This is a genomic window from Streptomyces uncialis, from assembly GCF_036250755.1.
Taxonomy (GTDB): Bacteria; Actinomycetota; Actinomycetes; order Streptomycetales; family Streptomycetaceae; genus Streptomyces; species Streptomyces uncialis.
On record NZ_CP109583.1, the window covers coordinates 1 to 114,433 of the forward strand.

The 114,433-nt window shown below is 71.4% G+C and carries 100 protein-coding genes and 3 pseudogenes (1 of these 103 cut by a window edge); 49 read left to right on the top strand and 54 right to left on the bottom strand.

The genetic code is table 11. From position 1 onward, the window contains the following. The first annotated feature begins 665 nt into the window (after positions 1-665). From OG711_RS00005 to OG711_RS00015, 3 genes are read left to right on the top strand one after another with little or no spacing between them, the layout of a single operon-like run. Positions 666-1,745 carry a hypothetical protein gene (locus tag OG711_RS00005; protein ID WP_329557933.1) on the top strand — a complete coding sequence of 360 codons (1,080 nt, stop codon included), beginning with the start codon at positions 666-668 and terminating at the stop codon, positions 1,743-1,745. Continuing rightward, on the top strand, positions 1,742-2,296 hold the full coding sequence (locus tag OG711_RS00010) for a hypothetical protein (protein WP_329557934.1): 555 nt from the start codon (positions 1,742-1,744) through the stop codon (positions 2,294-2,296). The genes OG711_RS00005 and OG711_RS00010 overlap by 4 nt, the downstream gene beginning before the upstream one ends. A 44-nt stretch (positions 2,297-2,340) precedes the next feature. Next, positions 2,341-5,016, top strand: coding sequence for a DEAD/DEAH box helicase (locus OG711_RS00015; RefSeq protein ID WP_329557935.1), 2,676 nt, complete (start codon positions 2,341-2,343; stop codon positions 5,014-5,016). A gap of 233 nt (positions 5,017-5,249) precedes the next feature. On the opposite strand, the pseudogene OG711_RS00020 reads toward OG711_RS00015, so the two are convergent. Further along, a pseudogene (locus OG711_RS00020) lies at positions 5,250-6,394 on the bottom strand (hypothetical protein). Between the two features lie 145 nt (positions 6,395-6,539). Here OG711_RS00020 and OG711_RS00025 point away from each other — a divergent pair. Then, positions 6,540-6,704 carry a hypothetical protein gene (locus tag OG711_RS00025; RefSeq protein WP_329557936.1) on the top strand — a complete coding sequence of 55 codons (165 nt, stop codon included), beginning with the start codon at positions 6,540-6,542 and terminating at the stop codon, positions 6,702-6,704. A 144-nt stretch (positions 6,705-6,848) separates the two neighbouring features. After that, a complete protein-coding gene (locus tag OG711_RS00030) occupies positions 6,849-7,910 on the top strand; it encodes a CHAT domain-containing protein (protein WP_329557937.1) in 1,062 nt (353 codons plus the stop codon). A gap of 802 nt (positions 7,911-8,712) precedes the next feature. Here OG711_RS00030 and OG711_RS00035 read toward each other — a convergent pair. Beyond that, positions 8,713-8,892 (bottom strand): hypothetical protein, encoded by a 180-nt coding sequence (locus OG711_RS00035; RefSeq protein WP_329557938.1) that lies wholly within the window; start codon positions 8,890-8,892, stop codon positions 8,713-8,715. Between the two features lie 1,012 nt (positions 8,893-9,904). Here OG711_RS00035 and OG711_RS00040 point away from each other — a divergent pair. Then, on the top strand, positions 9,905-10,513 hold the full coding sequence (locus OG711_RS00040; protein WP_329557939.1) for a hypothetical protein: 609 nt from the start codon (positions 9,905-9,907) through the stop codon (positions 10,511-10,513). 178 nt (positions 10,514-10,691) lie between these two features. Here the strand turns inward: OG711_RS00040 and OG711_RS00045 are convergent, their stop codons facing one another. From OG711_RS00045 to OG711_RS00060, 4 genes are all read right to left on the bottom strand, one after another. Beyond that, positions 10,692-12,038 carry a cytochrome P450 gene (locus tag OG711_RS00045; RefSeq protein WP_073792690.1) on the bottom strand — a complete coding sequence of 449 codons (1,347 nt, stop codon included), beginning with the start codon at positions 12,036-12,038 and terminating at the stop codon, positions 10,692-10,694. After that, positions 12,035-13,351 (bottom strand): terpene synthase family protein, encoded by a 1,317-nt coding sequence (locus OG711_RS00050; protein WP_329557940.1) that lies wholly within the window; start codon positions 13,349-13,351, stop codon positions 12,035-12,037. Before OG711_RS00050 ends, OG711_RS00045 begins: the two co-directional genes overlap by 4 nt. Before the next feature lie 552 nt (positions 13,352-13,903). Next, positions 13,904-14,809, bottom strand: coding sequence for a hypothetical protein (locus OG711_RS00055; protein ID WP_329557941.1), 906 nt, complete (start codon positions 14,807-14,809; stop codon positions 13,904-13,906). A 41-nt stretch (positions 14,810-14,850) separates the two neighbouring features. Next, entirely contained in the window at positions 14,851-15,501 is a 651-nt protein-coding gene (locus OG711_RS00060) for a TetR/AcrR family transcriptional regulator (RefSeq protein WP_329557942.1), read from the bottom strand. 134 nt (positions 15,502-15,635) lie between these two features. Here OG711_RS00060 and OG711_RS00065 point away from each other — a divergent pair, with 134 nt between their 5' ends. Next, on the top strand, positions 15,636-16,721 hold the full coding sequence (locus OG711_RS00065; protein WP_329557943.1) for a hypothetical protein: 1,086 nt from the start codon (positions 15,636-15,638) through the stop codon (positions 16,719-16,721). Between the two features lie 309 nt (positions 16,722-17,030). Here OG711_RS00065 and OG711_RS00070 read toward each other — a convergent pair whose 3' ends face one another. From OG711_RS00070 to OG711_RS00080, 3 genes are all read right to left on the bottom strand, one after another. Further along, positions 17,031-17,768 carry a hypothetical protein gene (locus tag OG711_RS00070; RefSeq protein ID WP_329557944.1) on the bottom strand — a complete coding sequence of 246 codons (738 nt, stop codon included), beginning with the start codon at positions 17,766-17,768 and terminating at the stop codon, positions 17,031-17,033. A gap of 260 nt (positions 17,769-18,028) precedes the next feature. Then, on the bottom strand, positions 18,029-18,904 hold the full coding sequence (locus OG711_RS00075; RefSeq protein WP_329557945.1) for a sigma-70 family RNA polymerase sigma factor: 876 nt from the start codon (positions 18,902-18,904) through the stop codon (positions 18,029-18,031). After that, positions 18,901-19,284 carry a VOC family protein gene (locus OG711_RS00080; protein WP_073792685.1) on the bottom strand — a complete coding sequence of 128 codons (384 nt, stop codon included), beginning with the start codon at positions 19,282-19,284 and terminating at the stop codon, positions 18,901-18,903. Before OG711_RS00080 ends, OG711_RS00075 begins: the two co-directional genes overlap by 4 nt. Before the next feature lie 652 nt (positions 19,285-19,936). Between OG711_RS00080 and OG711_RS00085 the strand changes: the two genes are divergently transcribed. Beyond that, entirely contained in the window at positions 19,937-20,557 is a 621-nt protein-coding gene (locus tag OG711_RS00085) for a hypothetical protein (protein ID WP_329557946.1), read from the top strand. Between the two features lie 297 nt (positions 20,558-20,854). Then, positions 20,855-21,343 carry a hypothetical protein gene (locus tag OG711_RS00090; RefSeq protein ID WP_329557947.1) on the top strand — a complete coding sequence of 163 codons (489 nt, stop codon included), beginning with the start codon at positions 20,855-20,857 and terminating at the stop codon, positions 21,341-21,343. Between the two features lie 317 nt (positions 21,344-21,660). Here the strand turns inward: OG711_RS00090 and OG711_RS00095 are convergent, their stop codons facing one another. From OG711_RS00095 to OG711_RS00130, 8 genes are all read right to left on the bottom strand, one after another. Next, entirely contained in the window at positions 21,661-21,864 is a 204-nt protein-coding gene (locus tag OG711_RS00095) for a hypothetical protein (RefSeq protein ID WP_329557948.1), read from the bottom strand. 198 nt (positions 21,865-22,062) lie between these two features. After that, positions 22,063-23,172 carry an SDR family oxidoreductase gene (locus OG711_RS00100; RefSeq protein ID WP_329557949.1) on the bottom strand — a complete coding sequence of 370 codons (1,110 nt, stop codon included), beginning with the start codon at positions 23,170-23,172 and terminating at the stop codon, positions 22,063-22,065. Positions 23,173-23,355: 183 nt separating this feature from the next. After that, positions 23,356-26,682, bottom strand: coding sequence for a S8 family peptidase (locus tag OG711_RS00105; protein ID WP_329557950.1), 3,327 nt, complete (start codon positions 26,680-26,682; stop codon positions 23,356-23,358). A gap of 757 nt (positions 26,683-27,439) precedes the next feature. Next, entirely contained in the window at positions 27,440-28,333 is an 894-nt protein-coding gene (locus tag OG711_RS00110) for a hypothetical protein (RefSeq protein ID WP_329557951.1), read from the bottom strand. 471 nt (positions 28,334-28,804) lie between these two features. Further along, a complete protein-coding gene (locus OG711_RS00115; protein WP_329557952.1) occupies positions 28,805-29,767 on the bottom strand; it encodes a hypothetical protein in 963 nt (320 codons plus the stop codon). Between the two features lie 49 nt (positions 29,768-29,816). Further along, the gene (locus OG711_RS00120; RefSeq protein ID WP_329557953.1) at positions 29,817-30,299 is read right to left on the bottom strand and encodes a hypothetical protein; all 483 of its coding nucleotides are present in this window, start codon (positions 30,297-30,299) and stop codon (positions 29,817-29,819) included. Positions 30,300-30,563: 264 nt separating this feature from the next. Beyond that, positions 30,564-30,761 (bottom strand): relaxase domain-containing protein, encoded by a 198-nt coding sequence (locus tag OG711_RS00125; RefSeq protein ID WP_329563538.1) that lies wholly within the window; start codon positions 30,759-30,761, stop codon positions 30,564-30,566. A 646-nt stretch (positions 30,762-31,407) separates the two neighbouring features. Next, positions 31,408-32,451 carry an LLM class oxidoreductase gene (locus OG711_RS00130; protein WP_329557954.1) on the bottom strand — a complete coding sequence of 348 codons (1,044 nt, stop codon included), beginning with the start codon at positions 32,449-32,451 and terminating at the stop codon, positions 31,408-31,410. Between the two features lie 374 nt (positions 32,452-32,825). Between OG711_RS00130 and OG711_RS00135 the strand changes: the two genes are divergently transcribed. Together OG711_RS00135 and OG711_RS39000 are read left to right on the top strand one after the other, a co-directional pair. Next, positions 32,826-32,951 (top strand): hypothetical protein, encoded by a 126-nt coding sequence (locus OG711_RS00135; protein ID WP_329557955.1) that lies wholly within the window; start codon positions 32,826-32,828, stop codon positions 32,949-32,951. Positions 32,952-33,877: 926 nt separating this feature from the next. Then, the gene (locus OG711_RS39000; protein WP_405672479.1) at positions 33,878-34,153 is read left to right on the top strand and encodes a helicase associated domain-containing protein; all 276 of its coding nucleotides are present in this window, start codon (positions 33,878-33,880) and stop codon (positions 34,151-34,153) included. Between the two features lie 219 nt (positions 34,154-34,372). Here the strand turns inward: OG711_RS39000 and OG711_RS00145 are convergent, their stop codons facing one another. The 4 genes from OG711_RS00145 to OG711_RS00160 form a co-directional block, all read right to left on the bottom strand. Then, on the bottom strand, positions 34,373-34,978 hold the full coding sequence (locus tag OG711_RS00145; protein WP_329557956.1) for a dihydrofolate reductase family protein: 606 nt from the start codon (positions 34,976-34,978) through the stop codon (positions 34,373-34,375). A gap of 78 nt (positions 34,979-35,056) precedes the next feature. Further along, positions 35,057-35,614 carry a telomere-protecting terminal protein Tpg gene (gene tpg / locus OG711_RS00150; RefSeq protein WP_329557957.1) on the bottom strand — a complete coding sequence of 186 codons (558 nt, stop codon included), beginning with the start codon at positions 35,612-35,614 and terminating at the stop codon, positions 35,057-35,059. Positions 35,615-35,620: 6 nt separating this feature from the next. Then, positions 35,621-37,876: a telomere-associated protein Tap gene (gene tap, locus OG711_RS00155; RefSeq protein WP_329557958.1), complete on the bottom strand. Its 2,256-nt coding sequence runs from the start codon at positions 37,874-37,876 to the stop codon at positions 35,621-35,623. A gap of 618 nt (positions 37,877-38,494) precedes the next feature. Continuing rightward, the gene (locus OG711_RS00160) at positions 38,495-38,644 is read right to left on the bottom strand and encodes a hypothetical protein (protein WP_329557959.1); all 150 of its coding nucleotides are present in this window, start codon (positions 38,642-38,644) and stop codon (positions 38,495-38,497) included. Positions 38,645-38,741: 97 nt separating this feature from the next. Between OG711_RS00160 and OG711_RS00165 the strand changes: the two genes are divergently transcribed. After that, positions 38,742-39,248: a GNAT family N-acetyltransferase gene (locus OG711_RS00165; protein ID WP_329557960.1), complete on the top strand. Its 507-nt coding sequence runs from the start codon at positions 38,742-38,744 to the stop codon at positions 39,246-39,248. Positions 39,249-39,447: 199 nt separating this feature from the next. On the opposite strand, the pseudogene OG711_RS00170 reads toward OG711_RS00165, so the two are convergent. After that, a pseudogene (locus tag OG711_RS00170) lies at positions 39,448-39,678 on the bottom strand (sigma factor); the annotation flags it as partial. 871 nt (positions 39,679-40,549) lie between these two features. Here OG711_RS00170 and OG711_RS00175 point away from each other — a divergent pair. The 3 genes from OG711_RS00175 (at position 40,550) to OG711_RS00185 (ending at position 42,800) form a co-directional block, all read left to right on the top strand. Then, a complete protein-coding gene (locus OG711_RS00175) occupies positions 40,550-41,068 on the top strand; it encodes a MarR family winged helix-turn-helix transcriptional regulator (protein WP_329557961.1) in 519 nt (172 codons plus the stop codon). A gap of 287 nt (positions 41,069-41,355) precedes the next feature. Next, positions 41,356-41,757: a hypothetical protein gene (locus OG711_RS00180; RefSeq protein WP_266503885.1), complete on the top strand. Its 402-nt coding sequence runs from the start codon at positions 41,356-41,358 to the stop codon at positions 41,755-41,757. A gap of 188 nt (positions 41,758-41,945) precedes the next feature. Further along, the gene (locus tag OG711_RS00185; RefSeq protein WP_329557962.1) at positions 41,946-42,800 is read left to right on the top strand and encodes an NmrA family NAD(P)-binding protein; all 855 of its coding nucleotides are present in this window, start codon (positions 41,946-41,948) and stop codon (positions 42,798-42,800) included. 859 nt (positions 42,801-43,659) lie between these two features. Here OG711_RS00185 and OG711_RS00190 read toward each other — a convergent pair. The 8 genes and pseudogenes from OG711_RS00190 to OG711_RS00225 form a co-directional block, all read right to left on the bottom strand. Continuing rightward, positions 43,660-44,085, bottom strand: a complete 426-nt coding sequence (locus OG711_RS00190; RefSeq protein ID WP_329557963.1) for a hypothetical protein — start codon at positions 44,083-44,085, stop codon at positions 43,660-43,662. 154 nt (positions 44,086-44,239) lie between these two features. After that, entirely contained in the window at positions 44,240-45,007 is a 768-nt protein-coding gene (locus OG711_RS00195; protein WP_266503892.1) for a Crp/Fnr family transcriptional regulator, read from the bottom strand. Positions 45,008-47,947: 2,940 nt separating this feature from the next. Beyond that, a pseudogene (locus OG711_RS00200) lies at positions 47,948-48,201 on the bottom strand (alpha/beta hydrolase); the annotation flags it as partial. A 260-nt stretch (positions 48,202-48,461) separates the two neighbouring features. Then, positions 48,462-49,013, bottom strand: a complete 552-nt coding sequence (locus OG711_RS00205; RefSeq protein WP_329557964.1) for an EF-hand domain-containing protein — start codon at positions 49,011-49,013, stop codon at positions 48,462-48,464. Positions 49,014-49,508: 495 nt separating this feature from the next. Beyond that, entirely contained in the window at positions 49,509-50,228 is a 720-nt protein-coding gene (locus OG711_RS00210; protein WP_329557965.1) for an SGNH/GDSL hydrolase family protein, read from the bottom strand. After that, positions 50,225-50,698: a cupin domain-containing protein gene (locus tag OG711_RS00215; RefSeq protein ID WP_329557966.1), complete on the bottom strand. Its 474-nt coding sequence runs from the start codon at positions 50,696-50,698 to the stop codon at positions 50,225-50,227. The genes OG711_RS00210 and OG711_RS00215 overlap by 4 nt, the downstream gene beginning before the upstream one ends. 83 nt (positions 50,699-50,781) lie before the next feature. Then, complete coding sequence (locus tag OG711_RS00220; RefSeq protein WP_329557967.1) at positions 50,782-51,612, bottom strand: helix-turn-helix domain-containing protein; 831 nt, start codon at positions 51,610-51,612, stop codon at positions 50,782-50,784. A 353-nt stretch (positions 51,613-51,965) separates the two neighbouring features. Beyond that, positions 51,966-52,565 carry a hypothetical protein gene (locus OG711_RS00225; protein ID WP_329557968.1) on the bottom strand — a complete coding sequence of 200 codons (600 nt, stop codon included), beginning with the start codon at positions 52,563-52,565 and terminating at the stop codon, positions 51,966-51,968. A 661-nt stretch (positions 52,566-53,226) separates the two neighbouring features. On the opposite strand from OG711_RS00225, the gene OG711_RS00230 reads away from it, so the two are divergent. Beyond that, the gene (locus OG711_RS00230; protein ID WP_329557969.1) at positions 53,227-54,111 is read left to right on the top strand and encodes a GNAT family N-acetyltransferase; all 885 of its coding nucleotides are present in this window, start codon (positions 53,227-53,229) and stop codon (positions 54,109-54,111) included. 950 nt (positions 54,112-55,061) lie between these two features. Here the strand turns inward: OG711_RS00230 and OG711_RS00235 are convergent. Next, complete coding sequence (locus tag OG711_RS00235) at positions 55,062-55,241, bottom strand: hypothetical protein (protein ID WP_329557970.1); 180 nt, start codon at positions 55,239-55,241, stop codon at positions 55,062-55,064. A 174-nt stretch (positions 55,242-55,415) separates the two neighbouring features. Then, positions 55,416-56,573: a serine hydrolase domain-containing protein gene (locus OG711_RS00240; protein ID WP_073792658.1), complete on the bottom strand. Its 1,158-nt coding sequence runs from the start codon at positions 56,571-56,573 to the stop codon at positions 55,416-55,418. Positions 56,574-57,458: 885 nt separating this feature from the next. Here OG711_RS00240 and OG711_RS00245 point away from each other — a divergent pair. From OG711_RS00245 to OG711_RS00260, 4 genes are all read left to right on the top strand, one after another. After that, positions 57,459-57,836 (top strand): hypothetical protein, encoded by a 378-nt coding sequence (locus OG711_RS00245; protein WP_329557971.1) that lies wholly within the window; start codon positions 57,459-57,461, stop codon positions 57,834-57,836. A gap of 178 nt (positions 57,837-58,014) precedes the next feature. Next, on the top strand, positions 58,015-58,767 hold the full coding sequence (locus OG711_RS00250; RefSeq protein WP_079184932.1) for an ATP-binding cassette domain-containing protein: 753 nt from the start codon (positions 58,015-58,017) through the stop codon (positions 58,765-58,767). Further along, entirely contained in the window at positions 58,761-60,062 is a 1,302-nt protein-coding gene (locus OG711_RS00255) for a DUF7224 domain-containing protein (RefSeq protein ID WP_329557972.1), read from the top strand. Before OG711_RS00250 ends, OG711_RS00255 begins: the two co-directional genes overlap by 7 nt. Continuing rightward, complete coding sequence (locus OG711_RS00260; protein ID WP_073792654.1) at positions 60,049-60,654, top strand: hypothetical protein; 606 nt, start codon at positions 60,049-60,051, stop codon at positions 60,652-60,654. The genes OG711_RS00255 and OG711_RS00260 overlap by 14 nt, the downstream gene beginning before the upstream one ends. Positions 60,655-60,896: 242 nt before the next feature. Here OG711_RS00260 and OG711_RS00265 read toward each other — a convergent pair whose 3' ends face one another. Further along, complete coding sequence (locus tag OG711_RS00265; protein ID WP_073792653.1) at positions 60,897-61,298, bottom strand: RidA family protein; 402 nt, start codon at positions 61,296-61,298, stop codon at positions 60,897-60,899. Between the two features lie 98 nt (positions 61,299-61,396). Here OG711_RS00265 and OG711_RS00270 point away from each other — a divergent pair, with 98 nt between their 5' ends. Beyond that, positions 61,397-62,380, top strand: coding sequence for a helix-turn-helix transcriptional regulator (locus tag OG711_RS00270; RefSeq protein WP_329557973.1), 984 nt, complete (start codon positions 61,397-61,399; stop codon positions 62,378-62,380). A 412-nt stretch (positions 62,381-62,792) separates the two neighbouring features. On the opposite strand, the gene OG711_RS00275 is transcribed toward OG711_RS00270, so the two are convergent. Together OG711_RS00275 and OG711_RS00280 are read right to left on the bottom strand one after the other, a co-directional pair. Beyond that, positions 62,793-63,137 (bottom strand): MerR family transcriptional regulator, encoded by a 345-nt coding sequence (locus tag OG711_RS00275; protein ID WP_073792651.1) that lies wholly within the window; start codon positions 63,135-63,137, stop codon positions 62,793-62,795. A gap of 1,009 nt (positions 63,138-64,146) precedes the next feature. Next, positions 64,147-64,752 (bottom strand): restriction endonuclease, encoded by a 606-nt coding sequence (locus tag OG711_RS00280; protein WP_329557974.1) that lies wholly within the window; start codon positions 64,750-64,752, stop codon positions 64,147-64,149. 657 nt (positions 64,753-65,409) lie between these two features. Here OG711_RS00280 and OG711_RS00285 point away from each other — a divergent pair. Then, positions 65,410-65,664 (top strand): hypothetical protein, encoded by a 255-nt coding sequence (locus tag OG711_RS00285; protein ID WP_073792649.1) that lies wholly within the window; start codon positions 65,410-65,412, stop codon positions 65,662-65,664. A gap of 176 nt (positions 65,665-65,840) precedes the next feature. On the opposite strand, the gene OG711_RS00290 is transcribed toward OG711_RS00285, so the two are convergent. The 4 genes from OG711_RS00290 to OG711_RS00305 all read right to left on the bottom strand — a co-directional run bounded on the left by OG711_RS00290 (position 65,841) and on the right by OG711_RS00305 (position 70,233). Continuing rightward, on the bottom strand, positions 65,841-66,620 hold the full coding sequence (locus OG711_RS00290) for an SDR family NAD(P)-dependent oxidoreductase (protein WP_329557975.1): 780 nt from the start codon (positions 66,618-66,620) through the stop codon (positions 65,841-65,843). Further along, positions 66,617-67,084 (bottom strand): YbaK/EbsC family protein, encoded by a 468-nt coding sequence (locus OG711_RS00295; protein WP_329557976.1) that lies wholly within the window; start codon positions 67,082-67,084, stop codon positions 66,617-66,619. The genes OG711_RS00290 and OG711_RS00295 overlap by 4 nt, the downstream gene beginning before the upstream one ends. Before the next feature lie 115 nt (positions 67,085-67,199). Continuing rightward, on the bottom strand, positions 67,200-68,123 hold the full coding sequence (locus tag OG711_RS00300) for a trypsin-like serine peptidase (RefSeq protein ID WP_329557977.1): 924 nt from the start codon (positions 68,121-68,123) through the stop codon (positions 67,200-67,202). A gap of 304 nt (positions 68,124-68,427) precedes the next feature. Next, positions 68,428-70,233 (bottom strand): helix-turn-helix domain-containing protein, encoded by a 1,806-nt coding sequence (locus OG711_RS00305; protein WP_329557978.1) that lies wholly within the window; start codon positions 70,231-70,233, stop codon positions 68,428-68,430. Positions 70,234-70,438: 205 nt separating this feature from the next. Here OG711_RS00305 and OG711_RS00310 point away from each other — a divergent pair, with 205 nt between their 5' ends. Together OG711_RS00310 and OG711_RS00315 are read left to right on the top strand one after the other, a co-directional pair. Next, a complete protein-coding gene (locus OG711_RS00310; RefSeq protein ID WP_329557979.1) occupies positions 70,439-70,786 on the top strand; it encodes a hypothetical protein in 348 nt (115 codons plus the stop codon). A gap of 37 nt (positions 70,787-70,823) precedes the next feature. Further along, positions 70,824-71,117, top strand: coding sequence for a hypothetical protein (locus tag OG711_RS00315; protein ID WP_073792643.1), 294 nt, complete (start codon positions 70,824-70,826; stop codon positions 71,115-71,117). Between the two features lie 256 nt (positions 71,118-71,373). On the opposite strand, the gene OG711_RS00320 is transcribed toward OG711_RS00315, so the two are convergent. Beyond that, positions 71,374-72,426 carry an Lrp/AsnC family transcriptional regulator gene (locus tag OG711_RS00320; protein ID WP_329557981.1) on the bottom strand — a complete coding sequence of 351 codons (1,053 nt, stop codon included), beginning with the start codon at positions 72,424-72,426 and terminating at the stop codon, positions 71,374-71,376. Positions 72,427-72,510: 84 nt separating this feature from the next. On the opposite strand from OG711_RS00320, the gene OG711_RS00325 reads away from it, so the two are divergent. The 5 genes from OG711_RS00325 (at position 72,511) to OG711_RS00345 (ending at position 77,614) form a co-directional block, all read left to right on the top strand. Next, positions 72,511-73,830, top strand: a complete 1,320-nt coding sequence (locus tag OG711_RS00325; RefSeq protein ID WP_329557982.1) for an MFS transporter — start codon at positions 72,511-72,513, stop codon at positions 73,828-73,830. After that, the gene (locus OG711_RS00330) at positions 73,827-75,107 is read left to right on the top strand and encodes an amidohydrolase (protein WP_329557983.1); all 1,281 of its coding nucleotides are present in this window, start codon (positions 73,827-73,829) and stop codon (positions 75,105-75,107) included. The genes OG711_RS00325 and OG711_RS00330 overlap by 4 nt, the downstream gene beginning before the upstream one ends. A 17-nt stretch (positions 75,108-75,124) precedes the next feature. Beyond that, positions 75,125-76,780 carry an amidohydrolase gene (locus OG711_RS00335; protein WP_329557984.1) on the top strand — a complete coding sequence of 552 codons (1,656 nt, stop codon included), beginning with the start codon at positions 75,125-75,127 and terminating at the stop codon, positions 76,778-76,780. A gap of 107 nt (positions 76,781-76,887) precedes the next feature. After that, positions 76,888-77,022, top strand: a complete 135-nt coding sequence (locus OG711_RS00340) for a hypothetical protein (protein WP_329557985.1) — start codon at positions 76,888-76,890, stop codon at positions 77,020-77,022. A gap of 7 nt (positions 77,023-77,029) precedes the next feature. Next, positions 77,030-77,614, top strand: coding sequence for a GNAT family N-acetyltransferase (locus tag OG711_RS00345; RefSeq protein ID WP_073792640.1), 585 nt, complete (start codon positions 77,030-77,032; stop codon positions 77,612-77,614). A 147-nt stretch (positions 77,615-77,761) separates the two neighbouring features. Here OG711_RS00345 and OG711_RS00350 read toward each other — a convergent pair whose 3' ends face one another. Next, a complete protein-coding gene (locus OG711_RS00350) occupies positions 77,762-78,802 on the bottom strand; it encodes an FAD-dependent oxidoreductase (RefSeq protein WP_329557986.1) in 1,041 nt (346 codons plus the stop codon). A gap of 391 nt (positions 78,803-79,193) precedes the next feature. Between OG711_RS00350 and OG711_RS00355 the strand changes: the two genes are divergently transcribed. The 4 genes from OG711_RS00355 (at position 79,194) to OG711_RS00370 (ending at position 84,290) form a co-directional block, all read left to right on the top strand. After that, positions 79,194-80,099: an endonuclease/exonuclease/phosphatase family protein gene (locus tag OG711_RS00355; RefSeq protein ID WP_329557987.1), complete on the top strand. Its 906-nt coding sequence runs from the start codon at positions 79,194-79,196 to the stop codon at positions 80,097-80,099. A gap of 555 nt (positions 80,100-80,654) precedes the next feature. Next, positions 80,655-81,671, top strand: a complete 1,017-nt coding sequence (locus OG711_RS00360; protein ID WP_178391117.1) for a polyprenyl synthetase family protein — start codon at positions 80,655-80,657, stop codon at positions 81,669-81,671. A 100-nt stretch (positions 81,672-81,771) separates the two neighbouring features. Then, positions 81,772-82,959 (top strand): terpene synthase family protein, encoded by a 1,188-nt coding sequence (locus tag OG711_RS00365; RefSeq protein ID WP_266503974.1) that lies wholly within the window; start codon positions 81,772-81,774, stop codon positions 82,957-82,959. Beyond that, positions 82,956-84,290, top strand: coding sequence for a cytochrome P450 (locus OG711_RS00370; protein ID WP_329557988.1), 1,335 nt, complete (start codon positions 82,956-82,958; stop codon positions 84,288-84,290). The genes OG711_RS00365 and OG711_RS00370 overlap by 4 nt, the downstream gene beginning before the upstream one ends. A 36-nt stretch (positions 84,291-84,326) precedes the next feature. Here OG711_RS00370 and OG711_RS00375 read toward each other — a convergent pair whose 3' ends face one another. Then, positions 84,327-85,676 carry a cytochrome P450 gene (locus OG711_RS00375; RefSeq protein WP_329557989.1) on the bottom strand — a complete coding sequence of 450 codons (1,350 nt, stop codon included), beginning with the start codon at positions 85,674-85,676 and terminating at the stop codon, positions 84,327-84,329. A 245-nt stretch (positions 85,677-85,921) separates the two neighbouring features. Here OG711_RS00375 and OG711_RS00380 point away from each other — a divergent pair, with 245 nt between their 5' ends. Both OG711_RS00380 and OG711_RS00385 read left to right on the top strand, forming a co-directional pair. Then, entirely contained in the window at positions 85,922-86,068 is a 147-nt protein-coding gene (locus OG711_RS00380; protein ID WP_266503983.1) for a hypothetical protein, read from the top strand. Between the two features lie 78 nt (positions 86,069-86,146). Then, on the top strand, positions 86,147-86,290 hold the full coding sequence (locus OG711_RS00385) for a hypothetical protein (RefSeq protein WP_266503986.1): 144 nt from the start codon (positions 86,147-86,149) through the stop codon (positions 86,288-86,290). Between the two features lie 240 nt (positions 86,291-86,530). Here OG711_RS00385 and OG711_RS00390 read toward each other — a convergent pair whose 3' ends face one another. Continuing rightward, positions 86,531-87,166, bottom strand: a complete 636-nt coding sequence (locus OG711_RS00390) for a TetR/AcrR family transcriptional regulator (protein ID WP_266503988.1) — start codon at positions 87,164-87,166, stop codon at positions 86,531-86,533. A gap of 131 nt (positions 87,167-87,297) precedes the next feature. Between OG711_RS00390 and OG711_RS00395 the strand changes: the two genes are divergently transcribed. Next, a complete protein-coding gene (locus OG711_RS00395) occupies positions 87,298-88,440 on the top strand; it encodes a serine hydrolase domain-containing protein (RefSeq protein WP_266503990.1) in 1,143 nt (380 codons plus the stop codon). A 109-nt stretch (positions 88,441-88,549) separates the two neighbouring features. On the opposite strand, the gene OG711_RS00400 is transcribed toward OG711_RS00395, so the two are convergent. Both OG711_RS00400 and OG711_RS00405 read right to left on the bottom strand, forming a co-directional pair. After that, positions 88,550-90,352, bottom strand: coding sequence for a cholesterol oxidase substrate-binding domain-containing protein (locus OG711_RS00400; protein ID WP_079184927.1), 1,803 nt, complete (start codon positions 90,350-90,352; stop codon positions 88,550-88,552). A 340-nt stretch (positions 90,353-90,692) separates the two neighbouring features. Beyond that, entirely contained in the window at positions 90,693-91,682 is a 990-nt protein-coding gene (locus tag OG711_RS00405; protein ID WP_266503993.1) for a GlxA family transcriptional regulator, read from the bottom strand. Between the two features lie 71 nt (positions 91,683-91,753). Here OG711_RS00405 and OG711_RS00410 point away from each other — a divergent pair, with 71 nt between their 5' ends. Both OG711_RS00410 and OG711_RS00415 read left to right on the top strand, forming a co-directional pair. Then, the gene (locus OG711_RS00410) at positions 91,754-93,124 is read left to right on the top strand and encodes an MFS transporter (protein WP_329557990.1); all 1,371 of its coding nucleotides are present in this window, start codon (positions 91,754-91,756) and stop codon (positions 93,122-93,124) included. 240 nt (positions 93,125-93,364) lie between these two features. Then, positions 93,365-94,444, top strand: coding sequence for a hypothetical protein (locus tag OG711_RS00415; protein ID WP_329557991.1), 1,080 nt, complete (start codon positions 93,365-93,367; stop codon positions 94,442-94,444). Between the two features lie 173 nt (positions 94,445-94,617). On the opposite strand, the gene OG711_RS00420 is transcribed toward OG711_RS00415, so the two are convergent. Further along, positions 94,618-96,057 carry a polysaccharide lyase 6 family protein gene (locus OG711_RS00420; RefSeq protein WP_329557992.1) on the bottom strand — a complete coding sequence of 480 codons (1,440 nt, stop codon included), beginning with the start codon at positions 96,055-96,057 and terminating at the stop codon, positions 94,618-94,620. A gap of 252 nt (positions 96,058-96,309) precedes the next feature. Here OG711_RS00420 and OG711_RS00425 point away from each other — a divergent pair, with 252 nt between their 5' ends. After that, positions 96,310-97,809 carry a metallophosphoesterase gene (locus tag OG711_RS00425; RefSeq protein WP_329557993.1) on the top strand — a complete coding sequence of 500 codons (1,500 nt, stop codon included), beginning with the start codon at positions 96,310-96,312 and terminating at the stop codon, positions 97,807-97,809. 177 nt (positions 97,810-97,986) lie between these two features. On the opposite strand, the gene OG711_RS00430 is transcribed toward OG711_RS00425, so the two are convergent. The 3 genes from OG711_RS00430 to OG711_RS00440 all read right to left on the bottom strand — a co-directional run bounded on the left by OG711_RS00430 (position 97,987) and on the right by OG711_RS00440 (position 100,752). Continuing rightward, a complete protein-coding gene (locus tag OG711_RS00430; RefSeq protein WP_073792627.1) occupies positions 97,987-98,835 on the bottom strand; it encodes an SDR family NAD(P)-dependent oxidoreductase in 849 nt (282 codons plus the stop codon). A 3-nt stretch (positions 98,836-98,838) separates the two neighbouring features. After that, positions 98,839-99,423 carry a TetR/AcrR family transcriptional regulator gene (locus OG711_RS00435; protein ID WP_329557994.1) on the bottom strand — a complete coding sequence of 195 codons (585 nt, stop codon included), beginning with the start codon at positions 99,421-99,423 and terminating at the stop codon, positions 98,839-98,841. A gap of 264 nt (positions 99,424-99,687) precedes the next feature. Then, entirely contained in the window at positions 99,688-100,752 is a 1,065-nt protein-coding gene (locus OG711_RS00440; protein ID WP_266504006.1) for an alpha/beta hydrolase family protein, read from the bottom strand. Positions 100,753-100,866: 114 nt separating this feature from the next. Between OG711_RS00440 and OG711_RS00445 the strand changes: the two genes are divergently transcribed. Together OG711_RS00445 and OG711_RS00450 are read left to right on the top strand one after the other, a co-directional pair. After that, on the top strand, positions 100,867-101,502 hold the full coding sequence (locus OG711_RS00445) for a GNAT family N-acetyltransferase (protein WP_266504009.1): 636 nt from the start codon (positions 100,867-100,869) through the stop codon (positions 101,500-101,502). A gap of 35 nt (positions 101,503-101,537) precedes the next feature. Then, positions 101,538-102,383 carry a PaaX family transcriptional regulator C-terminal domain-containing protein gene (locus OG711_RS00450; RefSeq protein ID WP_266510065.1) on the top strand — a complete coding sequence of 282 codons (846 nt, stop codon included), beginning with the start codon at positions 101,538-101,540 and terminating at the stop codon, positions 102,381-102,383. Positions 102,384-102,491: 108 nt separating this feature from the next. On the opposite strand, the gene OG711_RS00455 is transcribed toward OG711_RS00450, so the two are convergent. From OG711_RS00455 to OG711_RS00465, 3 genes are all read right to left on the bottom strand, one after another. Further along, positions 102,492-103,115, bottom strand: a complete 624-nt coding sequence (locus tag OG711_RS00455; protein WP_329557995.1) for a maleylpyruvate isomerase family mycothiol-dependent enzyme — start codon at positions 103,113-103,115, stop codon at positions 102,492-102,494. Positions 103,116-103,289: 174 nt separating this feature from the next. Beyond that, positions 103,290-104,441, bottom strand: coding sequence for a sensor histidine kinase (locus OG711_RS00460; protein ID WP_073792622.1), 1,152 nt, complete (start codon positions 104,439-104,441; stop codon positions 103,290-103,292). Next, positions 104,438-105,100, bottom strand: a complete 663-nt coding sequence (locus OG711_RS00465; protein WP_073792621.1) for a response regulator transcription factor — start codon at positions 105,098-105,100, stop codon at positions 104,438-104,440. Before OG711_RS00465 ends, OG711_RS00460 begins: the two co-directional genes overlap by 4 nt. Positions 105,101-105,272: 172 nt before the next feature. Between OG711_RS00465 and OG711_RS00470 the strand changes: the two genes are divergently transcribed. Genes OG711_RS00470 through OG711_RS00480 form a run of 3 tightly spaced genes read left to right on the top strand, consistent with a single transcriptional unit; the run spans position 105,273 to position 108,492 of the window. After that, positions 105,273-106,208, top strand: coding sequence for an ATP-binding cassette domain-containing protein (locus OG711_RS00470; protein ID WP_073792620.1), 936 nt, complete (start codon positions 105,273-105,275; stop codon positions 106,206-106,208). Beyond that, positions 106,205-107,737, top strand: a complete 1,533-nt coding sequence (locus tag OG711_RS00475; protein WP_329557996.1) for a DUF1349 domain-containing protein — start codon at positions 106,205-106,207, stop codon at positions 107,735-107,737. Before OG711_RS00470 ends, OG711_RS00475 begins: the two co-directional genes overlap by 4 nt. Then, positions 107,734-108,492 carry an ABC transporter permease subunit gene (locus OG711_RS00480; protein ID WP_329557997.1) on the top strand — a complete coding sequence of 253 codons (759 nt, stop codon included), beginning with the start codon at positions 107,734-107,736 and terminating at the stop codon, positions 108,490-108,492. The genes OG711_RS00475 and OG711_RS00480 overlap by 4 nt, the downstream gene beginning before the upstream one ends. A 256-nt stretch (positions 108,493-108,748) precedes the next feature. Here OG711_RS00480 and OG711_RS00485 read toward each other — a convergent pair whose 3' ends face one another. Next, positions 108,749-109,393, bottom strand: coding sequence for a dihydrofolate reductase family protein (locus OG711_RS00485; protein ID WP_329557998.1), 645 nt, complete (start codon positions 109,391-109,393; stop codon positions 108,749-108,751). A gap of 265 nt (positions 109,394-109,658) precedes the next feature. Further along, complete coding sequence (locus OG711_RS00490) at positions 109,659-109,937, bottom strand: hypothetical protein (protein WP_073792617.1); 279 nt, start codon at positions 109,935-109,937, stop codon at positions 109,659-109,661. A gap of 160 nt (positions 109,938-110,097) precedes the next feature. On the opposite strand from OG711_RS00490, the gene OG711_RS00495 reads away from it, so the two are divergent. The 5 genes from OG711_RS00495 to OG711_RS00515 form a co-directional block, all read left to right on the top strand. Then, positions 110,098-110,532, top strand: coding sequence for an SRPBCC domain-containing protein (locus OG711_RS00495; protein WP_202535576.1), 435 nt, complete (start codon positions 110,098-110,100; stop codon positions 110,530-110,532). Beyond that, a complete protein-coding gene (locus OG711_RS00500; RefSeq protein ID WP_073792615.1) occupies positions 110,519-110,887 on the top strand; it encodes an ArsR/SmtB family transcription factor in 369 nt (122 codons plus the stop codon). Before OG711_RS00495 ends, OG711_RS00500 begins: the two co-directional genes overlap by 14 nt. Beyond that, positions 110,874-111,257, top strand: coding sequence for a VOC family protein (locus OG711_RS00505; protein ID WP_329557999.1), 384 nt, complete (start codon positions 110,874-110,876; stop codon positions 111,255-111,257). The genes OG711_RS00500 and OG711_RS00505 overlap by 14 nt, the downstream gene beginning before the upstream one ends. 481 nt (positions 111,258-111,738) lie before the next feature. Further along, entirely contained in the window at positions 111,739-113,805 is a 2,067-nt protein-coding gene (locus tag OG711_RS00510) for a M4 family metallopeptidase (RefSeq protein WP_266504030.1), read from the top strand. Between the two features lie 138 nt (positions 113,806-113,943). Further along, positions 113,944-114,433: the 5' portion of an MDR family NADP-dependent oxidoreductase gene (locus tag OG711_RS00515; RefSeq protein ID WP_329558000.1), read on the top strand. 527 nt of this gene lie beyond the right edge of the window; only the first 490 of its 1,017 coding nucleotides appear in the window; the start codon lies at positions 113,944-113,946; the stop codon falls past the right edge of the window.

Sequence of the window (114,433 nt, forward strand, 5' to 3'; positions counted from 1 at the left end):
CTTGTCCGGGCGGAGCTCGGACGGCCCCTTCGCTGCGCTCTCGGGGCCCTGGAGCGGGGGCGGCCACTGCGCGGCCCTTGGGGGTGGGGCGGGCCCTCGCTGCGCTCGCGCCGTGCTGACGGCCGGTCAGCGCGCTGCGCGCGTGGATCGGCTTGTGCGGATTGGGTTTAGGGGTGACCGGATGGGGGTGGTCCCGGGTCGCTGCGCTCCTTCCGGGACCTGACGGGGGGTGAGGGTCCCTCCACTGCGCTCCGGGACCTGGGCCCGCTTCGCGGGGAGCAGCAGTAGGGGGCGGGGACTCGATCGGGTTGGGCTTCAGGATATCAGGGGTTGGTAGAGTAGGCAGCATGTAGAGTTAGGGAAAACAAGGCATACCCCCAGAGTGTGAAGAGGTGGCCTTATCGGTGGGGAAGGATTGGCGGATGAGTGCTTTCCTTACGTGGAAGCGATATGCGCAGGCAGTGGAGCGGGAGTTCGCTCGAGCAGGGTTCGCCGGGGCCTCCCATTCGGTGATTCGGGACGAGGCTCACCGTGAGTCCTGCACCGCGTCCTGGCACTGGGCAGTGGGCTCGCCCAGGCTCAATGCGGAGGAATGGCCCTCGGGGCTCACTCTGACGTGGACGTCAGCGGACCAAGGCTGGACGTGCAGTGTGGTGGAGCACTGTGTGGAGAGCACGTTCACGCTCCCTGTGTCCTCCATCGCCGCGCCTCGCGCCCTGAGCGCCCTGTTGCCGGCGCTGATGGAGGGCAGGCGCTGGCAGCTCTCCTCGTCCGAAGAGCGGTGGGAGCACGCCGAGGTCGGGGAAGCTGCGGCTTTGTCCGCGTATGGCGAGGACAGGTACGGCCCGGACTACCAGGCGGCCGAGGAGCAGGGAGCGGACTTCCTGCGGTGGCAGGAGCAACTGGAGGGCCAGGAGGCCGCGGAAGGTGCCCCCGGGCCGACTGTGGAGCGGCTGAGCTTTGAGCAGCGGCTGTCGGCGCGGGAGGGGATCTGGGGTGAGGTCACCGGGTTGACGCGCGGCCAGGTCCACGAACTGCTCACCGCAGCGGGAGAGCTGGAGCAGCACCCTGACGTGAGGAGTGCCGCGGACTGGCTGGCGGCCGTCCGCAGGATCGAGCTCCGGCGGATCTGGCAGCTGATGGACCAGCAGGACATGGACCAGTACACCCCTGAACAGGACTCCGGGGTGCAGCGCTGGCGGGACGAGGAGCGCAGGCGTCAGAACGGCCCCGGCGAGCCGGAGCTGTTCCGCTACCGGGTCGTCGCGCAGCGCACCGGCGACAACCACCCCGGGGCCGTGACCACGACGAATCACACCGTGGTGCGGTCGGTCGAGGAGGCCGTGGCCATCGTCCGCAGGGTCAACGAGCGGGACCCCGGCCTGTACGGCACCAAGGGCCTGTACCGCGTCGTGGAGGTGTCCGAGGAGATCCCGGAGACCGGGGGCCGGGTGCACGAGCAGGATGCGGACGAACTGGCCCGGCAGCGGCACCTGGGCACGGTCATGAACGCCGCCCTCACACACAGCGACCTGGAAGGCCCGGTGACCATCCCACCGGAAACAGTCGGGGCGCTCTGCGACTTCTTCACCCGCACCATCGTCCTCCCCGGCCGGCTCGACCCCGAGGACGGCCGGCTCCACATCAGCGACCCCGCCCGCGACCTCACCCGGCTCCTCCTGAACCACCTGGAGAACCACGGCCTGGCCCTGAAGAACGAAGCGGAAGAGGGGGAGCAGCGGTGATCTGGACTTCTGAGGATGTGGCCCGTGACTCGGTCCGGCGCAACGGTGCGGGTCTGACCGCCCGAGGGGTGGACGAGGCGGTCGCTGAGGCCGCTGTCCGGGAGCGCGAGACGGAGGCCGAGCGTCAGGCGGCGCTGCGGTCTCCGCCCCGGGACCTGGAGCAGGAGCCGTTCGCCTGGGATCCGGAGGAGCTGGCCGAGCGGTGGGCCGCCAAGCATGTCGAGTGGCACCGGGTTCAGGCCCTGATGGAGTCGTCCGGCTGGACGGTCTACGAGCCGGAGAAGGGCGCCGAGGGCGCCGCCTGGGCGCGCGAGCGGGAGACCTGGCGCGCGGGGTTCCTGGAGCGGCAGGCCGCGCACCAGGCGCGGCGGCGGGACGAGAGGGACGAACTGCGGGCCGAGGTGCGGCTCACCGCGCCCGCGGGCCGGCGGATCCAGGCCCTTGCCGCCCGGGCCGGCGTCTCCCCGGACCAGGTCGTGGCGCAGCTCGCCAAGCACGCCGTCGCCGGTGAGGACGGCACCGTGTCGGTGCCCGCTTTCAATCCGCGCTGACATCCCAAAAACGCACACCGAAGCGAGAAGGAAAGGGCTCTGGAATGTCTGGTGTAAAGCTCCGGGAACATCAGGTGGATGCGAATTCCCGTATCCGCAGGTGGGTGGGATTCCCGGCAAGATCGTCTGTGACGGAGCATGGTGCCCGTGCCATGGTCGTGTCAGCGACCGGCTCCGGGAAGACGATCACCGTGGCCGCCGCCGCGTACGACTGCTTCCGGAGCGGCCGGATCCTGGTGATGGTCCCCACCCTCGACCTCCTCGTCCAGACCGCCGAGGCGTGGCGCCGGGTCGGCCACACCGCGCCGATGGTCGCCGTGTGCTCGCTCGAAGGTGACGCCGTGCTGAAGGGGCTCGGGGTCCGGTCGACGACCAACGCCATCCAGCTGGCGCTGTGGGCCGGGTCCGGGCCGGTCATCGTCCTAGCCACTTACGCCTCCCTCGTGGACCGGGAAGACCCCGCCGACCCAACCGGACAGACTCGGGTCCGGGGGCCGCTGGAAGCCGCCCTGGCGGGCGGGGAGCGGCTGTACGGGCAGCAGATGGACGGCTTCGACCTCGCCGTCGTGGACGAGGCCCACGGCACGGCCGGGGACATGGGGCGGGCATGGGCGGCGATCCACGACAACCGGCGCATCCCCGCGGACTTCCGGCTCTACCTGACCGCCACGCCCCGGATCCTCGCCGCGCCGCGCCCGCAGAAGGGCAAGGACGGGCGCGAGCTGGAGATCGCGTCCATGAGCGGGGACTCCGAGACGTACGGGGAACGGATCGTCGATCTCGGGCTCTCGGAGGCGGTCGAGCGTCAGATTTTGGCAGGATTCGAGATCGACGTCCTGGAGATCCGCGACCCCGACCCCATCCTCGGCATCTCGGAGGAGGCGCTGCGGGGCCGGCGGCTCGCGCTGTTGCAGACCGCGCTCCTGGAGCACGCCGCAGCGAAGAACCTCCGCACCGTCATGACATTCCACCAGCGCGTCGAGGAAGCCGAAGCGTTCGCCGCCAAGCTGCCGCACACGGCCGCCGAGCTCTACCGCACCGAAGCGTCCGACAAGGCGCTGAAGGACGCCGAGGCGCTGCCGAAGTCGTCGATCGACGCCGAACTGTACGAGCTGGAAGCCGGCCGCCACGTCCCTGCGGACCGCGTCTGGGCCCAATGGCTGTGCGGCGACCACCTCGTCAGCGAGCGGCGCGAGGTCATCCGCCAGTTCGCAGGCGGCATCAACGCCGAGAACAAGCGGGTCCACCGCGCGTTCCTCGCCTCCGTGCGGGTCCTCGGCGAAGGCGTCGACATCGTCGGCGAACGAGGCGTCGAGGCGATCTGCTTCGCCGAGACCCGCGGCTCCCAGGTCGAGATCGTCCAGAACATCGGCCGCGCGCTCCGGCCGAATCCGGACGGCACGACGAAGGTGGCCAGGATCATCGTGCCGGTGTTCCTGGAGGCCGGGGAAGACCCCGGCGGCATGATCGCCTCCGCCAGTTACAAGCCGCTGGTCGCCGTACTCAACGGCCTGCGCTCTCATGACGCCCGTCTCGTCGAGCAGCTGGCATCCCGGACGCTGTCCCGCGGCAAGCAGGACAAGCGCACCCACGTGAAGCGGGACGAGGACGGCCAGATCATCCGGGCCGGCGAGAACGAGGAGCAGGAGCAGGAGCAGGAGCAGGAGCAGGAAGAGAACGGGACCGAGGGGGCGGTGGAGTCGGCTCTGCTGCACTTCTCCGGCCCGCGCGACCCCGCGACGATCGCCGCGTTCCTGCGCACCCGGGTCTACCGGCCGGAGTCGCTGGTGTGGCTGGAGGGCTTCGAGGCCCGGCGCCGCTGGCGATTCGAGAACGGGATCACCGGGCTCGTGGCCACCCCCTACGACACCGAAGTCCCGGTCGGCGTCGTCAACTACCCCCTCGGACGCTGGGAGGCGGAGCAGCGCCGTGCAGCCCGTACCGGGGACCTGGAGGAACGGCGGCGCGTGCTGCTGGACGAGGAGGGGATGGTGTGGGAACCCGGAGATGAGGCGTGGGAGACGAAGCTCGCGTTCTTCCGCTCCTACCACCGCGCCCACGGACACCTCGCACCCCGGCAGGACGCCCTCTGGGGTCAGACCGAGACCGAGGCGCAGCCGGTGGGGCGGCACATGGCCAACCTCCGGCGCAAGGGCGGACTGGGGAAGGACACCGAACGGGCCGAGGCCAGAGCGGCGCAGATGACCGCCATCGACCCCGACTGGAACTGCCCCTGGCCCCTCGACTGGCAGCGCCACTACGCAATCCTGCGTGACCTGGCAGCCGAGGAACCCGGCGCAGTCCTCCCTCACATCGAGCCCGGTGTGCTGTTCGAGGGCGACGATCTGGGGGCGTGGATCCAGCGGCAGCAGAAGCCCGCCGCCTGGAAGCTGCTGGCCGAGGAGCAGCGGGAGCGACTGACCGGGCTCGGAATCAAGCCCGTCGAGCAGCCGGCCCCCGCCCCGGCCGGGAAGAACACGGAGGCCGGGGCGGAGAAGCTGTCAGCGGCATTCCAACGCGGTGTCGCCGCCTACGCCCAGTACATCGCGAGGGAAGGCAAAACCACCGTCCCCCGACCCCATACCGAACAGGTCGTCATCGACGGGGCCGAGCACACCGTGAAACTCGGTGCGTTCGCCACCAACACCAAGCAGAGGCTGGCACGGCTCACCCACCACCAGCGCACCGTCCTGCGGGACATCGGCGTGGAATGGGCGTGAGCGGTACCGGCGGCCGCCACCCAGGTCGCCTCGGTCCGGTCTGCGAAAGCCGGCTCCGTGCAGTCGGCGGCGTCCGAAGCGCCGACCGGTGTGGGATCACCACGACGAGTGCGACACGACGCTGTACAACTGCGGTACCTGCACCTACGACCATCGAGGAGCACGATGCGCCCTCCGATCGGGACGACTACTGAGACGGTCACCCGATCGGGAGGCACGTTCGGCGCCACGGCTCAGGCGAGGCGCCGCGACGCGATCAGCCGGTTGGTCAGCTCTACCGTGGCGAGGTACCACCAGAAGATCCAGTCGAGGAATGCTTCGTCGTACTCGCCGCGCTGGTCGGCCCGGCGGTGGCGCAGGTCGAAGCGGTTGGCGATCTCGAACAGCGCGCCTTCGTCCTTCCCGAGGTGCTGCTTGATCAGGGCACGGCGTTCCTCAAGGATGCGGGCGAGGTTGAAGATGGCCGATCGCTTGCTCTCGGCTGACGTGTCACGCCCTCGGAAGAGGGCGATGGCATGGCGGACTCCGGCGGTGGTGCCGGGTGGGCTGTCGTTGAGGGCGCGGTGCACCAGCTGGCTTCGGGCGTCGTCGGTGACGGCGACCAGGCGCCCGAGGTCCTCACCCTCGGCGGCCAGTTCGTAATCGATGCCTGCCTCGCGCAACAGCTGGTTGACTTTCCACCGGTACAGAACGCGTGCCGGGCCGTTGTGAAACTCCGAGTGGTGCCATCCGCAGCCGCTGTAGGAGTGGAAACGCCGCGTACGGGGCGGCTCACCAGGTCGTGGAACACCTCGATCAGCCCGTAGAAGGTGTCTTCGCCCCACGCCTCCGGCGCCAGCGGCCACAGATCAGGGATGCCAAGTCGCCTGTCGATCACGTCGGAGGGGTCAGGCAGCTCGCTGTGATCGTCGATGCATTCCTCGCCGAAGACTTCGGCCAGGTAGCCGTTGTCGGCGAACTCGCTGATGAGCCGCGCGATGTCCCCTCGGGTGTCTCGCGCGGTACTGCCATCGTGAGCGAGTCCATTGCCGCGGCGCTGCGGCCAGTACGGCCGGGGCGCGGCCGCATGCCTGAGCTCGGGCGCCCGGCGGATGAGTTCGGTGAACCAGTCGTGCTGGTCCATCACGGCCCGTTTGGTGCCCCAGCCGGTGGCGGTGGTCGCCCAGGGATCGGCTGTCGGCGCGGTGTGGTTGGGCAGATCCTCGAAGTCGGCGACTGCGGTTGTGCCGGCCAGGGCCTCCGTCAGGAGCCAGATAGCCCGGTCCTGCCAGGAGCCTGTGGACCGGAGCACGCGCTCACCCTCGGATATGAACAGCGATGCAGGCCAGAGAAGTTCGTAATTGCTTAGGTCCAGACTCACCACAACATCATCACCCATAGGAGATGTGTCCCGACCCTGGGCGATGAATTCCCGTCTCAGTCCCGGATGAGCTCCTGGAACTGCGGACATCCCACCGCATGCCACTCCCTGACGAGGACTTCCCCGCCACGACCACAACCTCCGCGTACCACGGCAGACAGTCATGGCACGCACGGATCTCGTACGAGTTGCCGTCGTCGTCGAACGCCTTGAGGTCGACGGAGCCGACCGGCGCTCGGTAAGTGACGTCCTGCTGCGGATCGGAGCCTTCTGCCATGTCGGCCAGTATCTACCAGCGCGCAGATGGCCTTCGGCGCAAGGAACGTGAGCCGTCCGCCACGATCATCAGCGGACCCGCACAGGGCTGCCCGTCTTGCCGCCACACCTGCAGGAACACTGTGGGAAGCGGCAAGGGGCGTTGTCAGTGGGCGGCCATAGCCTGGCGAGACGGGAACCGCAGAAAGGCACGCCCATGAACGCCAGTTACTACCGGAGCCAGCTGGACAGAAGGAACAAGGCTCGCGCTGACGCGGAGAAGAAGGTCGGCGAGTTCCGCAAGAAGGAAGCCGACAAGCGCGCGAAGGCCACGAAGGAGGAAGCAGCAGCCGCCAAGGCGAGTAGTCAGGGTACCGTCAACAGCAAGCAGCGTGCTGCCCAGCGATACGAGAACGAGGCCAACAAAGCTGGCCAGAACGCCAGCACGTGGAGCGCCAAGGTCGGCAAGCTCTCCAAGGAGGCAGCTGACCTGTCGGTCAAGCTGGCGAAGGCGGAACAGGTTGAGCGGGCCGCCGCGGAGAAGGCTCGCCAGCGTGAACAGCAGAAGACGGAGCGGCGTGCCGCAGCTGAGCAGCAGAAGATCGAGAGCCGCCTGTCGGCGGCGGAAGGCGAGGTGCGCACAGTGCTGAGGGAATTGCGGGCCCCGAAGCCGGAGAAACTGCGGGTGCTGCTACTGGCGGCTGCTTCCGCCGGTGACCTGCGAGTCGGCCGGGAACAACAGAGGATCCGCGCTGCGGTGCAGAGCGCCACCCATCGCGACCTTGTCGAACTGGACGTCCACCCTGCTGCAACAGCGGACGTCTTCCTGGACGCGCTGACCCGGTTCCGTCCCCACGTCGTGCACTTCTCCGGCCACAGCGCACAGGACCTGATCGCTTTCGAGAAGGGTGAGGACGGCTTCCACGAAGGTGCCATCGTCAGCGCCGACGCCTTCGCCCGGGCCATCGCCGCCGTGGACGACAAGCCGCTGCTGGTCCTGCTGAACTCCTGCCACTCCGCAGCCCAGACCGGGAAGCTGGTCGGCACCGTGCCGTTCGCCATCGGCATGTCCGACACCATCGGCGATGCCGACGCCATCACCTATGCCGCCCGGTTCTACGCCGCCGTCGCTGACGGCCAATCCATCCAAGCCGCCCACCTGCTCAGCCGTGTGGCCATCGAAATGAACGGCCTGCTCGACCGCGACCTGCCGACCCTGGCCTGTGCAGCGGACGTCGACCCGAGCGCCACAAAGCTGGTAACGCCGCCTCCGGAGTAGAACGTGGGCATCTCGTACATGAGCTTGAACCTCGTTCCGCATCCGGTACAGGCAGGGCGGGCCTCACTCTGGAGATTCTCCTGCTCTGCCCCACGGCGCACCGGCTCACGGTGTTCCTGTTCGTCCGCCGTTCGGCCTTCGGTGGCGGCGGCTTGGGGGCTACAGGTGTCACACAGGTGCGGGCGGGTGTCCTCCGGAGTGCCCCGGCCCGTCGCCCGGGCCGCCTTCCACCGTTCGTCGGTGAGCTTGGCCCCGCAGCCGGTGCAGACCGGGCGGCGGGCCACGCGCTCGGCGTGGCGTTCACTGATATCCCGGAGCTGCGCCTGGTACGCCTCCTGGTTGGCCTTCATCTGCTGGCGTTGGCGGGTGAGGACGGCGTCGAGGCGGGGGTTGCCGATCGCGTCGAGGGAGGAGGGTCTGGTTCCCGGACACCGATGTAGTTGAACACGATCAGGACCGGCGGATACGGGTGGTCCGGCCCGTCGTCGGTGACGGTCCAGCGGGTCCGCCACAGCGGGCATGGGGCCTTCTGCGACGTGCCCACGGCCGTAAGTCTTCCGAGTCGGAGGAATCGGCATCCTGAAGGACGCCGGGACCGGGGCCGGTCGGCCGCGAGGACGGCCGACCGGCGGAGTGTGACCGGCAGAGATCAGCTGGCCTTGGCGGGTTCCCCGGCCCGGCCCCAGCCGTCCAGGAAGGCGGCCAGGGCGCGGCGCTGCCGCCACCGGGTGCGGCGCCAGCCTGCGGGTGCCGGTCGTCAGGCGGCGTTCCAGTGGTGCGCGTCCGCGCCCCGCCACTCCACCTAGCCAGGGTCATCGAGAACCAGGCCTGATTCGGTGATGCCCGCGGCTTCCAGGAAGACCACGAGGTCATGGTCGGAGAACGCGAGGCCCAGGATCTCGTCCCGGCCGTTCCGGTGCACGCTCACCCGCCGGCCGCCCGACGGCGACGGCCGGTGCACGACGATCGGCGCGCTCTCCATACCTTCCAGCGTGCGCGCACCCGGCCCCGGGCGCAGCACACGGCAGCGCCAGGCAGGCGGAGTCAGGGTCCTGTGCCGATGCCCCGGTACCCGGGCCCGAGGGCATCCACACCTCCATCCGGGAACGGAAGCCGCCGTCCCGTCGGCCGCTCCTCTCGTCGCTCATCCCTTCCCTCCCTCCCCTGCTCGCCTCTTCCCTTGTCGGCCGCTCCCTCCGTATCGCTTGCCGCACTGCGCTGTCTGTTCGTTCTCAGCCTGGATACCGGCCGTCCCGGCCTCTCCCCGCGTCCCTTTCCACCCCCGCTCCTGTCGACTTCACCGGGCTCCTCAATGCTCCTGGGGGTCCCTGAGAGAAGTAGTCGGCGCAGCCGAACCCTCTTGGCCAAGGCACTGACCTGCCGATTTCCCCGCCCTCCCCATGACATCGAGGCGATTCGTAAGGCGACTCGTAAGGCGACCTGCGGAAGCTGGCGTATGTCCGTTCTCAGCCTGCTGCCGTCCGTACCGGCCTCTCCCCGCCCCTTTCCGTCCCCGCTCCTGTCGACTTCGCTGGGCTCCTCATTACTCTGGGGGTCTCTGAGAGAAGCAGTCGGCGCAGCCGAACCCCTTTGACCAGGGCGCTGACCTGCTGATTTCCTCGTCCCGCCCATGACGCCGAGGCAAGTCGTAGGGCAACCTACGGAAGAGGGACGTGGGGGCGGGCTCGGTGTCCGTCGCGAGCGGCCCGGTCCCGGCCAGTTCACCGCCATCGGACTGGCAGGGCCAGCGGCTCCTCGGGTGGCCGCCGGTCGGACGCCGGTCGTTTCGGTGGACCAGAGCCATGGGCCGGTCGCCCCCAGGGACGGTACTGGTCAAGGGGGGTCCGGTATGTGACGGCTAGACCATTGACCGGACGGTTCGCACCGGTTCGGAAAAGGGGGAGAAATCTCCGGCCGCTGTCCACAGGGCCTGCGCCCGAGGCTGTCCGAAGCCGTCGTGATCAGCACGGCAGCCCGACGACAGGAGTACCCCTGTGCCTGACACCACCGTCGCCGAATCGCTCACTCCGATGACTCCTCACGCGGTGACGGCCGCCTTCGACCACCTCCGCGCGGTGCAGGCCGGCGCACTCGAAGTCGCCGCCGCCCTCGCCGCCGCCGAACCGCGGATGTCCGCGATCCTGGTGGACGTCGCCACCCGGATCGTCGCCCCCGTCACCGCCCTGCCCGGCCCGGACATGGACGCGGCGTGCGCGGACTCCTTCGCCCTCGATGCCCTCGGAGGCGTCTTCCTCAGCGCCCTGCGCACCTGGGAACAGGCGGGCCCGGACGCAGCCGGGGGCATCGCCCGCACCGTCATCCGCTTCACCGCCGACGTCCTCACCGAGGACCACGAGGACATCGACGACATCCTCCGCCAGCTCCACGCCACCGCCCTCCGCCAGGCCCTCGACGCACATCCCACACTGGCCGGTGCACATCCGATACGGCCCGGCATCGTGCAGAACGCGGGCGCATCCCCGGCCGGGTGCGGAGGGGTCAAGGCCCGCTGGGTGGTTCACACAACTCGCTGGCCTGCGGGGTTGGTCGCGCCGGGCGAGCCGTTGCACAGGCTGAGCAGGTGCGCCAGCACGGTGATGTGACCCTTTTTTGGGGGGCGAGTGTGTAGCCGTTGAGTGCTGGAGTCGTCGGGGCAGCGATGATCCGACGGCGTGCTTGGCCGGGCCGAGCACGCCGCACCGCCCAGGCGGGTGGGCCTTCGTCCTCTGTGGGCTGAGTGAAGCCGACGCGGGGTGTGCAGGGTTCGGGACCCGGGCGGTGCTATGTGCGGGGCCTGAGGCGCATGTGCAGCCGTTGCGGGCTGAGTGTGAGGGCCAGGGCGGGGCGGACGGGGCGGCCGGGCAGGGGTTCCAGGCGCCATCGTGCGGCGATCGTGGCCAGGATGATGACGGCTTCGGTGATGCCGAACTGGTCGCCGACGCACTTGCGGGCGCCTCCGCCGAACGGGATGAAGGAGCCGTCCGGTGGGTTGAGGTGGCGGGAGCTGCTCCACCGGTCGGGGTCGAATTGCTCGGGGTTGTCGTACTGGTCGGTTCGGTGGTGGATGAGATAGGGGCTGTAGAAGACGGCCGTGCCGGCGCGGACGGGGTGCGTGCCGAGGTGTGTGTCGGTGGTGGTGGTGCGGCTGACGAGCCAGGCTGGCGGATAGCGTCGCAGGGATTCCATGAGGACGCGGCGTGTGTATTCCAGCCTGGGCACGTCGTCGAGTGTGGCTGCGGCGCCGGCGAGAACGCTGTCGGCCTCGGCGTGGAGCTGTTCTTCGATGTGGGGATGCTGGGCCAGTGCGTGCAGTGCCCATGCCAGGGTGGCGGCCGCGGTCTCGATGCCGGCGAAGAAGAAGGCCATCAGCTGGTCGATGATCTCGGCGTCGGAAAGGTTCTGGTCATGGCCGTCTTCGGGGGGATCTGGGCTGCCGAGGAGTACGGACAGCAGGTCGTCGTGGCCGGTGGCGGCGGAGCGGCGGTCTGCGGTGGCGCGGACCATGGTCCGGCGCAGGCGGGATCGGGCCTGGTAGTAGCGGCGGTTGCCGGGGGTGGGGAGCGTGTTCAGGCGCGGTGGTGTGATCATGCGCCGGAAGATGCCGTCCGTGATGGCGCCGAGGTCCTCCAGTACCTCGGTGATGGCGGTGGGGTTGAGGGTGTCGGCGAACATGGTTGCCACCAGGCCCTGGGCGACGATGTTCTGCATCTCGGTATAGGCGTCGATGGTCTGGCCGTCGGTCCACGAGCCGGTGGCGGTGTCGGTCTGTTCGGTCATCAGGCGGGCGTACGCGGGCAGGCGGGCAGGGTGGAAGGCGGGCTGGACCAGCCGTCGCTGGCGGCGGTGGTCGGTATGGGGGCAGAGGGGCAGGCCGTTGCCCAGGACTTCCCTGCCCTGGTCGAATGCCGGGCCGCCTTTGTCGAAGGTGCGGTCGTTGACCAGGACGTGGCGGGTCAGTCCCGGGTCGCACACCAGAAGGGCCTTCTTGGGGCCGATTCGGATGTGGACCAGGTCTCCGCGGGCGGGCAGTGAGGTGAGGAATTTCAGGGGGTCGCGTACCAGTGGCAGGAGGTGGCCGAGGAGAGGCAGCGCTCCCGGTGCCTGGCTGATCGGAACGTCCGTTGTCATAGCTGTCCACTCTCCGGTCGGCGGTGCGGTGGATGAAGCGGGGACGCGGGGTGCGCGGGGCCGGTTGCTGCGGGTGGAGCCCGGTGCCGGATCCGGGGAGGCGGAACCCGCGACCCCGCCGGTTCAACCCGGTGCGCCCTGGATGCTTGGGGCTTGGCGCGTGCGGGCGTGGAACGGCACTGCCCGGTGACCCGCTGTCCGTCATGGGGCATCCTCGGCGGCGCCGGGCATGGCCGGCGGGGATTCTGTGCGGGGCCTGTGCCGCGGTTGCTGCCGGGGTCGTCAGATGAGTGTGGCGAGGTGCTGCACGGGGCCGGTCGCCGGGTCGCGCGGTCGGTGTAGCGGGCGGTTTCCTCTGCCCAGAGGGCGTTGCCGGTCATCCAGGTCTTGAGTCCTTCGACCATTTCGGTGAGGGCTTGGCGGTCGTCGGGCTGCAGGTGGGGGTAGAGGACGGCCTCGGCGCGGCTCTCGGCGGCGAGGAACCGTCCGACCTGGACGTCGACCCGCTGGGCGACGAGATCGGCGGCTTCCTGCAAGGAGACGTCGAGTTTGCTGGTCAGGACCACGACGTAGTTGCAGAGGTCGTTGAGGCGGATCTCCTTGGGCGCGGAGTACAGGTCGTTGACCCAGGCCACGACGTGGGAGGCGGCTTCGCGGATGGTCGCGACGTCCGGGTTGCGGATCAGGTGTTCGGGCACCGGCCTGGCGGTGGCGACCTCGATGAGGTCGGCGGAGACGTACATGGCACTGGTCAGGAGCCGGTGGGCGCAGTACGCGTCCTCGTCGAAGGGGGTTTCGGAGGAGTTGATCTCCGACTGGCGGACGTGCGAGTAGAGGTAGGCGGTCATGTCGTGGACGAGGCGGTTGGTCCACGCGGCGGTCATGCCCGGCCGGGTGCGGGCCCACAGGTCGGCCAGTCCTTCCCGGATCCTCGACACCGCGAGGACATCGCCCACCCGGTGGCGCCCGGTTCGCGGGGCGGTGCCGAGGAAGGGGGCGATGAACTGGTCGGCGATCTCGGTGGCCACCTCCGGGTCGCGGGCCTCCACCGTGTCGTCCAGGACGTCGTCCAGGATGAAGTAGGCGCTCGTCCAGTCCGCCAGGACGTATAAACGGCCGACGGAGGCGTGGGGACAGACCCGGGCGGCCGGCCTTCCGAGCAGGAACGAGTCGCGGACCTCCCGCACTTTCGGGCTGTTGGCGATCATGCCCATTTCCTGTACCCACGCCTGGGTGTGCTGCTGGGCACGGTCTTCATGGGGGTGGAGCCCGGACAGCAGATCGACGCGGAGCCGAGGGACTGCGAGATCCATGAGCACTCCCTGGCCCTCGTCCTGACAGTGGCGGGGCAGCGGCCCGCCGGTTCCTTTCCTTTCAAGAGAGCCAGTCCCACCCCAGGAAGGGAAGGTCTCGGTAACCAAAAGGGCGTGAACGTGTTGAACGATCCCCGGCAGGCGAACCAGGGGGCGGGCCAGACAAAGGCCCGCTAGGAAAAGCACCCTGAGGGCGGGGGGCGAGGCGGATGGTTCTCGGGGATCGCACGCGGATGCGAACGGGTCGAGGTGTGCTGCCCGTCGTTGCTGGTGGGAGAGGCTTCGGTAAGCTGCGAGGCGGCTAAGAGATCATCTCATTTGGCCGCGCACCGGCCCGGAGTGCCCGGCATCGCCGGTGACGACGCCGTGCATCGCGGGGGACGGTTCCCGTGCATCCGGTCCGCGCCGGATGCACGGGAACCGGAGTGTCCGGCATCGTCCGGCGATGCCGGACGCTCCCGCACGACGGCCCCCGCCTGCCGGTGGAGACCACTCCGTCCAGTGGACCCAGCGGCATCGACCGGCCGGTGGGCTCCACTCGCCGGGGTCCGCTCAGCAGCCGGCCCCCGGGCCGCGGTGCGGTCCGGGCTGCTGCGGGCGGTGCGCCTGCGCCTGCTGGTCGCCCGCGCGCACCGGCCGCGAGGGCTCGTCGGCATCCCCCTGACCGACGTACTGGGCTGCCCGCTCTCGGGCCTGATCCCTCGCCCGCTCGTACGCCTCCTGGATATGGCGCAGCTGTTCGGCGGTGAGGTCGAGGGATTCGACATCGGTGCGTGACTTCTTCAGAGCGCGCACCGCGGTCAGGTCGACCGCTTCCCGGGGTTCGGCCTCCTCCGGCTCCTGGTCGTCGTCGCGGTCGGGCTCGGCGGTGGCCGGGGGTGGGAGGAGCTGTTCCGGCATGGCGGCCTGCTGGTGCGCGGCGATGTCGTACCCCCGCCCGGCCGTGGTGAGGGTGGTGCGGAGTTTCTCGCGGACCACCCCGGCGGCGAGGACGGCCCGGTCGTAGCGCAGCGGGACCCTGGGGATCTCCCACTTCCCCGCCACCTGGTCGGGGAGCCGGAGCACGTGCGGGGCACCTGTGTCGGACGGGACCTCGTCCGGGAGCCCGAGGGTGGCCGGCGTGCCCGTGTCGGGCGGGAGCTGGCGGTCGGCATCCGGGATGGCCGGCCGTCGGCGGGCGGGCTTGAGGTCGGCCTCGGTCCAGCGGGTGGTGTAGAGGCGGTGGGCCATGGTGCCGCTGTGCAGCGTCCCGGAGTCGGTGATGTCGAGGCAGTGCGTGGCGATGGCGGCGTCCACGACCTGGTCGTCGAGGCCGGGTTCCCGGGGGCGGCCCCTCAGGACGAGGGCGAGGTGGCGTCGGGCTTCGGCGAGGAGGTGACGGCGTTGGAAGATGCCGTCCTTGTTCATCACGAACACCACCGCGGCGACGCCGGCGGCGGCCAGGGCGACGTCGACCACGGCCGGGACCCGGGCCAGAACTGTCCGGCAGTGTGCTCGGCTCAGGTGTGGGTGGAGCGGTGTCCGTCGGGGGTGAGGAGGTAGGCGATCGCCATGTCGGTGAGTTCGGCGGCGTAGCGGCGTCTGGCCGTTTCTCCGGTGGCGGGGTCGGGGCGTACGGCGTCGTGGTAGCAGGCGCCGAGGACGGCGCGGGCAGCGGTGTCGAGTGCCTTCTGCGGCTGGGAGCGGCGGATCTGGCCGGTGTACGGGGATGCCGCTTCGAGGAGGAGGCGGTGGAGTGCGGTGATGGTGCGGGCCCCGCGGTCCAGCGACCTGTCCCCCTGTGCGCGCAGCAGCTCCTGGAAGAGGCCGCTGCTGTCGGCGAAGGATTGCAGCAGGGCCTGTGCGTAGGCGTCGATGACGCCTGAGAGTGAGGGCTCGGCTGCCCGCAGGCGCTGGGCCACGTATTCCTCGCGGTGTTCGAGCATTCGCTCGGACAGGGCGGTGATCAGCTGTTCCTTGTCGTCGAAGCGGCGGTAGATCGTGCCGACGGCGACGCCGGCGCGTGCGGCGACGCCGGCCATTGTCAGGTCCTCCAGGCCGTCGGTGGTGGCGATCTCCTCGGCCGCCCGCAGGACGCGGGCCAGGGTCGCGGCGCTGCGGGCCTGCCGGGGTTGCCGGTATGCCGCTGGACGCTCCGGCTCCTCGGTCATGTCCCGCATGGTATCGGCGGCGCTCCTGGCAGGTGCTTTTGGCGGACAGGCCCTTTTGACAACTGGTGCACTCCTCGGCATACCCTCGCTATGCGAACGTGAATTCACATTCACATTCTATCGGAGGTTCCACCATGCCCGACAACCAGACGCTCCCGCCCGTCACCATGACGCCCGAGGAAGGACGCAGCCATCTCCGCGCGCCCCGGGGCGACGGAAAACCCGCGATGCCGGACCACGCCCCGCCCGGCACGGGACGCAAGCTGACCCTGGTCGTCCTCGGCCTGGCAGCGATGATCACCATCATGCTGTGCGCCTTCGCGCTGCCCTCGATCCACAGCGGCCCCGACCGCGTCCCCATCGGCGTCACCGGCCCCGAAGAGATCACGAAGGACCTCCGGCAGAGCACCGACAACGCTGCCTGGGACGTCCGCCCCTACCCGACCGCCACCGCCCTGCAGACCGCGGTCAAGGACCGGGACATAGCCGGCGGCCTCGCCGTCACCGCTCACCACGTCGACGTCTACACGGCCACCGCGGGCAGCCCCTCCGCCACCAGCGCCCTCACCACGCTGGGCGACAACCTCGCCGCACAACAGACCACCCCCGCCACCGTCCACGACCTGGCGCCCTTCACCGAGGACGACCCCCTGGGGGCAGGACTGACCGCCGCACTCCTACCCATGATCCTCGGCGGGATCTTCCCCGCCCTCATCCTCAGCGGGGTCTTCCCCGGACACCGCGCACTGCGCACCCGCATCACGGGAGCCCTCCTGTTCTCCCTGGCGGCAGGCGCCGCCATCACCGCCGTCCTCCAGTTCGCCACCCACTCGATCGACGGGAACTACTGGCTCACCGCCCTCGGCCTCACCCTCGGCACAGCCGCCCTGTCCACCACCCTCCTGGGCCTCCAAGCCCTCCTCGGCATGGCCGGCTTCGCCCTCGGAGCCGGGCTGATGATGCTCCTGGGCAACCCACTCGCCGGCCTGGCCACCGGACCCCACTGGCTCCCCACCGGCTGGGCCACCCTGGGACAGCTCCTCCCCCCAGGAGCCTCCGGCAGCCTCCTGCGCACCAACGCCTTCTTCGACGGCTCAGGCGCAGCCCTCCCCACCCTCACCCTCACCCTCTGGCTCGCCATCGGCACCACCCTCGCCCTCCTCGCCCACCGACGCGGCAGACACCCCGCCACCACCCGCAACGAAACAACCACCACCTGAGCACGGACCGCGCGGCATTCCCACATGTGGACCCCGCAGCTCCAGGTCCGCCCGTGCCCTGTCACCCGTCCGGCCCGGCGGTCTCCGGGCTGATCTGGGAGAGAGCGGCGGCCAGGACGTCGATCGCGTCCAGCGCGTCTTCCGCCGCGCCCGGGCTCCACGCTGTCAGCGAGATGACAGGCGCTTTCGACCGCCAGCTCGGCCCGCTGCTCGACCCCGGGTGCAGCCCGCACGTTCAGTCCCATGTGCCGTTCAACGACGCAGCCGGGCGCATCTCGCGCCTCTCACATCGCGGATACCAGCGTTCATCTACACCTCCGTCCAGGGACGGAAGCCGCCGTCGTGCCGACCGCCCCTCTCGTCGCTCATCCCTTCCCTGCCTTCCCCTTGCTCGCCTCTTCCCTTGTTGACCGCTCCCGCCGTACCACCTCCACTGGGCACTGCACTGTTTCCCCGACACTTTCCGCCCCCGCCCCCGTCGACTTCACTGGGCTCCTCAACGCTCCTGGGGGTCCCTGAGAGAAGTAGTCGGCGCAACCGAACCCCCTTGAACAGGGCACTGACCTGCTGATCTCCCCGCCCTGCCCATGACCGTCGAGGCGACTCGTAGAGCAGCCTGCGGAAGCTGGCGGCGGAAGCTGGCGTTGGGCCGGGACTGGCGTCCCTCGCGAGCGGCCCGGCCCCGGCCGGATCACCGCCGTCGGACCGGCAGGACCGACGGTCGTCGATGTCCTCGTGGTCCTCGGTGAGGATGTCGGCGGTGAAGCGGATGACGGTGCGGGCGATGCCCTCGGCTGCGTCCGGGCCCGCCTGTTCCCAGGTGCGCAGGGCGCTGAGGAAGACGCCTCCGAGGGCATCGAGGGCGAAGGCGTCCGCGCACGCCGCGTCGATGTCCGGGTCGGGCAGGGTGGCGACGTTCACCAGGAGCGCGGGCATCCGCGGTTCGGCAGTGGCGAGGGCGGCGGCGGCTTCGAGGTCGCCGGCCTGCACCTCCAGCAGCTCCGAGCCACCGCCCTCCGCCAGGCCCTCGACGCCCACTACTGGCAACTGCGGCTATTCGGACTTGCGGAATTACAGGTCGGGATCCGGAGTGTTTCTCTGCATGGTTAGGCCAGCCCACTTCGGTCCCACGATCCTGTCTCCCGTCGTCCGCTGCGGACGAGTCGTACTGTCTCGGAGGCATAACGCCAGGTCACAGCCCGCGCGGCTCCGGCCACGGCGGATGGCGTGTGGACTCGACGCCGGAGCGTGGTTTCGCCATCGCACCGGACACCGTCCTGTCGGAGTGCGGGGTGCTCGACACCGGCTCAGGTCTCGGCGGGCAGATGGATCGAGGCCAGTTTGGCAGGGTCGACGACGATGTGTATGCCGGTGATCCGTCCTTCGGTGACGGCGAAGGCGATGAGGGAGAGGGGGGTTCCGTCGGGGTGCCAGGACATGTGGCCGGGGATGCCGTTGACCAGCACGGGCCGATGGCGGGCGACCTCGCCGGAGAACATGCGGGCCCCGGAGGCGACCTTGGTGGCGCCGAGGGTGACGACCATGCCGTCGGATGTGTCGACGGTCAGCTCCACGTTCGGGTCGAGGACACGCAAGAGTCCTTCGAAGTCGCCGCTGCGGGCGGCGGCGCCGAATGCCTGGACGGCCTCTCGGTGCTCGCGGCCGGAGCCCGCCGGTCGGTTCGTGGCGTGGACCTTGCGGCGGGCGCGGCTGGCGACCATCTTGGTGGCGGCGGTGGACTTGCCAAGGATCCGGCCGATTTCGTGGAACGGGACTGCGAACATGTCGTGCAGGACGAACGCCAGGCGCTCGCTCGGGGTGAGCGAGTCGAGCACGACGAGCAGGGCGAGGCCGACCGAATCGGCCAGCGCCGCCTGTTCGTCCGGCGCGGGGTCCTCGTCGGGTATCACCACGAGGTTCGCGAACTCCTGCTCATAGGCGATTTCGGGGTGGGCTCGGCGGGATCTCAGGAGGTCCAGGCTGATTCGGCCGACCACCGTGGTCAGCCAGCCCGCCAGGTTGCCGATGGTCGCCGCGTCCTGACGGACGAGGCGCATCCAGGCTTCCTGGACCACGTCCTCGGCGTCGGCGTGCGAGCCCAGCACCCGGTACGCGACAGCGCGCAGCCGGTCGCGCTGGGCTTCGAACGCCTCAGCCACGAGAGCGGACGGGGGGGCGGTCACGACTTCCGCTGCTGACGGAGCGAGACCCGGTTGCCGTCCGGATCCACCGCCTCGATGCGGACCCCGAACGGATAGTCCACGGGTTCGGGCTCTTCGAAGACGACGCCGCGTCGGCGCATGATCTCGAAGTCTTTCCGCAGGTCCTTGGATTCGAGGATCAGCGGACCGGGCGCGCCCGTGCCTCCCGGCTGTCCTGCGGCCGGCGCGTGGGACCACAGGATGATCTGCACCGGGCTGTCGGGAACCCCGACGGTAAGGAAACGTCCGTCGGGCCCGGGGAAGTCGAGCTGCTTCTCCAGACCGAGTCCCTCGGTGTAGAACTCCAGCGCGCGGTCCTGATCCGTGACGTAGATCGTCACGTACATGATCTCGTTCAGCATCCTGCTCTCGATCCACTCGTCGATGCGACCGTTCGTGTGCGGTCGTCGCTCTCATGACGAGTGCCGACGGGAGAAGGTAACAAGACCGGTCCGCGGGGGCGGAAACGGAATACGCCTCACCGCTGATGCCTGAGAAGCATCGGGCGGGCTTCGTCTCGCTCTGCGGTCCCTGGGGCCGGACAGGTTCTCTGTGCGACCCCGTCGCCGAGACAGGGTTCGTGTTCGGCGGACCGCCGGTCCGGTGAAGGGATCTTGCTGATGGTCAAGCCCAGCAGCAAGATCCTTCAAGGCCGGTGAGCACGCCCAGTAGTTGGTGCGCAGCTCTTCCCGCTCCCCCGCGTCCCCGCCCGGAGGCCGGGACGCAGCCAGCTCGCCGGGACCTGCCGGGGGCCGCCGGACCGGGCGCAGAGGTTGGTGGGCGGGGCCGGACGGCAAGGCCGGGCACCGCCGCGGCGGTAGCCGGGCTCCGGGCCGCCCGGCGCGGTCTCGCGCGTCGCCACCGCTCGCGCGGGCCCGCCGGATGGAGCCGTGGAGAAGGTTGTTGCCCGCTGGGCGGGAGGAAGAACACAGGTTCGTTGCCGGGGCCTGTGCGGGGCCGCCGGGTCGGGGACCCTGCCGGAGAAGCCCCCTGCGACTTCAGGAGAGTGCGCCCGTGCTGGACCCCGAGGTGGAGATGCTGATCGAGTCGGACACCACGGCGTATGTGCTGTGGCGGGCCCTGGGCGAGGCGGTCCCCACCCACCCGCTCACCCCACGGCCGGTGCGGGAGGACACCGCAGTCGCGCTCCTGTCCGTCCAGGACACCAGCGACGTCCTGCTCCGGACCCGGGTCCCGATCCCCTGGAACCGGCCGAGCGAGGCGCACCTCGCGCAGCGGCTGGCACCACTCCTGCCACGGCTGGCCGAGACCTTCCGGGGACTGGACGGTCTCGCGCCGCTGTTCATGACGGTGTCGGTCGGATGGGCGGACGGTGTGATCCCGCTGGACGAACGGCTCGCGTCGGGGCTCGTGACCCTGGCCCGACAAGCGGTGGCGACCGGGTCCGGCGTCTACGGCGACCATCTCGCCGGAGCGTGCGGGCACTGCGCAGGCACCGGACGTGCCGCAGCATCTGGCAGATCCCAAGCAGGGACTGAGCCGGTACGCCGTCGACCCGCCCCTGCCACCGGGGACCCGGACCGGGGAGTGCGCGACATCGCCGGGCACGGCACGGGCGGGTACTCGGCATCGTCACTGCGGGCACCGGCTGGGATGTCCCGCACTCACCGCTGACGTGCCATGCGAGCCTCCGGCGCTCAAGAACGGAATCGGTCCGCGCGGTGGCACGGGGACTTCGGGGTCCGTCCCGCTGCGCGGTCCGATGGCTTCCCGGCCGCCGGTGAGGGTTTCCGGTCAGGGCCGCCGACGGAACCCAGCCGCGGCGGTGCTTTTCGGCTCCCGGTCGTGTGCGTGCGGGGTTTGGCGTCCGGGGGTGGCGGGGACTCCAGACGCCGGAGGTGGGGCGGGATGAAGCGGATACCGCGGATTCGGACCGCAGGACGGACCCGGGCACGGGTATGGAGGTGGAGGGTGCTGGGGGGCGCGGGTGCGGTGGTGTGCGCGATGATGGCGATCGGAGCGGTGTGGACGAGTGTCGGCCCGGTCGGCGCGGCGGCCGGTATCGGGCCGGCCGACGGCGTGTTCACCGTGTCACGCTGCTACGCCACCGAAACGAACCGCAGGTGCGAGGGCTCCTTCGCCCCCGCCGACGGCACGGAACACCGAAACGGGGTGGAGTTGGGTTCGCCCCGGGAGCCGTACACCGGAGGAGAACAGGTGGAGGTCCGGCTGGCCGAAGCCACCGCCTACGAACGCTCCGCCGTCACCGTAGCTTTCACCATCGCGCTGGCCCTGCTCCTGGCCGGCCTGTACGGCGCGACGGCCGCCTGGCTCGGCAAGTCCGCCCGGCGCGGCAGATTCGCGGGCCTCGGCCTCTACGCCGCCGTCATGGCCGTCACAAGCTCCGCCGCGTTGTCTCTTCTCCTCGTGACCGGCCTCCTCGACTGGCTCCTCACCTGACCATCCCCGCCCACCAGGTCGCGACGGCGGCGAGTTCGGACGAGGCCGTCTGAACCGGGCACGAAGTGGTTCGGCATCGCGGTCCACACCACCAAGAGGAGGCAGCACCCGGCGTCCGCCGGCGCGGCAACGACATCCTGATCACCTCCTCCCCCGCCGAGATAACGGCATTCCGGCCGCGCGGCAGCTGCGCCGCGCAACGACGACGGCGACGGCGACGGCGACGGCGACGGCGACGGGCGGGGGTTGACCGATCTCAGCTCGGCACTCCCGGTGCTCCGCGCACATCGGATGCGCACCGAGCACCCGGCGCGTGGTCAGATGCGGTGCCGGATGCGGTCCAGGTCCGCGTCGAGGACGGCGAGGTCGGGGTGGTCGCGGAGCTGCCGCTCGCGGGACCACGCGGCGAGGTCGGCCTTGTGGGCGGCCCGTACGGTGTCGTAGCTGGCGCCGGTGAGGGTGGCGATCAGGCCCATCTGGGTGTCGTCGAGGCCGTGGTACCGGTTGGCGGGCGCGTACATGATGGCGGCATCGGCCGCGCACTCGAATCCGGCCGCGGCGAGCTTTGCGTGGAGCCGGCGCCGGAACGGGGTGTCCTGGTCCTCCCAGCAGGGACCCCCAGCCGTCGTTCCCGGGGTCGTCGGGCTGCTTGGTCGAGGGCGTCGGCGAACGCGGCGAGCGGCGCGATGTCCGCTTCGGCCAGCTCAATGGTGGGGGAATCAGCCGGTGGGACCGGCCACGGCGGGCCGCCGTTTGAGGGTTCCCAGGTACCAGTCGACGAAATCGACCAGCCGCTCGCGCGAGAGGGGGGCGTCCATGGAGGTTGCGGTGTGCTGGAGGGTCTCGGCCAGCCCGAAGTGCCTGGTGGCGCTCAGGTAGGGCCGGTAGAAGGTGAACGCACGGTCCAGTCGCTGCTCGGCGGGGGTGAACCCGTCGGTGGTGGCGACGAGTACCGGTTCGGGCATGCCCACTCGTTCGGTGATGGCCGACAGGGTGTCGGCCACTGTGGCCTGGGAGATGTTGGACAGGTGGTAGACGCCTGACGGGGCGTCTGCGGCGCTGAGGGTGACGGCACCGCGTGTGACGAGGTTGACCGGGACGAAGTTGACCAGTGCGTCCGCGTCCGCTCTGATCCGCAGGTGCTGCCCTGCGAAGTCCTGGCGGTTGCGGAGCCGCAGTGCCAGCAGGGTTTTGACCATGCCGTACAGGCCGCTGAAGGTGGTGGCACCGAAGGTGGTGTCGTGGCCGATCACACCGCTGGGACGCAGGATCCGCAGGGTGGGGAACCCGCTGGAGGAGACGATCCGCTCACCCAGGACCTTGGAGCGCTCGTACCAATTGTTGGAGCGCACCTGCGGGTCCACCGGCGCGGCGGGGATGTCCCCAGCGCGGTCACCCACCACGAAGGCGGTGCTGATGTGGTTGAACACGCCCACTCCCAGCCGCTGGGCCAGGGCGGCCACGTGGCGGGTGCCTTCCACGTTGCACTGCATGATCGCGTCCTTGGCCTCGTCCTCGAAGGCGAGGGAGGCGGCGGAGTGCCAGACGTGGGAGACGGGGCCGACCTGCGCGCCGCTGGTGCCGCACAGCGGCAGAGTCAGATCCCCGGACACTGCCCGACAGCGCTGCCCGGCGCGTTTGAGCGCGGCCTCGCGCCGGTATGCCGTGGCCGCGTCGCGGAGCGCGGCATCCAGGCGCTCCTGGGCGGGCCTTGCGCCGCGCGGTCGCACCAGGCACACCAACTCGGCGTCGGGATAGTGTTCGAGCAGGTCCAGGGTCAGCATCCCCCCGACGAGCCCGGTTGCCCCGGTGATCAGGTGTCGCTCCATCAGGCCCGTCTCTCTTCATCTGCGCCCGGCACGACGCGATCATCGCCCTTATCGGGCTAAAGGCTACAAAGATGACGATATCGCGTGCGCTCACAGGCGGTCCCCTGGCGCGGGGAAGGGCGGTCCGCCGGTACGGGATGTACCGGCGGACCGCCCTCGCGGTGCCGGGCGCGGCTCGTTCGTCTACTTGCCGAAGAAGGCGTTGTACACGGTCACCTTGTGGGAGCCGCCCTGCTTGTCGACGACCTGGGCGCGCAGGGTGATGCCCTTGCCCTTGGCCGGGTTCTTGAGGGTCACCTTGTTCTTGGTGACCCTCAGCTTCTTCCAGGTCTTGCCGCCGTCGTAGGAGACGCGCGCGGTCAGCGACTTGACCTTGTCCTTGGCCGCGCCGTGCACCTCCAGCGGGATGGTCTGGCCGACGCCCGCCGGGGCGGTGCCGGTGAGCCCGGACCGCACACCCGTGAAACGTACGGTGGAAACCGGCAGCCGGAGCTCGCCGTCCGTGGGCGCCGCGTTCGCGCGGAAGGCCCATGCGGAGTCGATCCGGCTGCTCACCAGAGCGGTCGAGGGACTTCGCCGGACCGAGGTGGTGAGCAGGAAGTCTCCCCCTTCGCGGCCGATCTGGAGCCCCTCCTGGCCGGTGACCGGGTCACTGTTCTCGGCGACCTTCGTACCGTTGCGGTACAGCGTGGTCGTGGCCGAGGCGAACTGGGATGTTCCGGTGTTGCCCTGGCCGTCGGCGAACATCGGCACATCGGGGTACAGCATCTCGCCGTAGCGCCAGAATCCCGAGGCGCTGCCGGCCTTCGGGGCGACGGCAGCGGTACCGAGGGTCTCCCGGTGGACCTTGCCCTTGGGGTAGGACGCCGGTTCGCTGTAGTGGCGCACCTCGGGCTCGGGATCGTCTGCCGGGGTGCCCGCCGGGGTCTGGGTCAGCGCGAGCTGCCACTTGGCCCGGTCGCCGGTGGACAGATGCAGCGTGTGCGCGGCGGGTATCTTCCGCGTGGCGGGGGCTCCCCCGAATCCGAAGAGGGTGCTGGGGAGGACCCCGTACGCTTGCAGCAGGCCCTGTTTGTCCTTGGCCGAGGCAGCGAGTCCCACCCTCACCTCGGCGAACTCCGCGGCATTGAAGGTGCGCTTGTACCCGGTGGCGATCCGTGTCACCGGACCGCCGGAGGTGCCGTGGTACTCACTGCGAGCGTCCTTGATCCAGTTGGCGTGCCACTGCTGGTGCAGGGTTCCGTCGGTGACCTGCGGCCCGAGGTGGGCGATGTTCAGCCCGCCGGGTGAGCGCATCGGGAAGCGCACGCCAAGGGTGTCCTGCCGGTCGGGCGCTGTTTGCACGTACTCCATCTGCCCGCCGGTGAACTTGGCCTTCACATCGCTCAGCGTCAGCTTCGCGGGTTTGGCCTTGCGGGCGTCGACGGTGACCGTCATCGTCCTGTCGACGGCCAGCTTGGGCTGGATCACGAGGTCGAAGCCCTTGGTCCGGCCGGTCGGGTCGGCGGCGGGATCGATGGGGGCGCTGGCGTCGAGCGCGTACTCGCCCTTGGGCAGACGCTGGACGGTCTCGGGTGTCCCGGACAGGATCATCCCCGGACCGTCGGTCAGGGAGCTGAGGGATGATTCGAAGTGCTTGCTGGGTTTTCCGTCGCGTCCGATGTGTTTGAGGGTGATGTCGTAGGACTCGGCTTCGAGTTCGACGGCGGCGGTGGTGCGGATGGTCTGGTTGTCGCCGGTGGCTTCGACGGTGGCGGCGTAGTGGCCGTGGGTGTCGCCGCCGAGGCGGCTGTCGGCGGTCAGGCCGACGGTGGCGGTGCCGCCGGCGGGGACGGTGATGCGGTCGGCGGCGAGGGTGAAGAATCCGGCCGGTACGGGCTTGCCGCCGGGGCCGTGTGAGGTGACCTTGAGGCCGAGGGGGACATCGGCGGTGCCGCTGTTGCGGTAGGTGATCTTCTTGGTGACCGGCTGGTCGTCGGTGTGCGGCCACAGCAGCTTGCCGAAGGCGATCGAGGTCTCCTGGCCGACGACGCTCTGGGTGATCGCCCGGTCGACGGCGATCCGTCCCGCGCCCTGCTCGTGCGGGGTGTATCCGCCGTCCTTCGCGGAGGAGGCCAACGCGGACTTCAGTTCCGCGGCCTTCCAGCCGGGGTGGCGCTGTTTGAGCAGGGCCGCGGCACCGGCGACATGCGGGGCCGCCATCGACGTACCCGAGATGGTCCGCCGGCCGCCGCCCGGTGCGGCGGCGTCGATGTCCACACCCGGTGCGGTCACATCGGGTTTGACCGCGCCGCCCCTGATCCGGGGTCCGGTGCTGGAGAAGTCGGCGAGCTTGTCCGCACGGTCGACGGCGCCGACGGTGAAGGCCTCGTCCGCGCTGCCCGGCGAGCCGATCGAGTTCGGTCCCGAGTTGCCCGCGGCGACGGCGAAGAGGACTCCCTTCTCGGCCGTCACCTTGTTGATCTGCGCTTCCAGCGGATCGATCTCGGAGGTGTCCTCGCGGCCGAGGCTGAGGTTGACGATGTCCGCGCCCTGGGCGACGGCCCAGTCGATCCCGGCGATGATCCCCGAGTCGGAACCGCCGCCCTCGTCGTCCAGGACCTTGGCGTTGATGACCCCGGCCTTCGGCGCGACACCCCTGTGCGTGCCGTTCGACCCGGCACCACTGCCCGCCGCGGTGGAGGCGACATGGGTGCCATGGCCGTCCCGGTCCGCGGCGTCGGGGGCGCCGCTGAAGTTCCGCGCCGCCACCACCCGGCCCTGGAGGTCGGGGTGGGTCTCGTCCACCCCGGTGTCCAGGACGGCGATCCTCACTCCCTCGCCCTCGTAGCCGGTCTCCCACGCCTTCGGCGCGCCGATCTGCCCGGTGCTGGTCTCCAGGGTCGCCCTGTGCAGGCCGTCCAGCCAGATGCGGCTGATCCCGGACGCGGTGGTACGCGTCTGTCCGTTCGTGCCGCGGGTCAGCGTCTCCCACAGCTCGGGCGTGCTCTTCACCGCCGTTGTGACCGCGTCCGCGTTCAGCGCCTGCAGCGAGCGGTTCAGCTCCGTTCCGTCCGCGGCCCGCACCGCACCGCGCGCACTCGCGCCGCCGCCGCCGTAGGCCACGATCAGCCGCAGCCCGTCCCGGTAGGCCTCCCGGCTCTCCGCCCGGCTCAGCTCGGTGACATCGAACAGCCGCCGGTCCAGCTTCCCCTCGGCGACCAGCCGCTGCGCGTCACGGGGTACCACGAAGGTGCGCCCGCCCTCGGTGAAGGTCCGTACGGGGACATCCGCACGCCCCCGGCCGGCCTCGAAGCCCGCCATCCGGCCCTTCGCGTCGACCCGGACCCGGTCCCCGGTGATCAGAGTGACCTGATGGGCGGGGCCGCCCGCCGGGCGTGTCTGCGCGGTGACCTCGCCGGGCGGCACGGACGCGGTCACGGGCCCCGCACCGGTCAGCCCGGCGACCAGCGCCAGTGAGACCGAGGCGGTCAGCGCCGCGATCCCGGCGTTCCGTCTCCTGCTGAACACATGTCCTCCTGAAGGGAGTTGAACGGTGCCGGTGTGGCGCCACTCACTCTGGGAGAACAGAGAAGTCCGTGGTGCGGGTTGGCCGCGGGGGCGAAGCTGGCCGGAAGGCGCGGGCCCAGGGGCACATTCGGGCCGGAGCACCCGGCCCCGGTGAACGTCCGGGCCCTCCCCCGCATCTCAGGGGGGGTGGGCGGCCCGCTGCCGCCGCCCCGGACGGGCGGCGCAACCCCTTCCCTGCTGCCTCCGACAGGGGCGGTCCGGATCAGTTCGGCGGGGTGCTCCGCGGCGCGCACCTCGTCCGACGACCGGGTGGATACGCGCCCGGCACCACACGGCGCTATCGGCACGGTCGTGGCGCAGCGGAACCCGGGCATGTCCCACTCCCCCGTGTCCAGCGGGAGCCGGTGCGCGGCGCCGTCGGGGTCGGCCGGGAGCTGGGACTCGGAGTCAGGGGCGGGGCCGAGTGTGGGGCGGTGGCGGGTCGAGGCGGGGTCGGTGAGGAGCCAGCGGACGGTGTCGAGGCGGTCGGACCCACCCCACCCCCCAACCCGGCACCGCTCCAGGAGCCGCTTCCCGAACGTCAGAAGTGCGAACCCACACCACCTCGCCGGTCCGTTGCCGCCGTGGCTTGGGGCTCTTCCTGACCGGTTGGGCGTTCCGCGCCGCCCACCAGCCAAGCCTCTGTACATCCAAGCCCTCCGCGTCCAGGAGCAGGCAGGCAAGAGCGGGGCCACCACGTCCTGGACGGGACAAGCCGTCAGGAAAGGAGGTTGCGTCCGGCTTCGTAGAGGTACTGGGCGAGGCCGTCGGTGGAATGTCGCACAAGAGTGTCCGTCAGCCCTTCCAGGGCGCGGCGTACACGGCCTGGCTCAGGGGCTGGGCGGGTGCTCTCCTCTTCGAGGAACACAGCGTCGCGAACGATCTGTGCGCGGAGCTCGTCGGTGGTGTCGACGCGAGGTGCGGCGGTGAGGACCTGACGGGCGAAGTCGGCGAACTGGGCGGGATCGAAGCCGAAGGTGTTGTTCTGGGTGTTGCCGGAGCCGACCTGGGCGGTTCCGCCGTGGATGTTGGTGGTATAGGTCGGATGGTGTCCGTTCTGCATGAGGAAGTCCTTCACGGACAGTGGGCTCTCGGCACATTGGATGCCTACCTGAGTCAGCGTCAGGAGGGCTTGAAGGGGGTGCTGAGCATCTCCTTCGTGAACGGTAGCGAGGCCCTGTTCCGCGATGTACAGCGCTGCTGCGCGGACTTCGTCGGGTGACAGGTGCTCGCTGAGCATGACCGCTTCGGGTGTCGTGAGGAATGCCTCCAGTTCGATGGTGGGACTGTAGGACGCGCGGGAGGCCACTGACATCAGACCGTTGCGGGCGTGCTGCTGGCGCCCTTCGGGATCGCGTCGCAGGTGCAGGAGCCGTCGTGCCTCCAGCTGGCCGGCGTGGGTGAGCCGGTAGAGGTGGCCTTTGCGTAGCACGAAGACCCGTTCCAGCTGGCTCCGGCGGACCAGTTCGTTCAGGTCGCGCTGGAGCCTGAAACGGGCGGCGCGTCGCCATTCTTCGGGGATGTCGTCCGTGCCGGCCAGGTCTCCGTCGCCTGCCATAACGCGCTCGTACATCCAGACCAGTAAGTAGGCTTCCGCGCCAGCTTCCGTCATGAGGCCGATGCTACGGCCACATCACTTGCCACCACAGCGGTCAGCACCAGGTGGCATGTTCGCCTGTCGCCGTCCCTTGGACGGAGTCTTCTGATTCGCGAGCGCCGCCCCTGGCCGTAGAGCCCTCGGTACGCCCCCTCTACCCACCCGCTCAGACGCCCACGCCGCCCCCCAGAACGATGCGCGGAGCAATCATCGTCGCCGCAGACACCGCCTGCCTGAGCGCCCACCGCCGACGGCGTCGGAGCAGGAGCGAGGTGTGCCACGGGTGAGGTGGCCCACCGGGTACTGCCGGGAGAAACGGCGGCGACCGACGGCGCCTTCGGCGCCGTGTGTCCCCCGCGCCATCGCCCCTCCCGGCCGACCGCGGGGCAGGCGGCCGGACGCGGCCGGGAGCCGACGCGGTGACTTCAATGCTCAGCAGCTCTCACGGCGTACGGCGTGCCGTGAGCGTCGTGCACTGCCCGAAGGTCAGGTCCGGGTCGGCCGTACACAAGCGCCTGGTGGCGCAGCGGCGACGCGGTTCTTCTCGGCATAGGGGTCGACCGTTGCCCACTTGTCGGCCTTTTTGAGGTCGTCGTGGAAGAGCGGGTGGATGAATCCGTCGGCCGGCGCGGTGCAGTCGTCGTTGACTATCGCCGCCGAGTGCGTCTGCGGGTGCAGCTTTCCGTTTCGGACGAGAACGTCGAGCTGTCGGTGGACGATCACCCTGGAGACCTCGTAGCCGTGGTCGTTGATCTCCTTGGCTCCACTCGTCTTCACCAGCGCGTGGACGAAGGTGTAGTCGGCCCGCACCAGCAGCTCGCCCGACGGTGCGGCCTCGTACGTCATGGTGCCGTCGGTCCTGATCAGTTCTTCCTCCGGTGAGCGCACCTCGTCCGGGTCGAACCGGGTGACGAACCGGAGCGGTTCCCGTCCGGAGCCGGGGTCGGTGTACGCCGCTTCCAGTTGCCGCCGTACCGGATCGCCCGGCGCCAGGAGGTCCAGTGCTTCGACGGGCTTCGCGCCGGCGAGGGTCCGGCTGGAGATGTTGGTGGCGACAAGGAAGTCCTTGACCAACCAGAGGCTGGTGTGGACCTCTTGGAGAGTCAGACCGGCAACGGCTTTGGCTTGGGGAATGCGTATGCCGTGGGAGCTGGGCTCCCAGGCGGCGGCGGGTGAACCCCGGAAGGGGATGTTGGTGGTGGCCGGCCACGCGTCCGGCCACAGGTGCTCCGCCAGCATGCGGGGGGCGTAGGGCTCGTTCGCGGGCCGCTTACCCGTGGCGTCTGCGAGCCAGACACCGAGGCCCCCGAGAGCCAGGACCCCCGCGCCCGCTCCGAGCAGCGTCTTGCGGCGACGGGCTACCCGCTCTCGGCGCAACCTTTCCTCACGGTCCGGAGCGTTCTGTTCCGCCCGCAGACGGGCCGCGAAATCCGCAGGATCGATCGACATGCTGTCCCTCCCCTTCACGCCGTCCCCACGGCGTGTCGAGCGGAGCTTCTCATACCCTGACCTGGACTCTTCTCACCAGCCTGCGAGTGGGGTGGGCGACTTCCGCCTGCCAGTCGGCGTGGCCGGCCGCCCCGGCCCGGTGGAAGTCGATGACGGTGTCGACCAGGGCGAGGCCGTGCTCCCGCAGGCCCGTCCTGCCGGACGCGACGCGCTTACCCGTCGCCCGGCCGGCCGTCGGCGCGAGCTCACCGGAGGCCGCGGCCTCGGCGAGTCCTGCCGGGGTGCAGTACCAGTAGCTCTGCTGGGCCTGGTGGGCCCGGCCGACCAGGGCCGGGGATTCTGCGCGGAGGTTCCGCAGCGCCAGACGGATGTAGTCGGTGTCCTGCTGGTGCGGCAGGAGCAGCGTCTTGAGTCGGAGGGGTGTGGCCAGGCGGAGCCGGGCGAGGGTGAGCAGGGCTTGGCCGCGGATGTCCGCTCCGGCCTTCGCCGCGGTCTTCTTCCGACGCCGGGACGCTTCTCCCGGCACATTCATGCGGGGAGAAGAGGAGTTGCAACCGGCCAGGGAGGGTGAGTACGTGGGCTGACCAGCGGCAACGGTGAAGGGGCGGCCCGGGGCTGCGGGGTCGGCAGCAGGGTCCGCCGCAGGACTCACCGTGGGGCTCGCTGTCGCGGGCAGCCTCCGCCGGGGTGTGCGTGGTGGGTGTGGTGGTCATCGGATCCTCGGGGTTCCTCCGGCGGTCACGGGCCGGATCGGTGACAGGTCCAACCCGCACACGCCAGGGCGTGCGGGCCGGACTCACCATGCCACCACCACCAGGCCCGGCGGCTTCGCCCGCTTCCTGCCGGAGGCCCAGCGGATCTCCGCGACCTCATCCTCCAGCCACTCCAACACCTTCGCGATCGCGCGTTCGTGCGCCCGCTCGATCACCCGACGCGTCGCCTCGTCGCCCAGCACCCACAGCAGCAGCAGCAGCGACGCCTGCGGCCGGAACACGAACTCCAAACCGAGCAGCGGAACCAGATCCCGCTGCTCGATCTCCTCGACCGGCTGCCCAGAACCGTGGCAGACCGCGCCGCGGCCGGGGTGACATCCCCGGCCAGGCCCTCCCGCTCCAGCCGGTCCGCGTCCGGATGCCGCAGCCCCCGAACACCAACTCCACCTCCCGCTCCCCCACCACCGCCCCCGCGGCCAGCCCCAACCCCGCCAGGCCACGCCCCCACTCACACCCCCGGCGGGATCCCCGCCCGCTCCTGAGCGTCCTTCAGCGACTGACCGACCGGAAGGCGGCCATCCCCGAACGCGACTCCGCGCACGAAGTACCGCCACGCATTACGCCTCTGAATCTTCGCGACACTCAACATCCCCCCAGAAACACTCACTCTGACCTGCGCCAAAGCGCGATCCCGCGAGGCGGGACAGTTCACCGGAACTTCACCGCCCATCCCGCCCGGCGGGAGCCGACGGCCATGTCACGCCCGCCAGGCGGATACCGGCCGGGCCATGCAAATGCTGTGCGGCGAGCACCACACCAGCCACACCAGCCTCTAAAACGCCAAGTATCAGATTCCTTCGCCACCACGCGTTTGCCTACGCGCCACTCCCCCACCCGACGGGCTGAAGAAGCCCCGCCCCCACAGCGTCACCAACCCCGACCCGAGCGAGACACCCACGGCCCCCGGCAACGCCGGGGGCTTCGTGCTGCCCGGAGGACACCGTGCCCACGTACGAGACCACCACCCGCTTCACCCACGACCTGGACCGGCACACCCCCGCCCAACGCGACCGCTTCCGCCGGGTCGTACGCACGGCCTTCGTCCCCGACCTCCACACCGGCCGCGCCTTCCGTACCGGGCTCCGCGTGAAACGCGTACGGACCACGCCGGGCGTATACGAATTCTCCTGGTCCATGGGCACCGGGTGTCCGGGGCGCGCGACGTGGGGGTACGGCCCGCCGATAGTTCCCGGGCAGCCCCACATCGTCTGGCGACGCATCGGCGGGCACGACATCCTCACCGGGGCCCGTGATTTGAGGGCTCGGCCCTGGGATTGCTGGGCTCTGGCCGAGACTCCCCATAGCGAGCACAGAGCGGGTCGGGTTGCGGGCCGTGGCGGGGTCCGTCTCCAGCACCACCGACACCGAGGGTGCCAGCAGCGGGCCGTCGCCGAGGACCTCGCGGGTGTACGCGGTGTGGCCGGCGTCCGTGAGGTGCGGCTGAAGACCGGCGGTACGGGCGGCGGCCAGGCGCGTCATCTGCGGGCCGTGGGCGCACAGCAGCCGGGCCGACCGGGGAACCGGTGCGGGCAGGCCGTCCAGCTCGTCGAGGTAGTCGTAGAGGGACGTGTACGGGTGGTGGTAGTCCTGGTCGACCCTGGGGTGGCCCACGCCGAGGCCGAGGAGCAGCCGGTCCCGCGTCCGCGCCGGCAGCGCGTGATACGCCGCCGCGAGAGCGAGGGCGTGCTGGTGCCAGATGGATACACAGGCGGGACTCACCACGGCGTGGTTCGTCGCGGCGAACAGCTCGGCCGTGGTCACGAGGTCACCGCGGGGATTGCCTCCCGGGTTGCCGCCCAGCCAGAGCGTGCCGTAGCCCAGCTCCTCCAGTTCTGCGGCCGCCTCACGAGCCGCGCCGCGGTCTCCGTGGGTGAAGGCCAGGCTCCAGATACCGATGCATCCCCGGTCCATGGCCCGTGTGTACCTTCCGGCAGTACAGCCCGAGGGCGGCCGGGTTTCCGTGACCGGAACAGTGAGGGCATTCGTCCGAGAGCCCACTCTTGACCGGATTTCCGACGTCCGCACCGCCCATACCGCCAGCAGGTGGGGTCGGCGACCGGGCGGGGGCCGGGCCTGTCCCGCACACCCCCGCGCCGGTAGGAGGCTGGGCCGCCTCGCCTGCGGCCGGCGCAACGGCGGTGCCCCGGATGCGGGGGCGGTCTGGAGTCCGGTGTGCGGCAAGGGCCTGGCCAGCCCATCGGCAGGCTCGGGGGGCGGGGTCGAGGGGGAGACCGAGCCGACGGCGCGCGTCGGCGGTGGCCGGGCTGATCTGGGAGAGGGCGGCGGTGAGGACGTCGATCGCGTCCAGCGTGTCCTCGGCCGCCGCGCTCCAGGCGGTGGGCGTGAGGACGTCGATCGCGTCCAGCGTGTCCTCGGCCGCCGCGCTCCAGGCGGTGGGCGTGAGGGCGTGAGGGCGTCGGCAAGATGACAGGCGCTTTCGACCGTCAGCTCGGCCCGCTGCTCGACGCCGGGCGCGGCCGACGCGTTCAGTCCCATACCCGGGTCAAGACGCGGGTGGCGGAAATGATCGCCTCCTTCGCGCCGGTGTCCGGGGTGTTCGCATCACCTCTGCCAGGGCTGCCTGCCCAGGGCCGGAGACGGAAGCCGCCCCCGGAGATGCAGGCCCCGGGGACAGGCTGGCTACCGGCGGCGAGGTAGATCGACGTCACTATGGGTCCCGCTTCCCGTGATCCAGACCCAGCACGGGCCGTAGCCCAGACGGCTGAGCGCCAAGAGTACGGAGCGGGACCGACATCGGGCCTTCCGCGTCCGGAACCCTGAGGGGGTGCCCACCCGGTTCGTGGCCGGGGCAGGGACGGTTGGGTGACGGGAAACTACTCGGAGGCAGCGCCCCCGGGGCTATGCGGGCCGGGGTGATCGAGGGGCAGGCAGCACATTCCTTCCTCCCCGAGGGCCGGAACATAGCCGTACGACTCAGGGCAGGGGTCCATGACGCTGATCGTGTAGGGAGTCGCGGACCCGTCGCCCCATCCTGCCCACCAGTAGACCGCTACCAACTCCCCTTCTTGATCGGTTGAGGCAGACATCTCCTCCTGAACGCCGTAGATGTGCGTGCCGGAGTGACCCGGTTCGTACTCGCAACCCATGACGGCGGGCACTTCGTTGGTCCCCGTGGGCATCTCACGGAATCGCTGCAAGTCCTCGGGGCGGGTGGAGACGAAGGAAGGGCACAGATTGCGTTCGCTCATGCTGGGGGAACCTACACGGACACCGGACGGGCGCGACTCCCCTGGGGCAGTGGGTGGCGGAGCAGCGGCGGGCGTACGGGGGCGGGTGGACGACCGGCCAACGTGCCCGGCGGCTGGCACAGTTGGGCATGGTGTGGTCGCTGGCGGATGAGCGGTTCCAGGAGAACCTGGCGGCGGCCCGGGTGTACTTCGCGGAGCACTGGACTCCGTGCGCTCCCCGGTCGGCGTCGGCGCTGGACAGGCCAGTGGGGCAGTGGCTGTCCAACCTGCGCCGTCCGGGGGCGCTGGAGGGGCGGCCGGAGTGGGAGGCGGGCATTCGCCAGGCCGGCTTCCGCCTCAGCTCCACCGCCGCTCGATCACCCGCTCAGGCGACGGTGGGGAGCCGGCGGGCCCTGCCGTGCTGACGGGCACGGTTCTGCCGGGCAGGACTGTTCAGAGGTTGAGGTCCAGGAATTCCTGAAGCGGCCCTGGGGAGACCGCTCCGATCCTGGTGGCCACCACCGCTCCGTCCTTGAACAGCAGGAGGGTCGGCAAGGAGGTCACGCCGTACGCGGGCGGGGTGACAGGGTTCTGGCCGCCGACGTCGGCGGACGGCCGTCCAGGCCGGTGCCGGCGGGGCGATATCACACAGGGGTGCCGAGCGGCGGATGCTCAAGTACGCGAGGTTTGTACTCGACCAGCTGGATGCGGCCGTCGAAAGTACGGTGCTCGATCATCTCAAGGGCGACGTCCGGATAGCCGTCGTAGATGCGTTCTTCGCCCGTGGCCCCGGTGATCACCGGGAACATCACGACACGGAAGCGGTCGACAAGTCCGGCACTCAGCAGAGACCGGCACAGACTGAGGCTGCCGATCGTACTCAGGAGCCCCGAGCCACTCGCTTTCATGGCGCGGACCGACTCGACGGCGTCGTCCCGGACGAGCGAGGAGTTGGCCCACGTCAGTGGCACCTCGAGCGAGGAGGAGAACACCACCTTGGACGCTCGTGTGAGCTCGTCGACGGACGCCTCCTCCTCGGGCCTGAACTCGTCCTGTCCCTCCGGGACCTCGCCTGCGGCGAAACCCGACATCAGACGGTAGGTGTTCGCTCCCATCAGATAGGTGGCCTCGGGCTGCTCCCCGAGCCATGCGAGGTACTCCGGGCCCTCCAGGCCCCAGAACCCGGGCCACCCCTCCCCCGACGCATGGCCGTCGAGAGAGGTGATGAAGTCGACAAGAAGCTCCGACATGACCGTGTCCCTTCCTTAGGTGTCACGAACTTGGACCGGCCGCGAACCACAGACTCATCGGTCGCGATGTCGGGGGATCTACAGCTGGAAGTCGAGGTGCTCGATGTCGGTGAAGCGGACTTCCTCCAGGCCGCCGGCCCGGCGGCCGTTGTCCTGGAAGTAGGTCTCCTTGAGTGCTTCGGCGGCGATCTCCTTCAGCCGGTCCTCACTGGCGCCTTGTTCGCGGGCTTCGAAGATCTTCGCGGCGTGCCGCGGGGGGAGGGCGACGGTGAGGTGGCGGATGCGGTCCTGGTCGGTGGAGCCGATCGGTGCGGTGTAGCCGAGGCGGGCGCGGGTGTCGATGACGATGCCCCCGGTGGTGGCCGCGGTCTTCTTCGCCTTCTCCTTGATCTGCGGCTGCCAGCGGGACCGCACCTCGCGCTCCAGGCGGGCGGCGAGCTGCTTGCGGGGCTTTTTGATCTGGTCGTTCACGTACCGCTCCACGGTGCGCTGGGAGACGCCGAGCAGGGCGGCGACAGCCCGGGTGCCCTTGTGCTGGCGGACCAGGTACCGCATTCGCGCGCCCGCGCTCTTGGGCATGGGGCGGGTGAACGTCTTCTCCAGTGCCTTGTCGAGACTGTCCCCGAACATGCTCATCGCCCGCTACTCCCCGTTGTCGGCGTTGGTGACGGTGCCGTCCTTGATGTACCGGGCGAGGTTGAGCTCCGGGGCGTCGAACTGCTCCCGGACTCCCTCGCCCCACAGCACGCTCTGCGTGCCCTCGTGCTTGACCAGGCCGGGGTTGATGCCGAGCTTGAAGCCGCCGGGCAGCGGCTTGCCCTCCCGGTAGGGCAGGAAGTCGAGCGGGCTCTCGCCGTCGGCGGCGTAGACGACGCAGTCGGAGAGGATCGCGACCGGGTACTGTCCGGTGAACGCCGCGTGCTTCACGATCTTGCGGTGCAGGTTGATCCGGGTGCGGGAGATGACCGCTGCCCGGATGTCCGGGCGCCACGTCGGCCGGGACAGGGCGCGCCACGGCTCGCCCGGCCGCCAGCCCTCCCCGCGGGGGCGCTCGCGGAGCTTGCCCAGGCCGCCCTTGACGGTCGCCTTGACCGCCGAGACGACGATCGCCAGCTGAGGGTCGCGGGCCTTGTAGCCGTCCATCGCCGTCAGGAAGTCGCCCGGGGCGAGGTCGGCGTCGACGCCGAGGTCGGCCATCGTGGCGAGGTAGGCGTCACGCAGCCGCTGGTACCAGGCGTCCAGGTAGCGGCCGTTCTCGTACCGCACCCACGCTTCGGTTGGCGCGACGTCGTAGCCGAGCTCCTGGGCGTACGCCACCGTCGGCGTCGCATACCAGGCCGGCCCTTCCGGGCGCTCGCCCTTCGGCGTGAACGGGGACGGCAGCAGGCCGCCGTCCAGCTCCACCCACTCCTTCCCGGCCTTCACCCGCGACAGATCGACGTGCGACAGATCCACCAGCCACGAGCCCGGGAGCTTCGGATCGAACACCGGGTCCACGACATGCGTCGGCGCGCCCAGGCCCACCGGCACGCCGTTCGCACCGGCGGCGAAGGCCATGTTCACGTCCAGGCCCACCAGGTGCCGCTTGGTGCATTCACCGTCGGTGAGCGGGCGCGCCCAGTCGTACGCCTCCTCGAACAGCTTCTCCGCAGGGCCGCGGACATGGAAGCGCGGCAGGTCCGTGAGGAGGGGGTGGCCGTCGGGGGCCTCGCACGGCGCCGGATCGACCGGGTCCTTGCCCAGGCTGCCGGGGTTGTGCTCGGAGTGCCGCTTGCCGTCGATGCCGGGCTCGGAGGCGCGCGTCGGCGGGTGCAGCGCGGTCATCAGCTCCAGGCCGGTCACGGCGGTAGAGCCGCGCGGCGTCATCACCCGGCCCGCGTACGTGCCCAGGAGCCGGGCGAGTTCGGCGGGCGGCAACTGGGCGGCGTCGCCCCAGTGCCGGGCGTCGAGCGCGTGCCACGACGGGATGCACAGCTGGACGCAGGCCCGCTCCGAACCGGTCACGGGGCGGTAGATCCGCGCCCACGGACCGAAGCCCCTCTTCGTCAGCTTCCACTCCGCGCGGACCAACTGCTTGATGACCTTGTGGCCCTCCGGCAACCTGCCGGCGAGCTCCTCCTCCCCGGTGAGCGCGGCCGGGAGGCCGAAGCGCTCACACGCGGCCTCGGTGAGCACGAGCAGCGGGTCCGCGCTCTTCCCCGGCCCGGACAGCTTCGGCGCGCCGAGCTTCGCCTCGCGAAGGGTCCAGTCCACCACGGCCGGGATCGACTTCGCGGGGACATCGAGGACCAGGCCCCCGACGCAGTACGCGAACACCTGTCCGCCGGTGTCGACGTCGACGACCGCGAGCGGGCCGTTCCCGAAGCGCGGATCGGCCACGGCCGGAGCGGCAGCGGGCCTGGCCGTGGCCTTCTTCGCGGCCGGATGCCTCGACGCCGACGGCCTGGTGGTGACTCCCGGGTGGGACGTCGCGGTGCGGACGACGGGAGGCTGCTGGTTGTTCTGTTCAGCAGTCATGGCCACAGCATCCGGCGCCGCGCCTGTGGACAGGGTCCGCGGTCCGGCGGACCCGGCCTCGCGCCGCACCGGCGCGGTGGAACCGGTGAACGTCCCGGGCACCGGCGACGGAGCAGCGGCGGCCGGAACGGGCGCGGGTGTGGCGGGGTAGAGCTCGGACAGCTTCTCCAGCAGGCGCGCGTATGCCTCCCGCTGCGGCGGGCGCGGTTCGGTCTTCCCGGACTCCCACGACACGATCGTGGGCCTGCGCACCTTCAGCGCGCTGGCCACTTGCTCCTGGGTGAGGCCGTGCGCCTTGCGTAGCCGCTCCCGCTCGCCCGGCGGGGGGAGCGGGGACTGCCCGGCGATCAGGGCGTCGACCGCGTCAAACAACTCGGACATGAAACACCTCCTTGTCCAAGATTCTAGCATGAATCGAACTTTACACGCACTAATAGCGTACTTCTTGCATACATTCACTATTCCGAAGGACCCGGGCACCTGCTGTGGCATGGCTGCCGCAACGCCAGGAAGCGCGGGTGGAACATGAGCCGGCCACACTCCGCTGGCGAAGAGCCCGCTCGCGCCTGTCCCATTCCGTACCCGGTGCTGGTCTGTGCGCCAGGAACATCCCGCTCGCCAGGGACGCCCACCTGCCGGACGCCGAACGGCAGCGCCACTATCCGGAGATGACCGGGACGATCGCTCGCGACCCCTGCGCCACCGGGACACCCTGGACCCGCACCCGGCGCCGCGTGTTCGTCGACGGCCACATCCCTTTACCCAACGATGGCCCAGACACCGACGCATGGGGCCACGGCCTGCGCTCGGCACCCACCGGGCGATGGTACTGATCAACCCCCGCTCGGGGTTCCTCCAGGGAGCCGAGCCAACCAGCGAGACGTGCCTCCCGGAGGGCAACGGGTGGCCCGCGATGCCGGGGTCAGGGCGTTGTCACGAGTGGCTATCCGAGCCGGGTGATGGTGAGGACCGACAGACGGCGCAGGGTCTGTTCGCCCGTTAGGTGAGGGAGAGCCGGCCGACGGAGGCGTAGCGGACGTCCTCGCCTTCCGGGTCGTCCAGGTCCATCCGGAAGAGCCCGACGTTCTCGGGCTCCAGCTCGGCCGCGACCTCCTCTGGCTCCGGCCCCGGCTGTGCCGCATCAGACAACGTTCGCCCACGTGGTGACGTGCGAGGTCGAGCGGTGAGCGGCGGCGTGCGAGCTTGTTCCGATGACCTCGTCAGGCGGGTCCTGGAAAATGCGCCCATGCATATTCGAGCCGTGCGTCTGGACGAGTTGCCTCACCTGCAAGACATCGAGCGGGCCGCCGGTCAGTGCTTCCGCGACATCGGCATGCCGGAGATCGCCGACGACGAACCGCTCCCGCTCGGAGAGCTCGCCCGATATCCGCAGGCCGGGCTTGCCTGGGTTGCGGTCAACGACACCGACATCCCGGTCGCTTACCTGATCGCCGACCGTGTCGACGGCAACCTCCATGTCGAACAGGTCTCGGTGCACCCGGACAGCGCACGCCGCGGGGTCGGTCGGCTACTGCTGGACCATCTGGCGAATCACGCCAGGAGCGAGGGGGCACCCGCCCTGACCCTCACCACGTTCACCCAGGTCCCGTGGAACGCCCCCTACTACGCGCGCTGCGGCTTCCACCTCCTGGACCACGGCAGGCTCGCCCTTGGGCTGCGGAAGATCCGTGAGCGCGAAGCGGCGCATGGTTTGGACCGATGGCCTCGGGGCTGCATGCGCCGGGAGCTATGACACAGCGGCGGCCGTCGCTGCGCCGGAACGTCCCCAAGGCCATGAGGCACCGGGACCGCCGAACACCTACGCAAGGCCGCCGACGGGGCGAACCTTTTCCTATGCGGCACCAGGCAGAGCTCGGAGCACCAGGAATGCCGATCCAGGACTCCTGTTCGGGCAGCTCCTGCAACGGGGCAGGGAACATACGCTGGTTGCGCCGGAACTGGTCGATGACCGCATGCTTGACCGCAAGGCTGCCGTACGCGGCCCGGCTGCCAGACCGCGCGACGATCTTTTCCCACGACCTGAACATGCGCATATAGGCGACCTGCACAGCATCTTCGGCACTGTGCAGGTCTCCCGCTTCGGCCCGGGCTACGCGGAAGAACACCGCGCTGGTCTCAAGGACGAACGCCTCGAAGTCCGTGCCCTGGTCGGCCTCGCTCACACAGCCTCCCGAGAGGCGATCACCCAGTGGCCCGGCTCGGAGTGCTTGCAGAACAGCCAGACCGGCTGTCCTTCCTCGAAACGGGCTGCGGCAGCGCCGCAGCCATCGCGATCATCGTCGCGCGCTGCTCGCGCTCCGCGCGGGCCACAAGGAACGCCTTCAGGCACATCCCTGCGGCACTCCTGGTACAGCACAGCACGTAGTACACCAGGAGCAGAACCGGGACCGACATCCCGCCCGCTCCCATCCAGTCCAGCCAGCTCACTGACCGGCCTCCCCTCATGACGACTCGTTGGATGAGGGCTTGCGCCCTCACCTCCTGCACGCGTCAGGAGGGGTGAGCGCGGATGCCGTGGGCCAACACTTTTCCCAAACGGCCCTGTAGTCGTTCGGGGCGCATGCTGACCAGCTGGAACACTCGGTGGCCGGAGTGGGCGCGGCCGGGGCTCCGCCCCGCGCGGGAGCGGGTGCGGTGCGGGCGGTGCGGATCGCGTTGTGCACGGCGAGGCCCGTGATGCGGGTGCGTTCTTGGCGGGTCGGTTCCCGCAGGGGTTCGCCGTCGGTCCCGGCGATGAACCAGCGGTCGGGCCGGGCGAAGTCGGCGGTGGTGGTGATCCGGGCCCGGGCCGGGGTGCGGCGGGTCTTCCTGGGAGCAGTGGGCCGGCGGGAGTGGGGGGCGGGGGCCTGGTCGGCGGAGCGGTCGTCCGGCGGGGTGGGGGTGCCTGGGTCCTCGGCGGACGGTCTGGGCCGGGGGTGTTCGGTGCCGGTGCGGGTCGGTCGGCCTGCGGGCCGGGGTTGGCTTGCGGTGGTCATGTGGCGGTGGGTGGGGCCGTCGCTTGACCGTCATGTAGTTAGCTGCCATATTACTTGCATGGCAGCGGACGGGACCGATCACGAGTCACCCTCACTGGACCAGGCCCGGCGGCAGCTGGAGCACTACGGTCTCGGGGCCGACCCGCAGGCCGTGCTCGTGGCGGTGCGGCTGATCTCGGCGGGGGCGCGGCTCGGCAGGGCGACCGAGGTCCACTTCGCGAGGTACGGGCTGTCGACCGGGCGGTACCGGCTGCTCGCGGATCTGGAGGATCACGACGGGGAGAAATCACCCTCCCGCCTGGCGGCCGATCTCGGCGTCTCGCGCGCCACGGTGACCGGCCTGGTCGACGGGCTGGAGCGGGAGGGTCTGGTCGCCCGGCGTCCGTCCGCGGAGGACGGGCGGGGCGCCGTGGTGGTCCTGACCGCCCGCGGTGCGCAGCGGTTGCGCGAGATGGCGCCCGAACATTTCGCCCGCCTTCAGGAGATGGTGGGTGAGCTCACCGTCGGTGAGCGCGCGGTGTTCCTGGATCTCCTCTCGCGGGTCGTACGCGGAATCAGCGCCTTGACCGCGGAGTAGTCCGAGCAGCCGTTCCCTCCGGCCGCGTGTCCGGCCACATGTCCGGCCGCGCTCCCTCGTGCGTCACCCCGGAGAACCGCTCCGCATCGTGAGCCGGCTGCCCCGCCCGTGCGCGGGCGCCTTTCCACAACCTAGTAATTAGCCACCTAATCAATATGGGGAGTTGGTCTCTCATGTCCGGACCCGGCCCGCCGGTCCCATGCGCAAGCGGAACAGAGGTCACCGCCCGAGGAAGCAGCACCGGCGGCGGCCGTCGCGGCGCTCGTCCCTTCGTCCTGTGGCGTGAGGTGCTGGTCGCCTACCTGGCGCCCGCGCTGACGGCCGGCGCCGGCGGGGTCGCCGGCGGGCAGGCCGGGCTGGCGGTGGCGGCGGTCACGTCCATCGCCGGCACCTCGGCCGTGGTGGCGTTGCTGATCGGCACCTGGCTGCAACGCCGCGAGGGGCCGCGCCCGTGGACCGTGGCCCTTCCCCGCGTCGTCCTGGCCGCGCTGCTCGCCGTCGGCGCGGCCGTGATCGCCGGCCTCGTCGGATGGTTCGCCTCCCGGTGGCTGCCCGCGCACACCGGCGTGCCCGACACCCGGTGGCTCACCCGGCTCCGGCTCGATCTGCCGGTATCCGCGGCCCTCGCCGCGACCGTCGTGAGCTGGCGCTGGCGCGGGGCCCGGCGATCACAGCCAGGACAGCCCTAGCGCCCGCAGCCAGGACAGCCCCGGCCCGCACTCCCGGTACCCGCGCACTGCCCGCGCCGGGGAGCAGCCCGCCGGCTGGCGCACATCGACGGCCGGCACACACATCGACAGACAGACCCCCGCCGACGGGCAACCCCCCGCGGTTGCCCGGGGGGGGGACGACCGAAAGGCACACAGTGATCGTCATCATGGGAGCGTCCGGAACCACCGGCGGCGCACTGCTGCGCAGCCTCGCCGCCTCGGGCGTGCCGAGCAGGGCGCTGACCCGCGACCCGGACCGGCTGCGGGCCCGCCTCGGCGCCCCGGCCGGAGACCTGGTCGAGGTCCTGCCCGCCGACGCCTCGGACACCGACTCGCTGCGCGCCGCGTTCAGGGGCGCCCGGCAGCTCTTCCTCGCCATGGCCAACGGCCCGGCGCAGGTCGAGCTCGAAAAGCGTGTCGTCGACACGGCCGCCGGCAGCGGCATCGAACACATCGTCAAGATCTCCGACCCGGTCGCCGCGGCGGACTCCCCCGTCACCCTCTCCCGCGGCCACCACGCCGTCGAGGAACACCTGCGCGCGTCCGGCCTCACCCACACCCTGCTCCGCCCCTACGCGTTCATGCAGAACCTGCTGCTCCTGGCCCCGGCCGTGGCCGCGCGGAGGATCATCCTGGGCGCGATGCGGGACGCCCCCTGCAACTGGATCGACTGCCGCGACATCGGTGACGTCGCCGCCGCAGCACTGACGCGCGCCGACCTCGCGGGCGGCACCTACGTGCTCACCGGGAACGAGGCGGTCGGCTACGGCGGACTCGCCGCGACCCTGACCCGCATGCTCGGCCGCCCGGTCCGCTACGTGGACCTGGCCCCGCACGAACTGCGGGAGAACCTCGTCCACCACGCACACATGCCCCCGTGGCTCGCCGCACATGTCGTGGAGATCCAGCAACTGGCCGTGTCCCACCCGGAGTCACCCACCGACACGGTCGCCCGGATCCTCGGCCGCGATCCCCGCACCCTGGACGCGTTCCTCCACGAACACCTGGGCCGCTTCAGCTGACCCCCCTGCCCGGCGCGGGGAACGCGCCGACCGGCGGCCCGCTTCGCATCGCCGGCGGCGGCGGCGGCATCCCCAACCGCAGCGGATGCCCCACGTCACGGACTCCGCCCGCAGAGGGCGGTTCGCCGGGTTCAGCGTTCTGTGCGGATGTCCTGGCAGCCGGGCCCGGGACCATGCCGCCGCCCCTGCGGCCGGGGCAGCGGCGGCGCATCGGATGCGGGGGCGGTCCGCGGTCCGGTACCGACGGCGGGGCCGGGGGCCGGGGCTGGGTCGGGGGCAAGGGGGAGACCGGGCCGACGGCGGGCGTCAGCCGTGGCAGCCACCACTACGGCAAGGGCCCCGGCGATCTCCGGGCTGATCACCCACGCACGCCACCCCCCACCAGGCGGCTGAAGGCACCCCGCCCCGACCACGCCGCCGACGCCCGCCCCGACCCGAGCGGAACACCCACCGCCCCCGGCCACCGCGACCGGGGACTCCATGCTCCCCCTCCCCCGGGGTGAACCGCTGTGCCCACGTACGAGGTTGTGCCCCGCTTCGCCGCTGACCTGGACCACCTCACCCAGCACAGCCCGCCCACGTCCGCCGGGTGGTGCGCACGGCCTTCGTCCCCGGCCTTCCCGCCGGACACCGCCGCCCCGGCTCTCAGGGTGAAACAGGTCCGCCGGCCCGGACAGCGTCCACGAACCCATCCGGACACCCGACGGACGCGCCATCGGGGAGTACGGGCCCAGGTCCGGCCCGGCGGCATCCGGCACATCACCCGGCACATCACCGGCACCACGGCATCACTGCCGGCCTGTGACCGACCCGCAGAAGGTGCTGCCTGGGCACCGGCCACTCCGGCCGCTCCGGCCGGTCAGACGCGGCGGAGCGTGCGGCTCGTCTGCTGGGCCTTCGTGATGACGGCCTGGAGTTGCGTGCGGGCGTACTCCTGCTGCATCGCCCGCCGGAGCTGGAGCCGCTGATCCCCGACACCGGGAGCGGTGAGTTCTGTCGCGAGGTAGGAGTCGAAGCGTTGGACCACTTCTCTGAGTTCTGCGCTGATCGCGTCCAATTGGTCCGCGGAGTTGCTGATGAGATGACGTAAGGGGCGCAAGGGGGCGAAGTCGTCCACGCTGGAGGGCGTTTGGGCGAGTTCACACAGCTTCTGCTGGGCTTGCCGGAGATAGGCGTCGACGTCGGTGAGGTCTTGTGCGTTCTGGTCGGCTCTCCGGTTGTCGCGGTTCCAGCGGTAGAGCCTGAGGCCATGGCGGTAGGTGAGGACGGATATCGTCAGTGTCACGATTCCGATCAGTGCACCGAGGGTGAGGGATGCGGTGTCGGCGCCTGCGGCCAGGCTGGTGGGGTTGGCGGGCATTGCGGGTGTTCCGTTCGTAGGGCGCGCGGTGCCGGGCGTGCGGCGCTGCCGGTGCACGTTCGGTGGTTCGGGAGGGATGTCACGCCGGCGGGGCAGGGGCCGGCGGGTTCGGCCCGGACGCGAGGATGCGCTGGAGCCTGGTGGCGTCCGTGACGACGAGCTGCCGGTACTTGCTGTGGATCACGCCATGGCCGCGGAGCTCCCTGACGGCCTTCTCGACGGTGGACGTTCCCATGAGGAGAGCGTCGGCGATGTCTTTCTGACGGGGTCCCATGATGGTGACGGGCCCGGGTTCGCCAGGGTCCGTCGTGCCGGCGGTCGCGGCGAGGTGCAGCAGAAGCGTGCCGACGCGGTGCACGGGCGGCCGGTAGGCGGTGCAGTAGATCAACTCGTCGCTGCGGAACCGGGCTTCGAGGCTCTGGAGCAGGGCCGTCTGGGCGAGGTGCCGCCGCCTGAGGAGGGCGGTGACGCGCTGCACAGGGCAAGGCATCACCCAGGTGGTGCTGAGGCAGACCGTGGTGACCGCGGAGGCGGGGTGGAGGAGTTTGGCCTCGCCGAGGAGTTCACCGACCCCGCGGAAGCGGGCGACCCTGGGGGCGTTCCTGACGGCGCCCAGGGGGAAACGCTCCTGGACGACACAGCCGCCCAGCATGATGTAGACGTGTCCGTCGTGGGGGCCGAGGGGCAGCTGTTCGCCCTGGGTGTAGGTGCGGGCGTCCGGGCCCCATGCCTGGACGAAGGCGGACCATTCGGCGAGGGGAAGGCAGTTGAGGAAACTGCCGGGAGGCATGGGCTGCGTGCCCTGGAGAACGGCGGTCGTGTTGAACGCGTCGACCCGCGGCGACATGCGGCTATGCCCCCGCCCCGTGTCCCGTGGGCGCGCTCGCGGCAGCCCTGGACGGCGGCCGGTCCTGATGACTGGGTATCGCGGGTATCGCGGCCGTGTGCGGTGCCCGGGATGTCCGGGCGTCCCGCACCGCGACGCCGCGGTCGACGGCGGTGACCATCTGGTCCGATCTCCTTCAGTGGTACAGGCGGAGGGGGTTGGTGGGTCCAGCGCCCGTCCGTTCCGCATGTGTGGTCCCCGGCTGGTAAGGCCGATGCGCAACGGAGGGTGTCTATGCCGGGTCACGGTACTCCGTTGTCCCTGCAATTCCCAGTCGCCCCAGCACGGCACGCAGACCACGACGACAGGGAATGAGAATCCCTATCAAGAGGGCAATCAACCAGCAGGGGATATCACGAAGAAGAATGCCCACTGTGATTCACGCCACACGTCCGACCGGGATTGCTTTCCGCCCACCGGGGCCGCACGCACGATCACGAACCCGGATGAGTTCATTCCGGCAAGCCGCACCCGGCAAGGAAAAACAAAGCAGGCGGAAAAGAAAGAAGGAGGCTCCAGGGAACCACCCCCGGAGCCTCCAGAAAGGGGCCTGGACCCACCAAGGCTCAGACCGTGCACCAGTAAACACCATCACCGGCGCAACACCCCCGGCACGACCCGATGCGGCACCCGAGTCGCCCTAGCCTGAGGGATTTCGGCTGACCGATCGACCGGCCGCCGAGCGGCCGGGGCGGCCACCGGCACGCCACCCCCTCTGTCAGCTTTTGATTCTTTTGCCGGTTTCCTGCGACACAAACAGGCACCTGTTCGTCACGCAACTCCCCTGCAGCACGAATAACGATCACATACCGACCGGCCGGGACCGGCCTCATCAGGTTGCCTGAACCCGGCCGGCCTGGGCCGCGCAACACCCGGACCCCCGCCCGAACTCACGGCTGATCAACCGACTTCCCGCCGGCGAACATGCCGCAGCCCGGCGATTCGCCTTTCCGGTGGCAACCCTTATCGACGCAAGCCTGAAGAGCCTTTCAGATGCATGATCATTTCCGTTCTCGCCCGCGAATCGCAATCACGCCACCAGACCCTCCGGCGTTCACCCGCAGACGTAATGCCGACTGAACGATAAATCCGGCCGCGCCTCACCGGACAGCCCTGGAACGACAGACCAAAGATCTGATGGTTCGTCAACTCAGCCGAGAGGGAACGGGTCGAGTCGACGCGAACACGGACAATCCAATACATAGAAAGCCGGAGAAGGATTTTGAGAACATTCCTCAGCAAATGAGCTCCGACGGGAGGGCTCCGGCCGGGGACGGGCCCGAACCCGTACCTCTCCCGGACCGGTCGAACCGCGTCCATGACGATCTGCCCTCCACGTCGCGAGAGGTCCTCGGCCGGTGCGGTGAGGATGCTGCCGCCGCCGGGAACGGCCCGTACGCCGGCCGGGGTCATGCCCGTACCAGCCGCCGTTCTCCGTGCGTCCCCGGGCGATGAGGTCTCCGGGGTCCGTCTACGGGCGGGGGTTGATGACGCAGGCCGCCGGGTCGGGAGCTGCTTCCAGGCCGAGCGGTTCGGGGCCGGCGCACCGACCGGTCATGGGGTCGCAGTGACGGTGGCAGCAGAGGCCGGTTTCCGGGTCGTCGTACCGGCCGGGAAACCGCAGAGGTGCGGAGGCGAGGGCGGTGCGGTTCCACGAAGTGGTACCCCAGACGGCTCTACGGCTCTACGGCTCTACGGCTCTACGGCTCTACCAGGCGATGGTGCCGTGCTCGTCGATCAGGTCGGTGACAACGGCGAAGACCCGTGAGCCGGTGTCCGCGTCGGCCGGTGCTGCGGGCCGGTTCGGGGGTGTGCGGCGCTCCGGGCTGGGCGACGGGTGCGCGGCCGTCGTACTCCCAGGTGAGCGAAGCGACGGTGGAGGTGTCGCGCTGTTCGACGGGGTCGGTGCCGCCCCAGGAGCAGAGATGACCCTGGACGCCGTGGCCGCCACCTACCGGCTCAAGATGAGCTCCCAGGCCGGGCAGGACCGGCTGGACGCCGACCGCACCGAGGACGAACGGATCACCGTGTGGAGGCCGTCATGGATTCCGGTGGTCGGCGTCGGCCCCACGGACAGCACTTCCAGGCCGGTGGCAGCCCCTGAGCGGCTGACCACCGACGAGACCGGGCCGACCCCGCCACCACGGCGCTACGCCCAGGTCCAGGTCCAGCATCGTCCGGGCGGTGGGAAGGAGCTTGCCTCATGTGCCCAGCCGCACCCCGAATGGGCCGTTGGCTCACATCCGGTCAGGCCGCACACGCCCACTTGTCAGAGGAGTCCGCTACTTCCCTTCACGCTTGTAGCGCCAGTAGCCCAAGACGAATGACACCACCAGCACCACGGCTCCCAGGACGAGTGTGGCAGCCGGGTTGTCCTCGAATCCGATACCTACCCGGGCGAGGGTCACTTGGATCAACCTCTCAGAAGTCAGGTGCCAACCGTTCACCGATGCTGTCGGCGAACGGGACGGCGCTGCTGCCGGCATCGGTGAGGCCGTACCAGGAAGCGCCGCCGGTGTTCACGGAGTTCAGGGTGCCCCCGAGTTCGCCGTTGACTCCTGTGTGCACCTCGCCGGTGCCGGGTGGCGGCGGGACCGGGAGGGCCACCGGCCGCTGTGCGCGGGCCGCGAAGCCGCACGGGGAAGGCTGCCCGGTCACCAACCGGCGGCGGGCCGGTGGTGACCGGCCGGTACCCTGCCGACGTCGATCCGGAGACGCGCCGCCCCGGCCTGCCGGTACCGCGGCCTGCCGGTACCGCATCGGCCGTTACCGCATTGGCCGGGGCGGCGGTTGTGCATCTGCCGGGCGCCGTCGTGGAGGCCCGGGGCCTGCCCCCGATCAGTGATCAGTGGTGTCCCGGCGTCACCGGCTGCCGGGTGCCGTCGGCCTGGCAGCCCGCGCTCACTTCAGATGCCGGTCGAAGAACCGGTTCCCGTCCTCCGCCCCGAACCCACGGGGTGCCGGTGCGCCCGCCCGGATCGGCGCGCAGCGTCTTCTCCCTGGTGCCGGAGGTGCCGAACAGATCCGGGGCCCGCTGCCGGGGGTTCCACTCCGTCGTCCCACCGGGGCAGGAACAGCAGGGGAACGGTGACCTGCCGGGCCTCCTCGCGCCGGGCGCGGGGCACGTATCCCCCGGCGAAGGATCCGGCGGCCGCGCCGGCGTGGTCCGGTCACCCCGGCGGGCCGTGCGGGGCCCGGCCACCGCCGGGCGGATGCCGACGGCCGGCCGGAGCCGATGGTCGTCGAGCTGGGCGTACGGATCAGGCCGCTCCCGTTGGCGCCGGGCACGAGGACCGGGCGCAGCACCGGGGCAGCACCGGACACGAGGACCGGGGCGGCACCGGGGCGGCACGCCGGGCGCGCCCGGTCGTGTGGACCGGGAGCGCGCCGGGCGGCGTCGTCGGGGGCCTGGTGGTCAGGGGGTTCCGAAGAAGAGGCTGCCCGGGGCGTCCGGGTCGCTGAGCAGGAAGTATCCGCGGATCGCCTGGAGGAACTCCGGGCGGGAGACCGTGTCGTCGCCGTCGGTGTCCAGGGTCCTGAACGCCTTCAGGGCGTCGGCTTCTTCGAGGTTCCACACGTCGGTCAGGAAGCGGGTGAACTCCTCCCGGGCGATCTGGTTGTCGCCGTTGGCGTCGATCACGTCGAAGAGCACGTGCCCGAGCCCGTCGGCCAGGTTCAGCCGGCTCGTGTCGGCGCTCGCCAGACGGACGGCGGCGACGTACTCGTCCCTGCTCAGCCGGTCCTCCTGGACGTCCGCGTGGCGCAGCAGCTCCAGCCAGTAGGTCTGGAGGAAGGCGTGCAGGGCGCGGGCGCGGCGGTCGTCGGGGCCGAGGTGGTAGGCGTCGAGGTAGCGGTCGGCGAGCCTCCGGTAGTCCTGCCGGTCGAGGTGGCCGTCGTGATCGGTGTCGAGTGCGGCGAAGGAGCGTTCCAGCTTCGTGGTGATGATGTCGGGTGCGGCGGTGGCCATCGTGGTGATCCTTCACAGGTTCTCGGAGTTGCGGAAAGGATCATCGTCACGTGCTGGTGGGCGCGGTGCCGCGCAGACGGGTCCCGTGTCACCCCTTCAGGCGTACCGGCGCCGGCGCACCGGCCGGCCGATGACATCGCCGGCCCGGCGGGAACGGAACCCCGCCGCGGCCCGTACCCGCCCCGCCGGGCCGGGCCGGGCCGGGCGGCAGCGGTCACCGGAGCGGGTGGCGGGCGCGGTGTCCGGGCGGTCGCAGAGGGCACGGACGGGGCGGGCGCGGTTCCGGACGCGGCGCACGGTGCCCCCGGCCATCGTGGGCAGCCGGCCTTCCGCCCCGCGCGGGACGATACCGGCGGGCGATCCGGGGCCGGTGTCCTCGGGCAGCCGGTCGGCGCGGCACCGTGCGCCGGAGGCGACGGCGCGGGCGTCGCCGGTGAACCGGACGGCGAGACCCGCTCCGAGTAGCCGGTGGCGATGTCCCGCTACCGGGACCGGCTATGTGCTCCGGGTCAGCAGACAGGTGTCGATGACCTCGGCGACGAGGGCGGCGCCGCGGCTGTTCTGGTGGATGTGGTCGGTGGTGAGCACGAGACCCCGGCGCTGCGAGATCGTGTCGAGGCTGCGGCGCAGCACGGCGTGCCGGACGAGGACTCCGAGGCCCGCCGCGGGCGTCGGCTCCCGGTACGGGACCGGCGGCGGGTCCGCCCGGCGTAGTTCTTCGATCTGGCGTTCGTGGAGCGGGAGGTAGGTCGCCTTGTGGGTGGTGGCGGCCTCGGCGATCATCCGGCTGTACGCCTGTGATGCCTGCGCCGCCGCTTCGTCGGGTTGCTGGCCGAGGACGGGGAGGGACAGCAGCCCGATCGTCGCGTCGGTCTCCGTCCGGAGCCGTTCGACGACGGCTCCCAGGCACTGCTGGAACCAGCCGGCCGACGGGCGCCCGGGGAGTTGTCTGCGCTTCATGGCCCGCTCGACGGGGTAGCCGGCGAGGCTCGCCCGGGCGTCGTTGGTCCCGATCAGCACGGTGATCACGTCGGGTGGGTCCGCGACGACGGCGTCGAGGCGCTGTGAAAGGTGGTAGGCGAAGTCTCCGTTGGCGCCGAAGCGGGCGAGCCGCACGTCGCCGGGAGGGCGGCGTCGTTCGAGAAGGTCCAGGTAGTCGACGCTGAGCTGCGCGCGGGTGAGGCTGTCGCCGAGGCACGCGACGCGGGTCGTCACGGCGCTTGCGTGCCGGGGGTGCCGGCGTGCCCGGCCGGGCGGGTGCCGGTCCGGGGACGGTGGTCGGTGCCGAGGCCGGCGGTGACGGTGAGAACGGTCGCGGGTCCCGCCATGTCGCCCGTGTGCCATGCCCCGGCCGGGTTGACGGTGGCCTCGCCCGGCGCGAGCACGACGTGGTCGGGGGCCCCGTCCACGTCGCGGGTGACCGTCACCGATCCGCTGAGGCAGACGACCAGTTCGTCGCCGGCGGGGTGGCGCTCCCCGTGGCCGCCGGGGCCGGGGCCGTCGCCGTCGAAGACCGTCACCATCCGGCCCTCGGCGCCGTCCGCCTCGACGGCGGCGCTGTATGCCTGGAGCACCTCCGGGTCCCAGGCGAAGCCCTCGACGGGTTTCGCTCCCGGCCCCGGCCCGAGGTGCACGGGGGTGGTCCGCAGGTCGATGGCGTTGCGTTCGTGGTCGGCGGGTCTCATGCCGACGATCGTCACAGGACGGCGGCCGGGTGGTCTTGAAGGAATGGGAACGGGAACCGACGTGAGGGGCAGCCGGTCGGCGGCTACCCGGCCCCGGGGAGGACTTCGCCGCGACGCCAGGCCGTCGGCGGCCGGCCCGTGAACTCGCGCCATTCCCGCACGAGATGGGCCTGGTCGGCGTAACCGGAGACGGTCGCCACCGCGGCCCATGGGAGCGGGTCGTGCGCTGTCGCCAGTTCGTGCGCCTGCTCGAAGCGCAGAACCCGGGCGAAGGTCTTCGGCGCCAGGCCCACCTCACCGCGGAACTGCTCGGTGAGGTGGCGGCGGCTCCAGCCCAGGTCCGCGGCGACCGCCCCGACCTGGACGCGGCCCCGTGCGGCGACGAGGCGGCGCCAGGCCTCGGCCACCTCGGGGCGCATCCGGGGCAGGCGGTCGCCGCCGCGGCGGACGGCGCGCAGGAGCAGCTGGTCCAGCACGGTGAACCGGGCGGCCCATGTCGTCGCCGCCCGGAGCCGGTCGACGAGCTCGGCGCCGAGCGTTCCGAGAAGCTCGTCGAGCGGGACCAGCCGGTGGGCGAGCGCGGCGGCGGGCATACCGTAGAGGGCCCGGGCCCCGAGCGGTGTCAGCGACACCTGCACGCCTTGCTGGTGTCCGTCGTGGTGGATCGCGACGGACCGGCACATCAGACCGCCGGCCACGCTGTCGAACCGGGTGACCGGTGACCCGTCGTCGACGCCCGCCGCCATCTCCAAAGGGTCGGACAGGCTGATCACCGCGGTGAGCACGCGGCCCGGCGGACCGCGGTGCACCCCCGCCGGGAACCCGCGAAGGTCGAACCCGACGTACGAGCCGACGTACCTGCGCAAGGCGGGCGCCGGCCGTGCATCGATGCTGGTGGCCGTATGGTCTTCCACCCTCGTCAGTGTACGAACGGGCGGGCCCGGCTGGGTCACCGTCCGCAACGGCCGCCCCGGACCGCCCCGGACCGAACGCGGCGGAACGGGGCCGCGACCCCGTGCCGCCGCGTTCGGTCCCCGCCGCTCGTACCGCCGTGTGCGCCCCGGGGCCTGGGATACGCGCGGGCCCCGGACCGCCTGGGGTCAGGGGCCCGCGGGCTGTCCGCGGCACGGTGGTGGCCGCGGCACGGTGGCCGCGGCACGGACTCACAGTGCTCCACGTCCGTGAACCCGACCCCCTCCGGGCCGCCGCCGGACCGTGGCGACGGCAGGGACGGATCCGGCAGCCGTGCGAAGCGGTGGGATCCGTCTCAGGCCGTCTGCTCCCGGTCCGTCTGCTCCCGGTCCCGTTGCGGGCTCCGGGCCCGGTCCTGTGGCGGGCTCGCGTTCAGCCGGCGTTCGGCACGCCGGTAACGGTCGAGGTTGGTCCGGCGCATCCACCACATGCCGCCGACGGCAACGACACCGCCCACGATCCAGGCAGCACCCGCCACGGCACTGCCGCCCGCGAGAAGGACCACACCCAGCGCGACGAACATCAGCAGCATCACCGGGAAGGCCCACACCAGCTTGCTGTGCATCGTCTTCCGACGGCGGTGGATCAATTGGAGCATGGCCTGCCGCAGAGCCGGGTCGTCCGGGATGTCCCCCCGGCGGAGCCGCCGCTCCAGGGCCGGTACGTCATCGGTCTCCACACCGCTCGCGCGCGCGTCACCCCGTTGGCGGCGGCGCATCAGGACGGTGAAAACGATCGCGTAGGCCCCGGCGCCGGCCACGGCGGCCACCCAGTTGTCGAGATCACGGAAGAGCAGCCGTACCCCGATACCGACGGCCAGCGCCATCAGGCCGACAGCCCACCACGTGTCGATCCACCGTCTCTGCGACCTGAGGTCCCTCTCCCTGCCGGCCATCCCGAGCCCCTCCCGCTCCCGCGGAGCGCGCCTTCCGCACCCCGGACGACATCCGGGTACCCCCCGAACCCCAGGTGACACGGGATCGCTCCCGCACCGCCGCCGAAAGACCCGCCCGACCCGCCCGACCCCGCCCCCGACCCCGGGACCGGCCCGCGCCGCCGCCCCGCCCGGGTGCCGGTCCCGGCCCGGGTCCCGAGCCCGGGTCTGTGTGCCGCGGACCATGCGCAGGGCCCGCTCGGGTCCCGGCCCGGGTCCCGAGCCCGGGACCGGGACCGGCCCCAGTCCCCCTGGCCTCGCAGCCGATGGGTGGAGCCACTGGAGGACAGCGGGCCGGGAGAGACGACGCGGAAAGCGGTGGCCGTCGTGCTGCCCGGCCGCCAAGCCGATGACGGCCGCGGGGTCCTGCCGCCGGGTCACCCGCAGCGCGTGTGCGGGCGCGGCGGCGGGGCCGTGGTCCTGGCCGTGCTCCTCACCATCCGCCGCGGATCCGGCGCTGCACGGTGCGGGCCGGCCGGCAGCACCACGCCCCGGCACCGCGGGCCAGTGGGCCTGCCGCGCCGAGAGCTCCTCACCGCGAGCAGCGCGGGTTGCCGGATCCGGTCATCACACTTGGCCCCGGAGCGGCAGCGGGCGGACCTGTTCATGGTGGAATCGCGTCATGAGTGAACGGGTGGCGGTGGAGTGGCTGAAGCTCTACGCGGAGCAGATCCGTCCCCGGGGCCTGCCCGGGCGGGGTGATCTGCTGGGCCGGCTGTCCCCGGACGCGGAGCTCTCCGGGCCCGTGGTGCGGATGGTGGAGCAGGAGGCCGGCCAGCTGTTGCTGTGGCCCGGTGAGTTCAGCCCCGGGCAGTGGGACTGGGATTCCGTCGTGACGGCCCAGTGCGCCCGCAGTGACGAGCTCGGGCTGCCGTTGGTCTGGTACTGCGACGACGCGCACCACGCGCTCACGGCCCGTCTGCGGGCCGCCGGGTTCACGCCTCAGGACCGCGAGGAGATCATGGTGGGCCGCAGCACCGAGATGGCGTGCGCACCGGGCGCGCGTCCCGCCCTCCCCGCCGGCACCAGGCTCCGCCCGGCCGCGACAGGCGCCGACTTCGAACAGGTCCGGGAACTGGCCGTCCGCGTCCGAGGCGGGTCCTGGAACTGGCTTCCCGCAGCCCTGGAGCGGTGGAGCGCCGATGAGGACGATCCCTGCGCGGTCACGGTCGTGGAAGCACCGCGGCACAAGGTCGTCGCGGCGGGGCTGGTCCGTTTCCACACCGGCACCGGCTTCGCTTCGCTGTGGGGGGCTTCCGTTCATCCCGCCTGGGAAGGACAGGGCCTGTACCGCTCGCTGCTCGGACACCGCGCGGCACTCGCGGCCCGGCGCGGCCACAGCTATCTCTACACCGAGGCGCTGCCTTCCAGCCGGCCGGTCCTCGCGCGGCTCGGAATGGTCACCGTGACGACCCACACCCCCTACCAGTACTTCCCGCCCGGCCGGCCCCGCGGAGCGGCGCAGACATCCGCCTCCACGACCGCGAATCCCCCACGGCACACCTGACGGCCCCACCCCCCACAACCCCACAACCCCACAACCGCAGAACCGCAGAACCGCAGAACACGGAACAGTCCCCGGCGCCCCCCTCCGCACCCCTCAGACACTGAGACAGGTACCGGTGAAAGGCCACAGCAGCAGCCGGCAACGGACCGCTACCGACGCAATTACCCGACTCCGGCACCCGGCCCACACGATCAGTTCCACACCCGAAAGCGACAACCCACCACCAACCCAACTCGACCTCCCTGCCGGACCAGGACCCGCACCCGGTCCGCCCGACGGCCGGCACCTGCGGCCTCATACCGGACGGGAGACCGCAGCCGGGCCCCTGGACACGATCGGCGCTCCGGCCCCCGGACTGTCCGGAGGACACCGAGCCCGCAACCCGTCACACCATGCCGGCCGACCAGCAGACCTGAGCCACCCCTCCCCCCGGATACCGCCACGAGAGCCGACCCGGCAGGCACCCGGGAGTGGTGAGCGCTACGGCACGTCGACACCGTCGTGCACGCAGGGGTGGCAGGCACCGCCGGGTGGTGCCCGCAGAGGTGGAGCGCACTCGATCGTGCCCCGCCCCGGTGCCGGCATCGAGCATTGGATGCAGAACGCCCGCAGTGGGCCGGGTGGGCGGGCTGGGCCACCCACGCCTTCGCGGGCGGAAGTCGGCGAAGCGTACCGTCCGCCTGAGCGGCCGGTCCGTTGAGGCCCGGTCAGAAACGGTGCCGGATGTGGTCCAGGTCTGCGCCGAGGACGGACAGGCCGGGGTGGCTACGGAACCGCTGCTGGCACCGCCACGCATCGAGGCCGGCCTTGCGTACCGATGGGGTCCGCCCCGAACCTGGACCGCACCCGCCCGCCACCGCTCTCGCAACTGGGCGAGCGAACGGGCCTCCCTCGGCCTGAACGGCCGTGCCTGACGGACCGCCACCCAGGCGAGCCCGGCACGGACCCGCTCAGAGCCCAGGTACGGGCCCGCTCGGGGCACGGGCAGCGGACACCGGGTAGCGGCCGTCGTCAACGGCACTGACGTACTCGCGCTTCAGCTGGGCCAGGCAGGCAACGATCCGGTCGCTGCGCCGGGTGGCCCAGGCGATGATGCCGAACGGCACGGCCACGGTGTCCGCGCTCTGCAACGAACCCGTGAGGGCCGGGGCGAGTCAGGAGCCGAGGCCGTCGCCCGAGTCGCATACCGTCACCGCGGGCCGCCGCCCCACCACGGACACCGCGACCGTGCCGTCGCCGCCCCGGCGGAGACCCTGACCCGGTCAACTTGGCAGCCGCGTGAAGTCGAAGAACCGGGAGGGCGGCTACCCGCAGAACTCCGCCTCGATCACCGCCCCGCTGTCCCCCGCCCAGTCGCCGTTGAAGTTGAGTGCCAGCGAATGGCTCGCGTCCCGGGTGACGAATGCCTCGGACTGGGAGCCGTGGATGCCTCCGCCGTGGCCCCAGACCTCCTTGCCGCAGCTGAGGCGGACGGACTGGACGCCGAGGCCGTAGCGGTACTCCGGGCGCTGGGGGTCGATCGGGACGGTCGTGGTCAGGGCGTTCTGCTGCTCGGGCGGGAGCAGTTCCCCCTTGAGCAGGGCGCGGAAGAACTTCTGGAGGTCCTTGGAGTCGGAGATCATGCCGCCCCCCGCCCCGGCCAGCGACGGGTTCAGCTCGGTCACGTCGCGGATCTTCGCGGCCGGGTCCCAGGAGAGCGGGGAGTAGGCGCGGCTCGCGGGGCCCGGCACCCGGGGGTCGGTCCTGGGGACGGAGGTGGCGCGGAGCTGGAGCGGGCGCAGGATCCGGCGTTCGATCTCGGCCTCGTAGCCCCGGCCGGTCACCTTCTGGACGACCATTCCGGCGAGGGTGTAGTTGGTGTTGGAGTACCGCCAGCCGGTGCCGGGCGGGAAGTGGGGCTTGTGGCCCATCGCGAGGCCGACCAGCTGCCCGGGGGTCCAGGTGTCGTAGCGGTGCCGGAGGAAGCCCTCGCCGAAGATCTTCGCCTGGTAGCCGGGGTCGGCACTGTAGCTGAAGACGCCGCTGGTGTGGTTGAGGAGCTGGCGCAAGGTGATGTGCCGGCCGTCGTGGCCGTTGCCGCGGACGGTGCCGGGGAGCCACCGTTCCACGGTGTCGTCGAGGTCGAGGCGCTCCTCGGCCTCCAGCTGGAGCAGGACGGTGGCGACGAACGTCTTGGTGACGGAGCCGATCCGGTAGCGGTCCTGCGCCGTCCGTTCCCTCCCGGTGTCCAGGTCACCGACGCCCGCGGTGCCGCTCCAGCTTCCGGCCCGGTCCCGGGCCCGGGCGACGGCGCCGGGGACCCCGTCCCGTACCGCCTGTTCGAGGGCCCGCCGGGTGGCTCCGTGCCGGTCGGCGGTCTCTCCGGCCGTGACGGAGTGCGCGGCGGCGGGCGCCGCCAGCACGCCGGTGGCGAGTACCGCCACCGCCGTGGCCAGTGCTGTGCGGACCGTACCTGCTGACATCTTCGGGCTCCCTCGGTCGACCGTGTCGGCGAGGAGGACTCCCCGGCAGGCGTGTCCCGTTGCCCGGCGCCGCGGAGTTGAGTCACTATCAGCCAATTCCTGAGGGACGGCGGTCCTGCGGGCGGCGGTCCTGCGCGACACGGCTGGGTCCGTGCACACGACCGCGTTCGCCGCCCGGTACGGCCCGCCCGGCAGCGCGGGCGCCACGCCGTACGAACCGGTGGCCGCCACGGCTGACCCGGTGCATCGCTTCCCGGTGCCCGGCCTGCCCTGCCGGCGCGCCAGGGCAGTGTTCCTCGCTGCGCGGTCGACCCCTGCGGCTGTCGGGATGCCGGCCGGGGAATCCGGGTGCCGGCCGGGGATACGTAGGCCTCGGCGGAGCAGACCGCGGCAGCGCGCGCACTCCTCCAGGGGGCAAGGTAACCCGGCAGGAGCGCCCCGGGGGTTCGTGCTCCGGCCCGCCGGTACGAGGAGCCACGCGGGGCGCCGGCGGACACCGCCAGATCCGTGACCGCCGACGGACCGCGGGCGGACCCGACCCCTGCCGGGCCGCCGTGGACGGTTCTCCAGCCGCTCTCCGCCCGCACCGCACCGGAGGCGGTCAGCGCCACCAGAGCACGTCCGACGGCAACCCGCCCAGCCCGCTCCGCGGAAGAGCGGGCGCAGTAGGGTATCGATCGCGAATAACGTTGTCATCAGCGGGACTTGAGGGCCTGTCCGGCTTGCCCGGTGCGGCAGGACCGGCGGCAGCGAGTGTCCGGCGAGCAGCCTCCGCCGGGTGACGGTTCTCTGCCATGACCACGAGGAACCCGGCTGACCACGGCCGACAGTTGTGGGCGACTGCGCCGTGCACGATGTCCCAGCACGCACCATGAGAGGCCGAGCATGACCGACTACCTGCAAGCCGTCCTCGCCATGCTCGGCCCGGAGGAAGGACGGCTCACCGATCCTGCGGCCTGGCTCAAGCTGGAAGGGGAACTCGGCAGAACCCTTCCGTCGGACTACAAACGGATCGTCGACGCCTACGCACCCGTGCAGATCAACGGACACCTCTCCCTTGCCCATCCGGCGTCCGGCTCGTGGAACCTGGGTGCCGAAATGCGCTCGACGGCCCCGTCCGGATGGAGTACCCGCACGCCGTACCGGGCCGGCCCGTCCGGGAGGCCTGCGGACCGGAACGCGGGATGTGAACACCGCACCGCCCGCCACGGCCTCCGCAAGCCCGCGCCGGGACCGGCGAAAGGTCCGTGCCGGGACCAGTGAAGAGTCCGTGCCGGGACCGGTGAAGCATCATCCGGAGAAGACGTGAACGCACACTCAGGACCAACCGGACCCGTGCCGGCCTCCGACCAGCCCTCCAGCGTCCAGGAGCCCGCCGACTCGGGCGACGCGTACCGCATTTGGGGACTTTCTGCTAATGACGACATGTCCTGTCGCTCGATTGACGGCCCTCGCACAGGGTTACGGCGGCCGTCGCGTCATCGAGGATCTCGACCTCTCCCTCCAGCCCGGCGTCACAGGCCTTCTGGGCCCCAACGGGGCGGGAAAGACCACACTCCTGCGCACTCTGGCCACCATCGCGCCACCGCGGAGCGGCAGGCTGGAGCTGTTCGGCGGGCCTGTCACCAGCGAACGGCAAGCACGGCGGGTCCGCCGTCGTATCGGCTACCTCCCGCAGGACTTCGGCTACTATCCGGCGTTCTCCCTCACGGACTTCGTCCGATACTGCGCATGGCTGCGGGAAGTCCCCTCCAGGAACATCGACTCCGCGACCCGGGAAGCACTCGCGGCCGTGGGCCTGGCCGGCCGGGCCCGGGACCGGATGAAGTCGCTGTCCGGCGGCATGCTCCGCCGGGCCGGGATCGCCGCGGCCATCGTCGGCTCGCCCTCCCTGCTCCTGCTGGACGAGCCGACCGTCGGTCTCGACCCCGCGCAGCGCCTCGACTTCCGCGAGCTCATCCGTTCCCTCGCCCGCGCCGGAACGGCCGTCGTCCTCAGCACACACCTGGTCGAGGATGTCGGAGCCGCCTGCGACACCGTCCTCGTCCTGGACGACGGCCGAGTACGCCACAGCGGCCCGCCTCAGGGGCTCGCAGCGCTGGCCACGTCCACCGCACCCGGCGACAGCCCCCTGGAACGCGGCTACATGACTGCACTCGGCAACCACCGGCCCGGCGAGGGAGCCGCGTGCTGAACGCGTATCGCATCGAGCTGCGCCGCTCACCCCTGCTGACGGCGTTTCCTGTGATGATCGCCCTGGATCTGCTGGTGCTCTTCGGCCGGTCCCGGTACTGGATCGGCGTGTGGCCCGAAGCAAGTGTGGCGGCCCAGGTCGTCACGCTGTTCCTGGGGCCCGTGCTCTCCGGCGTCTCCGCCTGGCAGGCCGGACGCTCCTCCCGCGCGGGAATGCCCGAGACCGTGCTCGCGGCGGCCCGGCCGTTCTGGCGGATCGAGGCCGCACGGCTGGCCGCGACCCTCACCCTCGGATTCCTCGCGTACCTGGTCGGGTGCCTGACCGCCGTGGCCGTCTCGATCGGCGAGGCGGGCCCCGGTTTCCTTTGGCCGTCCTACCTCCTGCTCGGCGCCTCCACTCTGATCATCTTCGCGTCCGTGGGTCATCTGGCCGGCCGCTGGTGGCCTTCCGCCGCCTTCACACCTGTGGTCTGCGCGCTGGGGTGCTTCATCAGCATGCTGGCACTTCCCTTCAGGTTCAACGTTCTCGCGGGACCGCCGGATCAGCATCTGCGCCCTCTTCCGGTTGCTGTGCGGCTGCTGTTCGCACTCGCTCTGGCGGTGCTGGCGGTCACAGCACCACCCGTGCGCAGGAACACCGAACGCCGCACACCCCGCCGGGAGACGCCCCCGCACATCCGTGTGGTCGCCATCGGGTCGGCAGCGGCCTCCCTCGTCGCACTGGCCGCGGTGCCGGCCTCCGGCGAACTGCGTGTGGAGCGCCCGGCGTCGGCGACGGCACCGCTGTGCGAGCGCGCCGACATGAGTGCGCCGCAGGTGTGCGTCTGGCCCGAACACCGCAAGTACCTTCCCGAACTGACCCTCATGGCGCAGCGCCTGGACCGGCCTGCCCAGCCCTGGCTGAGGTCCCCCGACGCGTTCCACGAATTCGGGCTGAAACGGAGCAGGTGGGGTGACCGCGGATTCGACGTCGCCGAAGGTCACGTCCGTACCGCGGCGATCGCCATGGCCGACCGGGTGTTCACCGAGTCGCTGGGCCTGTGCACACCTCCCCGCCAGGAGAGGCGTGTCTGGCAGGCCATGGACAACATCCGTCTCTGGCTCGAATACCGCTCCACGGGGCAGGACCCGGCTGTCGCCGACGAGGGGCTCCACATGGTGGGTGTCTCCGCCGCGCAGCGCGAGGCGACCAGAGCCGTCCGGATGCCGGCGGCCGAGCAGCGGGCATGGCTCACCCGACAGCACAGTCACATTCTTCGAGACCCTTCCTGGTGCGAGCCTGATGACCGGTTCTGATCTGCTCCGTTATGCGAGAGTCCACCGGGGCGCAGCCGTCCTGGCGGCCGCGGCCGCGGTCGCCCTCCTCTCGGCCCTGTTCGGCGGCACCCATATCGCCCTGCCCTCGATCGGCAGCGGAGGGGTCACGACGGGCGTGCCCTTCCGGCACGAACTCCCGCTTCTGTCGGCCGTCTTCCTCACCGCGGCCCTCGATGGCACCATGTCGGCCCACAACGAGATGGGTGCGTCCGCGATGCACCGCCTCCGCCTCCTGTACTGCACCGGGCTGACCTTGGCAGCCTGCGCTGTCTCCTTCAGCACGGAGGCGCTCGCCGTCGGTCCGGGAGCAGGGGCCGTCTTCGTCCGGTCCCTGCTGATCTGGCTCGGTCTCGCCCTGCTGTCGGTACGGCTGCTGGGCCACCAACTCGGCTGGGTCGTCCCGCTCGCTTCGGCCTTCTTCCTGATCTGGTACCCCCACAGCTGGTGGGACTGGACATCCAGCCCCGCGACCGACCCCTTCAGCTGGACCGTGGCCGCGACCGCCCTGTCCGTCGGGGTGGCCGCGACCGCGGCCACCCCGTGGCGAAGGAAGACCTTCCTCCGAAGGTAGAGGGTGTCAAGCAAGCGGAACTCCACGATTCGTCGGCAAGTGGACCTTCGCGGGCCGGGGACAGCCGTGAACGGATGTCCCCGGCCCGCTTGTACGCGCCCTTCCAGGTGGGGGACGCGGGCTTCAGCCGTCCGTGCGGCATACCCATACCAGGAGCGTCCCGCACTGCCCCAGGTCCAGGACTGCGCCCAGGTCCGGGCTGCTCCCTCGGTGACCGCCCCTGGTCCGGGCTGCCCCCCGGGTCAGGGCCGGACGGCGAGGGCCTCGACCTCGAACAGCACGTCCGGCGCGGCCAGGCTCGCGACACCGATCAGCGTCTGCGTGGGCGGCTTCGCACCCCAGCCCTCACGGACGGCCCCCGCGATCGGCCCGAGCTTGGTGACGTCATGGTCCACGACATACGTCCTGAGCTGGACGACATGGCCGAGGTCGAGTCCATGGGCGGCAAGAGCGACACCGATGTTGTGGAACGTCCGCTTCACCTGCCCGGCGAAGTCGGCCGAGACCACCGCGCCGTCCGGACCCGACCCGTACTGACCCGCGATGAGCACCAGTTCCTTGCCTGCGGGAACGGCGGCGGTGTGGCTGTAGCCGAACGGGACCGGGTCGTGCAAACCGTCCGGATTGACCATGGTGTGTGCCATGTCGATGACCTCTCGTGCGCGGTGGTGTGTCGTCCTGCTCGGCAAGCCTCCCAACGAATCACGACATCCCATGTCATGTATTCCTGTAGGGTTTTCGTATGCGCGCCGACCGGTTGGTATCACTGGTCCTGCTGCTGCGGCGGCACGGCCGGCTGTCCGCGGCCACGCTGGCCCGCGAGCTGGAGGTGTCCACCCGCACCGTCCTGCGTGACATCGACGCGCTGTCCGCAGCCGGTGTCCCTGTCTACGCCGAACGCGGCCGGCACGGCGGATTCGCGTTGCTGCCCGGTTTCCGGACCGAGCTCACCGGCCTGAACCACGACGAAGCACTCGCCCTGCTGGTCGCCGGATCACGGCGCGGCGCGCAGGCGTTCGGACTCGGCTCGGCACTCGCCTCGGCGATGCGCAAGGTGGTCGACGCACTGCCCGAGAGCTATCGGGTCACCGCGGCCGGCGCGGCCCAGCGCCTGCTCATCGACCCACAGACCGACCTGCTCTCGCGACGGCAGCCCGCCGAGGAAGTACCCGACGACGTGGTCGCCGAGGTCCGGCGTGCGGTGTTCGCCGGACACAAGCTGCGCATCCGCTACGCGGCCGTGGACCAGGCCGCGAAGTGGCGCACGGTGGACCCGATCGGCCTGGTCACCGTAGGCGGCCAGGGCTACCTGCTGGCCACGAGGTCCGGCGCGGACCGCACCTACCGGCTGTCCCGCGTCCTGGCCGCCGAGGAACTCGGCGAACCGGCCCAGCGACCGGACCGGGTCGATCTCGACCGTGCCTGGCAGGAACGCAGCACACGGTTCCGGACAAGCGGCGACCAGGTCACCGTGCTGGTACGGGTGGACCCGGCGCGGCAGGCGGATCTCGTGGCCACCGCGTTGTCCGTCCGCGTCGAGGAGACCGAGGAAGCCGACGCGGACGGCCGGCTGCGGCTGGAGACGACCTTCCAGGATCCGAGACACGCCGAATGGGCACTGTGGCAGCTCGCCACCAGCGCGGAGGTCCTGGCACCGCAGTGGCTGCGCGACTCCCTGCGCGGCCGCGCCGCCGCGATGGTCACCTGCTACGAGGCGTCGTCCTGAGCAACCTCGCGCGGCGCACCAACCGACCGCCCGGCGTGCCGGGCGGGCCGATCCTGCCCGGAGGAGGTCCGACCCGGTACGGGCGCCGGCCGGCCCGCCGCTCGTGGATTCCGTGAGCTTGATGCCCGCCACGCCTCCGGCGGGACGGACGCCCTCACCCGGCCTTCCTGCGTGCGCGGCACCGGCCACCGCGTACGGGAGGGACCCGCGAAAACCAGGGCCACGGACACGGCGCCCGTGTCAGGGCCCCTGGCCGAGCTGCCGCCACCCCGCAGCCCCGCAGCCCCGCAGCCCCGCAGCCCCGCAGCCCCAGGGAAAACGGGGCGCAGCCGGGCGGGTTCCGGCCGGTCCGGGCAGCCGTCACCGGCGCGTCGGCGCTGCACGCGGCCCTTCGCACCAGTGCCGCCGGGCCTTACGCCCCGTTGCCGGGTGAGTCCGCCGAATCGGCGGCGGCACGGCGGTACTCGGCGTTGATGCGCTGCGCTTCTTCGAGCTGGTCCTCAAGAACGATGATGCGGCAGGCGGCCTCGACGGGGGTCCCCTGGTCGACGAGTTCGCGGGCGCGGGCGGCGATGCGCAGCTGGTAGCGGGAGTAGCGGCGATGGCCGCCCTCGGAGCGGAGCGGGGTGATGAGGCGGGCCTCGCCGATGGCGCGGAGGAAGCCCTGGGTGGTGCCGAGCATCTCGGCGGCCCGGCCCATGGTGTAGGCGGGGTAGTCGTCGTCATCGAGACGGCCGAACGAGTCGTCTGCTGTCATTTGCACCTCTCCTGGAACGCGCTGGAGGGGCCCTGGTGCCATATGGCACCAGGGCCCCGAAGGAACTGCTACACCATCCGCCGGCCTGGATACTGCGCCGGCCTTCTGTTTCCGCACGCCCGACCACACTGCTGTCGGAGACGCGGGGATCGCGGTTGCTCGACCGGAGACCACCTCACTATCGATGTCCTGCGGTACCCGGGCCCAACACTTCCGCCCGGGCGATCCCGATGGCGCTCGGCTCCTCCGTTCTTCCCTCGGTGATCAGCAGTCCGCCGATCGCGGACCGCGTACTGTTCTGCACTGCTGGTGGTACGTACCGCTGATGGCCTGGGTGAGCGCCACCTTCCGGAAGCCAGCCCCGTCGCCTGTCCTGCGTCTTCCCTGGCTTGGAACCCCACTGCCGGACCTCCCGGTGCGCGCGTCCGCAGCCGACGCCTTCACCGAGGTGCTGCTCATTGACTTCACTGCTGGGCACCACGTACTTCACCTGCGTGTTACTGCCACCGCGCCGAGCGCGGTCCCACTGATGGCGGCCCCTGACCATTGCGGGCCCACCCGGTCCGGCTGTCAGTCCCGTCGCCTGTCCTGCGTCTGCTCCGGCTTCGGAACTCCACCGCCGTACCGCGACTGCATGTACTGCTGACCGGCAGTTCGTCTCTGCCAGGCCCTGCTGATCTCGGCTACAAGAGAAACCATAACCACGCCGCCACCCGATGTCTACTCCGGCCGACATAGATTTTCGCGGGTTGGCAAAGGAGGCAATCGGCCGCAGAAAGGCGATGAAGACGGTGGGGGCGGAGGAAGGCGGATGAGGGACAGCGGGTTCGGTGGAATCAACGGGCGTAGGGGCGCACCACGGCTCGCGGGCCGTCCGCGGCGCCCCGGACTGCGGGGAGCAGGATCACGACCGCCTCGGCACCGTGAGCTCCGAAACTCCGGCAGCAAGGCCCCGGGGCGCACCGGGCGGCGTGCTGCCGGGCCGGGGGTGCGCGGAGTCCGGCCAGGGTCAGGAAAAGGGAGTGGGGCGGCGTGGCGGGGGGACGGCCCGCAGGAGTTCCCACAGGGGTGCCGGGCCGGCGGCCCATCGGGCGAGGAGATGTCGGTCGACGAGGTGGAGCCGCTGATCGCGGGCGAAGTCCACCGCGTTGGCGGTGAAGCGTCCGTTGGTGACGAGGACGACGACGTCGCCGTGGTGGACGGGGCGGCCGGTGCCGTTCAGGACGTGGAGGTCGGGTGTGCCGACCGCGGCTCCGGCGAGTCCCGCCTTACGGTGCTTGCACTGGACGACCCAACGGCGGCCGAAGGGATCAGTGGCCTTCACATCGGCGCCGTTGTCACCCGCTCCCCCGACCTGGACGGCGTCCGGGCAGCCGTCACGGCGCATCAGGTCGCGCACGGCATGCTCGAACTGCCGGTGATGCAGGGCGTCGATCTGCGGCATCGCGTACCGCAGTCCGCGCTGTCGAACGCGTTCCCACCGGGCCCGCTCCCGTCGGCGCACCCCCCAGAAGACAAGCCCGCCCCCGACGGCTGCCAGCAGCAGGGCGGCGACAACCGGATGCGCGGCCAGCCACCGCAGCGCCCCCTCGACCACGCTCCACACCACCGCCACGGCGAACAGGCCGACAGCCGCCTGTTCCCAGCCCGAACTCCCGCCCCGACGCCGCCGGGCCGCTCCCGTTCCCCGGGCGGTTCCCCGAACCGGTCGCCGGACCGGCCGCCGGACCTGTCCACGTCCCGCTCGGCGAGCAGGTCGTCGCGGGCTCACAGACCACCGCCACCGGCCACGCGGACAAATCCGCCTGCCACCGACATACGCTGCCCCCCTGTGTTGCACGGCAAGCGACGCACCCGAACCCGTTCCCGGTACGCCACTGCGCCCAGTACGGACGCTCCCGGCCCTCCTGTGTACTCACCGAGGGACGGCACCACGGCCGACTCGGGAGGGAACGGCCACAAAACGACTGTCCTGGCCGGAACAGGCGTCCCCGGAAGGACACCGGGAGCGAGGCCGACCGCGCCGTCCGCCAGCACAGGACCCCACCCCGCCAGGGCAGGACTCCCGCCAGCCGACGTAGGGATCCCGCCGGCCGGTACCGCGAGGCCGGAGCCATCACCCTGCCGCCTCCGGAGCCAGCCGAAGGTGTGGTTTGGGGCCGGTTGCTCCGCACAGCGGTACACGAACACCCGACCCTGGACCGGGCGGCACACCAGCCTCTCCCAGCACGCGAGCCAAGCCCCATTCCGGAATCCGGAGCAAGGAGAAGACATGGCCACGTACGAGACCGAGATCCACACCGGCGGAGGAGGGTGGCAGCCGGACGAGCCACTCACCCTGTCCCTCGCCAACCGCACGGACGTCGTCCCCGAGAACGGTGCTCCCTCCACCGGCACCACCGTCAGCTGGTCCGGCGACGCGGGCAACGGCACCGTCACCTTCTTCGACAACGGCAGCTCGTTCCAGGGAACCGCCCAGTTCCCGGACGAAGGGCCGGTGGGCTACCGGGGAAACCGGGTCGACTGACCCGTTGACCGGAGCAGCGCGGGCCCTGTCCGACGACCGGACAGGGCCCGCGCGCCGCCTCATACAGTTCCCGGCGTCCACCCGCCGTGCTGCGCCGTCGGGCCCCGGTCCCCCGCCCCGGCGCAGGAGGCGGTGGACCAGCCAACGGCGGGACACGGCGTCGGGCGTCGGTGCGGTCAGTGGGAGGTCCAGCCGCCATCGACAGGCAGCACCGCACCTGTGAGGTAGGAAGCCGCCGGACCGGCCAACAGGAGTGCCGCGCCTACGAGTTCACCGGGGTCCGCCCAGCGTCCCATGGGGACCTGGTGTTCGAGGAAGTCCCGGACACGCGGGTCGTCGTCGGCGCCCTCGTTCAGCGGTGTGCGAAAAGGCCCGGGAGCCAGCGCGTTGACGCAGATGCCGGTGCCCGCGAGCTCGGCGCCGAGACTGCGGGTGAGCTGGACCACCGCGCCCTTGCTGGCCGCGTATCCGGCCCGGCCCGCGGCACCGACCAGTCCCAGAGCGCTGGCCATGGTGACGATGCGGCCGTACCCGGCTGCGCGCATCACCGGTACGACCGCCTGGCAGGCGAGGAAGGTTCCGACGACGTTGACGTCCAGGCAGCGGCGCAGCGTGGTGGCGTCGAGCTCGTCCAGGGTGCCTCGGGCCTGGATCCCGGCGCTGGTCACCAGTATGTCCAGGCGGCCGTGCCGGTCGACGATGTCGCGGACGAGGCCGCGGACCGAGTCGTCCTCGGTCACGTCGCAGGCCGTACCTGAAGCGGTGGCGCCGGTGCGGGCGGCGATTTCAGCCGCCGTCCGCTCGCACGCCTCCGCCCGTCGTCCGGCGACCACCACGGCGGCACCGGCGGACGCCAGGCCCAGCGCGATGGCCCGGCCCAGCCCGGTCGAGCCCCCGGTGACCAGCGCCACCTGCCCGGTGAGGTCCGTGCCCGGGCCGACGGAGTCCCCGGTCACGGGCCGACGGGGAGCAGGAGCCCGCCCGTGAGCCGGAGGAGTTCACCGGCGGTGGTGGGGAAGACCGTACGGGGTGTCCCGGCGGCGGCCCAGAGCTGGGGGTATTCGGTCAGCGCCGCGTCGACCACGGCGGGAAGCACCTGGGGGTGGCCGACCGGGGCCACGCCGCCGATCGCCTGTCCGGTGGCCTGGCGTACTTGTTCGGGGGTGGCACGCCGGAGCTTGCCGCGGCCCCACCGGGCGGCGAGCGCTTCGGTGTCCACCTTGTGCCGACCGCTGGTCAGGACCGGAACGGGCTGGTCGTCGGAGAGGAAGACGAGGCTGTTGGCGATCGCGCCCACGTCGCAGCCCAGGGCCTCGGCGGCTTCGACGGCCGTGCGCGTCGACTCCGTCAGCTCACGCACCTGGCCCGCGACACCGGCCGCGGCGAGGACGCGGGCCACCTCCATGCTGCGAGCGGGCATGAGCGTGCCTTTCTGAGGGGGCATCGGAGCACAGCGGTCAGCGCCTGCTGTCGCCGGATGCGGGGACGCTGGTGCGGGGACACGCTTCGGGGCAGGCCCCGGGCGCGGATCACCTTCAGGCGCGCTGGGCCCGGTCGTACACCGCCTTGGCCGTGGTGCGCAGTATCTCTCCGTACATCTTGGTCGGCTCCGTGGAGTCGAGGGAGGCATTGACCGAGACCAGGGTGCCCTTGCCTGTGGTGGTGTTGAAGTCGGCGAACCAGGGGCCGCCGCTGGCACCGCCGGACAGGTTGCAGCGGATCACCTGCGAGCCGTGCTCCTTCTTCGCCGTGCCGGTGCAGCGCAGGAGTTCCTCCCCGAGGTACGGGCGGGTGGCGGAGTAGCCGAGTGCGGAGATGGCGCCGCTCACAGGGCGGTTGAACGCGATGGCCTGACTGCCGACGACGTCGGTCAGCTTGCGGCCGTTCTTGTCGGCGTCGACGGCCAGGGCAGCCATGTCGTTGACCGAATCGTTCTGCCAGGCGCGCGGGGCGGCGGCGGCGCGGACCGCGAAGGCGCCGTACGGCTGCTTGCCCTTGTGGTAGCCGGGGACGAACACCATGTCGGTGTTGGTGTTGTAGGGAGAGGAACCCCGGCGCACGCAGTGGGCCGCGGTCATCACGACGGATTTGTTGGCGCTCTTCACGGCGGTGCCCGAGCACCAGGTGTCGGCTCCGGTGGCGTTGACGAAGAAGAGTCGTCCCACGGTCTTGAGGGTGCTGCCGCGCCAGGGCTTGGCATTCGGGCCGGTCGGTCCCAGGTCCACGGACTTGCCGACGGCCTTGATACGGGCGGGCTTCCAGTAGGCGAGAGCCGCCTTGCGCTCCTGGGCTGTGTACTTCAGGACGGAGACCGGGTCGGCCGCGGCGGCGGGTGCCGCCTGGGCGGGCATGGCGGCCGACGGGACCGGGGCGGCGAGGGCGAGGACCGTACCGGCCACGGCGAGTCCTGCGGCCGGGCCACGAAGACGCCGGATCGCGGAAGTGGGGGTCTCGGGCATGGCGGTTGTCTCCTCGGTTGGTGCGGGCAGCGGGCGGGCTGTCCGTTCGATCTTCAGGAGCGCGGAACCGGGCTGCCCGGTTGGCGCTGTCGCTGTCCTGTGACACGCGCGTGCGGATACGCGGACACACGCCCGGCGAACCCGCCGCCTGGGCGAACGGCCCGGAGCGGTTGGCCCCGGCGAACTGTCGGTGAGCCCGGCCACGGCGGATTGGGACAGAGCCCGTTTGGACGGAGCCGGTTCGGCGGTGCCGATCTTCGCGCTGATCCCACCTCAACCGCAGATGGACAAGGGGCATTCGCCCTCATGCCCGAGGAGGCCGGATCAGGTCCCTGAGCTCCCCGGGTCCGGCACTCGCCGGGTCATCCGGTCCATCCGGTCCATCCGGGGCGTCCGGGCTGGCCGGTCCATCTGGGCTGGCCGGGCTGGCCGGGTGGGGATCGTCACCGGAGCGGGTGGCAGGGTCCTCCCCCGCAACCGGGACCCAGCGCCGGGTGTTGGTGTCGTACAGATAGGCGGGCCCGCCTTGGACCGCGCTCGTACGGAACGGTCGGCCGCCGTCGTCGATCCGTACGCTCCCCGAGCGGTCGCCGCTGCTCCACTCCAGCTCCAGATACCAGTCGCAGTCACACTTCACCGTGCGGCCGGTGACGAGCAGGATCTCCGGGTCCCGGACCGAGACCCGGTACGGGAACGAGACGGCCGGGATCTTCACCCCTGAGTCGTTGCCGGGCACGGAACGCGCCGCCGGGCGGGCTGCGTCGAGGTCGGCATCGAACGTCCGGGGGGTCATCAGCCCTCCGCAGCCCATGCTCATCCCGTAGACGTTCCGGGGCCGCGGGGGACGCTGGGCGGCCACCCGGACGCGGAGCGCCTGAAGCACCACCGCCTGCTCGTCGCTGCCCTGGACGGTCACCCTGACCAGGGTGTCGCCCCCATGGACCGCCCCCAGGGAGCGGGCCCAGGGCTCGGCGTCGGACACGGAGGGCGGCGGGGGGACCGCCGCCGGCGCGCGGTCGACGATGTAGGAGTGGCTGCATCCGTTCGCCCAGATGTGCTGGTCGACACCCCAGGTGAACGGCAGGGCGTCGTTTCGAGGCTTTGTGTCCTCGACGGGTTCCGGGGACGCCGTACGGGAGCCGGTGCGGCTCGGGCCCGCAGAGGTCGAAGGACCGGCCGGTGGTCCGGAAGTGGTCGCCCGGGGCGAAGCGGACCCGGAGGGCCGGGCGGGCGGAGGGGGCTGCCGGGTGGACAGGGAGGGCAGGGCGGAGGAGGAGGCCGAGGTCGACGAGCTACCCGTGGGGCCGGAGGCGAGCGCGGAAGTGGCCCCGGCGCCCGCGTGCCGTGGGCCGGTGGCGCGCTCCCTGCCGACCTGGCCGTCCGGACCTTCCGAGGTGAACGGCGAGCGCTCGAACGCCAGCAGGACAATAAGGGTGAGGGTGGTCGCGAAGGCGACCAGCCCGGTGGTACGGGCCGCCCGGCGCCGCCACCGTCGTAACTCCGGTGGCACGACAGCCTTGCTCGACTCCCGTCGTGACCCGTCGACCACCCGTTCCTTCAAGGCGGCGCTGGGATCGGGGGAATCCCCGACGGCGGCGGTTCCGACGCCCTCCAGGACCTCGGGCTCTTCGGGCTCTTCGGGTGCTTCGGGTGCTTCGGGGACTTCGGGGATCTCCGGTGCTTCAGGAGACACCGACCCGTCGCCGCCTTCCGGGACGGCCCCGCCGCGGCCCGGTCCCGGCAGCTGCTCCGGCCCCTCGGCCGTACTCCGCTCCGGCTCGGTGGCCGCACTCCGCTCCGCTTCCGTCGCCGCGCGCCGCTCCTGCGTCCCGGCAGCCGCCGCCTCCTGACGTCTGCGGCGCTCCCCGTCCGCCAGTACCCAGAGGCGGTGCAGCGCGACGAGTGCCTCGCCCCGGCACCCGCACAGCGACGCCAGCCGTTCGATCGGGGCGAACTCCAGCGGCACGGTGCGACCGGAGCAGTAGCGGTGGAGGGTGGACGCGCTGACTCCCACCCGGCGGGCCAGAGCTCCGTAGCTGCGCCCCGACGCCTCCCGCATCTCGCCCAGTCGGCGTGCGAACGCCTCGGTCTCCGACTCCCACGCGCTCAACCGTTCCAGCTCCCCAGCGTTCCAGTGCGGCGTTCCACCCCTGTCGGGTAATCCCACATCAGTGGGGGTGGAATGGTTCCACCGTTCCACCAGTGGCCACCGTGCTTGCCGCCGTTCGCCGGGCTGCCGAAGCTGTTGATCGTCAAGTCGACCGCTCAACAGGGGGAAGCGACTCCATGAACGAAGCGACCATCGAGGTGTCCCCGTGACCCGCTCGTCCACGCTATGGCTCCGTTCCACCGCCGTGGCCCTTGCCGCCTCGGCGTGCCTGGTCGGAGGTGTCACGTCCACCCAGGCGGCCCCGGCAGGCGCCGCGGCCGCCCCGGGAAGCACCCACCAGTACGGCAAGGCAGTGCCTGAGGTGAGGACGTTCACCGGTACGGGGATGGGCGTCTACCCCTCCCACGCGGTGAACGGTGCGGTCCGGATGGCCTTCACGATCGCCCAGTCGGCCGGCTGGCAGGCGAACCAGTGTCACGTCCGCGCCACCGACGTCAGGCCGGTCAGCGGTGGCATGTACACCGCTGTCGCCGATCTGTTCTGCCAGCGCTGAACCACACCGATCTCCACCAAGAGAAGAGGAAACCGATATGACCTCGATGTTCGTCCGGAGTAGCGCAGCCGCCCTTGCTTTCGCGGGCCTCGCCCTGTTCGCGCCGACGGTCGCACACGCCGACGCCGGTGCCAAGGAGACGCTCTCCTTCACGGGCTCCGCGTACGAGAACAGCCCCAAGGAAGCGAAGCGGGAAGCCGAGAACTCGGCCCGCCGGGGCGCGCTGATCCACGGATTCCTCCATGAGCAGTGCGTGCTGCTCTACGCCGAGTCCTATCGGCTCGCCCCCGGTTACTACGCGGCCAACGCCGCCATCAGGTGCACCCGTTGACCAGGTGCACCCGCTGATCAGCTGAGGCCGTTCACGAGTTCGCTCGGGAGCGGTGAGCGATGTCCCGCCCGGGCGTGCGACCCGGGCGGGACATCGGCGTTTCCGCACTCGCCCGTCCAGTACGGGGCCGCCGCACTCGCCCGTTCACGGCGGGCCGCCGCGCGCACTTCGTCGGCCAGCAGTCGTAAGTGGTTCGCGGGGCCCGGACTTTCGCGGGAGTGGGTTCGGGTTTCGCGACGGTCGGTTCGGCGCTCTTCTAGAGGTTCGGGGGCAGGGGGATGTGCTGGGTGGCGCGGCCGTGGCGGTCGAGGAGTCGGCCCATGCGTTTCGGTGAGTGGAGTGCGACGGTGCGGTCCTCGACTTCGAGGTGCGGGAAGCGGTCGGCGAGAAGGTTCTCGAAGGGGCCGATGCCGTTCAGGTCATGGAGCCAGGCCATGAGGAGCAGATTGCGGGGTCCGCTCACGGAGACCGCGAGACGGACCTGTTCCATGTGGGCCAGGCCGATGCCGGTCTGTTCGAGATGCTGGTGGGGGACGCGGGCGCGGTAGATGACCATGGCGCGGTAGCCGGCCAGGGGGTGGGCGATGTCGCAGCGCAGGGTGAGGTCACGGTCGCGGAGCATCTGGAGGAGTCGTCTGCGGGCGGTGTGCTCGCTCAGGCCCGCGGCTTCACCGAGGGCCTTGTAGCTGAGCCGTCCGTCGAGGCCGAGGGCGGCGCGCAGGTCGTGGTCCTGCTGGGTCAGGCGGGTGCGCATATGGGAGCTGTAGGTGTCGCGGACGGTGGTGCGGGATTCCGGCAGCTGGGCGCGTGCGGCGGAGTCGATGGCGCGGGTGCGCCAGTCGCTGCCCTCGCCGAAGACGGTGATGCCGAGCCGGGTCCGGGTGGAGTGGACGCCCGGCAGACCGCCGATGGTGCCGTGGACGGCGGTGCCCAGGGAGTGGAGGTCGGGGGCGGCGACGGAGAGGAAGAGGTCGAAGTCGTCGGCGGTCTCGTCGACGCTGAAGATCCAGGGCATCCGGGCGAGCGTGCGGCTGACCTGTTCGAAGCTGCCCGGCCGGCAGCGGACTTCGACATAGGCGACGGTGGCCGCGTGCGGCGCCTCGTAGGCGGTGATCCAGGCCAGGCCGAGGGTGTGCAGTCGTTCCCAGTGGCGGGCGACGGTCGTCGCGTCGATTCCCAGGACCCGGCCCAGTTGGGACCAGGTGGCGCGCGGGGAGGACTGGAGGGCGTCGACGAGCGCCAGGTCCACTTCTGAGAAGGCGGTCCGGTAATCCGGCTCAGCGGATCCGGGAGTGAGGCTTTCCTGCATATCCGATGCTTCTTCCTTCGGTAACCGGACCATGGAGCAGTCCCCGCCACGGTCGATTATCGGCCACTGCTGGAAGGAGCAGCGATGACTGCTTCTCGTCCTCGCGTCGGTTCGCGTCCTCGGCTGAGTGGTCCGGCGCGTCTCACCGTGGCCTTGCTGTTCGCGGCCTGGTTCATCGACTACGCAGACCGTTTGATCATCAACTTGGTGCTGCCGTCGATCGGCGAGGAGTTCGATCTCAGCCGCAGCCAGCAGGGTGTGGTGCTGTCGGTCTTCTTCCTCGCGTACGCGCTCTGCCAGATACCTGGCGGCATGCTGGCCGACCGGTTCGGAGGGCGGAGGATGGTGCTGTGGGCGCTGGCGGCCTGGACTGTGTTCACCGTTCTGACCGGGTTCGCCTGGTCGTTCGCCGCGCTGCTCGTGCTGCGGGTGCTCTTCGGTCTGGCTCAGGGGGTCTTTCCGCCGGCGGCCGCCAAGGTGCTGGCGGAGCGGACGGGCAAGGAGGAGCGGATGCGGGCCAACGGGCTCGTGCTCAGTTCCAATTCGCTGGCCGCGGTGTTCACGCCGCTGGCTGTGGCACCGCTGGTGGCCGCCTTCGGTTGGCGCTCGGCCTACATCTCCGTCGCCGCGATCGGTGTGTTCGTCTACACGGCGATCCGTATGCGTCTGCCACAGCCGCTGCCGCAGACTCCGGGCGGGGAGGAAGGGGACTCCGCCGTGGCAGAGGGCTCCGCCGCGGCGCCGAGGTCCGATGTGCGGGCTCTGCTGAGGTGGGGGACGCTGTGGCGGTTCGCCGCGATGATGTTCGGCTACAGCATCATCATCTGGGGCCTCAACAGCTGGGTGCCGACCTATCTCAATGACGAGCGGGGAGTGCCGATCGAGGCGGCGGGGCCGCTGCTGGCCGTCCCGGCGCTGGCGGCCACCGTCGGCACCATCATCGGCGGACAGCTGTCGGACCGGCTGGCGGGACAGCACTGGAAGGTGATCGTCCCTGGCATGTCGGTGGCCGCCGCCGCGCTGCTGCTCATGGCCTACGCGTCCGGCCTCGCCGCGTTCGTCGTCTTCGGCACCGTCGCGATCTTCGCCACGTCCCTGAGCTACATGCCGATCTTCGCGGTCCCCATGCGGAGCCTTCCCGCCCGGCAGATGGGTGTGGCCACGGGTGTCATCATCTTCGGCGGCCAGCTCGCCGGTGTGGTGGCTCCCAGCGTGATGGGGGTGCTCGCCGACGCCTTCTCCTTCCAGGTCGCCTTCGCCTTCCTCGTCCTGGGCGCGGTCGTCGCCGCTGTCATGGCCTGTCTCACCCCCCAGACCACCGAGGCTCTGCTGGCCGATGCCCGGGGACGAGTCCCCGACGCGGTCAAGGAGTCCTCAACCTCCATGGAAAAGGAACTCCCGTGACCCACACCTCCCCTGCCCTGACGGCCGGACTGGAAGCCCTCCTGCCGGACCTGCGGGCCGTTTACGAAGACCTGCACGCCCACCCCGAGCTGTCCTTCCAGGAGAGGCGCACCGCCGGGATCGTCGCCGGCAGGCTGCGCGACCAGGGCTGGGACGTCACGGAAGGTGTCGGTGTGACGGGCGTGGTCGGTGTCCTGCGCTCCGGCGAGGGGCCGACCGTACTGCTGCGCGCGGACATGGACGGGCTGCCGGTGAAGGAGGAGACCGGCCTGCCCTACGCGTCGCACGTCACCGCGGTCACCGAGCAGGGCGAGACGGTGCCGGTCATGCACGCGTGCGGGCACGACGTCCATGTGACCTGTCTGCTGGGCGCCACCGCGCTGCTTGCCGCCAACCGGCAGTCCTGGCGCGGCACCGTCGTGGCGGTCTTCCAGCCCGCCGAGGAGGTCGGAGGCGCCCCGGCGATGATCGAGGACGGTTTCCTGGACCGCTTCCCCCGGGCCGATGTCTGTCTGGGCCAGCATGTGGCGCCCGTTCCCGTCGGATTCGCCGGTACCCGGCACGGCACGGTGATGGTGGCGTCCGACAGCCTGCATGTCCGGCTGTTCGGCTCCGGTGGCCATGGATCGGCGCCGGAGACCACCGTGGACCCGGTCGTGATGGCCGCGGCGATCGTCATGCGGTTGCAGACCGTGGTCTCCCGCGAGGTCTCCGCCACTCAGCTGGCGGTGGTCACCGTCGGCTCGCTCCAGGCGGGGACGAAGGAGAACATCATCCCCGACACCGCCGAACTGAGGATCAACATTCGTAGTGCCACTCCCGCGGTGCGCGAGAAGGTCCTCACGGCCGTCAAGAGGATCATCCGTGCCGAAGCGGACGCCTCCGGCGCGCCCCGGGAACCTCTCGTCACCGACCTGCCGAACTTCCCCCTCACCGTCAACGACCCCGACGCGACGGACAAGGTGCTCGCGGCGATGGCCCGGGTGGTCGGGCCGGAGCGGGCCTTCACCCTGCCCGGGCCGCTGACCGGCAGCGAGGACTTCGGAACGTTCGGATCGGCCCTCGGCGTCCCCTCGGTCTTCTGGCACTTCGGCGGCCTGGACCCGGCGGGCTTCGCGGGCTTCCGGCCGGCGGACCTCGTCGACCAGGGACTCCCCTCAGGTGTCCCCGGCAATCACTCACCCCGCTTCGCCCCGCTGGCCGGACCCGCCCTCGACACCGGTGTGCGCCTGCTGCTCGGCGCGGCCGCCGAATGGCTCACCCCTCCCGGCAACTGAAAGGACCGGCGACGTCAGTGACCCAGCATCCGGACACCATTTTCCTCAATGCCGACATCCTGACCATGGACCCGGTCCGCCCGCATGCACAGGCCCTGGCCGTGCGCGGCCGCCGCATCCAACACCTCGGCGACCGCCAGGAGGTCCTGGCGTTGCGTGGCGCCACCACCGAGGTGGTCGACCTGGGCGGGCAGACCCTGCTGCCCGGGTTCGTCGAAGCGCACGGGCATCCCACCATCATGGCGCTCGCGCTGGCCCCGCCCGCCCTGGATGTACGTCCCTTCACCGAACCGACCGGCGACGGTGTGCTGCGCCGCATCCGGCGGGCGGTGCGGGCCGCGCCGCACGAACCGGTCGCGGCCTACGGCATCGACCTGCTCCTCCAGCGCGATCTCCCTCTCCTCGACCGCGTCCTGCTCGATGAGCTGGCACCCCACGCGCCGCTGGTCGTGTTCTCCAACAGTGGCCACGCCGCGTACGCCAACACCGCTGCGCTGCGAACGGCGGGCATCACACGCCACACCCCGGACCCCGCCGGATCACGGTTCATCCGCGACCAGCACGGCGAACCCACCGGCGAGGCCCATGAAACGGGTGCCGTCGAAGCGCTGATGTGGACCGTGGCAGGCGACAAACTGGAACCTCATACCCTCAGGGCGTCCCTGGAATGGGCCTACGCCCAGCACGCCTCGGCCGGTATCACCACGGCGACCGACATGGCCACCCCGCCCCATCTGCTCGCCGCGCTGACCGCGGCGGCCGAGCGTCCCCACGTCCCCCTGCGCGTCCGCTCCTACCTCATCGGCACCCCCGAACTCGCCGCCGACCCCGGCAGTCTCTTCGGGGCCGATCCCGGGGCCGAGCGGCTCTTCGCGGTCTCGGGTGTGAAGCTGTGGGCCGACGGCACCCCCTGGCAGGGCAGCATCGCCACCAGTTTTCCCTTCCAGGACAACGAGGCCACGCTGCGCATCGGCATGAACCACTGCACCCACGGCCCCATGAACTACACCCCCGACCAATTGGCCGATCTGGCCGCGGCGTTCCTCTCCCGAGGGATATCCGTCGCCTGCCATGTGCACGGGGACGTGACCTTCGACGCCGTCCTGGAGGCCTACACGCGCGTCGCCCGGACCGATCCTGATCTCCTGCGCCGACTCCGTCCCCGGATGGAGCACTGCGGCGCCGTCACTCCCCCGCAGTTCCGCCGCGCGGCCGAACTCGGAGCCACGGTAAGTCTGTTCATGGACCACGTCCGCTGGTGGGGTGACGTCCTGGCCGACGATCTGTTCGGCCCGCGGACCGCCGAGACCTGGATGGCGGCCCGCTCGGCCTGGGACGCCGGACACCGGCTCTCCCTCCACAACGACGGCGCCTGCTCACCCACCGACCCGCTGTCGAGCATCGCCACCGCCCTCACCCGCCGCGCCCATCCCAGCGGCCGTGTCCATGGAACCGATGAACGGCTGACGATCGACCAGGCGCTGCGTACCGTCACCGCGAATCCCGCTTGGCAGCTCTCCCTGGAGAACGACATCGGCTCCCTGCGCCCCGGTATGCAGGCCGACCTGACGGTCCTCGACCGCGACCCGCGCACCGCCGACCCCGACCGCTTCCTCGACCAGGTGTCCGTCACCGGAACCTGGCTGGGCGGTCGCCCCACCTGGACAGCCTGACCTCTGGCACCCGGATCGGCCCGCACCCTGTACGGCGAGCTGGCGTGCCTTCCGGGGGAGGACGCCGCCGCACGGCTCACCAGGTCTTGCCGGCCTGCTCCCGGACCGTGCGGTTGGTCGTCACGTTCACCGTCGTCGAAGGCCGGATCACCGTAATCGCGGTCGTGACCGACCCGGCCGAGCTCGCGCTGATGGACCTGCCGACGCAGGTGCGAAGTAGTCCGGAGTCGCGCTTGTCATGATGGTGCGATGACGGATCCGACAGCTCCCGTGGTCCCGGTCGGCAGCATGAGTGCCGGTGTTCAGCCCGTTCTCGGTCTTGCGAGTGGCTTCGAGTTGCGGCCGTGGGAGCGCGACGATGCCGAAGTGCTGGTGGAGTCATGCCTCGATCCTGAGGTTCAGCACTGGAATCGGCCCGGATATCTGTCGTTGGACGAGGCGCGCGAGAAGATCTCGCGCTGGCGGCGGCGTTGGGAAGCGGAAGAGGCCGCGATCTGGGCGATCTCCCGCCCTGACGGCGGTACGCCCGTCGGCTTGATAGGACTGGCCGACATCGACCTCCGAAGTGGTGGCGCCGAGATCCTGTACTGGCTGCTGCCTGCGGGCCGAGGACACGGAGCCATGACCGACGCGACGGTCCGGATCAGCCGGTGGGCCCTGGACGAGCTGGGCCTGCACCGGCTCCGGATCACCCACTCCGTGGGCAACCCGGCGTCCTGCCGGGTCGCGACGAAGGCCGGATTCCCTCTGGAGGGCACCATGCGGAGCGCTCTTCTGCACTCGGACGGATGGCACGACGAGCATCTGCACGCACGCGTCCGAGGCGACCGGTGACCGCAACGGCGGAGCGGAGTGCGGCCGTCCCCGTCCGGGATTGGGGAGGCGGGGCCTTGACACCCGTCGAACCGGTCGCGGGCGGCAGCGGCGATCCGCCGCCGGTCGATACGACGCGGCGGGCGGACTGACGGGGGCCGTCCCGCCCTATCGGTTCCCGAGTTGTTCCGCCGCGCGCAGCGCCAGTGAGGCGGCGAGCGTCACCCCGGGGTGCGCGGCCAGTGCGACGACTCCCGGAGCGCTCGCCAGCGGTGCGCAGAGCACGCCGTCGTCCGCCGGGATCGGGCGAAGCCCTACGGTCACGTCCCCCAGCACCGGTTCCCGCGGCAGTCCGAACGCCTCCCTCACGGCGCTCAGGGACGCGCGCGCCCGTGCCCGCGTCGCTGTCTCCGGCTCGCCCGGGACGACGTCCTCGGCGCCGACGAAGCCGTGCCGGGCGGACGGCCGGATCTCGAAGTCAGGTGTGGAGACCACCCGGTCCAGGCGTAGTTCCGGCGCGGAGAAGACGAAGCGCGCGGCGGGGACACCTGGTACTTCGATGTGCTCGCCGAACTGTTCCGCGAGGGCGGGCAGGCCGGTGCCGCAGGCGAGTACGACCCGGTCGACGACGAGTGCCGCTCCGGTGCCGCTCAGCTCGTAGCCGCCCGCCCGACGCGCCCGGACGCGGTCCACCCGAGCGGCGACGACGGTGGCCCCGCCGGCCCGTGCGCGGGCGAGGAACGCGCGGCGCAGTTCGTCCGGCTCGACCATCCCCTCGTCGCTCGCGTACGCGACGGCCGGCGGCGGCACCCGCAGGCCCGGAAGCATCTGTCGCAGAGCCTCCGGCTCCAGGATCGCGACACCGGGCCCGGCCCGCTCGGCGAACCGGGCGGTCGCGGTCGGGGTCGGTGCCCAGCTCACGGCGCCGTTCCAGGTGATGACGTCACGCAGCGGTGGCGTCGCCGTCGCGTGACGGAGCGCGTCGAGCGACCGGGCGAACTCGGCGCCGTCGCGTACGCCCGACGGCGGCTCCGCCGCCGAACCGTGCGAGTTGAGCCATCCGAACGCCAGATCCGTCACCGGCGGCAGCGACTCCTCCGCCGTGCAGACCACGACGGACAGGCCGCGGCGCACGAGCTCGTCCGCCACCGCTGCTCCCAGCACACCCGAGCCGACCACACCGACGCGCATGACGCTCTCCCGAGCCATTCGCCCACCTCTGTTTCCCCGGCGGCGACCACGCCCACCGCACAATGACGGAACTCAGGCGGGTGACGGGAAGGCCGTGCCAGGCCTCGATCCTCTCATTCCGGTCCCACCTGTCATTTCGGTCCCACCCGCTGACCTGCGCCGAGGGCGGTCCCCCGGTGCCGTTGAGCCGGTTTCTCGTCCCTCGACGAGGTCAACGGACGCGCAGCGCTGACGGCGACCACATCGCGTCAGGATTTCCGGTGCCGCATCGGGGAACGCGGAACGGGCGGGCGGCGTGAGATATGTGGTGAAGACATCAGTGCTCAGGTGGGTGCGGTATCGGGCTGGACAGCGGGGTGCGGGTGCGGAGCGAGAGGGGAAGGGCCGGTCGGTCCGGGCGCGGGGGTGGGTGCTCGCGTCGTTCGCGGTGCTGACGGCGGGGCTGCTGGTGTTCCACCGGGCGGTGCCCAACTCGGTCGGGCGGACGGGAAGTCTGCTGGAGTCGTTCCTGCCCTGGCTCGGCCTGGTGGTCGTGGCGTTGCTCGTGCTGGCCGCGCTGCGCCGTTCGGTGACCGCGCTGGTGGCCTTGGTGCTGCCGGCTGTGGGCTGGACCTGTCTGTTCGGCGGGCGGCTTCTGCCCGAGGCGGAGGCGGGCCCGTACGACATGGTCGTGGTGCAGCACAATGTGAGCGACGCGAACCGTGACCCGGTCGGCACGGCACGCGTGCTGGCCGCCGCCGACGCTGATCTCATCGCGTTGCAGGAGCTGGTTCCTCCGGTGACGGCGGTCTACGAGGAGGCTCTCGCACCGAGGTACCCGTACCGCACGGTCCAGGGCACCGTCGGGCTCTGGTCGAAGCATCCGCTCGCGGGTGTTCGCCCGGTGGACATCAAGCCCCGTGGGATCACGGAGGACTGGAGTCGCGGGTTGCGGGCTGTGGTCCGCACGCCGCACGGCGACATCGCGGCGTATGTCGCGCATCTGCCCTCGGTCCGTGTCCGGGCGGCGGGCCTCATGTCCTCGTGGCGTGACGAAAGCGCTGGTCTGCTGGGCGAGGCCGTCGCCGCCGAGGAGCAGACCAGGGTGATTCTGATGGGTGACCTGAACAGCACGGTCGACGACCGCGGGTTGGCCCCGCTGACCTCGCGGATGAACGTGGCGAAGCGGGGATTCGCCTTCAGTTTCCCCGCTTCCTTCCCCGTGGCCCGGATCGACCAGATCATGGCCCGGTCAGCGACCGTCGGCCGTATCCGTGCCTTGTCCCGCACCGGGAGCGACCATCTTCCGGTCGTCGCCCGGATCACCCTGCGCTGAGCCCGGACCACGACTTCGGGCTTGATCGCACACGCGACCCCGTCAGGTGGTCGTCACGTGGACGGTCGCGTACGTCGTTCCGCGCCGCGCTGCCGCCGCACACGGTGAACCGATGCCCTCGGTCGGCGCGTCCGACCACCGGACCCTGCGGCATCGGGTGTCCACACCGCCCGCGTGTGCCCTGACGTGCGCCCACAGCCGCGTCCCGCACGGCGCCGATGCCGGGCGTACGGCCGGTCCGCGCGCGCCCTGCCGGAGTCGGTACTCGGCGGCGTACCGTGGGAATCACGGCATTTCGCTCGACGGCAACGAGGCCGGACAGGTAGGGACCGGCGCGCGGGGTGTGGCAAGGGGTGGGCACCCGGGTGCCGGGCGGGGTGAAGCGGCTTCCCGGTCCGGCCCTGGCATCTCGGTGATCCAGTATCCAACCGGCCTGGTAACAGCGTTGGATATGGCGTAGCGGCGGATGGACGCCGCTCGTCGTGCCCAGCTCCCGAGGGACGCGGACCGTGTCAGCCCGGCGGAGCGGGGCCCCTACGTGCGAAGAGGATGACGATGACCGAGGCTCGTGACTGCCCGACGATACTGGCCCAGACCGCGACCGCCGTCGGACCGCTGCTGCGTTCCCGGGTCTGCCGATTACCTGAGCGCATCCGGCATGTGTGCGGATTGCACTTCGGTTGGTGGACCGAGCACGGTACCGCCCGTGACGCCCCTGAGACCCGCAAGCTGCTCCGTCCGGCCCTGACGCTGCTGGCGTGCCAGGCTGTCGGCGGTCCGGCGCGGGCCGCGCATCCGGCGGCGGTCGCCGTCGAGTTGATCCACAACGCCGGGCTGCTCCATGACGACATCATCGACCAGGACCCCCTGCGGCGGGGACGGCCCGCTCTGTGGGCCACCCAGGGTGTCCCGGCGGCGATCCTCGCGGGCGACGCCCTGTTCTTCGCCGCCGTGCAGGCCCTCGTAGGTGCCCCGGGGGCGGATGTCTCCGTCCCGGTGCTGCTGGACACCGTCCAGGTGCTCATCGAGGGCGAGTACCGCGACGTACTCCTGGAGACGGGGGCCGACCGGGAGCACGAGGCACTCCAGGTCGCGGCCGGGAAGACCGCCGTCCTGCTGGCCTGTGCCTGCGAACTGGGCGCCGCGGCCGGTGGGGCGGACCCCGAACGGGTCCGGCATCTGCGGGCCTTCGGTCACCATCTGGGCATCGCCTTCCAGTGCGCCGACGACCTCCTGGGTATCTGGGGCGACCCCGGGACCACGGGCAAGCCCGCCCGGTCCGATCTGCGGCACCGGAAGGTGTCGCTGCCGGTCGCCGCCGCCATGGCTCAGGACTCCCCACCGGCCCGGCACCTGCGGGAGCTCTACCGGGCGCGCACGCCGCTCGGCGACGACGACTGTGCACGCGCCGCGGATCTGATCGAGCAGACCGGCGCCCGGGAGGCGACCGAGCGGCGTGCCCTCGACCATGTCGCCGACGCGCTGCGCCATCTCGACCGCGCCGACCCCTCCCCCGTACCGGCCGCCGAACTCAGCTCCCTCGCCCACCTGGTCGTGCACCGCGACCGCTGACGGCCCGCCCTGGTGAAGCGGCGCGGCCGACGCGCCCGCTCACCTCCCCGAGCGGCCCGGACCGGCGAACCCCACCCCTGCGACCGAGGAGGCGCACTCGATGACCCACTACACCCTCCCTCCGCTGTACTCGCCGGTCCGGCCCGAACTCCACCCGGACGCCGAGCTGATCCAGGACCGGACGACGCGGTGGATGCGGACGACAGGCCTGTGCGCCACTCCGGAGGCGGAACGCGCCGTCGGCAATGTCATGGCCGGGGACATGGCCGCCCGCTGGTCTCCCCGACAGCCTCGGGAACGGGTGCAGTGGGTCAGCGACTTCTGGTGCCTGGGGGCGGTGCTGGACGATCAGCGTCTCGAAGCGGGCGACGGTTCCCCGGCCGTCGTGGGACCGTTCATCGGTGAGCTGTGGCCCGTCATCTCCGACCACCGCGGCCACCGTCCCACCGACGCCGATCCGCCCGTTCTGCGCGGGGTGTACGACATCACCCGCCGGGCCTACGAGCTGTCCACCCCGATGCAGGCCGACCGTTATGTCGCGGGGTTCGGCGCGTGGCTGCTGGGTGTGCTCCGCGACGACGCCCGCTGGGACCGGCTCGGTCTGGGCGACTTCCTCCGGTACCGCTTCGGGGCCGTCGCCGCCCAGCTGATGCTGGACGTCGCGAACGTCGCCTGCGTCACCGCCGTTCCGGCGGCCGCCTGGCACGATCCGAAGACGGTCGCCGCCGGGCGGGCGGCCATGATGACCGCCGCGCTCGACAACGACATGGTCTCCTACGGCAAGGAACACCTCCGCGCCCGGGTGACCGGGGTGTGGCCGGGCCCCAACGTCGTCCGCTTCCTGGAGCTCAACGGTCACAGCGTTCAGGACGCGTTCGCCCGCACCGCCGAGATCCGCAACGGCCTGATGTGCCTGTGGCGGCATCTGCTCGCCGAACTGCTGCCGGCCGCCGATCCCGCGACCGCCGCGTATCTGCGCGGACTCGATCTGCTCGTGGCCGGCAATCTCCGTCACCATCTCACCTCCAGCCGCTACCACAACCCCGACGGCCGCCACCCGCACGCCGTCACCTTCAGCGCCTCCTTCACCGAGCGTTGCCCGGTCACAGATCACCGCCCGCCGACGGCCGCCCTCGCCTGGTGGTGGCGGCAACGAGAAGCCCCGTTCCACAGCACGGCACCGGCGGACCCCGCTCCGCCCGGGCCGGGGGACGATCCGTGCGACCCCGTCCCGCCGGACGCCCCCGCGAAGGACGGCCCGGCGACCGTCCGGAGGAGAGACCCATGACCGTCACGCGTGCGACCGCCCCCGTACCGGTGGCGCCCTGGGGTCTGCCTCTCGTGGGCCATGTCCCCGCACTCGTCCGCGCTCCCGCGCGCTGGCTCGCGGCCTGCCGCACCACCGGTGCCGTCACCGAGGTACGCCTCGGGTCACGCCGCGCCTATCTGCTCTCCGCGCCCGAACTCGTCCACGAGGTGCTCGTCGGCCAAGGCGCCCGCTTCGACAAGGGCGGTCCGCTGTTCGACCGGATCCGGGAGGTCGGTGGCAACGGTCTGGCCACCGCCCCCCACGAGGAGCACCGCCGTCAGCGCCGACTGATCCAACCGGCCTTCGCACCGGCGCACATCGCCGCCTACACCGAGGCCATGCGGGAGGAGAGCGCAGCGCTGACCGCGCGCTGGAGTGCCCGGGGCAGGATCTGCGCACTGACCGAGATGCATCGGCTCTCCGTCGGCGTCTTCACCCGCGTCCTGCTGCCCGGCGCCGACATCACCGACCCCGTACGGCTCGCGGAGCAGACCAGATCACTCTCGGACGGGATCGCCGCCCGCGCCCTGTTCCCCTGGTACGACCGCCTGCCCGTCCCCGCGAACCGGCGCTTCCGGCTCGCCCGCCGCCAGATCCTCGACGCCGCCGACGACACCGTCCGCGCCGCCCGGTCCCGTCCGGACCACAGCAGGCTGATGACCGCCCTGCTCGGTCCCGACGCCGACGGCGAGGGCTTCACCGACGGCGAACTGCGCGACCAGGTCGTCATCCTGCTCGCCGGTGGCACCGAGACCACCGCGAACACCCTCGCCTGGGCCTTCCACCTCCTCGCCCGCCACCCGACCGTCGAAAGCCGCCTCGCCGACGAGCTGGACGGTGTGCTCCACGGCCGTCTCGCGACCCCCGACGACTTCTCCGCCCTGCCCTTCACCCGTGATGTCGTCCTGGAGACGATGCGTGTACGGCCGGTGGTCTGGCTGCTGACCCGCAGCAGCACGACCGAGGTGGAGCTGGGCGGCCACCGCTTCGCCGCCGGCTCGGACTTCGTGGTCAGCCCCTATCAGCTCCAGCACGATCCGGCTGTCTTCGCCCGCCCCGATTCCTTCGACCCGGACCGCTGGTCCGCCCCGGCCACCCCGGCCCTGCGTCAGGCGTGCATCCCCTTCGGGGCGGGTCGCCGCAAGTGCGTCGGCGACACCTTCGCGCTGGCCGAGATCACGATCGCCCTTTCGGCGATCGTCCCCCACTGGAGCCTCCGGCCGGTCAGGACCGCCCGTCCGCCCCGGCCGCGCTTCCGGACGACGCTCGCCCCGAACCGTCTGCCGATGACGACCGTCCCCCGCCGTTGAGCCCTGCCACCGGGCTCCGCGGCGGGGCCCCTGTCTCTACGGCTGCTCCCGGGCGGTGACGCGCAGTCGGAGGCGTCGGGGGACGACCGCTCCGCCCAGCACGGCGCGGGCGGGCCGTTCGGTGACGGGGCTGATCTCCCAGTCGGTGAGGAGGGCGGCGAGGGTGGCCGTGGCGGCCTGTTGGGTGTAGCGGTCGCCGATGCATCGGCGCGGGCCCGCTCCGTAGGGGATGTAGGTGGTGCGGTCCGGGCGTCGACCGGCCCAGCGGCCGGGGTCGAAGGCGGTCGGGTCGGGGTGGTGAACCGGGTTCCAGTGGTGCGTGTAGGGGCTGATGGCAAGCTGCGTCCCGGCGGGCAGACGGGTGCCGCCGAGGTCGGCGTCCGTGGTGAGGACACGGGTCAGCAGCCAGATCGGGGTGTGGAGACGGAGCGTCTCGGTGACCACCCGGTCGGCCAGGGAAGGCTCCTCGCGGTCGGCGGCCGTCGGGGGACCGGCCGGGAGCCCCTGGGCGAGGTCGGTGTGGAGCCGCCGCTGGGTCCCGGGGTGGCGGGCGAGTTCGTAGAGCGTCCAGGCGAGCAGTCCGGCGAGGGTCTCCGTACCGGCCAGGAAGAAGGTGATCACCTGGTCGGTGACCTCCCGGTCGGTCAGCGGCCGGGGTCCGTCGCCCCCCGGGTCGGGGTCCGGGGCCAGCAGCAGCCCGGAGAGCAGGTCCTGATGGTCGGCCGGATCGGCGCGGCGGGCGGCGACGACATCGTCCACCGTCCGCCGGAGCCGGGTCAGGGCCCGGTGGTAGCGCGGGGTGCCGGGGGTGGGCACACGGCTCAGCGCCCGGGGCGTGAGGAGTCGGCGGAGCAGGCCGTTGACGACGAGGGAGACGTCCTCGGTGACCTGGCGGGCGGTTTCGGCGGGCAGTCGGGCGCTGAACATCGTCCGGGCGACGGCCTGGCAGGTGATCGCCATCATCGTCCGCTTGACGTCGATGACCTGACCGTCCTTCCACGGCGCCGAGACCTCCCGTACCGCGGTCGTGACGGCGGGTACGTAGGCGGGGAGCCGGGTGTGGTGGAAGGCGGGCTGGCACAGCCGGCGCTGGCGCCGGTGCCTGCTGTGGGGGCAGGTGCCCAGCCCCTCACCGACGACCTCTCCGACGCGGTCCGAGTACGGTCCCCCCTTGTCGAAGACACGGTCGTCGGCGAACACCGCCTGGGTCAGGGTCGCGTCGCAGACCAGGACCATCCGGTGCGGGCCGAGCCGGAGCCGGACGAGGCCCCCCTGCGCGGACACGGAGGCGAGGAAGCGCTGGGGGTCCCGCAGCAGCGCGACCGTGTGTCCCAGCAGCGGCAGACGGCCCGGGGCCGGAGGGAGGTCGGAGAGATCGGCACTCATGTCGCGTCCTTGTCGTGTACCTCGGTGGGCGGGCGCATCGGGCTCGGCGGGGCGGCCTGCTCACACGACCGCTTGCGGGCCCGGGATCGCGGCCGGGGCCGCCCGTGTGTCCCTCGGTACGCCGTCGGCGACAGCACGACGACCGCCGAGGGGACGCACATCCCGACGTGGGCACCCTTTTACGGATATCCGGTGACTGACATCCTGTCCGTTATCCGGGGGGCGGAACCTGAGGACGCGGGTCCTTGTCGGATTCCTCCCGGGGCACGGCGGCGAGGGCCGGCTCCCCCACCGATCAGTTCTTCGCCCAGCAGGAGGACGACCGTCCGGCCCGGGCGATCGCGCGTGTCCTGACCCGCCCGGAGCTGACCGAGGCGCAGCCCACGGACTGACTTGCACCCATCGAGGCGGACTTCGCCGCCGACCGGATGCCGGGTGTGCCCACCACGGCGGCGCACACATCCAACTCGATGAGGACGCTTCGGACGCTGTATGTCCTGGCAGATGTCGGCGTCGTTACGGAGCGGGGCGGGCCGGTGGTACGGCCGCGGCACGCCGAGGCGCTGAGGCGGCGGCTGGCGGAGGTGCTGAGCCTGGTGTTCCCGTCGTACTGAGCCCGTCTTCGTCGGCGTCGGCGGGGACGGTTCCGGCGGCAGCCCGTGCGTCCGTGTACCGCCGGTCCGGCACCGTCTTCGTCGGCGTCGGCGGGGCTGCTGCCGGGTAGGGACGGCGGCCCTATGCGGTGTCGGACGCATGGCATGGACGGCGACGCCACCGCCCCGGACCACTCTGCCCGGCCACCGGTACCGCGAGCCGTGCCACAAGCCTCGCGTTGCGGAGTGCCGCCTTGTGGGTCACCGACCGGGCCGGGCGCGTCGGCAGGTTCCGGTGAACACGCGGCCGAGTTGCTCGTCCAGCGCGGTGAGGATCGCCGGTTTCGGTGTGCCGTCGGGGTCGATGTGCGCGTGCAGGGCGAGCCCTTCGGTGAACGCGACGACGCGCAGGGCCTGGTCGGCGGCGTCGATCCCCTGGGCGACCTCGCCGCATGCCGTGCCGTTGCTGATGGCCTGGGCGACGCGTGAGCGGATGCCCACGAGGGTCTCCCGCTGGACGGTGGCGAGGCGGGCGTTGTGCGCGGCCTGGTCCGCGAAGGCGAGACGGACCAGGAACTCGGCGCGGCGGACGTCGTCCAGCGGGACGAGTTCGGCCAGCGCCTGCCGCAGCATGTCGGCGATGGTGCGGTCCTCGCCCTCGCCCCGGTTCACCAGCTCGTCCACCCGTGCGGTGAAGCGCGCGTTGACGCGGGTGAACGTGGCCAGCAGCATCTCGTCCTTCGCCGTGAAGTAGTGCTGCACCAGGCCGACGGACATGCCCGCTTCCGCGGCGGTCCGCGCGACGGTCACGGCGGTGAGGCCGTGCCGCACGACAAGGCGTTGGACGGCGTCGGTGATCTGCCCTTGTCGGGCGTCATGGTCTGCGACTCTCGGCACCTGAGAACGGTATCGCGCGCTATAACCGTACGGTCATATTGCTAGGGGAGAGGGTCTTTGCCATGGTCCGGCGACGGTCAACCCGCTTATCAACGCTGGGGCTTGCTCTCGCTCTCCTGCTTCCACCAGGTATGGCCACCGCCGATCAGGACGGTCACGGACGGGCCGCCGAAAGCCGCCGCGACCCGGCCCTTCAGGCCCTGGCCGAGCAGGTGGTGGCCGACCCGAACCCCAACCCCGGCGCCTTCCTGCTGGCCCGCCGCCATGGCTCGGGCGACCGCTTCGGCGCGGCGGGCGTCGCCGACCGGTCCGCCGGCACACCCATGGCACCGGACCTGAGGTTCCGCAGCGGAAGCATGACCAAGACCTTCACCGCGACGGTCGTCCTGCAACTCGTCGCCGAGCGGCGCCTACGGCTCGACGACACCGTGCAGAGTCTGCTGCCCGACCAGGTCCACAGCGACAACGCGCTGTCCGGCGCGCCCGTGACCGTCCGCCAGCTGCTCAACCACACCAGCGGGCTGTACGACTACCTCGACGGGCTGCTCCCCTACTTCCGCAGCCTCGACCAGTACTGGCCCCGCGACCAGCTGATCGGCATCGGTCTCGCCCGGCCCCGGTACTTCCCGGTTCCTGGAACCCGGTTCCGGTACTCCAACACCAACTATCCGCTGCTCGACCTGATCGTCGAGCGGATCACCGACCGCGATCTGCGCACCAACCTCGAACGCCGCGTGTTCGCCCCGCTCGGGCTGCGCGACACCTCGTACCCGCTGGCGCGCACCACCATCGACGGCGCCCATGTGCACGGCTACGCCGATGTCTCGCCCCTGCTGCCGGACGCACCGGACCGTACCCGGTTCGACGTGACCGCGTTCAGTCCGTCGGAGGCGGGTGCGTCGGGCGCCCTGGTCACGACCGCGAGCGATGTCGCGCGGTTCTACCGGGCCCTGCTGGGAGGACGTCTGCTGCCCCCGGACCTGCTGCGCCGGATGCTCACCGACACGGTCCCGGCAACCGGCAGTGCCCCGCCCGCTGTCGCCTACGGCCTGGGTGTCTACGTCTACGCCACCGACTGCGGCCGTGCGTACGGCCATGGCGGCCAGACGCTCGGGTATCTGACCTACGCCCTCAACAGCCGTGACGGGCGCGACCAGCTCGTCGCCCACACCAACTGGAACTCGTTCGGCGGCACCGGGATCGACAAGGACTTCTGGGCGGCCTTCCAGCAGGGCTACTGCGCGGTGCCGACCGGCCCGACGCCGCGGAAGTGACCGGACCACGCGGTGGCCACCGGGGAGCGAGCGGCCCGAGGCGGCCACCGACGGCGGACCTGGCGGCCTTCACCCGCCGGACAGCGCCCGGTGGGTGAAGGCCCGCGCGTCAGCGGACCAGTTGGTCCGTGAAGGCGTTGCCGAAGATCCGGTGGGGATCGAGCCGGTCCAGGATGGAGACGGCTTCGGCCCATTGCCCGGTGCCGTACGAGGCGGGTACCGCCGACTCGATGATCTGCTGGTCGGCCCACGCGGCCGTGTCCGTGTACCCCCAGCCCTTGGACCACTCGACGCGCGCCAGCGCGTACGTGCCGTCGAAGGTGCTCATCAGGAAGCGTTCCATCTCCCGGTAGAACTCATGGGCCCCGGGCGAGGTCGGCTGGGTCAGCACGTCCACCCACACCACGCAGTCGTAGTCCGGGTGGTCGGGGTGCGGCCGGACGACGGACAGCAGCGGCGGGCGGGCACCCGGCGCGGCGGAGTCGCCCGGCTGGTCGAGGCCGCTGACCCTGATCTCCACCTGGCCGTTGATCGGGTACCTGCCCGCCGCGGCCCAGTCCGCGAGCTGGCGCCGGTAGGAAGTGGCGAACTCGGAGACGACGCGCTGGACATCGGCGCGGCGGGTGAGGATCCCGTACCCGTTGGCCGTCTCACGGAGTGTGGTGGGCCGCAGGTAGAACTGGAGGGTGTGCGAGGGACCCCACAGGTCCTTCGCGACGGTGGCGGTCAGTCCGGTCGCCGCCACGGTGTACTGCGCGGCGCCGAGCGCCGGTGCGAGGAACCAGGACCCTCCGATGAGAAGCCCGGCCAGGCGGGACACCGGGGTCGGGATGAGGTCGCTGAACGGGTAGTTGTACGGGGCGTGCACCGGCCTGGAGGTGGCCGGCCGCTGCGGGCTGAGGCTCCACACCTTCAGCCAGGGCCGGTCGGTGAAGGCGAACCAGATCGCCTCCACCCGTCCCGACTCGGCCATGAAGTCCGCGAAGGTGTTTCCCCGGGCGGCGAGCGCGCTGCCGGGGGCGGCGAACAGTTCGTCGGCGGTGAGGTCGACCCGGCTCCGACAGCGCAGCGGGATGTCCTCACCGGCCTGGATCTCGGCCTCCACGATGAGGCCGCGCCCGAGGTGGGTGGCCAGCGCCTCGCACTCCTCGTCGGTTCCCCGGCGGAAGGTCTTCACGACGTAGGCGTTCTGCCCGGCGTCCCAGACGACGGCGGTGAGGGCCAGGACGAGATTGCTGAGGGTTCCGTAGGTGTGGCCGGGGCGGGCGGACTCGCCGTCGGCGGGGACGCTGGTGCCGTGCGCGTCGATGGCCAGCGTGCCGCCCAGGGTCAGCTCTCCCGGGGCGGGGGTGTTGGTGACGCCCAGTCCGTGGCCGGCGAGGAAGGCCATCAGCGTGTCCAGGGTGACTCCCGCCTGCGCCCGGACCGCGCCGGGGGCGCCGGGGGGCGGGGTGGTGAGTTCCATGGCCGTCAGATGCTTGGTGGTGTCGAGCAGGAGGACTTTCGCGTGGTGCCCGGTGGACGGGGTGATGGTCAGGGGCGACCAGTTGTGCGACTTGCCCCGGGGCCGCAGCCGCCAGCCGTTGGCACGTGCCCAGTTGGCGAGATCGGCCAGGTCCTGTCCTGTGCGGGGCGCGCAGGCCCACAGGCCGCCGTGGGTGATCTCCCCGGCCCAGTTGATGTACGGGGAGAGGTAGGGCACGAGCCCGGCGGGGAGGTCGGGTACGGCGGCCGGTACGAGGCCGGGCGCCGCGGCGGCCGGGGACGCCCCGGCTATCGCGGCACCGAGCGGGATGCCTAACGCTCCGGTGGCCGCCGCGGCGCGGAGGACACCCCGGCGGGAGAGGCCGGAGGGCTCGGGAGAGGCGGCGGGAGCGACAGGACGTGACGAGGACTCCGAGTGATCAGGCATGGCCTGAATGTAGGGGGATCAGGGCGTTGTTGAACACCTGTTGGCGATATCGCCGCACGGCCTTCGGTGAGCGGCCTCCGGTGAGCGGTGCTCCGCTGGTCCGTGGAGGGCTCCCGGCCGTCGACAGCGCGACGACGAGCGGATCGATCATGCTGCGGCCGTCCGGCACACCCAGCGGAACGGAGGGCGGGCGGCTGTGTTGCCGGTCGCCGTGGTTGGCGCGATGTCCGCGTGGTGGTCGCGATGCCCGCCGTGGCGGATGTGGGGCGTCCGGTGAGGCGTTGGCGGTGGGCTAGGTGTGACCGTGGCGAGGTATTGACCGTGGCGAGGTGTTGACGGTCTAACCGGCCTTGTCCACGCGGAAGGCGCGACGGTAGGCGGCGGGTGTGGTGCGCAGGGCCTCGTGGAAGCGGCGGCGCAGGTTGACGGCCGAGGAGAGGCCGACCCGGTGCGCGATGGTCTCCACCGGCAGGTCGGTCTCCTCCAGCAGTGCCCGGGTGGCGGCGATCCGCCGGTCCAGCAGCCAGCGTCCGGGGCTGATGCCCAGTTGCTCGGTGAAGCGCCGGGTCAGTGTGCGGGCCGAGACCTGGGAGCGGACCGCCATCTCGGCGACGCTGACCGGCTGGTCCAGCCGACCGGCCAGCCACTCCAGGAGCGGGGCCAGCGAGTCGGCGACCGGCCCGGAGGTGGGCAGCTCGGCGTACTGCTGCTGGCAGCCCTCGCGGTGCGGTGGCATCACCATCCGGCGGGCGATCCGCATCGCGTACGCGGCGCCCTGGTCGGCGCTCACCAGGTGCAGGCAGAGGTCCACGCCGGCCGCCGCTCCCGCGCTGGTGGCGACATCACCGTGGTCCACGTAGAGCACCGCGGGGTCGACCCGGACCCGGGGGAACCAGGTGCCCAGCTCGGCGGCACGGGACCAGTGGGTGGTGGCCCGTCGGCCGTCCAGCAGCCCGGCGGCGGCGAGCACGAAGGCGCCCGAGGAGAGGCCGACGACCCGCGCGCCGCGCCGGTGCGCCCGGCGGACCGCCTCGACCACCGGCGGCGGCACCTCGGTGCCGGGCTCCTGCCGCCAGCCGGGGACCAGCACGGTGTCCGCCCGCTCCAGCGTGTCCAGGCCCGCCGTGACCAGCAGGTCGTAACCGGCCTGGGTGGCCACCGGGCCGGGGCGCTCGGTGCAGACCTCGAACGTGTAGCGGGCGGGGATCACCGGGCCGTGATCGCCGAACACCTCGGCCGCGCAGGCCAACGTGAAGGTCGACTGAGGGGGTCGCAGCAGGGCCACCACCCGATGCGGCGTCGGGGGCTTCGACGGCGGACGAGGCGTCATGGCGCGAAAGTACCCCATCATGTCGGTCAGGACACTGGGGTGACCGATTGGTCCGAACCAGGATCGGTGCCGTGACCACCTCGCAGCCCCAGCCCGATTCCCCCACACAACCTCAGCCCCGGACAGGGCCCCGGCCTCAGCCGCACGCCCGGACCGTCCGGAGCGATCCGTCCACCGTCCGGCCGCGCGCCCGTCCGCCGTTGTGGGACCGGCGCTTCACGCTCTTCTTCGCCGCCCGTACGGTCTCGATGTTCGGTGACGCGATGATGCCGGTGGCCGCCGCGCTCGCCGTCGGCGCGCTGTACGGGATCTCCGGGGTCGGCTACGTCCTCGGCACCTGGACCGGGACGTTCGTCCTCCTGGTCCTGTTCGGCGGGGTGTTCGCCGACCGGTTCGGCGCGCGCCGGCTGATGGTCGTCGCGGACCTCGTCCGGGTGCTCAGCCAGGGTGTGCTGGCGGTGGCGTTCTTCGCGGGGCCGCCGCCGTTCTGGCTGCTGGTGACCATGGCGTCGCTGGCCGGTGCGGCCGTCGCGATGTTCCTGCCGGGGGCGAACGGGATGGTTCCGCTGGTCGCCCGCGAACCGCAGCGGGCCAACGCCACGCTCAAGGTCGCCGACGCGCTCGCCCATCTTCTCGGCCCGGCCTTCGCGGGGCTGCTGATCGCGCTGACCAGCGCCGGTACCGTGTACGCGATCGACGCCGCCACCTTCGCGCTCAGCGCCCTGTGCCTGGCGCTCATCCGGCTCGCCCCGAACGGCTCGCCCACGGACACCGCGGGCGACACCGGCGGCTCCGCCCGCACCGGCGGTTCGCTACGGCGCGATCTGCGTCAGGGCTGGCAGGAGTTCCGCGCCCGCACCTGGATGTGGGCGGTGATCCTGATCTGGGTGGGCTACGGCGTACTGGTCTTCGGCCCGCTGGTACCGCTCAGCTCGGCGCTGGTCGGCGCCCGGCTCGGCCCGAACGCCTACGGCCTGGCGGTCTCGTTCCTCGGTGCGGGGGCGGTGCTCGGCGGTCTGCTGGCGCTGCGGGTGCGCCCGGTCCGGCCGCTGGCCGCCGGCGCGGTGGCGATGGGGCTGTACACCGTGCTGCCGCTGTGTGTGGCGCTGGGCGCCGATCTGCCGGTGCTGCTGGCGGGTCACGTCCTCGGCGGCGGTGCCATGGCGTTCTGGTCGGTGATGTGGGCGACCAGCGTGCAGACCCACACCCCGCCCGCGGTGCTCAACCGGGTCTCCGCGTACGAGCTGGCGGGCTCCGTCTCCGGTATCGCGCTCGGCCAGATACTGGCGGGCCCGGCCCTCGCGCTGGCCTCCCCGGGGCGGCTGCTGCTGGTGTCGGCGGGCGCCTGTCTGGCAGGTTGCGCCGCGCTGTTCGCGATCCCGGCGATCCGCTCGCTGCGCCGAGCCGCGTCCGCGGACGGCGGCAAGCCAGGGGTCGTGTGACCACGAGGGTATGGCGATGTCGGCTCAGGGCCACCGTCCCCGAATCCGGCATCCGGTCTGCACCAGGTCGGCTCGCGCACCGTGATCCGCTCGTCCCCGAAGTGATCCGCGTCCGGTCCCTGGTGAGTTGAGAACCTGCGTGGAGTACGGGGACGAAGTGGGGGTACACCCAGGCGACCATGGACCGTGACACGGGCAGGCACCGGACCAGTGATCCTGCCCGTTCCCGAAGGGACACCGATGCGAGGACGACTCCCCCGCACCCGCCTGCTGCTGACGCTCGCCGCCCTGCTCGGCCTGTCGGTCGGCGCCGCGCCCGCGACGCAGGCCACGCCCGCGGACAGGGGCACCGCACTGCCGATCGCGTACCACTGCGATCTGGCGGTGGACGCGCGGCACAAGAGAGTGTTCATCTCCGACTACATGACGGGCAGTGTCCTGGTGGCCGACTACCAGGGCCGCCTGATCAGCACGATCAAGAACCTGCCGGGGGTGTGCGACCTGGAGCTGTCCGCCGACTCCCGCACGCTCTACGCGCCGCTCGCCCTCGGTGACGCCATCAGTGTCATCGACACCGGTACCGCCCGGCAGCGAGCACGCCACGCCACCGGCGCCGGCAGCGCGCCGTTCCACGCGGCGCTGAGCGGCCGGACACTGTTCTTCGGCTACGGAGAGCAGTGGGAGGCGAGCATCGGCTCGCTCTCACTCGGCACCGCCACCCCGAAGGTGCGTCTGGGACTCATACCCGAGGGCGACTTCAGCGGTGCGCCGCTGCTGGCCACCTCCCCCGCCGCGCCGGGAACTCTCGTCGCCGGGGAACAGAACTCCACGCCAGGCCATCTCTCGGTGTACGATGTCTCCGGGACAAGTCCCATGCTGCGCAAGACGGTGCGCCAGCCCGGCGGCAGTTCCAGCTTCGGCGACCTGGCCATCACCCCGGACGGCAAGACGCTGCTGACCGCGTCCGGGGCGCCCTACCGCCATCTCTCGTTCCGACTGCCGGACCTGGCCGAGGGGCGCACCTATCCGAGCACCTCGTACCCGAACTCCGTCGCGGTGTCCGCGCGAGGCGACGTCGCGGCCGGGGTGAACAGCATCGAGCCCGCGCCGGACGTCTACCTGTACCGGTCCGGGGCCGGCTCCCCCTACCGCACGGTGTCCCTCGCCCCCGCCACCGGTTACCACGCGGGCTATCTGCGGCCCCGCGGTCTTGCCTGGGCCCCGGACGGCACCCGCCTCTTCGCGATCAGCGGGCACAACGACGAGCCGAACCTGCGCCTCGTGGTCGTACCGTCAGCCCACCAGCCGAAGGCCGGTTAGGCCCCGTGGTGGCCCTGCCGATGCCCTCGCGGCGTCGGCGGGGTCACCGCTATCGCCGCCGGGAACTCCGGGGCGAGCCACGGGGTCGGGCCTGATCGGGGCCGGGCTCCGGGCGCCGCTCCGGTACCGGTCGTCGGGCGGTGGCCCGTACCGGAGCAGCGTTCACGCGGGACTCACGCGGCGTTGGGGCCCACGTCCGCGGTGGTCAGCGGGCGACGGAGCGGCGCGACCGTCGCGTACTGGTCCGAGCCGATGTCACGGCTGCCGCCCCGCGGGTGGCCGTCGAGGTCGTCGGTCACGGCAGGGGTCGTCGGTACGGCCGCGCCGATGGCCGGGCTGCTCGACGAGAGGCGGAACACCCCGTCGGTCCCCTGCTGAAGGCGGGGATCGGTGCGGACGAAGCCGGATGCGGGGATGGTGCCGTCGGCCGCCCCGCCCCACAGCAGATTGCCCTGCCAGGTGAAGCCGGTGTGCTGCCCCAGGTCGACCAGGGTGCCCGAGTCGGCGACCAGGATGTTGTTGCTGAGGACCACGTCCCGGGGCTCGTGGGCACGGTTCTCGCCGACGAGGGTGCGGGCGTTGCGGGCCAGGGTGTTGTGCGTGATCAGCGCGCGGTCGCAGGCGTCGTTGCCCCGCTGCTGGGCGGGGGGCTCGCCGGGGAGGTGGTCGCGGGCCGTGCCGCTGCCGATCACAAAGGCGCGTCCGGACAGTCCGGTCAGATGGTTGTTGAACACCTTGTGGTCGTTGCCGTAGAGGCGGATGCCCTCGGTTCCGCCGACGAGGTGGTTGCCGTGCACGAGCGTGCCGTTGCCGTGGCGCAGCACGATGCCTCCGGCGCAGTCGCGGAGGGTGTTGTGGCGGATGTGGTTCTTGGAGGACTTCACGGAGATGGCCTCGGGGTCACCGTCGCACCGCTCGAAGAGGTTGTACTCCACCACGGCCCCGGCGTCGTCGAGTGCGCGGTGGCTGACGCCGAGCCGGATGGACTCACCGCCGTTGGTGCCGGTGTAGGTGTGGCGGGCGAAGTGGTTGCGCAGGACGATGAGGCCCTTGGCCATCGTCTTCTTCTCGGGGTCGGTGGGGGCGTCGGGGCCGTCGGCGACGAGGAACACGCCCTGGGTGGAGCGGTCGTGGAAGTGGTTGCGGTCGATCTTGACGCTGTTCGCCTTCACCACGACCCAGTCGACGTCCGCGATGTCGGCGAGCTTGAAGTCGTTGCGGGTGAGCCGGATGTCGGAGCAGTCGGCCGGGATGATCAGGGTCTGGGTCTGCCGGAAGGCGAAGCCGCTGATGGTGATGCCGGTGGAGTCGCTGAGGACGAAGCTCCGGGCGCCCTGGAGCACCGCGCCGCCCCGGCTCTGGGAGACGATGGTGATGTGCGCGCCGGTGCCGTGCCTGCCCGAGATCCTGATGCCGCCGGTGGGGACGTTGTAGGTGCCGTCGGCCAGGACGATCCGGTCGCCGGGGGCGGCGCGGTCGATCTCCCGCTGGAGGTCGGCGAGGGAGCTCACGGTCACCGTGGCGGCGGACGCGCTGGTGGTGGTCAGCGCGAACGGCGCGGTGGCGAAGGCCGTGCCGAGCAGGGTGCCGGTGAGGAAGGTACGTCGCTGCATGATGCCTCTCGTGCATGGGGAGCCTCATGGGCTCCCGTGAACCCGGGCCCACCTGTCGGGGCCCAGGTCAGGGGCCCTCTCGTGGGCCGCCACGAGGAAGAGGCGGCCGGGGCGATTCCCGTTCCCGGGCGTTCCCATGAATTCGCACCGCCCCAGCGGGATTCTCGGTGCGGCCCGTTCGGTATGCGGACCTGCGTTCCCGAAACCGATCGGTCCGTAGGCAGGGGACGCGGAGGTTGTTACGGTGCGACGATGTCTGAGTCCTCACGTGACAGCGCGACCGGCGCCGGGTGGGATGCCGCTCAACAGGGTTCCTACGCAAAGCTGTTGCCGCTCCGGCAGAAGAGGAAGGTCTTCTGGCTGGCCCCCCGGACCCTGTGGGCGGCCCGCAACGGCGTGTTGGCCGGCTGGTTCGGGGACCCCACGGCCCGTACCCGGAGCAGGTGGGTGGCGCAGCGCCGGGCCGCGGGAGCGCCGGAGGACAAGGTGATGCGGGGCACCGAAGCGGAGCGGTTCTCCTTCATGGTGCTGGGTGACACCGGGGAGGGTGGAGACCCCCAGTACGCCGTCGTGCCCGGCTTTCTGAAGGCCGGTGAGGGCACGGACTTCGCGATCGTCGCCAGCGACGTGATCTACCCGGTCGGCAGCGCCGACGACTACCCCGACAAGTTCTTCCGCCCCTACCGGGACTATCCGGCGCCGATCTACGCGATACCCGGGAACCATGACTGGTACGAGGATCTCGGCGCGTTCATGCGGGTCTTCTGCGGCGACGCTTCTCCGCCGGCCCCCGAGCCGCGCCCCCTCGGCCGCGCCTGGCTGCGCTCATTGTTGTGGCACCGGCCCTCCCCCACGGACGGTCGTCGGCTGACCGAGGCGATGAGGTCGCGGTCCGCCCCGGGGCAGCGGGTCGTGCAGCCGGGGCCCTATTGGGCGATCGACACCGGAACGGTCCGGATCATAGGCATCGACACCGGGCTGCTGGGCACTCTCGACGCCGAGCAGGGTGCCTGGCTGCGCGAGGTGTCCCGTGGGCCCCGCCCGAAGATCCTCGTCACCGGCTCGCCGCTGTACGTGGACGGGGAGCTCCGTCCGTGCCCCATCGACGGTGGCGGAACCGTCGATGACCTCGTCCGCGACCCGGACCACCGGTACGTCATGGCGGTCGGCGGCAACATCCACAACTACCAGCGCTATCCGGTGCGCGTGGGCGGGCGGACCATCCAGTACGTGGTCTGCGGCGGGGGCGGCGCGTTCACGCACCCCACCCACACCATCCCGCCGGTGCGTGTCGCGGGCCTGACCGAGCGGGATTTCCGCTGCTATCCGCTGCGCGGTGACTCCCTCGCGTTCTACAGCGGACTGTACGGGCGGCGGCTGCGGCTGAGGCGGCTGCTCGGGTTGAGTGAGGCGGAGGCGGGAGCGGTGGTCGCCGAACGGCTGGGTGTCACCCCGGTCCGCGCACCCGGGACAACAGTGCGGGTGACGCGGCGGGCCCGGATCGTGGCCACGCTGCTGGGGACCGGGCGCCGCCCGAGGAAGTACGCGCGATCCCGATCGCTGACGCGCGGTTTCTACGCCCAGGTGTTCCCGCCCGGTTCGGCGACCTACAGTCCACCGTTCTTCAAGTCCTTCCTGCGTCTGGACGTCAGCCCGGAGGCGATTAGGCTGCGCTGTCACGCGGCCACCGGCGGTCTGGCCCAGGAACTCGATCCGCCGGTCGAGGACGAGGTCGTCATCCCCCTGCGCTGAACGCCCCGCCGGTGGCCGAGGGGTGGAGCGCCGTGGTGGACGTGACTGCCTGGAGGTGCCGACCGGTGCCCTCGCGCGGCTCGCGTCGGAGTACGCGGCCCAGAAAGGTGACGCGCGGAACTCACCGCGGTCTGCGAGCGTCTCGACGGTCGACCGAGGACGAGGTGGTCGTCCGCTCTACCGGCCGGCGGTCGGGAGCGGGAAGCTGAGGCGCAGTACGGCGTCGAAGGCCGCGTCCGGCAGGAGTCGGCGTGCGGTCATCACGGTCCGGGCCATGGCTCCGATCGCGTAGCGGGCGCGGGGGCGGGGGGTGACGGCGGCTCGGACGATCGCCTTGGTCGCTGTTTCGACGGATACCGCGCCGTTGCGGCGGGTGAATGCCTTGTTGGCGTACATGTCCGCCAGTTCCGAGCGGAACGTCGCGTACGGATTGTCGGTGGTGGAGCCGTGCATGGTGCCGACGGCCGTGTCGGCGAAGTCCGTGATGGTGGGGCCGGGCTGGACGATCACGACCTTGATGCCGAAGGGTGCGACTTCCAGGCGCAGTGAGTCGCTGATCGCTTCCAGCGCGTGCTTGGTGGAGTGGTAGAAGCCGCCGCCCGGGGGTGAGAACCGGCCGCCCATGGAGGAGATGTTGACGATGCGTCCGGTACCGGCTGCGCGCATGGCGGGCAGGACGAGTTGGGTGAGGCGGACAAGGCCGAAGACGTTGGTCTCGAACTGGGCCCGGATCTCTTCGGGGCGGGCGAGTTCGACGGGCAGGTGGAGTCCGTAGGCGGCGTTGTTGACCAGGATGCCGACCGCGCCGTGATCGTGCTCGACCCGGGTGACCGCGGTGGCCATCGACTCCTCGTCGGTGACGTCCAGCGCCAGGGTGGTGATCCCCTCGGCGGCCAGTTCCGCGAGGTCGTCGGGGCGGCGGGCGGTCGCGTAGACGGGGTGGCCCCGCCGGTGCAGGGCGAGGGCGGTCTGGCGTCCCATGCCGGAGGAGCAGCCGGTGATGAGGACGGGGGCCGTTCGGCTCATGGTTCACGTCTTCCGGTGGAGGAGGTCCCAGACGGCGGCTTCGGCGCCGGTGAGGGCTTGGGGTGGCAGCTCGGTGACGGGCAGGGGGCGGATGTTCTTGAGCAGGCCGCCGAACGCGCCGAGGGCGAGCGCGACCAGGAAGGCGGCGTCTCCGTCGCGGATCGCTCCCGCGCGCTGGCCTCGTGCGATGAAGTCCGCGGCGAAGGTGTCGATCTCGGCGGCCAGGACGCGGCTCTCGGCGTCGAGGAAGGTGTCGTGCTGCTGGTGCTCCAGGAAGACGAAGGCCGCGGGGTTGGCTCCGGCGAAGCGGGTGAAGGCCCGCCATATCTGCGCGAACTCTTCCCGGGGTGTGGCGGCGGGTTGCGCGGTGGCCGCGGTCAGCTCGGCGAGCAGGCCGCCCTTGGCCTGCCGGAACGCGGCATTGCCGAGGGCCTCCTTGCTGGGGAAGTAGCGGTAGATGCTGCCCACCCCGACCTGCGCGTGGGCGGCCACGGCGGGCATCTGGGTGCCCTCGTAGGTGCGTTCGGCGAAGAGCGCGAGGGCGGAGTCGAGGAGCCGGGAAGCGAGATCGGCGGAAGATCGAGGCACGGAATGAATATTCATTCCGGACGGGTCGGCTGTCAAGAGCCGCACGCTCGGACGGCCGCGTTCCACCGTGCGGCGACCGACCGGCGGTTCGGCGCCTGGGCCGGGACCGGGACCGGGACCGGATGGAGAGCGTGGCCGATACCGGCGAGGTCGGCATGGACGGCGAGCACGCGGCCATCCGGTGGGGCGAGCACCCGTACCGCCTCGGCCGACGGCCCGTCACACCACCCCGGACGCTCCGGGCGACCTGAGCTCGCGGGAGCGTCATGGAGTGAAGTGGCCGCCCCTGCCGAGTTCTTCGAGGAACTGTCGCTGGCCGTCGAGGAATCCGTCCGCGAAGAGGGAGCGGGGGACGAAGAGCGCGGTGAGCGTGATCTTGAGGTCCGACTGCTCGACGGACTGCTTGAGCAGTGAATGCGCCGCGTCCGGGTAACTCTCGACCGTCAGCGCGCCACTCGCTTCCAGCACCTCGCGGTAGCCGCGTTCCGTGTCGGCGATGTCCACGTTGATGTCATGCCCCGCGAGGGTCAACAGCACCGGTACGCCGCGCAGGGCGCGGAGGTCCCGCGTGACGTCCGAGGTGTGGTTCCTGGAGATGAAGCCCCAGCGATGGGCGGTCATGCCGTCCGTGTCGCCGCCCATAGCCCTGACGTACTCCTCGAAGGTCGCGCGGCGTCCCAGCAGTCGGCGGATGGTGTCACTCTTGGCCACCTCCGCCTTGATCCGGGCCGCTGACGCGCTGTCGGCGCGCAGCTCGGCGAGAAGGTTGTAGCGGCCTTGCCGGAGCCAGTTGATCGCGGGCGAGACGGCGATGACGAAGGTCACCGGCGTCCTCGCGGCGATCTTCGGCAGGACCCAGCCCGCCTGGCTGGCGCCCCAGAGCCCGATCCGGTCACCGTCGATGTCCGGGCGGGCGCGGGCCCAGGCGATGGCGGCGGTCGCCTCGTCGGCCCGGTCCTCCATGGACTGGTGGAGCCAGTTGCCGGGTGCGCCCTCGACGCCGGGCTTGTTCCAGGACAGGGTCGCGTACCCGGCCTTGGCGTTCGCCTCCCACATGGGCTTGTAGCCGTCGTCGTGGGTGGCGTCGGTGGGGCCGTCGCCATGGACGTACACGACCAGGCCGTGGCGCTCGCGGCCGTCCTTGGGGAGGGCCAGTACGCCGTGGAGGGTGTGGCCGCCGTGGCGGATCGTGACCCGCCGCTCGTCCATGTCGTAGGAGTGCTGCCACAGCACCACACCGACGAGACCGGTGGCCACGACCAGGACCATGACGAGCGACCACGCGGCGATACGGAGTCCGCGCCGTCGGGGCCGGCTCTTCGCACCCATGGGACGACCACCTCTGTTCGGGGTTTCAGCAGGCGCCGAGAAACTATCACTATGAAGACGATCGTAGCGCGTCTGATAGATTTGAGTCACGTGTACAGGGCGGAAGGGCATGGCATGGAACTGGACGCGACAGGCCCGGGGGCCGGACCCGTGACGGTGCGGCGGGGCATTCCGGCGGGAGCGGAGCGGCGGGCGGCCGAGCTGTACTGGGGCGCCTTCGGCCGCAAGCTCGGCCCCGCCCTGAACCCGGCGAGCAAGGCGGTGCCCCTGCTCGCCGGGCACCTGAGCACCCATCGCACGGTCTGCGCACTCGTCGACGGGCAGCTCGTCGGCCTCGCCGGCTACCAGCACGGCGGGCAGGCCCGCGCCGGGGGATCAGCCCGCGCGGTGCTGCGCGCCTACGGGCATCTGCGAGGACTGCGCCGACTCCTGGTCCTCGCCCTGTTCGAACGCCGCCCGGCCCCCGGTCAACTCGTCATGGACGGCATCGCCGTGGACCAGGACATGCGCGGTCGCGGCATCGGGAGCCTGCTCATCGAGGAAGTGGTCGCCGTCGCGGCGGAGCGGGAGTGCCGGGAGATCAGACTGGATGTGATCGACACCAACCCGCGCGCCAGGGCCCTGTACGAGCGGCGCGGCTTCACGGCCCTGCGGACCGCACGCACGCCCTACCTGCGTAGGCTGCTCGGATTCGGCGCGGTGACCACCATGCGCCGCCCGGTCGGAACACCAGAGGTGGGAGAACTGTGAGCGACGAGACCGACCGCGTCGAGGTGCCCACCCGTATGCTCGTCCACGCGCTGATCCGCGAGGACGGCACCGTCGGCGCGGACGAGCTGTACACCGTCGCCAACACCCTGGGCATGAGCGACCAGCAAGTACGGCTGTGCGTGAAACGCCTCGTGGCCGAAGGCCGCTTCACCCACCACGGCCGAGGCCGCAAGGCGGAGCTGCACGCGAGCACGGACACCAGGCGTGATCTCGCCCCCAACGCGGACTTCCTGCGGCACGCGTTCCAGCAGGACGCCGGGCTCGCGCCCTGGGACGGTGTCTGGCACCTGGCCGCCTTCGCGGTGCCCGAATCGGCGCGCACCGCCCGGGACTCCCTACGCGAGACGCTCGTCCATCTCGGTGGCGCCCCGCTCCAGGGCGGGTTGTACGTCTGCGCCAACGCCTGGGAACCGTACGTCGAGGAAGCCGCTCACCGCCTCGGCGCCCACGGCGCACTCACCCTGCTCACCACGACGGACCTGCGCAGGGGCGACGCCCGGAGGCCCGCCGAACTCGCCGGTCGGCTGTGGCCCCTCCAGGAGATCGCCGACCGTTACCACCTTCTCAGCCGGATCGCCCGGCCGCGCCTCGCCCGGCTCACCGGCCCCGCCGAACTCTCCCCGTCCGCACTGCTCACCATCGCTGTGGAGCTGGCCGCCGAACTCACCCGCGCGATGGAGCCCGACCCGCTGCTGCCGCCCGAACTCCTGCCCCGGCCCTGGCCCGGCACCCAGGCCAGGGAACTCGTCGCCCGGTGCTGGGCGGCCCTGTACGCACGCGACCAGGGTGAGACCCGCCCGGCCCTCTTCCACCGCTACGCCGACATCACCCGAGAAGCGGCGGACCGGGCCTCGGGCTGACGACGGAACGGCGCGGATCATGCCTGTGGGGCGCAGGCACCGCGACGGCCCTTGCGGGCGGGCTGACAGTCACAGGGGCGGGCGGAGGCGCCATCGGTGCGGGTTTCATCAGGCCGCCGCCAGTTCGGGGACCCCCGGTCCGTCGAGGTCGGCCAGGGCGGCCTTTCGGCCGGAGACGGCCAGCAGCAGGGAGAGCGCGGTTCCGGTGACCTCCGGGCCGTTCCCCAGCGAGAGGTCCGTGTCGGTCGCCGTCAGGTGGACGCGGTCCAGGAGTTCCTTGGCTCCGCCGAACGACGCCGGGGTGCGCAGTTGCAGACGGAGCGATCTCTCCACGGCGTCCCGCGGATACGAGCGCACCAGCCCCAGCGGCCGGCGGATGTCCTCGCCGTGGACGACCTCCTCGACAAGCCGGCTGTCGAGAGGTGCCGGAGGGGTCGATGTCCGCGCAGCGACCTGGCGAAGCCGCTCCAGCGTCTCCCGCGCCGACGTACCCCGCTCGCGCTCCACACCGCGTGCGTTCTGGAGGTCGAAGTCGAAGCGCGCCCGGACCATCCCGGCCACGAAACCCAGACGCGTGGTCCTGGCCGTGTCGATCAGATGGGCGACGACATCGTGCACGGTCCACCCCGCGCACAAGGACGGCACCTCCCACTGTGCGTCATCGAGGCCCGCGAGGTCCTGGATCAGCGCCGCGCGCTCCGTGTGCACCATCGTCCAGACTGCATTCGTCATGTTCGCTCCTTCACTCGGCCACAGTGCCGTAGTGAGGACCGATGTCCCGGCCGGAACTCACCGCTTCACGGCCACCCGGGTTCAAAAACAATGCGGCATCCCCGCGCCCCGGCTCCTCCCGGCTGCCGCAGGTGTGCGTCCAGGCCGCCGCCCCGCCCCGGCCTGAAGATGCGTTCAGGGCGTGAGCTCCGCGTGTTCCTCCCGCTGGTGCGGGGAGTGCGGGTGGGGCGGGTGTGCGAACCGTACGGTGATGGCGAGGCCGCCTTCGGGGGGTGCGCTGGTGGTGAGGGTGGCGTGGTGGGCCCGGGTGACGGCGTTGACGATGGCGAGGCCGAGGCCGTAGCCGTCGTGGCGGCTGTCGCGGTCGGGCACCAGCCTCTGGAAGGGCTGGAAAAGACGCTCCAGCTGGTCGCCGGGGACGACGGGCCCGCTGTTGGTGATCGTCAGGGCCGCCCCGGTGCCGGAGGTCCGGGTGGTGATCCGCACATGCCCGTCCGGGTGGTTGTGGCGGATCGCGTTCTCGACGAGGTTGGCGACGAGGCTCTCGACCAGTCGCGGGTCCCCGGTCGTCACCGCGGGCGTCAGGTCTTCGGCGAGATCGATGCCCTTCTCCGTCGCCCGGTCGAGGCGGGAGGTGAGCACCCGTCGGGCGATGTGGGCGAGGTCGAGGGTGTCGCGGCGGGTGACTCCGCGCTCGCTGGTCGCCAGGGCGAGCAGCGCTTGGACGAGCCGCTCCTGGTGGCCGCCGAGGGCGAGTGCGTCCTCGCAGGCCGAGCGCAGGGTCCCGGCGTCGGCGTCCGGGTCGGCGAGGGCCACTTCGAGGAGGGTACGCAGACCGGCGAGCGGGGTGCGCAGTTCGTGGGAGGCGTTGGCGACGAAGTGCCGGTGGGCGTCGAAGGAGGCTTGGAGGCGGGCGAAGAGGTCGTCGAGGATGCCGCCCAGTTCGGTCAGTTCGTCGGCGGGTTCACCGAGGCCGAGTCGCTGGTGGAGGTTTCCGGCGGAGATGGCCCGGGCGGTGGCGGTGATGGCCCGCAGCGGGGCGAGGAAGCGGCCGGCGACGAACCAGCCGGTGACGAGGGCGACGGGGACGAGGACGGCGAGGGCGACGGCGGAGCCGGTGAGGAGCTGGTGCGGTCCGATGCCGTGCCCGGTTCCGGTGATCGTGCTGGGCCCTGGACGGTGGGCGGGAACGGTCGACTGGATGCCGACCAGGGGCAGGGTGACGACGGCGAGGACCACGACCCCGGCGAGGAAGACGCCCGCGGCGTAGAAGAGGGCGAGCCGGGTCCGCAAGGACCGTCCGGGCAGGGGCCGGGGGCCGGTCATGCCGGTCCGATCCGGTAGCCGCCTTCGCGGATGGTCCGGATCACCGGCGGGTCGCCGAGTTTGGCCCGCAACCGGTGCATCGTGTGCTTGACCGCGGAGGTGAAGGGGTCGGCCGCTTCGTCCCAGACCCGTTCCAGCAGTTCCTCGGTGGGCAGGACCAGGCCGGGTGAGCCCAGCAGGCATTCCAGGAGCGCGAACTCCTTCGGGCTGAGCTCCAGACGCCGGCCGGCGCGGAACGCCGCCCTGCGGGCCGGGTCCAGGGTGATGTCCCCGCAGGAGAGGGTGGGCGGAAGCGGCGGGTTGGCCCGGCGGGCCAGGGCCCGTACGCGGGCGACCAGTTCGGCGAAGGCGAAGGGCTTGGGCAGGTAGTCGTCCGCGCCGAGACCGAGCCCGTCGACGCGGTCCTCGATCGTGTCGGCCGCGGTCAGCATCAGCACCCGGGGGTCGGAGCGGCCGGCGGCGAGCCGTCGGCATATCTCGTCCCCGTGGACGCCGGGCAGGTCGCGGTCGAGGACGACCACCTCGTAGCGGGTGACGGCCAGTCGGTCGAGGGCTGCGGTCCCGTCCAGGACGACATCGACCGCCATGCCCTCGCGCCGCAGTCCGGTTCCGATCGAGCGGGCGAGGACCTCGAAGTCCTCGACGACGAGGACCCTCACCGCCGTTCACCGCCGGTCGTCGCGCGGACGGGGCGGCCGGGTCGGGGTGTCATGCCGTCAACGATGCCAGACCCCAGGTCTCAGCCCGGTCGCGGCGGCCGCGACCGGCCCGGAACCTCGTGCCGCGTACAACCGTCGGCATGAATCCATTTCCTCTTCCGAGGTCGCCGCGATGAGCGCCCCAGGGATCGTCGTCGCCGGGCTGCGCAAGCGCTACGGGGCCACCCTGGCCCTCGACGGTATGTCCTTCGCGGTCCGTCCGGGTGTGGTGACCGGCTTCGTGGGGCCGAACGGCGCCGGGAAGTCCACCACGATGCGGGTGATCCTGGGTCTCGACGCGGTCGCCGAGGGCACCGCGCTCGTCGCGGGGAAGCCGTACCGCGACCTTCGCTTTCCGTTCCGCCACATCGGTTCGCTGCTCGACGCGGCGGCGCCGCACCCCGGGCGGAGTGCCCGTGACCACCTGCTCTGGCTGGCGCATTCGCAGGGACTGGCCGCGCGGCGGGTGGACGGGACGATCGAACAGGTCGGCCTGACCTCGGTGGCCCGGCGCGCGGCCGGGGGCTACTCGCTCGGCATGCGCCAGCGGCTCGGGATCGCCGCGGCCCTGCTCGGGGACCCGCCGGTCGTCATGCTCGACGAACCGTTCAACGGCATGGACCCCGACGGCATCATCTGGATGCGCGGCTTCCTGCGCGCGCTGGCCGCCCAAGGGCGCTCCGTCCTGGTGTCCAGCCATCTGATGGGCGAGTTGCAGGGCACCGCCGACCAGTTGGTCGCGGTCGGGCGCGGCAAGGTCATCGCCGACACCGGTGTGGCCGACCTCATCGGGGCGGCGTCCGGGAGCCGGGTCGCCGTGCGCACCTCCGCCCCGCGGGACACGATGCGGGTGCTCGCCGGGGCGGGGGCCACCGTGGCGGCCGACGGGCACGGCACGGTCACCGTCTCCGGTCTCGCCCCGGACCTCGTCGTGACGCTGCTGAATCGGGCCGCGGTGCCGTTCTCCGAGGTGTCGGCGCATCGGGCGACCCTCGAAGAGGCCTATCTGGAGCTCATGCGCGACGCGGTCGAGTTCCGCGCCGCCGCCCGGCCGGAGGGCGCACGGTGACCGCGACGACGAGTCCCCGCGCGGCCGGCCGAAGGAGCGGGCGGGGCGGATTCCTGCCGTTGCTGCGCGCGGAGTGGACGAAGTTCCGCACCGTCAGGAGCTGGGTGACCGGTATGGGGGTGGCGGCGCTGCTGATGGTGCTGGTCGCCCTGCTCGCCGGGGCGAGCAGCGATCAGAAGGGCGCGCCGCCCGTCCCGGTCGGACCGGGCGGGGAACCGGTGACCGACAGCTATTTCCTCGTGCACAAGCCGCTGACCGGGGACGGCAGTGTCACCGTCGCCGTCTCCGCGCTCAGGAGCAATGTGCCCAAGGGGCCCGGGGATCTGCGGCCCGGCGTGGTGCCGTGGGCGAAGGCCGGGCTGATCGTCAAGGAGAGCACCCGTCAGGGGTCGTCCTACGCGGCGGTGATGGTCACCGGCAAGCACGGCGTGCGGATGCAGGACGACTACGTCAACGACACGGCCGGGCCCCCCGGGCCGGTCTCCGCCGGGTCCCCCCGATGGCTGCGGCTGGACCGCTCGGGCACCGAGGTCACCGGCTACGCCTCCAGCGACGGCAGGCACTGGACCGAGGTGGGTACCGCGCGGGTGAGCGGGCTCGGATCGACCGTGCGGGTGGGGCTCTTCGTCGCCTCCCCGCCCGCCGTCGAGGGACTGGGCACGACGGGCAGTGTGTCGACGGCCGTGTTCACGGACCTCCGGCTCCGGGGGGAGCGGACCACCGGTGGTGGGTGGAGCGGTGAGCAACTGGGAGCCGGATCACCCACCTTCGCCGGATACCCGGACGACGGGTCGGGGTCGTTCACCCGGTCCGGCGGCCGGATCACGGTGACCGGCGCGGGCGACATCGCGCCCGCCGTCCGCGATTCCCTGCCGACCGGCGGCACGCTCCGGGACATCCTCACGGGCACGTTCGCCGCGCTGATCGCGGTGATCGTCGTGGGGGCGCTGTTCATCACCTCGGAGTACCGGACCCACATGATCCACCTCACCCTGGCGGCCGACCCGAGGCGTTCCCGGGTGCTGGTGGCCAAGGCGGTCGTGCTGGGAGGTGTCACCTTCGTCGCCGGACTGGCGGGAGCGCTCCTCGCGGTTCCGCTCGGGGAGCGGCTGGCCCGGGCCAACGGCGTGTACCTCTTCCCGGTGGCGTCCTCGACCGGCATACGTGTGGCGTTCGGGACCGCGGCGCTGCTCGCGGCCGCCTCGGTCCTCGCGCTCGCCCTCGGCGCAGTCCTGCGGCACAGCGCCGCCGCGGTCACCACCGCCGTCGTCGTCATCGTGGTGCCCTACCTCCTGACCGCCGTCCCGTTCATGCCCGCGGGGGTGGCGGACCAGCTGGCCAGGGTGACTCCGGCGGCGGGCTTCGCCGTCCAGCAGACACTGGTGCGGTACGAGCACGTCGCGAGTCATTACACGCCGTATCACGGCTACTATCCGCTCGCGCCCTGGGCCGGGTTGGCCGTGCCGGCCGGCTACGCGGTGGCGGGCCTGGTCGTGGCCGCCGTCCTGCTCCGCCGGAGGGACGCGTGAGGCCGGCCCTGCACGCGGAATGGACGAAGACGCGGACCGTCCCCGGCCCGCTGTGGCTGCTGATCGGTACCGTCGTGGCGACGACGGCCCTGGGCGCAGGGGCGATCTCCGTGGTCGACTGCACGGCCGACGGTTGCGGCGGCGACACGGTCAGGGTCGGTCTCATGGGGGTTCACCTCGGCCAGGCGCTGGTCGCCGTCCTGGCCGTGCTGGTCATCAGCGGCGAGTACGGATCGGGCATGATCGGCACCACCCTGACGGCGGTGCCGAGGCGAGCGACCGTCCTCGCGGCCAAGGCCGTGGTCCTCTCCGGTGTCGTGTCCGTCGGCGGGACGGCCGCCGTCCTCGGGTCGGTGCTCGCCGGGCGCCTTCTCCTGCCGGACGTCGGGGACCGGGCACTGTCCCTGTCCGACGGGCCGACGCTGCGCGCGGTCCTCGGGACGGTCCTCTACCTCGTCCTGATCGGCCTTCTGAGCCTCGGTGTCGCGACCGCGGTGCGGGACTCCGCCACCAGCGTCGGCGTCGTTCTCGGCCTGCTGTACATCGTCCCGATCGTCTCGCAGACGATCGGCGACCCGTACTGGCAGCGGCTGCTCCAGCAGATCAGCCCGACGAGCGCCGGGCTCGCCATCCAGGCCACCACCGATCTCGGCAGCCTGCCCCTGAGCCCCTGGGCCGGTCTGGGCGTCACCGCCGGGTGGGCCGCCGCCGCCCTGGTGACCGGCGGCCTGCTGCTGCGCGTACGCGACGCGTAGCCGGTGCCCCCGCGTGGCCGGTTCCCCTCGTGGCTGCGGGCGTCGGCGGTGTCCGACTCGGGCAGCCGGTCCGCCGGCCGCCGACACCCGCACTCCCCCGGGGGGCGGCGGCTCGCCCCCGCTCCGGGTCTCTCCGCCGCGGTGACCGGCGGTACGGCCCCGGCCCCGCACATGTCCGCACGTCCGCCCGGGGCACACGACTCGACGGTTCGTCTCATGGCGGCCCAGGGAGGCCGGAGCCGGTCCCGCGGGGCGGTCACTTCCTCCAGAACAGGTGGTGGGTCACCCCGCTCGGGCTGGGAACGGCCTCCAGGTGGAACCGGTCGAGCAGTTCGTCGGGGGACTCCCAGAGCCGTACCCCGGACCCGAGCTTCACCGGTGAGACCACCACATGCAGGGTGTCGACCAGGTCGGCGTCGAGGAACTGCCGGATGGTGGTGGCACCGCCGCCGAGTCGCACGTCCTTGCCCTCCGCCGCCTGCCGGGCCTGCTCCAGGACCGTGGCCGGGTCGCCGTCGGTGAAGTGGAACGTGGTGTCGGACAGGGTGAAAGAAGGACGCTTGTGGTGGGTCATGACGAACACCGGGGTACGGAACGGGGGCTCGTCACCCCACCAGCCCTGCCACTCGTGATTCTCCCAGGGTCCGCGCTGGGGGCCGAACTTGTTGCGGCCCATGATCTCGGCGCCGATGCCGCGGCCGTAGTCCCGGGTGAAATAGTCGTCCAGGCCCCGGCTCCCCCCGGGTTCGGTACGCATGGGCCAGCTCGCCGTGGCACCGGCCCAGGCGAACATCCTCTCGGGGTCGACATGCCCGAACGGCCTCTCCAGGGTCTGGTCCTCACCGGCACCGATCCCGTCGAGCGAGACATTGAAGTTCTGGACCCTCAGCAGCTGAGCCATGCGTTCCTCCTGTGGTGGACAACAACGGTGGTAGGACTCCCCCGGGCCGGAAACTCATCGCAGCTTCCGAATCTCGGCTCCCCCGCGTCCCGACCTACCAGGTTCGCGTGGAGCGGACGTGCCCCGTGGCGCCGTTTCTTCTGCGTGCTCAGGCGGGCGACGACGACCGCTGTACGACGACCGCCGCACGAACCGGTCCACCGGGCTGCCACGACCGGGACAGGGCCTGGCGCGCGGCCGGGACAGGGCGTCGGCCGGACCTCGCTCAGGGGCTGTCGGCGGTCCAGTCGAAGCGGCCCGGGTCGCCGGGCCGGGGGTCGTACAGCGCCCGGCCACCCGGGCCGAACCGGCCCAGCTCCGTGGCCAGTACGGCGCCCGCGCTGGTCTCGTCCCGCGTCCAGCCCGTGACATCCAGGAACAGCCCGTCGAGGGGGCCGCCGGTCAGTTCGACGTAGGTCCGTCCCGGCTGCGGCCCTTGACGGGGGTCGTCATGGTCGCGGCCGTACACCCGGCCGTTCAGCAGCTGCTCGTCATCGCCGTTCATACGCTCCAGGCTGCCACCCACCACTGACAACGCGACGGCGACACCGGGGCCACCGGGGGCGGGAAGTGCCGGGGCGTACCGGCGCTCGACTTGCGCGGTAGTGTCGCAACCTTTACGTTGCCATTGTGTGGCAACGCAAAGGTTGCGAAGGGAGCGGATCATGGTGAGGGACAGGATCGAGCGCGAAATGGTGCTGCGGCATCCCGTGGAACGGGTCTGGGCCGCGCTGACGACCGCCGAAGGGCTCTCCCGGTGGTTCGGCTCGGTGGCGGAGATCGACTTGAGGCCCGGCGGGCGGGCGTACTTCCGCTGGGACGACCTCGGACAGGAGTCCGTCGCCACGGTCGCGGTCGTCGAGCCTCCGCACCGGTTCGCCTTCCGGTGGGGGATCATGTTCCTGCCGGAGGACGACGCGTCACGGACGCTCGTGGAGTTCACCCTGGCGCCGGTGCCCGAGGGCACCAGACTGCGTCTCGTGGAGAGCGGGTTCGCCCAGGTCTCCGACGAAGCGGCCCGGGCCGCCCACCAGGCCAACAGCCATGGGTGGGACTCGGAGCTCGCCGAGCTGGGGGCCTACCTCGATGCGGCCGGCTGATGCGGAGGCACAGGCCGTCGCGGTGTTCGCGGCGCTGACGGATCCGACGCGACGGGCCCTGCTGGACGAGCTCGGCCGCGCGGGACCGGCGACCGTCACCGATCTGGCACGGCGGTTGCCGATCAGCCGCCAAGCCGTGGCCAAGCACCTCGGTCAGCTCGCCGAAGCGGGTCTGATCAGCTCGGGCGAACGGGTCGGCCGACGCCATCCCTACCAGCTGGAGCCCGCACCGGTGCGGGCGGCGCAGAGATGGCTGGCGATGCTCGCCGGCAACTGGGACGACCGGCTGAGCGCGCTGGAGAACGCGCTGGACACCACCGACACGAAGGAGTCACGCGACCATGGGCACACCTGAGTTCACCGCCGGTCTCAACATCGCCATGAAGATCCCCAAGGCGCAGTACGACGCCACCGTGGCCTTCTACCGCGACACCCTGGGTTTCGAGGTCGAGGAGCACGACGCGCCCGAGGCACCGACCGTCGCACGGACGCACTCGGTACGGTTCGGCCCCACCACGCTGTGGCTCGACCGGGTCGACAACTACAGCCATCCCGACCTGTGGCTTCAGCTCCACACCGATGACCTGGACGCGGCGACGCGCAAGCTGGCCGAGACGGGTGTCCATCCGTGCGACGAGGTGGAACCCCTGGTGAACACCGGCTCCCGAACCCACTGGGTCAAGAACCCGGCCGGTGTCGTCCATCTGCTCGCGGAGGCCCGCTGACCCCTGACGGCACCTGCCGCCCGCACGCGCCAGGACCCGGGTGACGTCCATGGGAAGACCGGCTGTCCGCCGCTGACGCCGCTGTTCCAGCGCGATATCGGCTCCGGGTGCCATGTGTTCGCGCCGACCGTGGCCTGTCCCCCGGTCGGCGCGTCGGCAGGACTCCGCAGGTACGAGCGGTGACCGCGCGGCGCGCCGGTACTCCGTGCCGTACACCGTCCGGCTTGAAGACCGCGGCCGACTGACGTCTTACGGACAGCTCTCCCCACAGGGGACACCCCGCCGCTGTTCGGTGTCACGCTTCTTCTGCCGTCGCACCACACGCCTCATCAGGCAGGTGGGTGCGAGGGAGGAACATCCGCGCCACGGGCCTCCGCCTGCCCAGGCGGCACCTCTGTCGCGCAGCTCAGCCCGCCCCGTACCCCCGTCGGGCGGGTCCTGTTCCGGCCGTCATCCACGGCCGCCGCAGAAGGAGTTCCGAGTGAGACGATCCCCCTTCCGGACGTTCCGGACGTCGGCATCCGCAGCGCTGATCGCGACCGGTGCCGTGCTCGCCGCAACCCTCCCGTCCGGGGCCGCGGGTGCGGCGCCCGCCGCACCCTCCGTACCCGCTCCCGTCGCGCGGGCCGGTGCGCTGCCGGTGAAGCTCAGCCCCGCCCAGCACGCCGGACTGCTGGCCGACGCCACCGCCGCGCGGGCGGCGACCGCCCGCGCGATCGGTCTGGGCGGCAAGGAGAAGCTGGTCGCGCGCAATGTGCTCAAGGACGCCGACGGCACCTTGCACACCCGCTATGAACGCACCTACGGCGGATTACCGGTCCTCGGCGGTGATCTCGTCGTCCACACCGGCCCGGCCCGCACCGCCAGGGGCACGGTCAAGGGGGTGACCCGGGCCACCGGCACCCGGATCGCCCTGCCCACCACCGTCCCCGGCCGCGGACCCGCCACCGCCACGACGTACGCACTGGCACGGGCCGGAAAGGACGGGAGCAAGGGCGCCAGGGCCGCCGGGGCTCCCCGCGCGGTGGTCTGGGCCGCCGACGGACGTCCGGTCCTCGCCTGGGAGACGGTGGTCGACGGAGTCCTGTCCGACGGAGGTCCCAGCGAACTCCATGTCATCACCGACGCCGCCGACGGCACCGAGCTCCACCGCTACGACGCGGTCAAGCGCGGCTCCGGCAACACCCAGTACAGCGGTCAGGTCCCGCTGGACTCCCTCCAGAACGGCTCCACCTACAGTCTGATCGCCACCGACCACGGAGCGCACAAGACGTTCGACATGAACCATCTGTCGGAGCGGCCCAGGGCCGTCTTCACCGATGCCGACAACGTCTGGGGCGACGGTGTGGGAACCACCCTCCAGACCCAGGCCGCGGACGCCGCCCATGGGGCCCAGGTCACCTGGGACTACTACAAGGGTGTGCACGGCCGCAACGGCCTCCGCAACGACGGTGACGGCGGATCGTCCTGGGTGAACCGCGGCGGGTTCAACGGGGCGCTGTGGCAGGACCGCTGTCAGTGCGTGTCCTACGGCGACGGCCACGGCACGACGACGTTCTACACAAGCGTCGACATCGCGGCACACGAGATGACACACGGTCTCACCGCCGAGACCGCCCGGCTGAACCTCAGCCGGGAGGCGGAGGGGCTGAACGAGGCGACCAGTGACATCTTCGCCGCCGGGGTGGAGTTCCACACCGCGAACACCACCGATGTGGGCGACTATCTCGTGGGTGAGAGGGTCAACGCCCATGGCAACGGAACCCCGCTGCGCTACATGGACCGGCCCGCCAGGGACGGCGCGTCACCCAACTACTGGTATCCCGGTCTCGGCGCGGCGTACGGCAACGTCACCCCGGGTCACGTCCGGGCGGCCCCCACCCCCGGTCCGGCCAACCACTGGTTCTATCTCGCCGCCGAAGGCAGTGGCGCCAAGACGATCAACGGTGTCGCCTACGACAGTCCCACCGCCGACGGACTCCCGGTCACGGCGATCGGCCGGGCCGCCGCCGAACGGATCTGGTACCGCGCCCTCACCGTCTACATGACGTCCAACACCGACTACGCCGGCGCCCGCACCGCCACCCTGGCCGCGGCCGCCGACCTCTACGGCGTCTCGTCGCCCACCTACACCCGCGTCATGGACGCCTGGGGAGCGGTCAACGTCGGTACCCGCTCGGGCAATCCCGCGCCCCGCCCGCCGGGCCCCGCCTTCGAGAACCTCACCGATGTCCCTATCCCCGACGCCCCGGGTGGCGGGACCTCCGGCGCACCGGCCTTCTCGTCCATCGGCGTCAGTGGGGTCACCGACCCCGCGCTCGCCCGTATCGAGGTGGACATCGTCCACGGCGGCATGCTGTACGTGGACCTCGTGGCACCGGACGGCACCGTCTACAAGCTCAAGGACATCTACGACGGAGCACCGGTCGCGGCCACCTACACCGTGGACCTCTCCCCGGAGGCGCCCAACGGCACCTGGAGGTTGCGGGTGCAGGACACCACCCCGGGAGGTGTGGGCCACATCAGCGGCTGGCGGATGACCTTCTGACCCTCGGGCCGTCGCGTACACGACTTGCACTTGACGTGCACGTCAACTCCTAGCGTCGCTGTCGTGCGGCTGTGCCCGCGCATCCGCACGACAGCGGGCCGGTGCGGCCTGCTTTCCCCGCGCCGAGGAGAGACCGACATGAACGCCGCTCCGGTTCCCGCCACCCACCGTGAGGTCCATCTGGCGGCCCGCCCCGAAGGGCCCCTCACCACGGACCACTTCAGGCTGGTCGAAGCACCCGTACCGGTCGCGGGACCGCGGCGGATACTGGTGCGCAACCGCCTCATGGGCGTCACCGCGGTGATGCGCACCCTGATGGCGGGGAACGGGGAACTGCCGATGCCCGGGTACGCGCCGGGCGCCGTCCTGTCGGGTCCCGCGGTGGGCGAAGTGATCTCCGCTCCGGAGGGCTCCCTGAAGCGCGGGGACCTGGTCGAGCACAACGCGGGATGGCGGGAGTACGCGGTTCTCGGCGAGGACGAGGCGCAGCGCCTGGACCTGGAGGCGCTGCCCGATCCCGTCGCCCATCTCTCGCAAGGCTTCGTGGCATGGCTCGCGGTGGTGCGCGGAGCGGAGATCCGGGCCGGGGACACCGTCCTCGTCACCGGCGCCGCGGGTGGTGTCGGCA

What these genes read in the sequence shown, in the direction of transcription:
- OG711_RS00015 (WP_329557935.1), top strand. Translation starts at nt 2,341, where the DNA reads ATGTCTGGTGTAAAGCTCCGGGAACATCAGGTGGATGCGAATTCCCGT.
- OG711_RS00025 (WP_329557936.1), top strand. Translation starts at nt 6,540, where the DNA reads ATGGCACGCACGGATCTCGTACGAGTTGCCGTCGTCGTCGAACGCCTT.
- OG711_RS00030 (WP_329557937.1), top strand. Translation starts at nt 6,849, where the DNA reads ATGAACGCCAGTTACTACCGGAGCCAGCTGGACAGAAGGAACAAGGCT.
- OG711_RS00035 (WP_329557938.1), bottom strand. Translation starts at nt 8,892, where the DNA reads ATGGAGAGCGCGCCGATCGTCGTGCACCGGCCGTCGCCGTCGGGCGGC.
- OG711_RS00045 (WP_073792690.1), bottom strand. Translation starts at nt 12,038, where the DNA reads ATGACAACGGACGTTCCGATCAGCCAGGCACCGGGAGCGCTGCCTCTC.
- OG711_RS00050 (WP_329557940.1), bottom strand. Translation starts at nt 13,351, where the DNA reads ATGGATCTCGCAGTCCCTCGGCTCCGCGTCGATCTGCTGTCCGGGCTC.
- OG711_RS00060 (WP_329557942.1), bottom strand. Translation starts at nt 15,501, where the DNA reads ATGACCGAGGAGCCGGAGCGTCCAGCGGCATACCGGCAACCCCGGCAG.
- OG711_RS00065 (WP_329557943.1), top strand. Translation starts at nt 15,636, where the DNA reads ATGCCCGACAACCAGACGCTCCCGCCCGTCACCATGACGCCCGAGGAA.
- OG711_RS00080 (WP_073792685.1), bottom strand. Translation starts at nt 19,284, where the DNA reads ATGCTGAACGAGATCATGTACGTGACGATCTACGTCACGGATCAGGAC.
- OG711_RS00095 (WP_329557948.1), bottom strand. Translation starts at nt 21,864, where the DNA reads ATGTACGCGCCCGCCAACCGGTACCACGGCCTCGACGACACCCAGATG.
- OG711_RS00100 (WP_329557949.1), bottom strand. Translation starts at nt 23,172, where the DNA reads ATGGAGCGACACCTGATCACCGGGGCAACCGGGCTCGTCGGGGGGATG.
- OG711_RS00110 (WP_329557951.1), bottom strand. Translation starts at nt 28,333, where the DNA reads ATGACGGAAGCTGGCGCGGAAGCCTACTTACTGGTCTGGATGTACGAG.
- OG711_RS00115 (WP_329557952.1), bottom strand. Translation starts at nt 29,767, where the DNA reads ATGTCGATCGATCCTGCGGATTTCGCGGCCCGTCTGCGGGCGGAACAG.
- OG711_RS00120 (WP_329557953.1), bottom strand. Translation starts at nt 30,299, where the DNA reads ATGAATGTGCCGGGAGAAGCGTCCCGGCGTCGGAAGAAGACCGCGGCG.
- OG711_RS00130 (WP_329557954.1), bottom strand. Translation starts at nt 32,451, where the DNA reads ATGGACCGGGGATGCATCGGTATCTGGAGCCTGGCCTTCACCCACGGA.
- OG711_RS39000 (WP_405672479.1), top strand. Translation starts at nt 33,878, where the DNA reads ATGGTGTGGTCGCTGGCGGATGAGCGGTTCCAGGAGAACCTGGCGGCG.
- OG711_RS00145 (WP_329557956.1), bottom strand. Translation starts at nt 34,978, where the DNA reads ATGTCGGAGCTTCTTGTCGACTTCATCACCTCTCTCGACGGCCATGCG.
- tpg (WP_329557957.1), bottom strand. Translation starts at nt 35,614, where the DNA reads ATGAGCATGTTCGGGGACAGTCTCGACAAGGCACTGGAGAAGACGTTC.
- tap (WP_329557958.1), bottom strand. Translation starts at nt 37,876, where the DNA reads ATGTCCGAGTTGTTTGACGCGGTCGACGCCCTGATCGCCGGGCAGTCC.
- OG711_RS00165 (WP_329557960.1), top strand. Translation starts at nt 38,742, where the DNA reads ATGCATATTCGAGCCGTGCGTCTGGACGAGTTGCCTCACCTGCAAGAC.
- OG711_RS00175 (WP_329557961.1), top strand. Translation starts at nt 40,550, where the DNA reads ATGGCAGCGGACGGGACCGATCACGAGTCACCCTCACTGGACCAGGCC.
- OG711_RS00185 (WP_329557962.1), top strand. Translation starts at nt 41,946, where the DNA reads ATGGGAGCGTCCGGAACCACCGGCGGCGCACTGCTGCGCAGCCTCGCC.
- OG711_RS00195 (WP_266503892.1), bottom strand. Translation starts at nt 45,007, where the DNA reads ATGTCGCCGCGGGTCGACGCGTTCAACACGACCGCCGTTCTCCAGGGC.
- OG711_RS00205 (WP_329557964.1), bottom strand. Translation starts at nt 49,013, where the DNA reads ATGGCCACCGCCGCACCCGACATCATCACCACGAAGCTGGAACGCTCC.
- OG711_RS00215 (WP_329557966.1), bottom strand. Translation starts at nt 50,698, where the DNA reads ATGAGACCCGCCGACCACGAACGCAACGCCATCGACCTGCGGACCACC.
- OG711_RS00225 (WP_329557968.1), bottom strand. Translation starts at nt 52,565, where the DNA reads ATGGCCGGCAGGGAGAGGGACCTCAGGTCGCAGAGACGGTGGATCGAC.
- OG711_RS00230 (WP_329557969.1), top strand. Translation starts at nt 53,227, where the DNA reads ATGAGTGAACGGGTGGCGGTGGAGTGGCTGAAGCTCTACGCGGAGCAG.
- OG711_RS00240 (WP_073792658.1), bottom strand. Translation starts at nt 56,573, where the DNA reads ATGTCAGCAGGTACGGTCCGCACAGCACTGGCCACGGCGGTGGCGGTA.
- OG711_RS00245 (WP_329557971.1), top strand. Translation starts at nt 57,459, where the DNA reads ATGACCGACTACCTGCAAGCCGTCCTCGCCATGCTCGGCCCGGAGGAA.
- OG711_RS00260 (WP_073792654.1), top strand. Translation starts at nt 60,049, where the DNA reads ATGACCGGTTCTGATCTGCTCCGTTATGCGAGAGTCCACCGGGGCGCA.
- OG711_RS00265 (WP_073792653.1), bottom strand. Translation starts at nt 61,298, where the DNA reads ATGGCACACACCATGGTCAATCCGGACGGTTTGCACGACCCGGTCCCG.
- OG711_RS00270 (WP_329557973.1), top strand. Translation starts at nt 61,397, where the DNA reads ATGCGCGCCGACCGGTTGGTATCACTGGTCCTGCTGCTGCGGCGGCAC.
- OG711_RS00275 (WP_073792651.1), bottom strand. Translation starts at nt 63,137, where the DNA reads ATGACAGCAGACGACTCGTTCGGCCGTCTCGATGACGACGACTACCCC.
- OG711_RS00285 (WP_073792649.1), top strand. Translation starts at nt 65,410, where the DNA reads ATGGCCACGTACGAGACCGAGATCCACACCGGCGGAGGAGGGTGGCAG.
- OG711_RS00295 (WP_329557976.1), bottom strand. Translation starts at nt 67,084, where the DNA reads ATGCCCGCTCGCAGCATGGAGGTGGCCCGCGTCCTCGCCGCGGCCGGT.
- OG711_RS00300 (WP_329557977.1), bottom strand. Translation starts at nt 68,123, where the DNA reads ATGCCCGAGACCCCCACTTCCGCGATCCGGCGTCTTCGTGGCCCGGCC.
- OG711_RS00315 (WP_073792643.1), top strand. Translation starts at nt 70,824, where the DNA reads ATGACCTCGATGTTCGTCCGGAGTAGCGCAGCCGCCCTTGCTTTCGCG.
- OG711_RS00320 (WP_329557981.1), bottom strand. Translation starts at nt 72,426, where the DNA reads ATGCAGGAAAGCCTCACTCCCGGATCCGCTGAGCCGGATTACCGGACC.
- OG711_RS00325 (WP_329557982.1), top strand. Translation starts at nt 72,511, where the DNA reads ATGACTGCTTCTCGTCCTCGCGTCGGTTCGCGTCCTCGGCTGAGTGGT.
- OG711_RS00345 (WP_073792640.1), top strand. Translation starts at nt 77,030, where the DNA reads ATGACGGATCCGACAGCTCCCGTGGTCCCGGTCGGCAGCATGAGTGCC.
- OG711_RS00350 (WP_329557986.1), bottom strand. Translation starts at nt 78,802, where the DNA reads ATGGCTCGGGAGAGCGTCATGCGCGTCGGTGTGGTCGGCTCGGGTGTG.
- OG711_RS00360 (WP_178391117.1), top strand. Translation starts at nt 80,655, where the DNA reads ATGACCGAGGCTCGTGACTGCCCGACGATACTGGCCCAGACCGCGACC.
- OG711_RS00365 (WP_266503974.1), top strand. Translation starts at nt 81,772, where the DNA reads ATGACCCACTACACCCTCCCTCCGCTGTACTCGCCGGTCCGGCCCGAA.
- OG711_RS00370 (WP_329557988.1), top strand. Translation starts at nt 82,956, where the DNA reads ATGACCGTCACGCGTGCGACCGCCCCCGTACCGGTGGCGCCCTGGGGT.
- OG711_RS00375 (WP_329557989.1), bottom strand. Translation starts at nt 85,676, where the DNA reads ATGAGTGCCGATCTCTCCGACCTCCCTCCGGCCCCGGGCCGTCTGCCG.
- OG711_RS00385 (WP_266503986.1), top strand. Translation starts at nt 86,147, where the DNA reads ATGAGGACGCTTCGGACGCTGTATGTCCTGGCAGATGTCGGCGTCGTT.
- OG711_RS00395 (WP_266503990.1), top strand. Translation starts at nt 87,298, where the DNA reads ATGGCCACCGCCGATCAGGACGGTCACGGACGGGCCGCCGAAAGCCGC.
- OG711_RS00400 (WP_079184927.1), bottom strand. Translation starts at nt 90,352, where the DNA reads ATGCCTGATCACTCGGAGTCCTCGTCACGTCCTGTCGCTCCCGCCGCC.
- OG711_RS00405 (WP_266503993.1), bottom strand. Translation starts at nt 91,682, where the DNA reads ATGACGCCTCGTCCGCCGTCGAAGCCCCCGACGCCGCATCGGGTGGTG.
- OG711_RS00415 (WP_329557991.1), top strand. Translation starts at nt 93,365, where the DNA reads ATGCGAGGACGACTCCCCCGCACCCGCCTGCTGCTGACGCTCGCCGCC.
- OG711_RS00420 (WP_329557992.1), bottom strand. Translation starts at nt 96,057, where the DNA reads ATGCAGCGACGTACCTTCCTCACCGGCACCCTGCTCGGCACGGCCTTC.
- OG711_RS00425 (WP_329557993.1), top strand. Translation starts at nt 96,310, where the DNA reads ATGTCTGAGTCCTCACGTGACAGCGCGACCGGCGCCGGGTGGGATGCC.
- OG711_RS00430 (WP_073792627.1), bottom strand. Translation starts at nt 98,835, where the DNA reads ATGAGCCGAACGGCCCCCGTCCTCATCACCGGCTGCTCCTCCGGCATG.
- OG711_RS00440 (WP_266504006.1), bottom strand. Translation starts at nt 100,752, where the DNA reads ATGGGTGCGAAGAGCCGGCCCCGACGGCGCGGACTCCGTATCGCCGCG.
- OG711_RS00445 (WP_266504009.1), top strand. Translation starts at nt 100,867, where the DNA reads ATGGAACTGGACGCGACAGGCCCGGGGGCCGGACCCGTGACGGTGCGG.
- OG711_RS00450 (WP_266510065.1), top strand. Translation starts at nt 101,538, where the DNA reads ATGCTCGTCCACGCGCTGATCCGCGAGGACGGCACCGTCGGCGCGGAC.
- OG711_RS00455 (WP_329557995.1), bottom strand. Translation starts at nt 103,115, where the DNA reads ATGACGAATGCAGTCTGGACGATGGTGCACACGGAGCGCGCGGCGCTG.
- OG711_RS00460 (WP_073792622.1), bottom strand. Translation starts at nt 104,441, where the DNA reads ATGACCGGCCCCCGGCCCCTGCCCGGACGGTCCTTGCGGACCCGGCTC.
- OG711_RS00470 (WP_073792620.1), top strand. Translation starts at nt 105,273, where the DNA reads ATGAGCGCCCCAGGGATCGTCGTCGCCGGGCTGCGCAAGCGCTACGGG.
- OG711_RS00485 (WP_329557998.1), bottom strand. Translation starts at nt 109,393, where the DNA reads ATGGCTCAGCTGCTGAGGGTCCAGAACTTCAATGTCTCGCTCGACGGG.
- OG711_RS00490 (WP_073792617.1), bottom strand. Translation starts at nt 109,937, where the DNA reads ATGAACGGCGATGACGAGCAGCTGCTGAACGGCCGGGTGTACGGCCGC.
- OG711_RS00495 (WP_202535576.1), top strand. Translation starts at nt 110,098, where the DNA reads ATGGTGAGGGACAGGATCGAGCGCGAAATGGTGCTGCGGCATCCCGTG.
- OG711_RS00500 (WP_073792615.1), top strand. Translation starts at nt 110,519, where the DNA reads ATGCGGCCGGCTGATGCGGAGGCACAGGCCGTCGCGGTGTTCGCGGCG.
- OG711_RS00505 (WP_329557999.1), top strand. Translation starts at nt 110,874, where the DNA reads ATGGGCACACCTGAGTTCACCGCCGGTCTCAACATCGCCATGAAGATC.